The organism is Sorangium sp. So ce327 (assembly GCF_051530205.1).
Classification (GTDB): Bacteria; Myxococcota_A; Polyangia; order Polyangiales; family Polyangiaceae; genus Sorangium; species Sorangium cellulosum_B.
The window spans coordinates 1901475-2016817 of sequence record NZ_CP150330.1 but is presented as its reverse complement, the minus strand read 5'-3'; the positions used below and the strand labels follow the sequence as shown (position 1 = coordinate 2016817).

The window sequence follows — 115343 nt, the reverse complement described above, 5'->3', positions numbered from 1 at the left end:
GTAGGTCAGGTTGCGACCTTCCTCGTAGTCCTTGTAGAGGATGCCATTGAACGTGAGGGTCGCGGCGCCCGTGTCGAACGTCACCTTGCGATCCTTCGAGGTCGCCGTGTTCACCGGCTGCTCCGTCCATCCGATGCGCGCCTGGATGACGCCGCCGACGAGGAGGGAGCGGGTCGAGAGGGCGGTGTGGAGGTCGCGCTCTCGCTGCCACTGGAACTTGAAGTTCTCGAGGTCGGTGACGAGCCCTTGCAGGTCGTCGCGCGTGACGGCGTTGGGATCCGGCTCGACGAAGGCCTCCGCGGCTGCGTCGCCCGCGGGCGGAGCGCCGGGGTCCGGCGCGCCGGGGGTGGCGCCGGGAGCAGCCGGGGCGGCGGTCGCGGCGCCCGGCGCGGCGGGGGCTGCGCCAGCAGGCGCCGCAGCCGCGCCAGCGGGCGCAGGGCCCGCGGGAGGCACGGCGGCCGGCGTACGGGCCGCGCCAGCGGGCGCAGGGGCCGCGCCGGCAGGCGCCTGAGCCGCACCGGCGGGCGCAGGGGCCGCGCCGGCGGGCGCAGGCGCGGGGCGTTCACCCTGGGCTCTGCCGGGCGGGTTCTGCGCGCTCGCCTGCGTCACGCAAAGGACGACGGCCGTCGCGAGGATCGATGAGATGGCGGTTCTTGAGCGGTCGAGCAAACGCATGAATGGATCCAGAGGGGTTCGTTGATTCACAGCTACCGTCGGGCGGGGCCGCTTCCGTCGCCCCGCCCGACGCTCCACGTTCAGGCCGCCTTGCTCTTCCGCAGCTTCTGCTCGACCGCGGTCCCGGCGAAGAAGCCGGGGTTCTTGCCGGCAAAGAAGTTGTATGGATGGGTGAACACGAGATCGCGGAAGTTCGCCTCCGTGAGCGCCCCCCGCTCGACGAGGCTCCAGGTGTCCGCGAGGACCTCGGTCAGATCCGGCACGTCCCAGTGGCCGCTGTCCGACGCCCAGAAGGCGTTGAGCTGCACGCCGAGCGGGTTGACCTTCGTGTTGAACGCGTACGCGATCGTCGGGTCGTCCGCCTCCGAGCCGAAGTAGAAGTTCGGCACGTACCTGTCGCGGATGTCCTCGATCCGCTCGATGCCCGCCGCCGCGAAGTCGTCGAGCGCGCCCGGGTCCTGCGGCTGTCTCCGCGAGTTGTTCGAGACGCCGAGCGCCCCGCCGAGGACAGCGTGGATGTCGCCGAGCCGCGCCCCGACCTCCTCGCCGCCGTACTGCTGGTAGAGCGCGTACAGCAGCTCCGCGTCGATCAGATCGGGGTTGTAGTTCTGGACCGCCCTGCCATTGCGCTTCTCCCAGTGCCCCACCAGATCCGCGAACAGCGTCGCGCCCCACGCCGCCCCTCCCTCGAGGAAGCCGACGCGGAGATCGGGGAACCGGCGGGTCACGCCGCTGAAGAAGAGCGACTTCGCGAGCGCCTCGGAGGCGGAGGCGAAGTGGCCGATGTGGTTGTACATGTAGCTCGACACCGAGCTGCGGCTGGTCCACCCCATCCCGGCGGAGTGGGTGGTCAGCACCGTCCTGAGCTCGACCGCCTTGGCCCAGAACGGGTCGTAGTTGTGCTCGCTGTCCACGCCGAACGTGTCGAGCCAGTTCGCGTGCCGCGCGACGTCCGGGTGGTGCCGCGACGGGTACTTCTCGGCCACCGACCGGATCGGCCGCCGGAGGTTGCCCGGGATGAGGGCGACCTTGAGGCCGAGCTCGCGCACGGCGAACTCCAGCTCTTCGACGCCCTCCTCCGGCGTGTGCAGCGGGATGGCCGCGACAGGCGTGAGGCGGTCGGCGTACGGCCGGTACACGTCGGCGTGATAGGCGTTGACCGCGCGGATGAGCACCCGGCGCAGGTCCTCCTTGCCGACGTGGGTGGCGAACGTGGAGACGTTCGGGAAGAGAACCGCGTAGTCCGTCCCCGACTCGCCGAGCCGCTCGTGAAGCAGCCCGGGCAGCGACACCGTGGCGAGATCGAGGGTGTTCTTCGTCGGCAGCGCCCACCACGGCGGGCGGACCGAGCGCTGCGCCGCGCGCTGCTCGGGCGTGAGCTCGTACCACTCGTTGCTCAGGTAGCCGAAGCCCCGGTTGATCGCGTCGCGGAACTCGTCGACGGACCTCGCGCCGCCGTACTTCGCGATGTAATCCTCGAGGATCGGCGCGAACTCGATCGTGTGCAGATCGGTGTCGATCACCGGATAATCGAGCTTGTCGCGCACAACCCGCGAGCGAGAGGTCTTCTTGCCGTCTTTCAGCGAGAGGTGAGAGGATGAGACGCTCATGACGATGACTCCATGGCGCGATCGCGCGGTCGCGCGGCGGCCATCGGCGCCGGGCAGCCGCGCCCAGGGCGCACGAGGCCGCGCGCCGACCAGGCGCCCGCTCCTGTGCTGAGAATGTGAGAGGCCTTCGAGCTAGAGCGCCGCGAGCGCGGCGCCCCTACAGCGCGTGGCGGTCCATCGCTCGACGTCAGCGCCGATCCGGCGGGGCGCGAGCCGCCGCGAGCGCCGGGGGAGCGCCGCGGAGCGCGCTTGCGCGCCGAGCGCAGGGCGCGTCGCGACCCGACGCCACACGACGTCTGGCGCGCCCGGGAGGGCGTTCGTCAGGGTCGTGATCGCGAGGGTGGATGAGACCGCGTGAAGCGCGATCACTGGATCTTTCATGGCTTTCTTCAGATCGACTATCGCCCTGACGCATTGCACTGTGCGGACCAAGCCTTCACCGTGGCCAGCAGGGCAGGTCGGGCGGAAGCACCATCGATGCGCTCGGCCCTGTGACCGCGCCCGCACGCTCCAGCGCGCCGTCCCGGGGGAGAGCTCAGAGAGGGCTCGAAGGCCCCGACGCCTCCCGGCGACGAAGGAAACTCAGCCGCACGCGGCGCACGCCGCGCACTCTGTCAGGAAAGCAGCTCGACGCTCGTTGCGCCGCTGCGGGTTGCGTTCTGCATTCTGCATGCGGCGTACCAGCCTTACGTCCGCTTCAAAAGACACGGATCCGTTATATCGGATAAGCCCTTGCTGCTGGAGCAGCAGGCGCGTGCTGCGCGGGTGCTGCTCCAGCAGCAGCCCCCGGGCAAGGTGCGTCAAGGCCGGGACGGCGACGCGGGCGCCAGGCTCATCCCGGTCGCGAACGAGATCGCGCTCTGCAGGTCGCGGCGGGTCACGACGCCGGCGAGATCGATGTCGAGGCTGACGATGGCGTGGGACACCTCCGGCCGGATGCCCGTCAGGACGACCTGCGCCCCGAGCAGCCGGACCGCCCTCGCCACCTGCAGGAGGGCGCTCGCCGAGGCCGCGTCGATGTGCGGCACGCCGGTGACGTCGATGATCGCCACCCGCGCCTGCCGCTCGACCACCTTGCTCAGCAGGTTCTCCATCATCTGCTGCGCCCGCGCCGCGTCCAGCACGCCCACGAGCGGCAGCACGAGGACGCCCTGGCTGATGGGCACGATGGGCGTCGACAGCTCCAGGAGCGTCTTCGCCTGCAACCGGAGCGTATCCTCGAGCCGCTTCCGGTCGGTGATCACCTCGGTGAACAGCATGATCCCGCCGATCTCGCCGGTCGACTTGTACCAGGGAAAGATCTTCCAGCGCACCCAGTCGACGCTCCCGTCGGCCCGCGCGAAGGGCTCTTCATCATTCGATTCCGAGGCCCCTGCGATGCAGCGCCGGTGGATCTCCCTCCAGTGCTCGGGGATCTCGGGGAAGAGATCGTAATGACATCGGCCGATGATGTCCTTCTCCTTCATGCCGAAATCTTCCCGCCAGCGGTGACTGGCCAGGATGTAGCGCATGTCCTTGTCGAACATGGCCACAGCAGCCGGGCTGTAGGTGACAAAGACGCGCGCATGCTCCTCGCTCTGGCGCAGCTCCGCCTGGAGGCGATCCCGCGCCTCCTCGGCCTCCTCCAGCTCGCGGATGCGCTGCTTCAGCTGCTGGTTCTCCGCGACGACAGCCATGTAATCGGCATCACCGTTCATCCGCACCTCGGTTCCGTCCTGGCCTGTATATCAAAGAAGCGCGGTGCATGGCGCTCGCCCGGCGAAGGCGTTCGCCACCGAGCGAGCGGGACACGATCGCAGCGTGCGCCGCGACCCGCCCATCGCTAGCGGTAGGGCCCGCCCCCGGGGCCACGCAGGAGATTGCGCTCGATCCTTGCGCGCACCTCGTCGAGCGTGTCGATGGCCCACACCATCGTGTCCGGCGCGATCGAGGGGGCGATCGGTCCCAAGGTCACGCCGCGATCGTCGATGATCACCGGGCCAGCACGCTCGTCGAGGGCGAGGAGGGCCACACGGGCGCCGGGGTCGAGCAGCGCGGGGGTGCGGTCGGTCTGCCGCGGATCCACACGCACGTGGAAGCGGCGGTCGAACGCCTCGTCATCAACGACGATGTCCTGCCCGCCCAGCATCGTGACGAGGCCGTCGAGGAGTCGTTCGCGCCGGACGGCGAGGCCAAGGCCGAGCTCGGTCTCGAAGCTCGCGCGCGCGGTGATCCGGTGGCGGCCGCGCGCCGCGCGCGCCGAGCCGACCTCGATCGGGCCGCCCTCGATCCGGCCCGTGATCGAGAGCGGCACGCTCGCGAAGGCGAGGCCGCGCGCCGAGGCGAGCGCGCGGAGCGCCTCGGCGTGCGCGACGAGCGACGCGGCGGCGCGGAGGCCGACGCGCGCATCGTCGAGGAGCTCGACGGTCTGCGCGGCGCTGTGGGCGGCGCGCACGATCCACGCCTCATCGGTGGAGCCGTACGGCTCGGAGAGCGTGCAGCCGCCGTCGTGGATGCGGAGCTCGTAGGACGCGCGGTGCAGCGCGACGAGGTGCTCGCGGAGCGCCACGGTGAAGAGATCCCCTGTCCGGGAGGGATCATCCGCAGCGATCGAGAACTCGCTGTCGAGGTCGTCGCTGCCGGTCATGACCGCGTTCACGAAGCCCAGGGTCGTCTGCCTGCGCTCCATCTCGAGGCCCAGATCGAGGGGTGGCCGGAGCCAGCCATGGACGAGGGCGTACGGACGATCTTGTGTGTCGCTGAGCTCCACGGAGACGCGGCGCCCCGCGACGAGGCCCTTCGCTTCGCCGCCCCGCGCGTCGAGGCCGAGCGTCGCGGCCGCGGCCTGGACTTGCTGCTCCCAGCTCCTCATGCACCCACGCTATCCGCGCGATGCACCGGGCGCAATCATCGCAATCCCACGCGCCGCCGCCCGATGGACCTCGCCTCGCTGCGCCCCTGGTCTCGGTGAACGGAGGAGCGTCATTGCTCCTTCGACGCCAGAACGCCTGTGGCGCGCACCTCGATCCATGGCCGTTCGATCCCGCTTCACCCGAGGAGAAGGCAAGGAGTCCCCACGAGGGGACTCCGCGTCTCCGTGAGTGGACTGCTGTCGTGCTGCGCAGCCGCCGGGTCGCGGCGCGACTGGCAGCGTCACCGCGGGCCGCGGAGCTCGCTGCGAAGCACCGAGGTGGGCCGCGATCCGTGTCGGGGTCCGCGACCCATGCCTTCAGCGTGACGTCATGGCCAGCCGCGCAGGACGTCGAGCGCCCGGGCTTCCTGTCGCATCTCGCGCAGGAGGGCGGCGGCGACGACGCCGGGGTGCGTTCGCTCCGGCGCGGCGCCAAACGCGGCGAGGACCTCCGCGAGCGGGCGGGACGCGTCGTCTTCAGGAGGCGGCCCGCCGAGGCGCGCTGCCCCGAAGAAGAAGCTCGCGGCGTAGAAGGCGAGGGCGATGGCGCGCGCAAGGCCCGCCCGCGCGCGCTCGCCGTCGTTCGCTGGCCTCCCGAGGTACGCGTCGAGCAGCGCCTCGCGCTGCTCGGGCCGCGGGCACGCAAAGACACCGAGCTGCGCGAGATCGATGAACGGATCTCCTGCGCCCGCGTGGGTCCAGTCGACGAAGTACACGCGCTCGGCCGTCACGAGCACGTTGTTCGGGTTGAGGTCGCGATGACACGCGGCGGCGTGCGCGTGCGGCGCGCTCACACGCTCGAACTCCACGACCGTGCGCACGAGCTCGGCTGGCAGGCCAGCGCCCGAGACCGCGGCGCACTGCGCGTCGAGGGAGCGCAGGAAGTCCATGCGCGACGGGCTGCGCGGGAACGGCGGACCGTCGTGGAGCCGTCGCAACGCCGTCGCGACCCGCTCGATCTGCGCCGGATCGCGCGTCGGGCGGAGCTGTGTCCCCGCGATATGGTCCATGATCGTCACGCCCGTCCGCGCGTCCGCGTGGTGCAGGCGCGGCGCGACGCCGCGCTCGGACGCGATGCGCATGCACGCGCTCTCGCGCGCGGCGCGCTCCGGATCGCTCGGATCGAGCGCGAAGCGCTTCGCGACGTACGGCGCGCCGTCGACGACGAACGCGATCACCGCGGCGCCGGAGAACCCGCCGGAGAGCGAGGTCACGTCCTCGACCGGGCGCCCCGGAAACGTTGCCTCGAGCGCGGCGGTGAGGTCCGGGTGCAGCTCCGGGGCGCTCATGCCCCCCCCCGCGTCGAGGCGAGCCGCTTTGCGTAGAGGCGGCTCCGCGCGGCGAGATTGGCAGGCCGTGCCCAGTCCCACCCGATCGCCTTCCAGTCCGGGTCGTCGGGATCGAGCCCGAGCGACGCTACGAACGCGCGATCGGCGACGAAGAAGTGGTGTTTGTACGCGAGGAGGTAGCCGCGCGACGCCTCCGGCAGCGCCTCGACGTGGGCGCGCGCCTCCTCGTAGGTCGCGAACCAGTGGTGCAGCACGCCGCCATCCCGGCCGTAGAGCAGCGTCCCGAGCTCGGGCGCGCCGGGCTCTCCCGCGAGGGCGAGGCGCGCGCGCTCCCAGCTCGAGAAGCCGCACTCGCGCGCGACCACCGCCAGGCAGTGCTTCCGGCGGATGCCAGCAGCGGCCGCGGCGAGCGCGGCCTCGTCGGCGCGCCCGAGCTCGGGCAGCGCGCGCAGGCGCAAGAGCGCCCTGGCGTCGTTCGACGCGAGCTGCTTGTGCAAGAGCTCGGCGCGGGTCTTCAGCTCGCGAACGGGATCCATCATGGACGTCTCCTCTCGAATCGGCCGCTACCCGCTCCCTCGGCCCGAGGATGTCGACGTGGTCATGACGGTGCGAGTTGACTCGCGGTCGTCGCGTCGCAGGGTGAAAGGCTTCTTTCCGGCGGGGAGGGCGCCCCTGCGCACCCTGGCCAGACGCTAGCGCTTCGCGTCGGGGCGCGCCAGGACGAACCCAGGAGCGCGCGGGCGCTGAACGCGCAAACGGCCGAACGGGCGTCGGCGCTCCGCCCTCTCCACCTCTTCCGAGCCGAAGGTGGGAGCGCACCCTGGCGGCCTCACGCGGGCCCGCACCAGGACGCGAGCGCGCTCCTCAGATCGGCGAGGCGCGTCGCCCGTCGGGCGGCGTCGCTCGCCCACGCGACGTGCCCGTCCGGCCTCACGAGGACCGCATCGACGGCGGCGAGATCGCTCTCGGGGGCGGCCGTCGCGCGGACGACCTCGACGCGATCGCCCCACGCCGCGCCTGCCTCCCGGAGATCGACCGCGCCGGCGAGGTCGAGCAGGACGAACCGGGCCGTGTGGAGCAGCTCGTACAGCCGCGAAGCGCCGGAGTCCGTCACCAGCGCGCGATCGGGCGCCCGCCTGCCGACCCAGGGGTGCGCCTCCGCTGCCCCGCCGGTCGGATACGCGACGTCGAGCGCGCTGATCATCTCGGAGATCCGCCGATTGACGGGATCCATGGCGAGCAGCTCGCTCATCATCTGGCGGAGCGAAAGCCCCGCTTCCGAGAAGTCGCCGAGCTTGGTCTGAACCTCCGTGTTGCGCCCCAGGGCCACGCCCACGGGGTGGCGCTCGGCATGATAGCTGTCCAGGAGGTGGGGCGGCGCCCAGCCGTTCACCTCGGCCGCGAGCTTCCAGCCGAGGTTCATCGCGTCTTGCAGCCCGACGTTGAGCCCCTGGCCGCCGGCGGGAAAGTGGATGTGCGCCGCGTCGCCCGCGAGGAGGACCCGCCCGCGCCGGTACTGCTCGGCGACCCGCGTCGCATTGCCGAAGCGCGACAGCCACCGTGGATTGCGCATCCGGAAGTCCCTTCCGACGATCCGCGCGACGCCGCTCTGCAGCTCCTCGAGCGTGACCGGCTCGGACGTGCTCACGTGCACCCTTTGCGGATCGAACACGACGAAGCGATAGACGCCCTCGTGATCGCCGGGCGGAAGCGGGGCCGCCAGAACGGAGCCGCGCGAGCACGTGTGCCTCAACGGCCTGGCCGGGGGCTCGTCGAGCTCCACGTCGCCCAGGATGGCCGTCACCGTCGTCTCCGTGCCCGGAAACCCGACGCCGATCGACCGTCGTACGACGCTCCTCGCCCCGTCGCACCCCACCACGTAACGCGCGCGCTCCTCGGCCTGCCCCGCGGGGCCTTCGACCCGCAGCGCGACCTCGCCTTCCCTCTCCGCGACCTCGACGACCGAATGACCGCGCTGGATCTCGACGCCCAGCTCGCGGGCCCGCTCCTCCAAAAGCGCCTCTGTCTGGGCCTGGGCCAGCCACAGCGTGTGCGGGTGCCGCGTGTCGAGGCGCGAGAAATCGAGCGGCGTGTCGAGCCAGGCGAAATGCCCTGCAGGCACCGGCACGCCCCGGCGCTGGAAGCGGTCCACGATCCCGCGCTGATCGAGGATCTCCAGGGTCCTCGGGTGCACCGTGAGCGCGCGCGATTGCTCGGGCAGGAGCTGGATGTCCAGGCGGCGACGCTCTACTGGCACATCAAGAACAAGGAGGAGCTGCTCGACGCGATGGCGGAGGCCATGCTGGCGGGCTGCGCGGAGAGCGCGCCGGCAGCGCTCTCGGGGATGGAGCGCGCGGCGGACATGGCCGAGCGGCTCCGCGGGGCGCTCCTCGCGCACCGCGATGGGGCGCGGGTGTTCGCGGGGACCTACGTCGCGCAGGACAACACGCTGCGGGTCTCGGAGGTGCTGCTCGGCGCGCTGAGCGACGCCGGTCTCTCGCCGCGCGCCGCGGCGTGGGGGTGCTGGTCGATCGTGTACTACGTGATCGGCTTCACCCTCGAGGAGCAGGCCCTGGTGGTCCGCCCGGGAGCGGACCCCGGCAAGGCCGATCCAGCGCTCTTCCGCGAGGCGGTGGAGCGAGGAGCTTACCCGCACCTCGCGGCGGCGCTCCCGCACCTCCTGAGCACCGACACGGACGCGCGGTTCCGGTATGGACTGGAGCTACTTCTCAAGGGACTTGAAGCGGAGCTCGAAGGGGCGCCGCGACCGAGGGAGTCCAGGAGCCCGCCGCACGCCGGAGCCAAGAAGCGGGCGCCCCGCCGGAGCGGCTGACCGCCGCCGGCGCGGATGGCCGGGCCGCTCGGGTCGACGGTCGCTCCCGACCTGGACCGCGCCGCTGCCGCTGCTGTCCGGCGGCTGCGCCTACCTGGATCGAATCGCTGCGATCACGCGCGCGGAGGACCGTCCTCCCGCGGAGCTCACGACGTGCGGAGCGGCTCCGCGAGCCAGCGCACCAGCGCGTCGGCCTCCAGATCGAGCAAGGCATCCTCGACCTCGCCCGGACCGATGGCGCGGGCTCGCTCGATGATCGAGCGCTCTTCTTCGGCCGTCGGTCGCCGCCCGAGCCGCCGGGCGAAGAGCCGACCGAGCAGCTCCGCGATCGCCTGCTGCTTGCCTCGCTCCTCGCCACGCTCCTCGCCGCGTCGCTCGCCCCGTTCCTCGCCGCGTCTCTCCCCCCGCTCCTCACCGCGTCTCTCCCCCCGCTCCTCGCCGCGTCGCTCGGCCTCGATGATCATCTCCCCGATGATCGGCGTGCGCCGGAGCAGCCCCTCTTCCTTGTCCTCCACCATCATGACGAGCTCCTTCAGCAGATTATGCCCCCAGGGATCGATAGTGGCCATCACCAGGAGCGCCGTGTACAGCTCGGCCCGCTCCTCGGCGGTGGCCGCCCCCGCATGGATCTCCGCGACGATCTGCCTCAGCGCCGCCGGGGTCGCGTTCCGGGCGAGAGGCGCGAACACCAGCCAGAGCACGCTGCCGCGCGCCCGCAGCTCGGAGACCGTGCGCTGGTAGACGGCGTCGATGCGGAAGTGCGCGCCGCTGAACGGCCGCCCCGGCCACGCGATGCAGCGTTTGCCCGTCGTCGGCAGTCGCCGCCTGCGGCCCGACAGGACCACGGCGACGCTCTCGATCGGCGGCACCGCCTCCCCGTGGGCATCGAGGCGGAGCGCGGCGAAGAGGAAGCCGAGGTACTCGAAGAGGCGATCCGGAACGTCGTCGCGGAGCGCGAAGCAGAACTCGACGTGCAGCACGCGCGGCTCGCCGTCGATCCGCAAGCGAATGGCCTTGTCGACGCGACGCTCGATGTTCGTGACCTGGCTGTCGACCCAGCCGAGGACCTCGACGGAATGGCCCTCCGGGACGAGGGCGCGCACCAGGTCCTCCGGGTGCCTTCGGGCGAGGTGGCGCAAGGTGATGTCGGCGTCTCCCATGCGCGGTGTCCATGGCAGCGCGCGTACCAGGGGCATATACGGCCGAAATCAGGGGAATTCAGGGTGTGGCGTGGCGTCAGGCAGGTGGCGGCGCCATGGCGGGAGCGGGTGGCGGCCGCACGAGCTGCGGGGCTCCGGCCAAGATCGTGTTCGAGCAACCGGCCCACGGAACGTTCGTCGGAAGCGGAACTGGACAGGCCGCTTCCCCCGCCTGCCGCTCGCCGCGCTCCTGTCCTCGTCGTTCCCTCCGCTCCTGCCCGCGTTGCTCTCCCGCGCGCGATGTCAGGATCGATGCCCCGGGCCCGAGGCCGGTGGCAGAATCATCTCCGGCGGCCGGTCGCATGGCCGTCCAGGAGGGGCTCGATGCGAACGTTGATCACGACGATACTCGTGCTCGCCGCGCTCTCGGCGGGCTGCGCGGCGGAGCAGGCGGGAGCGCGGGGCAACACCCCTGGAGGCGCGGGCGCGCGCGACATCCGCCTGCCCGAGGGCGCGCGGCTCGTCGACCTGACCTATCCCTTCGACGACAAGACCATTTACTGGCCCACGGCGACGACAGGCTTCACCCACGGCACGGTGCACCACGGCAAGACCGAGGGCGGCTACTTCTACTCGGCGTACACGCTCTGCGCGCCCGAGCATGGCGGCACGCACCTCGACGCGCCCATCCACTTCGCCGAGGGCAAATCGACCGCGGACGCCGTGCCCCTCTCCCGCCTCGTGGGCTCCGCGGTGGTGGTGGACGTGTCGGCCGCCGCGGGCAGGGACAGCGACTACCTCGTGACCCTGGCGGACATCGAGGCGTTCGAGCGGGCGCACGGCGCCATCGAGCCGCGCACCATCGTGATGATCCGGACGGGCTGGGGCGCGCGCTGGCCTGACAAGAAGCGTTACCTCGGCGACGATCGGCCTGGCCACGCCGAGGCGCTGCATTTTCCGGGTATCGGCGAGGACGCCGCGCGGGCGCTCATCGAGCGGAACGTGGGGGCGGTGGGCATCGACACGGCGAGCATCGACCACGGCCCATCGAGGAGCTTCATGGCGCATCGGGCGCTGCTCGGGGCGGATATCCCGGCGTTCGAGAACGTCGCCTCGCTCGAGTCGCTGCCCCTGCGAGGCGCGCTCGTCATCGCGCTCCCGATGAAGATTCGCGCCGGCTCCGGCGGGCCGCTGCGCATCGTCGCCGTGCTGCCGCGCTGACCGCCGGAGCCGCGCCGGCGCCGGACCTAGAGGTTGATCTTGTAGTTCAGCTTGACCTCGTCGCCGTGCATCCCGCGAAACCCCCAGTCGTGGGCGGGCGACTCCGAGATACAGATCTCGATGTCCTGGTGGTCGATCCCGACCTCGTCCCGGATCTTGTCGAACAGGAGCCGCACGAGCTTCTTCTTCGTCTCGACGCTGCGCCCGGTGATCAGCGAGATCTCGATGATCGTATAGGCGTCGGTGCGCCCGCCCGGCGCCAGCATGTCCTCGCGCTCCATCGGGAAGAAGCGATGCGCCCGCTTGTCCTGCGGCATCTGCAGCGCCTCCATGACGCAGGCGTGGATCACCCTCGACAGGGCCTCCTTCACCGGATTGAGCTTCTCCTTGATTCCGTAGATCTTCACCTGAGCCATGGGGAGTTCTCCTGGAACAACGTCGATTCGCTTCAGTCGTCCGCGTCCTCGCCCTTCGGCCCGGACTGCCCCGCGGCGGCCTCCTCGCGCTCGTCCTCGGGGAGCCCCGCGTCCGCCGCGCCCGGCGCCTCCGCCGCGAGCGCCATCCGCTCGGCGAGGGGCGGCTCGGGCAGCGTGAGCAGCGGGCCGTCGCCGAGCTCGCCGATCATGTTGAGGTACGCGTTCATCGCGTGGCACACCGAGTCGGTGCGCACATAACGATCCCTGACGCTCCAGAACACCCCGCCCGCGGCCGCCTGCGGGTTCTTCACCACGAACGAGCTCTCCGGACCGTAGGTGTACTGCAAGAGCAACCGGATCGCGGCGACCACCGCGTCCTTGTACCGATCGCAGCCCTCCGTGCCCTTCTTCCGGCAATGGTGGTACACCTCCGACATCACCTCGGCGAGCCAGCCGCTCCCGCTGCTCGACAGCGACCGCTGCCAGCGGCCGTAGCGGTAGGCGTCCTCGGGCCTGCGCCACTGCCGCTTCACGAGGTCGTCGGCGCAGCGGAAGACGGCCTGCTCGGCGCGCTGGTCGCCGCCGGCCTTCGCGAAGTCGAGGAGCGACTGGACCGCCCACGAGCTCGAGATCGGGTTGGGCTTCCTGTAATCGTCGCCGAGGAAACACCCCTTCTCCGCGATCCTGGCGAGCAGGTAGTCCGCGGTCCGGGCCGCGGCGTCGAGGTACTTCTTGTTGTTCGTGGCCCGGTAGGTGCGCGACAGGGCGGAGAGGACCTGCCCCGTGTAGAGCGTCGAGTCCTTGCCCTGGACCTTCCACGCCCCGCCCTCCTGCCCGGTCAGGGCCGAGCGCACGCTGCCGTCCGGCCGCTGCATCGAGATCAGCCACTCGGCCGCGAGCACGGCGGACTCGAGGTACCTCTTGTCCTTCGTGACGCCGTGGAGCTCGAGGAGCGTGAAGATCGACTTCGACGCCGTGCCGACGACCAGCCGGCGCTCGGGCCGCTCACGCTCCAGGTCGAACGCATAAAAGAAGCCGCCGGCGGTGCGATCGCGCGCCTCGCGGCTCTGCATGCCCATCATGAAGCCGGCGGCCTCCGTCGCCAGCCGCAGCAGGCGCTCGTCGGGCTCGTAGGCGTGCAGCTTCAGCAGCGTCAGCGCCGTGGACGCGGTGTAGATCGTATGCAGCTCGCGCTCGAACCGGTCCGCGGGGGCGTGGTAGTACTTGTGAACCCCCTTGTGCCGCGGATCGATGACGCGCAGGAGATAGCCTTTGCCCTCCTCGATGCGCCGCGCGAGGAGGGGCTTGTCGAGGACGCGCACCGGCACGAGCCCCTCGACGAGCTCGACGCCCTTCCCCGGGCGCTCGACGCTCTCCACCATCGACTCGTGATGATCCGGAAGCTCCACGACCAGCCGCGCGCCCGCGAGCGCGCTCGTCATCGCCGCCGCGCCGCCCGCCGCGGCCACGGCCCTGCGCGCGGCGTCCTTCAGCGCGACGCAGAGCCCCGCGTCCGACGCCTCCCCGCGGGCGATCTGCTTCCCCTCCTGAAAGCCCATCACGACAGCGCGGAAGGGGCGTTTGGACGAGAGGGCGAGATCACACGTCACCTTGTCACCGCCCGCTGCCACCTGGCGGACGAAGGCGATGACGCGATCGCGGAAGGTGCCATTGTCGAGCTCGGCGCCCGCGCCGCCGCCCTCCGGGGCCTGGATCGCCGGATCGGGCACCCGGGGTAGGTTCGCCGCGATCTGGGCCGCGAAGCGGTCGTCGCCGGCGGGCAGGGCGCGTGGTCGACGTTCCGCACGTTCCGCACCTTCCCCACCTTCCGCGGCGCTGGCCGTCGCGGAAGCCGCGGCGGCGGGCTTCCCGGCCGCAGGGTCCTCGCTCGGCTTGCAGCCGTCACAGCCGCTCGTGACCCCACACGACAGAGCGGCGAAGGCCGCCAGGGTTGCGATGGAGAGCGCGCGAGCAGACGGCATGAACAAGGACCCCGGAAGCAGCGATTTCGACGCGTATCAAGAACCCAGAGGCCCCGCAAGGCCGAACGGGGTAGCCGCCCGCCTCGCGCTCGCCCGCACGCGCCCCTCGCGATTCGCCCGCACGCGTCCCTCGCTGTTCGCCTGCGCGCGCCCCGCGCTATTCTGCCCGCATGGGACCCGCGCAGATCAAGGGCAAGAACGTGGACATCAAGCTGTGGACCCGGCCGGACGAGGTCGAGGAGATCGCGCTGGAGCAGCTGCGGAACATCAGCGCCCTGCCCTGGGTGTTCCACCACGTCGCCGCCATGCCCGACGTCCACTTCGGCAAGGGCGCGACCGTCGGCTCGGTCATCGCGATGCGGGACGCTGTCGCGCCGGCCGCCGTCGGCGTCGACATCGGCTGCGGGATGGGCGCGCTCCGCACGAACCTCACCGCGGCCGATCTGCCCGACGACCTCCGGCGGATCCGCAGCGACCTCGAGCGGGCGATCCCCGTCGGGTTCGCCGCCCACGACGCCCCGCCGGCGGGGTTCGAGCGCCTCGCGCTCTGGGACGAGTTCGCGAGCCTGAGCCCGAAGGTCCAGGGGCTGTTCACGCGGGCGCGATGTCAGCTCGGCACGCTGGGGGGCGGCAACCACTTCATCGAGCTCTGCCTCGACACGGACGGCGGCGTGTGGCTGATGCTCCACTCCGGCTCTCGCAACATCGGCAAGGAGCTCGCCGAGATCCACATCGCCACGGCGAAGAAGCTCGCCCACAACCGCGACCTGCCCGATCGCGATCTCGCGGTGTTCCTCGCCGGCACCCCGGAGATGAAGGCCTACCGGCACGACCTCTTCTGGGCGCAGCGGTACGCGCGGACGAACCGCGAGGCCATGTTCGACCTCGCCGAGGGCGTGCTCCGCCGGCACTTCCCCGAGCTCGCGATCCAGGAAGCCATCACTTGCCATCACAACTACGTGGCAGAAGAGTGTCATTTCGGCGAAGACGTGCTGGTCACGCGCAAGGGCGCGATCCGAGCGGGCAAGGGCGAGCTTGGCATCATCCCCGGCTCGATGGGCACGCGCTCGTACATCGTGCGCGGCCTCGGCAACCCCGAGGCGTTCGAGAGCGCCTCGCATGGCGCGGGGCGCAAGATGAGCCGCGGCGAGGCGAAGCGGCGCTTCACGGTCAACGACCTGGCCGCGCAGACGGCCGGGGTCGAGTGCCGCAAGGACGGCGGCGTCCTCGACGAGATCCCCTCCGCCTACAAGCCGATCGAGCGCGTCATGGAAGACCAGCGCGATCTCGTCGAGGTCGTCGCCGAGCTGCGGCAGGTCCTCTGCGTGAAGGGGTGAGCGGCCGGCGCGGGTCCGGACAGGGAACTTCTCGCGGCGGCCCCGTTCGTGGCCCCTCCCCGCCCCGCCCTCGGCTACGATGCGCGTCGCTCTCACGACGCGCGCCGCGTACCCACCGCGGCGCGCGCCGCGGCGCGGAGAAGCCATGAAGTCGGACTGGATCGATCTGGGCCCCCTCTCCGAATTTCCGGCGGAGGCGCCCGTGCTGCGCAAGGACGACACGGGGCGGCGCTTCGCCTGCGTCCTCCGTGGCGGCGAGGTCCACGCGCTCGACGATCGCTGCCCGCACCAGGGCTACCCGCTGTCGCAGGGCGCGCTGCGCGACGGCGTGCTGACCTGCGCGTGGCACAACTGGAAGTTCGAGCTCGCCTCGGGCGCCTGCATGTTCGGCGGCGAGCCCGTGCGGCGCTACGCCACCCGCATCGACGGCGGGCGCGTGCAGCTCAACCGGGCCGTCGACACAGCGGCCGAGGTGCGGCGCCTCGTCGCCGGCCTGCGCGAGGCGATCCTGCGCGACGAGCCGGCGCGCGCGCTGCGCGAGGGCCTCCGGCTGGGCGCGCTCGGGCTCCACCGGGGCGAGACCGGCCTGGGCAGCCTGCACCTCGCGTTCGAGGTGCTCGCCAAGGACGGGGCGGAGCGCGCCGAGTACGGCTTCGACCACGGCCTCGCCCTGCTCGCGGACCTCTGCGCCTGGGTCGAGCGCGGCAGGATCCCGGCCGAGGAGGCGTTCGTGGTCGCCGCCCACGCGATCGGCGAGGCGTCGGCCCGGCTGGGCCCCCGCGGCAAGGGCCCCGGCAGGGTGGGGGCCCGCTCGCCCCTCGCGCGCATCGCCGACTTCGAGCTCGACGAGCCGGCGAAGGTGAGCGAGGCGCTCGCGGCGGAGCGCCGCGACGAGGCCGAGGCGCGGATGCGCGAGCTCGTCGAGATCCGCGGCACCGCCGGCGCGCGCCGCGCGCTCATGCCCTTCGTCGCGCAGCACCTGTACGACTACGGGCACGGCGCCATCTTCCTCTCGAAGGCGCTCGAGCTGGCCGAGCGGTTCTCGTCCGCCGCCGACGAGGTCCTCGCCGCCTCCACGGTGCAGCTCGCCTGGGCGACCGCCGACACCCGCCTGCCCCCCTTCACCGCGACGCGCGCCGCGCTCGCGCGCCTCGCCGATCTGCCCCTGCCCGGCCCCGACGGCGCCGCAGAGGCCGCGCGCCAGGACGCCGCGCCGCTCGAGGGCGCGGAGCGCGCCGCCTTCGAGGCCGAGGTGCTCGCGGGAGAGCAGCCGGCCGTCGAGGCGACCGTGCGCTGGCTCGCGCGCGGCGCCGGGCCGCTCGCGCTGCTCGGCGCGATCGGCCACGCCGCCGCCGTCCGCCTCGCGCGCTTCGACTCGGCCTGGGAAGCGCGCCTCGACGCCGAGGTCGGGGTGCTCGACGTCACCCACGCCGTCACCTTCGCGGAGGCGGCGGCGGCGCTCGGGCGCGAGGCCCTCCCGCGCGAGGCCGCGCAGCTCGCGGTGCTCGCGGCCGGCTTCGTCGGCAAGCTCCGCAAGGCGGACGCCGCCGCGCCGCACGCGTCCGCTACGGCTACTACCCGCGCGCGAGGCGGCGGGCTGCTCCAGGCGGTGGAGGCGCGCGACGTCGGCGCGGCGCTCGCGATCGCGCGGGAGCTCGACGCCGCGGGTCGCCGGCGCGCGTTCGCCGAGCTCGCCCCCTTCGCCGCGTTCGACGCCGCGGTGAGGCCCATCTTCACGGCGCACGCCGTCAAGACGCTCGAGGCGCTGGAGCGGCTCGAGTCGTCCGATCCTCAGCCCGACGGCGCGTACCTCGCGGCGCTGCTCACCCACGTCGTCCCCGTCCGGCGGGAGCTCTCCGCGCGCCGGATCGCGGCTGTGGCCAAGAAGTTCATGTCCGATGGGCGACCACCCGATGGGCTGTATTGAGCCGGCCGCCCGCCCGGTCGACAGAGACCAGAGAGACGTGCACTGGTGCGAGCATCATTCATACTGACTGTCTATGCGGCTTGAGCCTGGATCCCATGTAGCGCCGCACCTGACGCTCGACACCCTCCTCCGGATGGGAGGCGTCGGCAGCATCTGGACGGCGCATCACCTCGGGCTCGGCAAGGAGGTCGCCGTCAAGTTCATCTCTGCGTCGCTCGCGACCGACGCGACCGCGGTCGCCCGGTTCCACCGCGAAGGCGCGCTCATGGTGAGGATCAAGAGCCCTCACGTGGCCGAGGTGTACGAGCACGGCGTCGCCGCCAACGGCCTCTCGTACATCGTGATGGAGCTGCTGCGGGGCGAGGAGCTGTCGGACCGGCTAGCGCGCGCCGGGCGCCTCCCCCTGGAGGAGACGCTCGCGCTCGTCTCGCAGCTCTGCACGGGGCTCACCGCGGCGCACAAGCTCGGCGTCATTCACCGGGACATCACGCCAGAGCACGTCTTCCTCGCCGACACCGGCGGAGGCACCTGCGTCAAGCTGCTCGATTTCGGGGTGGCCAGGGGGGATGTCGACCCGGATGGGACCACGCTGACGAACACGGGCGCGGTGGTCGGCAGCCTCGTTTATATGAGCCCGGAGCAGTTCTTCAACCCGAAGCTGGTCGACGGCCGCTCGGATCTCTGGTCCGTCGGCATTATGGCGTACCACGCGCTCACCGGCGCGCCGCCGTTCGAGCAGAAGGGGATCGAGGCCCTCCTCGGCGCCATCCGGCTCGGCACCTTCTCGCCTCCGAGCCAGCGTTGCGCCGAGATCACGCCCGCCCTCGACGCGTGGTTCGTCAAGGCGCTTGCCCGTGAGCCGTCCGGCCGCTTCGGATCGGCCGAGGAGATGTCCGAAGCGCTTCGCCGGGCCGCCGCCGGGCCGCCGGGCCCAGGGAGCGCGCTTCCCAGGGTAGATTGACCGGCATGGCGCGCACCCGCACCCCGAGCCGTTCCAACCATGAGCTCGTGTTTCGCAGCGCCCGCAAGGGCGAGGAGGGCACCCTCGCGACGGTCGCCTACCGCGCGTTCCAGGCGGGTGATCCAGAGGCGTGGCTGCGGTATTTCACCGAGCACGCGCACCTCGCCCTCGACAACGTGATCGTCGCGGAGACCGACGGCCAGCTCGTCGGGTACGTCGCCTCGCTCGACCTGACGATGAGCTTCGCGGGCGCGGACGTGCCGTTCCAGGGCCTCTCGTCCGTGGCGGTGCTGCCGGAGTTCCGCCGCCGGGGCATCGCGGATCGGCTCGTCCGCGAGAGCCTCCGCCGCATGCGCCGCCGGGGCGAGGCGCTCACGCTGCTCCACCCTTTCCGGCTCTCGTTCTACCGGCGGTTCGGCTTCGGCGTCTGCGAGCTCCGGGACGTCGTGCGCACCTCCCCCGATCGGCTCCCGGACTCGGTGCTGCGCCGCCACGTGCGGGCCTTCTCCCGCCCGCGGGACGAGCCGCTCATCAAGCAGGCCTACGACGTCGCGCGGGCCGAGACGACGGGGCAGCTGAAGCGGAGCGACTACTGGTGGGACGTGCGCGTCTTCAAGCGCTCTCCGAGCGGCGCCGTCTACGTGGATCCGGGCTCCAAGGCGATCGCCGGCTACCTGTTCTTCGACGTCCCGGAGGGCGGCGCCTACGGCGCCCAGCAGCTGCTCGTCCGCGAGCTCCACGCGCCGACGCCGGGCGCGTACCGCGGGCTCATCGGCTTCCTCGGCGCGCTCGGCGATCAGTACGAGGTCGTGGAGCTGGCGCTCCCGCGCGGCCAGGGCGCGCCGCTGCTCGACGAGCCCGGCGTCCGCGACGAGCCGATCGTGTACGAGACGGCGGCCCGGCACCCCGGCCTGTGCCCGCCCGCGCACACCGCGCAGCGCCGCAGCGTCCTCGGCCTGACGGCGGCGGGCGCGATGGGGCGCATCGTCGACGTCGCCGCCGCGCTCGCGCTTCACCCGTCGCCGCGGAAGCACGGCGTCCGCGGCGCCATCGGCGTCGACGTCGAGGACCCGGTGTTCACGGACGCGCCGCGCGCCTTCGACGTCACCTTCGCGGCGCGCGGCGTCCAGACGGCCCCCGGCAGCACCGCGGGCGATCGCCTCTCGCTCTCCATCGAGCGGCTCACGCAGATCTATTTCGGCGCCTCCTCGGCGCGCGATCTCCTGAGCCAGGGCTTCGTGGTGGGCAGCGCCAAGGCGGCCGCCCTCCTCGACGCCGCCTTCGCCGGCCCCCCGCTCTTCCTCGGCGCCTTCAACGCCTTCTGAGCGCCCCGCTCAGGCGCCGCGCCGACCGCGGAGGAAGAGCTTGAGCGAGCGCGACGCCAGCGCCGTCTCTTCGCCGCCTCTCCGCGTCTCGACGGCGGCGTCGTCCTGGGTGTCCACGAGGAGCTGCCACGGCCTGGGATCATCGGAGAAGGGGAGGAGGAAGCTCAGGTCGCACGGCGACGCGTTGAGCAGCAGGACGAAGTCGTCGTCGATCAGCCGATCGCCCTCCTCGTCCACGTCGTCGAGCCCCTCCCCCGACAGGAACACGCCGAGGCACTGCGTGAACGGGTTCGACCAGTCCTCGTCGGTCATGAGCTCCCCGTCCGGGCGATACCACTGGATATCGTAGGTCTTGCCGCCGCGGATCGGGCGCCCCTTGAAGAAGATCGAGCGCCTGAGCGCCGGGTGCTCGTGCCGGATGCGGAGGCATTTGCGCGTGAACTCCAGCATCGCCCGCGACGGCTCGTCCCAGCCCCACGGCTGCCACGTGAGCGGGCTGTCCTGGCAGTATCCGTTGTTGTTCCCCGCCTGCGTGCGCCCCCGCTCGTCCCCGTGGAGGAGCATCGGAGTCCCCTGCGAGAACAGGAGCGACGCCATGATGTTCCGCGCCTGCCGCGCCCGCAGCTTCAGGATCTCGGGGTCGTCGGTCGGCCCCTCGGCGCCGCAGTTCCACGAGCGGTTGTCGTCGGCGCCGTCGCAGCCCCCCTCCCCGTTCGCCTCGTTGTGCTTTTCGTTGTACGAGACGAGATCCGCCAGGGTGAAGCCGTCGTGGGCCGTGACGAAGTTGATGCTCGTGTACGGCTTTCGCCCGCTGTTCTCGTAGAGATCGCTGCTCCCCGTGAGCCGGAACCCGAGATCCGAGGCGATGCCGCCCGAGCCGCGCCAGAAGTCGCGCAGCGTGTCTCGATAGCGACCGTTCCACTCCGCCCAGCGCACCGGAAAATTGCCCACCTGGTAGCCGCCGGGGCCCACGTCCCAGGGCTCGGCGATGAGCTTCACCTGGCTGAGCACCGGGTCCTGGTGGATGATCGTGAAGAAGCTCGAGAGCTGGTCGACGTCGTGGAGGCCGCGCGCCAGCGCCGCCGCGAGGTCGAAGCGGAACCCGTCCACGTGCATCTCGAGGACCCAGTACCGCAAGGAGTCCATGATCAGCTGGAGCGTCTGCGGGTGACGCACGTTGAGGGTGTTCCCCGTGCCCGTGTAGTCGAAATAATAGCGCTCGTTGCCAGGGACGAGGCGGTAGTAGGTCGGGTTGTCGATGCCGCGCAGGCTCAGCGTCGGGCCCAGGTGGTTGCCCTCCGCCGTGTGGTTGTAGACGACATCGAGGATGACCTCGATGCCGGCGGCGTGGAGCGCCTTCACCATCTCCTTGAACTGCCGCACCTCCGACGCCACCTCGGCGCCGGCGCGGTACCCGACGTCCGGCGCGAAGAAGCCTATCGAGTGGTATCCCCAGTAGTTCCGGAGCCCCTTGTCGAGCAGGAATTTCTCGTGCACGAAGGCGTGCACGGGCAGGAGCTCGATGGCCGTGATGCCGAGAACCCTTAGGTATCCGATCATGGCCGGGTGGGCGATGCCAAGGTAGGTCCCGCGGAGCTCCTCCGGGATCTCCGGGTGCTGCATCGTCATGCCGCGGACGTGCGCCTCGTAGATGACGCTGCGGTGGAACGGCACGTAGGGGCGCCGGTCTCCGCCCCAGTCGAAGGACGGGTCGATGACGACGCCGAGCGGGGCGCCGAGCGCCTCCCCCTCGGCCATGGCGAGGTCGCCGTCGGGCTCACCGCTCCGGTGGGCGAACGCGCCCGCATCCCACTGGACCCGCGAGGCGAGCGCCTTCGCGTACGGATCGAGCAGGCGCACCCGCGGGTTGAAGCGCAACCCCCGCTCCGGCGCCCACGGGCCGTGCACGCGATACGCGTATTTCTGCCCCGGCCCGACCTCCGGCACGTAGACGTGCCAGACGAGGGAGGTGCGGTGACGGACCGGCAGGCGTTGCTCGTTCCCCTCGTCGTCGACGAGGCACAGGTCCACCGCCTCGGCGTTCTCCGAGAAGAGGGCGAACTGCGTTCCAGCGCCGTCCCATGTCGCGCCGAGGGGGTACGGATCCCCGGGGCGCATTCCTTTGCGCTTGTAGCTCATGCTGGTCTCGATTTGCCGATCCACGGCCGGGGCGCGGCGCCCCCTTCGGGCCTCATCGCCCCGGCCGGCGTGCTCGCGCGGCTAGCGGCTAGGCGACGTGAGCGCGCCGACTGCCCATGGCGTCGGTGACGACATCCGCGACGCTCCGTGCCATCCCCTCCGCGATGCGGAGCGCCTGGGCCTGATCGCCCTCCGGAGTGCACATCCTGAGGCGCTCGATCATGTCCACGAGCCGCCGGGCTAGCTCGCACGCCTCGGCCATCGAAGCTGGTGACTCGACGGAGGCCCTCCGCGGGAGGGAGACCATCTCTTCGCTCAGTGTCATCGCGGTTGACATCATGCCTGGCTCCTTGTCGGTGATGGCTACGGTCCGCACCCCCCAGAGCAGGCGTCGTGCCAACGCGGCTCCCGTGCGGATGCTCACCGCAGACACAACGGTAGGTGGTCCGCCGACAAACTGGGCGGCACAAACCGCCACAGGTGGGGCGATTTGTCCCCCTCACAGGGACCGTCGCTCGGCAAAGCAAGGCGGCGCACCGAACAGCCAGGCGCAAAAATTGAAAACACGATGTATGCCGTAAGGGGTCGCTGCACGGTGGCTGTTCGGGACGGCCGTTCGGGCTCTGCTGGGGTGTGCTCGAGCTTCCATGGCCTCTGCGCCCCCCGTGCCGAGGGCGGGCGAGCCGGGCCGCGTGCGCTCGCTGCTTGCGGGGCGAGGACGGCGTCGCGCGCGCCTCGCGGGGGACGAGCGTGGCGAGCACGATCACGACGCCCGCCTTGTCACGCGCGCCGTCCGGGAGGCAGGTGGGCGGCGCTCCGCGCGGCGTCGCGTGAGACCGCGAGGAGATCTTGATCGCTGCGCGGCCCCGAGGCGGCTATGGCTACGCCCGGGGGGGCCAGGTTAGTATCCGTCCCGCCGCGGCGGCCGCCGGTCCAACGCGTCGCGGTCGAGAGAGCTCATGATCGGAACACTCCAGGCGAAGATCCAGTATCTCAAGAACAAGAACCTTCACAACTGGCTCGGCGGCTACGCCCGGCAGAGGATCGAGAACGCCCGTGCTCCGCGCCCGCTCGGCCCGCGGCACCTGCTCTTCGCGGTCTGCGATCACTGGGAGCCAGGGTGGGAGAACGCCACACCGGAGGTCGGCGACGCGCGGGTGAGGGCGTGGTCGAAGGGGTATCCCGAGATGGCTGGCGCGTACCGCGACGCGGACGGCCACCATCCGCGTCACAGCTTCTTCTTTCCGGGGGAGCAGTACACGCCCGGGTGGCTCGACGCGCTGGCGGACCTCACGCGCCGCGGCTTCGGCGAGGTGGAGCTGCACCTGCACCACCACAACGACACGGAGGAGAACCTGCGCGCGGACATCCTCAGGTACCTGGACATCCTGGGGAAGCACGGGCATTTCTCGCGCGACCCGGACGGGCGCATGCGTTACGGGTTCATCCACGGCAACTGGTGTCTGGCGAACTCCGGGCGGGACTCGCGGAACTGCGGAGTCGACGCGGAGCTCCCGCTCCTCTTCGAGACGGGCTGCTATGCTGACTACACGTTCCCGTCGGCCCCCGACGAGTCGCAGCACTCCATCGTGAACCAGATCTACTGGCCGACGGGCAACCTGGCGCGCCGGAGCGCCCACGCCGTGGGCGCGCGAGCCAAGGTCGGCGAGGTGCTGGAGGACCGGATCCTGATGATCGAGGGCCCGCTCGCGCTCGCGCTGACGCGCCGGGGAAGCCGGGTGCGGATGCGGATGGAGTACGGCGCGCTCCAGGCGGTCGATCCGCCGACGCCGGACCGGGTGAAGACGTGGGTGGATCAGAACATCCATATCGAGGGGAGGCCCGAGTGGGTGTTCGTGAAGGTCTACACGCACGGCGCCCCCGAGGACCAGGCGGCGTCGCTGCTCGGCGCCGGGGGCCACGAGCTGCACCGGGAGCTCACCACCCGTTACAACGATGGCAAGGAGTGGGTGCTCCACTACGTGACCGCGCGGGAGATGTACAATATCGCGATCGCCGCGCTCGAGGGGAAGACAGGCAATCCCGGTGACTACAGGGATCACCGCCTGAAGCCGCCGCCCTGCGCGAGCTGACCGTTCATCCCTGAGGCCTCCCCTCAAGTTCTTCGGAAAATTCACAGGGAGGCGGGGAGACGGGGAGGGAAATTTTCGAATACTCCCCGTCTCCCCGCCTCCCTGTTCAATTCCCCCGTTGAATCAGCCCGGTCTGCGACTGCGGTGCTCGCCGAGGACCTCTTTCAGGAGCGCGTGATAGCGCTCCCCCACGACGTCCCATGACAGCGCCCCCACGCTGCCCCGCAGCGCCTCCGGCTCCCACGCCGTATCCAGCGCTCGCGCCAGCGCGGCCCCGAGCGCCCCGGGATCGCCGGGGGGGACGAGGAGGCCATTGCCCCCGTTCCCTTCACGCACGAGCTCCGGCACTCCGCCGACCCGGGTCCCGACGACGGGGCGGCCCGAGGCGAGCGCCTCCAGGACGACGTTCGGGCAGCCCTCGCGGCGGCTCGGCAGGCAGAACACGTCGCACGCGGCCATGTAGTCCGGGATCTCCACGGGCAGCGCCCAGCCGAACAGCCGCACGCGATCGCCCAGGCCGAGCGCGCTCACCTTCGCGCGCAGCGGCTCGAGCAGCTCGCCACCGCCCACCATCATCAGGTGAATGTCGCGGCGGCCCGCCCGGTCGAGGTGCGCCATCGCCTCCACGAGGACGTCCACGCCCTTCTCGGGCACGTGATAACCGGCGTACAGCACCACCTTCGCGTCCGCAGGGACGCCGAAGCGCCGCCGCGGCTCGGCCCGATCCCGGATCGCGAACCGCGCGCCGTCGACCGCGTTGAGCTGCACCACGACGCGCTCCCGCGGCACCCCGAGCTCCACCAGGCGCTCCCCGAGCGCCCCGCTCACCGCGACCACCCGGGCGCAGCGCTGGAGCGCCGGCGCGATCTGCGCCCGCAGCGCGGCGTTCCTCGGCTGCTCGTTGATGTCGCTGCCGAGCACCGTCGTGACGACCGGCACGCCCGCCTCCCGCGCGAACGCCTCCGCGGCGACGGTATCGGGATAAGCCCACGCGGCCAGGATCGCGTCGTACGGAAACTCGCGCCGCAGCCCCGCCATCGTGCGCCCGAGCGATGCGCGGAGCGCCCGCGCGTGCAGGCTCGGCAGCCCCGGGACCGACCAGTACGTGGGGAACAGCGCGTCGATGCCGGTGTGCGCCTCGCGCGTGCCGCCGAAGAGCTCCCCCGACGCCCCCCGCGCGCGCGTCCACCACGGGATCGGGGCCACCAGCCGGAGCTCGCAGCGGCGCGCGAGCGCCCTGTACGTGTGATAGCTGTACGGCGCCATCGTCGGCAGCCGCGTGGAAGGGTAATGATGGGTGAAGACGAGTATCTTCATCGCGCGCTCGCCTGTCACGTGAGGCGGAAATAGAGTTGCTCGTATTTGCGCGTCATCTTCTCGAACGAGAAGTCGTCGCGCACCCGCGCGTGCCCCGCCTCGCCGAGCCGCCGCCTCAGCGCCGGATCGCTCGCGAGCCGCTCGATCGCGTCCGCGAGCGCGTCGTGCCCGTCCACCGGGACGATCAGGCCGTGCTCCTCGTGCCGCACCACCTCCGGGACCCCGCCGACCGGCGTCACCACGACAGGCAGGCTGCGCGCCATGGCCTCGAGGACGGCGAGCGGCAGCCCCTCGTCGCGCGAGGGCAGCGTGAAGAAATCGGCGGCGACGAGCAGATCGGGCACGTCCTTGCGGAAGCCGAGGAAGCGCGCCTCGGCGCCGTGGACCCCGAGCTCCCTCGCGAGCCCATGGATGCGATCGCGCTCGTCGCCGTCGCCGACGACGAGCACCGCGACCGCGACGCCCCGCTCCCGGAGCCGCGCGAGCGCCCGCAGCAGCACGTCGTGCGCCTTCACCGGGTGGAACGCGGCGGGCATGATGCCGAGGAACACGTCCGGGCCGAAGCCGAGCTCGGCGCGCACCTCGTCGCGCGTCCGCTTGGCCGGGGTGATGTCGATCCCGTTGTGGATGACAGAGATGTTGCTGGCCACGCCGACCGCGCCGCTCTTGTCGGCCGTGTCCTGCGAGCAGCCGACGACAGCGTCCGTTTCACGCCACTCGAAGCGCGACGGAACGCGGATGATCCCGCGCGTCTGGGCATGATCGGTGAAGACGAGCCGCGCGCGCGTAAGGAGCTTTCCGATCGTGGCGTAATGGAGCGCAGTGGGGTTGTGCGCGTGGACGACGTGCGGGCGGGAGCGCGCGAAGGAGAGGGCCGCCTGCGCGAGCCGCGTGGGGAGGCGCCCCCCCAGCACCGTGGTCGGCAGCGCCCGCTGCCGCGCCAGCTCCGCGAGCGGCCCGCCGCGCAGCGCGACGATGGAGGCGTCGTGGCCGTGGCGCCGCTGCGCCTCGGCGAGGCGCAGCACGAAATGCTCCATACCACCGCCGTTGAGGCTGCTCACGACATGGACGATCCGCAGCGACGAATTCCCCATGAAGGCTTGCTACCCGAATCGGGTCCCCTGTTGAAGCGCAAACCGCACCCAGCATCACCCGCGCTGCCAAACGCCCACCCGAAGCGCCGGCGGTCGTGGCGTCTGGCGCGCGTCCACGTTCGTCCACGCTCGTTGGCGCGCGTCGCCGCTCGCCGACGCACGCGCCCAAGGTCGCTGGATCAGCGTACCACCTCGCCTCGCCGTCACCTCACCTTTTGATTTGCCGAACGGAAGCGGCTACTAGACGGGCATGAACCCTGAGCTTCGGCGCGCCCTTGACGAAGGCATGCGCCGCGTGCCCGGCATGGACGCCGCGACGAGGCTGCTCGCCGTGCGGCTCGAGACGGTCAAAGCGCTCCTCGCGCGCCGGCTCGCAGAGAACCCGCTCCCCGTGCCCGACGCCGTGACCCCGAGCGACATCCCATCGGTCGCCGAGCTTGGCCCGGGGGACAGGGTGCTCGCGGAGCTCGATCAGGACGGCTTCGCCTTCGCGGTCCACCCGGCCGACGTCGCCTTCTTCAACCGGCGGAGCCAGAAGATGCCGCGCCTGCGTTACCGGCTGCACATCGTGCTGCGCGGCGGCTACGTCTGCGTCCGCAAGCGCTTCGTCGGACAGCCGCAGAACGCGCCGCTCCAGGCGCACCTCTTCGCCCTGCTCGGTCTCTTCTTCTACAACGAAGCAGCCGCGCTCTTCCGCCTGCGCGACCTCCCCAGCGTCCCCAGGATTCGCGATCTCAGCCTCGCCACGCGCACCCTTTACCTCGACTACGTGCGCGGACGGACGCTGCAACATCAGGTCGCCGAGCGCGGGGAGAAGGTGCTCGACATCGACCTCGCGCCGCTCGGGCAGCTGTTCGATCCAGACCGCGACCGGCGGGAGATCGAGGCGTTCGCGAGCGGCGGCGGCGCGGCCTACCGCGGCCGGATCGAGGAGATCGTCCGGGCGATGAACGCGCGCGGCGTCGCGCCGCTCGACGTCAAGCTCGGCAACGTGCTCATCGGCGAGAAGACGGGCGCCCTGTACTGGATCGATTTCGAGCGAGCCGCGCTCGAGGGCACCCCCCGCTACCGCGATCGCCTCGACGAGCACCATGACCTCGTGAACCGGTGGTTCGGGCTCGCGCTCTCCGGCGACGGCGGGGCGTGAGGCGCGCGGCGCGACGCGGCGCGCTGCCATGCGCTGCGGTGGGCTCGATGAACGGCTCCCGCGATCGAGGGTGGTTCGATGACGAGAGATGAAGGCGCGGCGCCGCGGAGCGCCATCGAGCGGATCGGCGAGAAGGCGGGGCGATCGTGGCCGAGCATCGAGGCGGCCGCGCGGCTCTCGACGGAGACCCGGGCGCGGCTCGCGGCGCTGCTCCGCGAGCAGATCCCCTGCGACACGAGCGTCGTGGTCTTCGGCTCGCTGGCGCGGGGCGAGTACACGACCGGCAGCGATCTCGACTGGACGCTGCTCATCGACGGTCAGGCCGACGAGGGGCATTTCAGCCAGGTCCAGGCCATCACGAGGATCCTGAAGGAAGCGAAGTTCCATGAGCCGGGCCCGACGGGCGTGTTCGGCAACGTGGCCTTCAGCCACCCGATCCTCCACCAGATCGGCGGGCAGGAGGACACGAACAAGAACACGACCCAGCGCATCCTGCTGCTCCTCGAGTCGCTCGCGATCGGCCAGCCGGACGCCCACGAGCGGGTGCTCAGGCTCGTGCTCTCGCGGTACGTCGAGGACGACCGCGGGCTGCGCTACGGCAGCAAGCGCGAGATCCTCCCGATGTTCCTCCTGAACGACATCGTCCGGTACTGGCGCACGGTCGCCGTCGATTTCGTCTACAAGCAGCGGGAGCGCAGCTCGGGCTGGGCGCTCCGCAACGCGAAGCTCAGGATGTCGCGGAAGCTCATCTTCGTGAGCGGGCTCCTCACCTGCTTCGGCTTCGAGCTGTTCTGCAAGGATCGGACGACGTTGACCGACGACGGTGAGCGGCTCTCGACGCCCGCGCTCGTGCGCTTCCTGCGAGAGCGCATCCGGGTGACGCCCCTGGAGAGCCTGGCCGAGGTGCTGCTCCGGCCCTCGATCTCGGCGGAGACGGCGCGCACGCTGTTCGACAGCTACGACGCGTTCCTCGCGCTCCTCTCGAACGAAGAGGAGCGCGGCCGGCTGAAGCAGCTGCCGCTGGACGATCAGCTGGGCAGCGACCCGACCTTCAAGCGGGTGCGGGACATCGCGCGTGAGTTCCAGGGCGGGCTCGACCGGCTCTTCTTCAAGGAAGACGACGAGCTCCGCAAGCTCCTCCAGACCTATGGGGTGTTCTGATGCTCCTCCAGACCTATGGGGTGTTCTGATGCGACCCGTGGGCTACTCGACAGGGGCGCTCGCCCTCAGCGACGTCGAGCGGGCGCTCTCGATGCTCGAGGGGAGCTCGGCGACCGCCGTGGAGCTCTCCGCGCTGCGGATCTCGGAGCTCAAGCCGCTGCTCCGGCTCCTCGGCTCGCTCGACCTGTCGCGGTACGACCACGTCTCGTTCCACGCTCCGAGCCGCTTCGACGCGGCGGAGGAGCGCGCCGTCGCCGACGCCATGGCGGAGGTGGCCGCGCTTGGATGGCTGATCGTCCTCCACCCCGACACCCTCCATGATCTCGGCGCCTTCCGGCAGCTCGGCGGCTTCCTCGCGATCGAGAACATGGATAAACGAAAGCGGACAGGCCGCACCGTGGAGGAGCTCGGGCCCTTCTTCGACGCGCTGCCGGACGCGTCGTTCTGCTTCGATATCGGCCATGCGCACCAGGTCGATCGCACGATGACCGAGGCCCATTTCCTCGTGCGGGAGCACAGGACACGGCTGAAGCAGCTCCACGTGAGCGAGGTGAACGCGGGGAGCCGCCACGGCGGCCTGAGCCAGAGCGCGGCGCACGCGTTCCAGCGGATCGCGGCCCAGGTGCCCGATGACGCGGCGCTGATCCTGGAGGCCCCGGCGTCGCCCGCGGAGATCGAGCGGCAGATGGCCATCGCGCGGACGGCGCTGTCGATCCCGAACGGCCTGGAAAACACGCGCGCCTGAGGCTGCGCGCTGCGGCCTCGACGGGAGCCGCGCCGCGCCTGAAGCGCCGCGTTCGTCCGCCTCCCCGGCGGCTCCGGGAGCTCCGGATTGCCCGGCGGACGGGCCGCGCGCGCTTGCGGCGCTACGCTTCCGCCCGTTCCCGGCGCGACCTGGGCCGGAACCGGGGGACGACGATGAAGCTGAAGACGCTCGCGGCAGCGAGCACCGCATGGCTCGCCGCCCTCGCGCTGCTGACGGCGAGCGGGTTCACGCTCAGCGCCACGTACATGACCCGCGAGGTCACGTGCCTCTTCAACATCGTCCGGGAGGTGCGGTCCATCACGCAGCTGGAGGTCCACCTCCTCTCCCACGAGCGCGAGAGCGCCCGCGTCGCGCTGACCCATCTCCCCGAGCACGTCGGCGCGCGCGACGCGGCCAGGCGCGAGCTCTCCAGGTGGCTCGAGGACGCCCGCGAGCAGCCGGTCACCGCGGAGAGCGCCAGCGTCTTCGAGGAGGCCGAGCGGGAGCTCGAGCGCTACCTCGCCACGCACACGCAGGAGCACCGGAAGGCCGGGGCGGACACGGGGGCGTCCCACGACGAGGTCGATCGTACGTTCGCCGCGCTCGAGCGGCTGCTCGCCACCCGGCTCGTCGAGGCGCGGATCGCCCGGCAGCGCGTCGACGAGGTGCACAGGCTCTCGGAGATCGTGAGCCTCGGGGCCGCCGGGATGCTGCTCGCCGGCGTCCTGCTCGCGCTCTGGCAGCTGCGCAGGTGCGTCTATCGCCCGCTCCTCTCGATACGCGCCGCGATCGACCGCTACGGGGCCGGCTCGCACGACGCCCGCGCGCCGCAGGGCGGGCTCGACGAGCTGCGCGAGATCGCCGTCGCGTTCAACGAGATGGCCGCCGCGCTGGCCGAGCAGCGCAAGAGGCAGCTCGGGATCCTCGCGAGCGTCGCGCACGACCTGCGCAACCCGCTCGCCGCGCTGAAGCTCACCGTCGACGGCCTCCGGCCGGATCGGCCCCTCCCCCACGAGGAGCGGCTCCGGTCGATGCTCACCCGCATCGGGAAGGAGGCCGCGCGCTGCGATCGGATGCTCACGGACCTCATGGACATCGCGCGGATCGAGGGCGGTGAGCTCGAGCTGCGCCGCGAGACCCGGGACGCGCGCGAGCTCGCCCGCGACGTCGTGGAGCTCTACCGCCCGACCGCGACCGCGCACGAGCTCGGGCTGTCGCTCCCCGACGAGCCCGTCCCGCTGTGCTGCGATCCGATCCGGATCGAGCAGGTGCTCAACAACCTGGTCGCGAACGCCATCAAGTACTCACCTGCGGGCGGCGCCGTGCAGGTGACCGTCGCGCGGGTAGGCGCCGAGGTCTCCATCGCGGTCTCGGACCGCGGGGTGGGGATCGCGGCCGACGATCAGCGACGGCTGTTCGAGCGCTACTTCCGCGCTCCGTCGTCGAGCGGCGTGGCCCCGGGCGTCGGCCTCGGCCTGTGGGCCGCGCTCCGCATCGCCGAGGCGCACGGCGGGCGCATCGAGGTGACGAGCACCGCGGGCAGGGGCTCGACCTTCACCCTCCGCCTGCCGTCATGAGCGCATCGTCCCGCAAGGAGCGGCTCGTCCGCTCGTCCGGCTACGGGAACGGGCCCCCAGGCTCGTCGGGATCGAGCTCCCAGCCGAAGAGCCCCGGGGTGCGGGCGCGGTGTCTGCCGAGCGCGTCGCCGGGCAGCCGGGGGCCGTCGGCGGCCCAGCGGGCGGCGAAGGCGTCGCGCAGCACGAGCTCCGCGAGCTTGCCCCTCGGCGAGAAGCCCCACTCGGCCTCCTGCGAGACGTCGTCCGGATCGGCGTAGAGCCGCCAGACGAAGAAGCCGGCGCACGTGCGCGCGTCGAGGAACGGCGCGATCACCGCGGCGTAGGCCTCGGCCTGCGAGCGCTGGTCGACCACCACGCCCTTCATGCGGTCGGGCCACTCCCACGGGCGCACGGCGGGATCGCGCCGCGTGGTGTAGCCGATCTCCGTCAGCAGGATCGGCTTGCCCCACGCGCGCGCCACGGCGTCCACCCCGGCCGCCACCTTGCGCCCGCCGCGCAGGAGCTCCTCGAACGACGCGCCCTCGCGCTCCGCCAGCGGGTAGAACGCGTTGATGCCGATGAGGTCGAGCGCGTCGAAGATCAGCGTGTGCTCGACGTCGTCCCAGTTCGCCGAGTAGGTGAGCAGCCCCGGGTACACGCGGCGCACCGCCTCGATGATCGGCAGGAAGCTCGCCGCCCGCGGCGTCGTCACCCAGCTCCGCAGCTCGACGCCCACGCTGAGCATCTCTGCGCCTCCCTCGCGCGCGACCGCGGCCCACGTGAGCAGGAACCGGCGGTACGACTCGGCCCAGCGCGCCCAGCCGGCATCGTCCCCGGGGTCGATCAGGGCCCGCCACTCGCCGCTCTCGACCCAGAGGTGCGGGACGAGCAGCACCTTGAGCCCGCGCGCGTGCGCCTGCGCGATCGCCGCGAGCACGTTGCGCCGGTTCTCCTCGAACGGCGCCTCGAAGACGAGATCGACGCCCGTGCCCTTGCCGTCCCACACGCGGCCGAACGGCGTCAGGCTGACCCACGTCGCGCCCATGGCGACCGCCTCATCCATCGCCCGCCCGCTCGCCGCGGTGCCGTAGCCGCGGCCCGGGTGCCGCAAGTTCTCGATCGGCCCGATCGTCACGCCGCGCACGCCGCCCCAGCCCGACGCGGCCCACCCCGCCGCGCCGTACGGCAGGTGCTCCGGCGCGACCCGCGGCGCCTGCTGCGCGGCCTGCGGCGCGGCGCTCGCAGGGCGCACAGGAGCGCCGACCGCCGCCGCCGACACGGCGAGCGCGGCGCCCGCCGCGCGGGCGAGCGCGTAACCTGCTCGACTCATCCCTGACACGGGCCGCCTTATACCAGGCAGGCGGACCGCCGGGCCGCGGACGTCACCCGCCGTCGCTCGCCTGAGGTCGCTGCGCGCCGTCGCTCTCCGCGGGTTGCTGCGGCGCGCGCGCGCCCTCGGCGGGCTGCGCCGGCCCGACCGCGCCCTCCTCGGGCCGCGGCGGCTCGCGTCGGGACGCGTCGCGCTCTTGCCGCGCGCGGGTGGTCGCCTCACGCCACGCCCGCTCGCGCTCGAGCTTCTCGCGCCGCCGCCGCCGCTCGCGCTCGACCTCGTCGTAGATGACCTCGGGGCGTCGCGCGTCGAGACGGGCCCCTCGCGCTTGCGCCACCCGCGGCGCCTCGCTGTCCGGGCCCACGGCGCTCGCGGGAACCAGCTCGGCCGCCGGGGGCTCGGCCGCCGGGGGCTCGGGCGAGGGCTCCGGCGCGGCAGGAGCGGCCGCGCTCGATCGCCTTTCCACCACCGACGAGCGCGCCTCCTGGACCGCGCGCTTCGCCAGCCCCTTCGCCGCAGGCAGCGCGCTCCCGCCGCCGTCGAGCGTGCGCATCTGCACGAGCCACACGCCGCCGATCCCCGCGAGCATCCCGAACAGCGCGAACGCGATCGCGAGCCGCCGGGGCCACGGGGACGGCCCCCGGCGCACCACCGTGAGCCGCTCCGCATCGGTCTCGGCCAGCGCACGCGCCGCGAGCACCGGCGTGACGCGAGGCGCCGCGCCGTCGCTGACGCGGTGCACGACCTTGCGGCCGAGCGGAACGGGCGTGTCCTCGGCGGTCGGCGGCTTCCCTGGCCCGCCCGCCTGAAGATCGGAGCGGCGCTCCGGCGGGCTCAGCGTCAGGACCGGCGGGGGCGGCGTCCGGCTCGCCCGGAGCTGATCGCCGCCGTCCCACGCCGCCCCCGCGTGCGACACCAGCGTGACGTCGGACAGACGGCCCGCGGGAGATTCCCACTTGGCCGTCGTCTCGAGGTCGCTCATGAGATCGTCGGGCGACATCCTCGGCAGGTCCGCCAGCGTGTCGGCCTCCCACTCGTCCGCGGCGACCGGAGCAGGCGTCGCCATGCGGACGGTCTCGTCCGCCCGGAGCGCCTCCCACACGCGCTCGGCCGCGTCCTCCGCGCCCTCGCCCCCGAAGCGCGCGAGCGCGAACGCGAGCTTCGCGACGTCCGAGGGGCGCGCCTCCGGGTCCTTGGCGAGGCAGCGCAGCAGGAGGGCCCGCAGCTCCGGGGGCTCGACGCCCGCCGGAAAGGGCGCGGGCGGCTCGGTCAGGACCTTGGTGCAGATCTCGAGCTCGCTCGGCGCATCGAACGGGCTCGCCCCGCAGAGCAGCGCGTAGGCGACCGCGCCGATCGACCAGATGTCGGCGCGCTCGTCGATGCCGCCCGCCGACCGCATCTGCTCCGGCGCCATGAAGAGCAGCGACGTCCGCATGGCGCCCGAGGCGGCGTTCGGCCCCTCGCTCTCGACGCCGCAGGCGACGGCCGACACCCCGAAGTCGAGGACCTTCACGCTCGGGGCGCCGTCGCCGAAGCTGAGAAAGAGGTTCTCGGGCTTGATGTCCCGGTGGAGGATCCCGATGCCATGCGCCTCGGCGACCGCCTCGCAGATCTGCAGGAGGTACTTCACCGCCTCCCTGACCCGGATCGGCCCGCGGCGCCGCAGGTAGCTCGTGACGTCGGAGCCCTCCAGGTACTCGCTGACCACGAACGGCGCGCCACCTTCGACCCCGACGTCGAGGATCCGCGCGACGTACCTGCCCTTGAGCGCGCGCGCGGCGCGGGCGCCCCGGAGCAGCCGATCGACGGCGTGCCTGTTCTCGACGAGCCTCGGATCGACGCGCTTGAGCGCGACGCGCTGGCCCGACAGGCGATCGGTGGCGAGCTGGACGACGCCCACGCCGCCGGCGCCGATCCGGGTCTCCACCGCGTACCTGCCGGCGACGATCTCTTGCCACCCTGGGCCGCCCTCGGCCGCCCGCGGCGCACGTCCAGCGTCGGTCCGCTCCCGTGCGGCCGCGCGATCCTCTTCTCTGGGCTTCAGCGACGTCAACGCACTGCCTCGGTGTGTGTCCGCGAGCTCCGCGGACAGAGTCAAAGCCTGTCCCATGAATAACAGATTCAGAGTGCTGCTATCGCGTCCATGACGTGTCGTCTAGTGACACTCGGGCACGAAAATGTCCGTTCTTCACGCATTTGGGCGCGGCTGACTGGCCGGCCAGCTGGCCGGCCGGCCGGCCTGCAGCCATCTCCATCAGCGGCATCCGCGGCACCTGTCATGCGCCATCGAGCCATGGACATCGCTTCCATGCGTGCCACGTGCCAGCCACGCGGCTCACGGCGGGAGCCCCAATGCGAGCGCGACCAGGTAATCGACGCCGCTCAGGATCAGGACGAGCGCTGCGGCGGACGCCGCGCCGAGCCCGAGCGCCTTCAGCGCGCGGAAGCGCGCTGTTCCGTGTGTTCCACGCGCCCCCGGCCGCCCGTGCTGGACGCCGCGCGTGACCCAGCACCACCCGAGCATGGACAGCGGGCCGAACGCATAGAGGGCCGCGCCCCAGGTCGCTCCGTTCCAGCAAGCTGCGCGCTGCTCGGGCGTGAGCCGCCGTCGGTCCCAGCGCTGCAGCGCGAACGGTAGCGCTATACCGAGGACCATCTGGAGCGCGAGGCGGAGAGTGCTCATTTCGTGCGCCGAGCTCCCGGGCGAGCGCTCCACTCAGGCAGCGCCGGACAAGCGCAGATCGCCAGAGCACGCCGCAGCGCGTCGCGGCAGAGCTCGGGTGAGCGACTCGCTGCCCGGCTTCGCTGACCTCCTGCCTCGAGGAAAGCGCCGCAAAAATCGCGTGCCGGCCTTCTCGATCTCGACGGGGATTGGTACGAACGAGGGATGACAACGACTGAGGCAGGGGACATCAGGAACGTTGCAATCATCGGACACAAGGGGGCTGGGAAGACATCGCTTGCCGAGGCCATGCTGTACGTCGCCAAGGCGACGGCCAAGCTCGGCAAGGTGGACGACAAGTCGAGTGTCCTCGACGAGACCGCCGAGGAAAAAGAGCACGTTTGCTCGTTCGAGGCGAGCGTCGCGCACCTCTCCTGGGCGGGGAAGAAGGTCAACCTCGTCGACACGCCGGGCGAGGGCAGCTTCCTCGCCGAGACGCGGCTCGCCCTCGCGGCGGTCGACGCGGCCGTCCTCGTCGTGAGCGGCAAGGACGGCGTGCAGCCGATCACCGAGCGCGTCTTCGGCTGGGTGAGGGACGCAAAGCTACCGTGCATGATCGTCGTCACGAAGGTCGACGCCGAGAACGCCCGGCCCGACGAGGTGCTCGCCGAGGTGCGCGCGCGCCTCAAGGCGCCGCTCGCGGTGATGGAGGAGCGCGTCGGCGAGGGGCTCCAGCACCGGGGGGTCGTCGCCATCCGGACGAAGAAGGCCTGGCTCGACAAGCCCGAGGCGCCCGCCACGGCCGCGGGCTCTCCCGTGCCGGCCGACGCCGCGGGCGCCGTCGAGAAGGCCCGGGGGAAGCTCGTCGACGACGTCGCCGGCAGCGACGACGAGCTCACCGAGCGGTACCTGACCGAGGGTGATCTCACGCAGGAGGAGCTCGACCAAGGGCTCCGCGCCGCGGTCCGCCGGGGGGCGCTGATCCCTGTCTACTTCGCCTCCGGGGTCCGCCCGAGCGGCGTCGCCGCGCTGCTCGACGGCATCGTCGAGCTCGTGCCGCCGCCGGCCGAGCACCCGGCCTGGAGCGGCGTCGTCCCGACCGGCAAGCCCGGCGCCGCGCCGCAGGCCGCGGAGCGGCCGTCGTCGGCGGAGGCCCCGGCCGCGGCGTTCGTCTTCAAGACCTCGATCGATCCGCACGCCGGCCGCACCTCGTTCGTGCGCGTGCTCTCCGGCGTGCTCCGGCCCGACGCCACGATGCTCAACGCGAGCACGGGCGGCTCGGAGCGGCTCGGGAAGATCCACAGCGTGGTGGGCAAGGACCACAAGCAGGTGGACGAGGCGCGCGCCGGGGACATCGTGGCGCTGCACAAGCTGAAGGCGACGCTGAGCGGGCACACGCTCTCGGACGAGAAGCACCCGTTCTTGCTCTCCGCGCCGGAGCTGCCGCCGGCCCTCTTCTCGCGCGGCGTGCGGTTCGACGCCAAGGGCGGCGAGGACAAGGTCGGCAACGCGCTCTACCGGCTGACCGAGGAGGACCCGGGGCTCAGCGTGCACCAGGACGCGTCGACCCGCGAGCTCGTCGTCTCGGGCCTCGGCGCCCTGCACCTCGAGATCACGGTGGAGCGCATCCGCCGGCGCGTCGGGGTCGACTGTCGGCTCGGCCCGCCGCACATCGCCTACAAGGAGACGATCTCGAAGAAGGCCACGAACATCGAGGGCAAGCACAAGAAGCAGACGGGCGGACATGGCCAGTTCGGCGTCTGCTACATCGACATGGAGCCTTTGCCGCGCGGCGGCGGCTTCGTCTTCGAGGACGCGGTCGTGGGCGGCGCCGTGCCGCGGCAGTTCATCCCCTCGGTCGAGAAGGGCATCGTCAAGTCGATGTCGAAGGGCGTCCTGGCGGGCTACCCGATGATCGACGTCAAGGTCCGGCTCTTCGACGGCAAGTACCACGACGTCGACTCCTCGGACGCGGCGTTCCAGATGGCGGGCAGCAAGGCCTTCAAGGCCGCCGCCGCGCAGTGCGCGCCGGTGCTGCTCGAGCCCATCGTGCGGCTCTCGGTGACGGTGCCGAGCGTCGCGATGGGCGACATCATCGGCGACATCAACAGCCGCCGCGGGAGGATCATCGGCACGGACTCGGTCGAGAGCCAGACGATCGTGAACGCGTTCGTCCCGCTCGCCGAGGTGCTCGAGTACGAGTCGAAGCTGAAGAGCATGACCCAGGGCAAAGGCACGTTCACGATGAACGTCGAGCACCTGGAGGTCTGCCCGCCGATGGTGCAGGACAAGGTGATCAAGGAGAGCGGCTTCAAGGCCGAGGCCGACGAGGACTGACCCCCGCCGCTTCCTGAGCTCCGCTCTAGGGATGGATGTGGACGATGGTCCCTTCCCCCGTGGCCTTCCCCGCGCTGACCCCGTGCCATCCCTCGGGCACGGGGGGATCGGTCCAGAGGAACACCCGGCGCGCGTCGATCGGCGACAGGTTGATGCACCCGTGGCTGCGCGGCTTGCCGTAGTCGTCGTGCCACGGCGCCGCGTGGATCGCGTAGCCGGCCTCGAAGTACTGCACCCACGGCACGTCGCGGAGCTCGAACTTGTTGTCGACCTCGTGCGCGTCCATGGTCGTCGTGACGTGTTTGTCGCGGATCCGGAACGTCCCGCGCACGGTCGAGAAGGTCTTCTTGGGGTCGCCGAGCCCGTCGCGGCCCGTCGCCGCCGCGGTGGCGTAGACGGGCTTCCTGCCCTCGTAGAGGATGAGCGTCTGGCTCAGGATCGAGATGTCGATCCACTTCACGTTCCCCTGCGCGAACGACGGCAGCTCCGAGGGCTTCACCGCGATGGCGACGTCGGAGTCGCGCACCCACGTCCCGTCCTTCGCCTCGACGAGGCGGGCGCCGCCGACCTTCTTCGAGCGCCCCGTGAGCTGCACGGCGGTGTGCCAGGGCAGCTCGCCCGCCTTCTCCATCTCGCCGCCGGAGATGTCGTAGCGCTTCGCGTCCTGCCGGTGCACGAACGCGAGCGGCAGCTCCCACCCCTTGGTCATGTCGACGCCGTGGAACGTGGAGCCGCGGGCGGGCTTGAGCTTCGAGGTGGGCACGAGCCGCGCGTCGGTCGTCAGGGCGAAGCGCCGCCCGCCGTCGCCCATGAAGGTGTCGATGAGGGCGAGCCCTGCCTTGCGCGCGATCCGGTTGGTGATGATCGCGTAGCCCGGGACCTTGAACGACGAGATGTTCGGGAGCTGCCGCCCGCCCTTGAAGAACCAGGGGATCTCGTCGCTGCCGTTGCCGCCGAAGAGCTCGCTGTCGCCGAGCTCGGGCGGCTCCGCGGGCGGGTCGGCGACGGCGTTGCCCGCGGGGTCGAGCGGCACGTCGTTGGCGCCGACCTTGACCTCGTCCCACTTCTTCTTGAGCTTCTTGTAGCTGCGGAGGTGCCGCTCCAGGCTCATCTCGTACTGGAGCTGCTCCTTCGTGGACGGCATCCGGTAGTAGTTCGGCGCGATGGCCCGGACGAAGGCGTACGGGTACGGCATCGGCTTGGACAGGTCGGGCCGCCGCGTGAGCGCCCGGAGGATCGGGTGCTGCGTGTCGATCGTGGCGTCGCTGTCCGCGCACATGAACCCGGCGGGCAGCACGCGGTAGTAGCCGCCCTGGCAGTCGTCGAACGCGGCGGGCTTCTCCCCGCGGGGCGCCGTCCCGCCCGCGCGGAGGTAGCCGAGCTTGGCCGAGCGCCGGTCCGCCTTCTCGTAGATGGGCGCGACCATCTGCACGGCGCCGATGCGGGGCCCGTCCGGGTGCGGCAGGGTGGCGGGGTCGTTCTCGGCGGCCTTCTGGGCCGCGCCCGCGGAGAGGCTGATGATGCCCTCGGGCGTGGCGTTCTCCCCGCCGGTGCAGGCCGGCAGGGCGAGGGCGGCGACGGCCAGGGCGAGCGGGAGGGGTCCGCGCGCGGGGGCCGGGATCGCGGAGCTTCGCTGACGGGCATCCATGCCCCGGGAATGCCGGACAGACGGGCCGGTGGCCAAATTTTGGCCATCGCCACGCCGCCCTCGCGGGCGGACGGACGGCGGCGGGCGCCACGGCCGGCGCGGGCCCTCGGCGAGCGACGGGTGACGGCGTGGGCGGGGCGGCTGCGGCACGCAAAGGTGCAGGAAAGGGGTTGCGCGAGAGCCAGGTCTTGGGTAGGTTCCGGGCCCTCGCGAAACCCGCGAGAGTGCGCCACTAGCTCAGCTGGATAGAGCGTCGGCCTCCGGAGCCGAAGGCCAGTGGTTCGAATCCACTGTGGCGCGCTGGGTCCTCTACCTTTCCGCAACGTTCGCGGCTGGCTCGGCCGCGCTTCGCCCGGAATCCACGCGAGCGCAACGTTAGGCGGTGGCGTTCCGGGCCTCCGCGCGTTGATCGCCGCTCGAGGGCACGACGGTGGCCGGCCGACTCTTCGGCGCTTGTGTCGGTGGTGTGGCCGCGCGCTCCAGGCGAAGTTCTAGGGGCCACCGCTCGCTTTTGCGCCAATCAAGACACGCCACTCATAAGCGTAGCTCGGATCGTCGCCCGGGTGGCAGGCGCCAGGGTCGCTCACGAAGTTGTCCACGCTCGTGCCCACGATCGCACGGTATGCCCCGCTCGCGTCGATATCCCCTTCGTGACCGTCGAGAATCGAGGCGCCGGGCACATGGTCGACCCAGAACTGGATCCGGGATCTGCGGCTGCTCAGGCATTCACGTCGGATTTCTACGGGACATCCTTCTTCGGCGGCCGGCAACATCGCGATCGGTGTGAAATAGCCATCAGGGGTCCAGTTCGAAGCGCGAACGCCTGCCGCGAGCAGCGCGCCCGTGACATCGGAGCCGGCGCGCACCTCGAACCACTGATAGACCTCGCTGAACTCCTCATATCGCGCCGCCCGAAGGAACACGGGACCGCTCGCCGGAATGGCACCGACGATGTGCAGATTGGAAATGGTGAGCGTCAGGCCGTGCACCGTGCCGTCTGCGTACGTACACGCGAGGTCGCGCGATGCTGCGCTGACTGCCTCCACGTGGCAGGGCGCGGCGAGATTGTAAGAATACTCATCGGACGGATCATCCGGCCAATCCTCCACAATGAGCTCGAAATCAGCCGAAATCCCGGCCTGTCGAGGCTCGCAGACGGACGCCTGCTCTGGGTTCGTCGGGTCATCGTCGTTGCTCCCGGGGTCGTCGTCGTTGCCCCTGGGGTCGTCGTCGCTGCCGCCGGGGTTATCGTCGCTGCCGCCGGGGTTATCGTCGCTGCCCCCGAGGTAGTCGTCGTTGAACGGCATAGGAGCAGGACCGCACGCGATTGTCGTGCAGAGCGGCGCGAGAGACATGAGCGCAAGAGCAAACGTGGAGAATGTGCGTTCCATGTGACAGCGGTGACGCAACGGGTGTGCCGGCACGGACACCGACAAAACCGCGGCGTCTCGCGTCGTGCACACGAACCGCATGGCACACATCGCCATGGCTTGTTGCGGAATGTGCCATGAGCCGCCTCCGCACGGCCGCGTCGGCCGCCCGAGCGCCGCTTCACGCGCGGACGAGCTGCATCTCCGTCGACGTGAACGGCCGCGGCGGCAGCGCCGCGCGGTCACGGAAACCGAACCGCGCGTAGAACGTGTGCGCGTCCTGGGTGCCCAGGTGGACGTGGCTCGCGCCGCGGACCGCCGGGTGCCCGAGCAGCAGCCGCACCACCGCCTCGCCCACGCCGCGGCCCCGCAGCGAGGGGGCGACCATCACGTCGTACATCCACGCGCGCCTGCTCCCGTCGCTGATCGCCCGCGCCGTCGCCACGAGCCGGCCCGCCGCGTCGCGCGCGCCCACCCACGCCGACGACCCGAGCAGCGCCCGCGCGATCGCCTCGCGCGACACGCCCTGGTTCCAGTAGCCGCCCTCCAGCAGATCGACGGCCGCTGCCACGTCGCGCTGGCCCAGCGCGCACGCGAGCACGCAGCCCGCCGGCGCCTGCAGGAACTCGGGCACCGGCGTGTCCAGGCAAGCGCCGCGGAGCAGCTCGATCGCCGCGGCATCGCCCGGCGCACCCCGCTCCCAGAGCTTCGTGAGGATCCGCGCCCGCTCCTCGGGCGTCCGGTTCTGCGCGAGCTTCGCCTTGCCGTCGAGCCGCGACAGCGGGACCGCGAGCACGAGGATCCCGGCGATCGCCTTGCGGTAGAGCGGGCTCGACGCGTCGAGCGGCGTGTACCCGCCCTCGGGCTGGTACTTCTGCATCAGCGCCTCCAGCACCTCGGCTTTGTGATCCGGATCGTCCACGCGCTCGATCACCCCGTGGACCTGCGCGCTCCGGTAGAGCGTCGTCGCCGGGCACGCCCGCTCCGGATCGGTGAAGTAGCTCGGGATCGACGCGACGACCTGCTCGCACGACACCACCGCGGGCCGGCCGACAGCCTCGGTCTTCTCGCCCACGGGCGCGCCGTGGAACGCGATCGCGCCCCGGACCACGACGCCGTGCACCGTCCTCAAGACCGGCTGGCCCTCCGCCGTCGTCAACGCCAGGTGGACCACCTCCGCGAGACCGAGGAGCGCCTCGGCCTCCGCCCTCTCCATGCGAAAAATCTCCCTGCGCATGGACCGAGGTTGGCGCGCACCTGGTACTCTCGAAAGATCCGGTTCGCCGATTTCTGCTAGACCAGCTGGCATGCCCTGGGAGCTCGCCCTCGCGGTCGATCCCGCCGCGCCGCAGCCGATCTTCCTCCAGATCGCGCGCGCCCTCGCCGACGACATCCGCCGCGGCCGGCTCCGCGCCGGCGCCGAGCTGCCGGGCAGCCGCGCGCTCGCGCGGTCCCTGTCGGTCCATCGCAACACCGTCCTCGCCGCGTACCGCGAGCTCGCCGCCGAGGGCTGGATCGAGGCCAGCGCCGCGCGCGGCACCTTCGTCTCGGCGGAGCTGCCGGCGCCGGCGCCCCGCGGCTTCGCCCGGCGCGCGGCCGCGCGGGCGGAGGTGCCGGCGCGGCTCGGCTTCGATCTCGGCGCGACCTCGCTCCGGCACGTGCCCATCATCCCGCCCGGCACGCTCCGCATGAGCGGCGGCCTCCCCGACATGCGCCTCGTCCCGACCGCGGCGCTGGCGCGCGCCTACCGCCGCGCGCTGCACGCCGGGTCGAAGCAGCTGCTCGACTACGCCGATCCGCGCGGCGACGAGCGCCTCCGCGCCGCCCTCGCCGCGATGCTCTCGGCGGTGCGCGGCCTCGCCGCCGGGCCGGAGTCGGTAATCGTCACGCGCGGCAGCCAGATGGCGCTCGACCTCGTCGCCCGCGCCCTGATCGCGCCGGGCGACGCGGTCGCCGTCGAGTCCTACGGTTACCGCCCCGCGTGGGAGGCGCTCCGCCTCGCAGGCGCGCGGCTCCTCCCGCTGCCGGTCGACGCCGCGGGCCTCTCCGTCGACGCGCTCTCGGAGCTCGCAGAGCGGGAGCGCCTGCGCGCCGTCTACGTCACCCCGCACCACCAGTACCCCACGACCGCGGTGCTCGCGCCCGGCAGGCGCATCGCGCTCCTCGAGCTCTGCCGGGCCCGCCGGATCGCGGTCCTCGAGGACGACTACGATCACGAGTTCCACTACGACGGCCGCCCGGTGCTGCCGCTCGCCAGCGCGGACACGGCCGGCGTCGTCGTCTACATCGGCACCCTGTCCAAGATCCTCGCCCCCGGGCTCCGGATCGGCTTCGTGGTCGCCCCCGGACCGCTGGTCGAGCGCCTCTCCCTCCACCGCACCTTCGTCGACCGGCAGGGCGACCACGCCGTGGAGCGCGCCGTCGCCGAGCTCCTCGAGGACGGCGAGGTGCAGCGCCATGCGCAGCGCGCGCGCCGCGCCTACCGGGCGCGGCGCGATCGGCTCGTCGCGTCGCTGCGCGCGCGGCTCCCCGGCGCGCTCGACTTCGCCGTGCCTGCCGGCGGTATGGCCCTGTGGGCCAAGGTGGACGCCGCGATCGACGCGGACGCCTGGGCCGAGCGCGCGCTCGCGCGGAAGGTGGCGTTCTCCGCGGGGCGGCGGTTCGCGTTCGACGGCAAGAAGCGCCCCTTCCTGCGGCTCGGGTTCGCGGCGCTGGATGAGCAGGAGATCGGCGATGCGGTGGAGAGGATGGTCGAGGCGATATGAGCGCCCCGGCGGGCGGACCAGCTGAGCGCCGCGGCCCTCCCGAAGGTGGACGCCGCATGTGGAAGCGTGGAGGCGTCGACAAGACATCCCTATCTCCCTGTCTCTCCGGCTGAACTCTCCTTCTCCCCCGGAGGCGCTGTCTCCGACAGACCTTGATCGTCCCGCGGCCCCGCCGCCGTCGAAGCGCGCTGCGCCCGCGGTGGATGGATGATGGATCCGACGCGACGAAAGCCCCGCTGGCTTGACCTCGCTCGCGCCCCCTCTCACGATGCGAAGTAAGGGGGGATACAATGAATGGCGCGGTGATCTACGACCTCGCGATGCGGCTGCCGCTCGCCGTCCTCATGCTCTATAACGCCCTGTTCGTCGGGCGCGAACTCTATGCTCACCTGTTTCTCTGGAGCGGGCCCAGGGGGCTCACCTACGGGACGACGGTGGCCTCGCTCGTGGCCACCGAGGTCTACCTGCTGCTCGTCGCGGCGTTCACGCTCGTTCGCCTCCGCCCTGTACGCAAGCTGAGCGGCGTCGTACCTCGCATCACCGCGCTCGCCGCCGGCCTGCTGCCGGCGAGCATCGCATGGCTGCCCAAGACCCCGCCGATGCCCGGCCGTCTGGTGATTGGCACGCTGTTCATCATCGGTGGAATGGCGCTCGCCGTGGTCAGCATCGGGTGGCTGGGCAAGTCGTTCAGCGTCATGCCCGAGGCGCGACGCCTCATCACGAGCGGCCCCTACCGGCTCGTGCGCCACCCTGTCTATCTCGCCACCCTGATCCAGGGGACGGGAATCATCTTGATCTATCCGTCCATCGCCGCGGTCCTGATCTACACGGTCGAGATGATCCTGCAGGTCATCCGCATGGGATACGAGGAGCGCGTGCTGCGCGACACCTTTCCGGAATACGACGACTACGCGCGCCGGACGTCCGCGCGGCTCGTCCCCCGCCTCTACTGAGGAGGGCTCGCGGCGCGCGCGCCCCCTCACTCAGAGGCGGGCACGCGGCGCCATGAGGCAGGATGCAACGCCTGTCGCAGGATGCCTCGCTCGTCCGGACCCGGCGCTCTTACCTGGACGGGTCGGCGACGCGGCCGACGAACAGGATCGCGCCCGTCGCGCGATCCCGGATGACGAAGAGGAACGGGCGGTCGAAGCGGATGGCGGCGGGCTCGGGCGCCGACGTCTCGCCGATCACCACCGCCGTCGCCGCCGCCGCCTCGGTGCCCGCCTCGTTCACGGAGACGAACGCTTCGTGGAGCACATCGGTGATGAACAGGCCGCCCTGGACGCTCATCCCCGAGAAATCCGCGTGATCGGAGAAGGCGGCGGGCATCCCCAGATCCTCGAGCGGCGGGGCGAGATCCAGGGTCGAGGCGATCTTGAACCGCGGCAGCGCCATCGTGACGCTCCGCGACCCGAGGGAGGCGAGGACGCCATCCAGCCGCTCCGGATCGAGCCCCGCCTCGAAGCCGCCGAGCTCCGACGGGAGCACGAGCACCATCGACAGCTCACCGCCGTCGTAGGGCAGCTCCAGCGCCTCGTAGCCGTCGCCCTCGCCATAACGGACCTGCGCGTGGTTGGTCATCATCGGCACGGACACCGCGGAGCCGTCCGCCAGCGTGAAGCTCCCCGGAGTCGTCTCCTCCTCCTCGAACGGAAACTGCCAGGCAGCGTTGAAGTAGATGGCGTTCGTCAACACGAGCCGGGTCGAGGACCCGAGGGCGCCTTCTGGCAGGATGTCCTTGATGCGGTCCTCGGTGCGCTCGGCCACCCAGCCATTGATGATCCCCCGCGCCTCGTCGGGCGCCTGGACGAAGTCGACGACGTGCAGCCCGGCCCCGTAGCTCTCCGCCAGCACGTCGAGGAACGACGGCACGAACGCGGAGCCGACCTGCCCCCAGATCGCGTTGGCCATGTGGAGCCGGAACCCCTTGCCGTCCCGCCCCTCGGCGCCCTCGCCGCGGCGCGCGAGCGCGAGGTCGAGCGCGTTGAACGCCGGGTGGAGCCGCGCTTGCGGCAGCGTGAAGCGCAGCGCGCGCGCCATCTGCTCCGCCGTTTCCCCGCGCGCGCCGGCGTACGTCATCGCCAGCGCGCTCGACACGCTGTACGGCGAGCAGAAGAGGTTGCCCGGCGCGGCGCCGATCCGGCGGTAGAGCTCGAGCGCGAACGCCGTGTTGCCGAGGGCGAGCTCCCTGGCGTCGGCCTCCGGCACCCGAGGCGCGCGGGCCCGCTGCCTGTCCGAGGCGACGACGCAGCCCGCGGTGCCCGGATCGGCGCACCCGGACGGCGAGGGCCGCGGCTCCGGCTCGGCGCCGCCAGAGGAGCAACCGGCGCAGAGCAGGGAAAATGGCAACAGGACCACAGGGATCGGAGGCCTACGCATGCGCCCGGCGCAGCAGGGGGCGTGCCGAACCGCCCATGATAGGATGGCTCCCACCATGCGGAGAGCGCGAGAGACAGCCATCGGAGAGGCGCGGCGCCCGTGATCGTGCTCGTGATGGGCGTGAGCGGCGCCGGGAAGACGACGGTCGGGGCGCGCCTTGCGCGCGAGCTCGGATGGGAGCTCGTCGACGCCGACGACTTCCATCCCGCCGCCAACATCGAGAAGATGCGTGCCGGCAAGCCGCTCGACGATCGGGATCGCGCGCCGTGGATCGCGGCGCTCACCGCGCGCATCCGCCAGCTCCTCGACGAGGGGCGCGGCGCCGTGATCGCCTGCTCGGCGCTCAAGGCGGCGCACCGCGCGCAGCTCCTCGTCGACCCCGCGCGGATGCGCCTCGTGCACCTGACCGGCGATCCAGCGCTGATCGCCGCGCGCCTCTCGGCGCGCAAGGATCACTTCATGCCCCCCGGCCTCCTCTCGACGCAGCTCGCCGCGCTGGAGCCGCCCGAGGACGCGATCCGCGTCGACGTCGGCGGCACCCCCGAGGAGATCGTCGACGCCGTCCGCCGCGCGCTCGGCGTGTGAGCCGGGCCAGCGCCGCGCCGTCTACCGGCGCCGGGCGCTTGCCAGGCGATCTCTCCGGCAGGACCCGAGCGCCCGCGCGCGGTCAGCCCGGGTCCGGCAAGCGGATCAGGAAGAGCGCGCCCTGGTCGCTGGAGAGGCGTTCGTCCCCGAGCGCCATCGTGCCCTGGAAGGACCCGGCCAGCATCGGGCTCTCCCACGGGTCCATCTCCAGCCCGGAGACGTGGACGTCCGCGCCGATGCGCCGGGTCCACTGCTCCTCTCCGCTGGAGCTGAGCTCGGCCGCCCACGCGCTGCACGACGCCGGCTCATCCGCCGACGCGCACAGCGCATCGCCTGCCAGCACCACGCGCTCGCCGCTCGCCGTGATGCGGCGGGGGCTCCGCGCGTCGAAGCGCTTCACCCAGATCACACGGCCATCCGGGCCGATCTTGGCGACGAACGGCCGCGGGCCGCCCGGCAGATCGGGCTCGCCGAAGACGCCGCTGCCGGAGAGCAACGCGGCGCCTTCTGGATCCACGGCGAGGTCGTACGCCTCCTCGAGCTGATCCGGCGAGCCACGGAACCGCTTGTGCCACACGAGCTCTCCGTTCCGGTCCAGCTTGGTCACGAACGTCGCCGTGCCCCGCCCGTCCTGGCTCGCGAGGATCGCGTTCCCGTCGCGGTCGACCTCGATGCCGATCTCGTCGCTGTCGGAGCCGCTCGGCGGCAGGCTGACCCACGCGAAGCGACCCGAGGCGTCGAGCCGGACGACGAAGGCGCCGATCGCCCGCCGCTCGATCCGCGCGCCGGCGACCTTCGCGGCCCCCTCCAGCCTGCCGAGCACGAGCGCGCCGCCGCGGCCATCGGCGGCGAGCGCCGTGCCGCTCAGGATCGCGTCCTCCTCCGCGGAGATCTGCGCCGCCCAGCTCGCCGCGCCGCGCGGGCCGAGCTTCGCGAGGAACAGGTCCGCGCCCGAGGGCGACGCCGCCGTGAGCCGGTGCGCGCCGAAGCGGACCGTGCCGGAGAAATCGCCGAGCACGAGCGACTGACCCCCGCTGCTCGCGGCCACGTCGATGGCGCTCTGCGCCGTGCCGTCGCCGAACTGCTTGCTCCAGAGCGGAGCGCCGCACGCGTCGAGCTCGGCCACGAAGGCGTCCGTCGCGCCCGCGCTCCGCAGCCGGGTGCTGCCGAAGGTCAGCTCCCCTTCGAAGGAGCCGGCGAGCAGCGCGCGCCCGGCGCCGTCGACCGTGAAGCCGCGCAGGGTCGCGCCCTTGCCAGGATACTGCCGGCTGAACGATCTCTGCCGGCACGCCCGCTCGGCCCGTTCGCTGTCGCCGAGCCCGGCCGCGCCGGCCAGCCGCCCGCTGGGTGCGACCGCGGCACCCGGACACACGCCCCCGGGGCCGACTGCCCCCATCTCGCACATCCCGGGAGGCGAGGCGTGCTCGGCGTTCGCCCGCGCCGCACCGCCGCTGTCGCCTCCGGGTTCGCCCTCCGACACAGCGTCCGCAGCCTCCGAGGACATACACCCGGCGCCACAGCAGATGACGCCGCAGAGGGCGCTCCGTGCTCTCAAGACAGACCACATACTGAATCTCCTCTCCCGCCTCGACGCGGGCACACTGGAAACATTGCAGGATGCGGACCATGGCCCGCGCCTTTCAAGCTTCTCGCGAAGTTGAAAACTCCAAACTTTTCTCGCTGGATGCGGGCTCATCCGGGGCAGCAGGACGCGTTCGTTCGGCGCCGCCTCATGTCCTCTTCGCCCCGTCGCTCCAGGGCGAGCCGGCCATTCGACCCCGGTCGCGCAATCGTTCGACTCGCGCGCTGACACGCGCGCGCCGACAGAGATGGATAGGGCATCTCTCGCCCTGGACACCGCCTGTTCCGTATCCAGATCATCGATTGTCGAATACGGTCGAGTCGCTCGCCGCTGCCGTCGAGGCGCGGGCGACTGGCATCTTGAACGTCGCCTGGTCCGGCGAGGCGCAGGCGATGGGGCAGGCTGCTCGCGCGCAAGGCCCTGACGCCGGGGCGTCGGGAGCCGCGAGCCCCGGGCGGGGCGCCCGCGCGGACCCCGAGGCCGCCCTCCCCCCCCCGGCTCCGCGGGTGGCCGTCGGCGCGCGCAGAACGGAAAGACGGGCGTCTACCACCGTAGCGCACCCACGCCCACTTAAGGTAGGATGCTGCCACCCGACTCCGGCGGACGTATTCCCGCTGGAGGAGCCCGCGACCGCGGGCGCCGGCCGCTCCATGATCCCCCACCCATCTACGATCACGACGGAGCTCCCTGCGAGCGAAGGCGCGACTGCGCGGCCCCCCCCGCGCCAGCCCCGCCCTCGCCGCCGGCGCCCCCCGCGATCGCCTCGGAGATGGCGATGAAGTTGCTCTGCAAGCCCGCTGACGAGCGCACTGCGCGTGCGCAGGTGCTGAAGGTCGACATCGACGCCTACGCCGCCCTCCCTGACGCGGAGCGGCGCGCGGTCCACCTGCGCCTCGGGCGTATGGCCGAGGCGCGATCACAGCGCGAGCGCTCGGACGAGGCGCTCTTCGAGGCCGCGCACCACCTGAACCTCGGCGCGCCCTTGATCGTCGAGCCGCGCGAGCGGGCGGCGCTCGCCGCGATGAACCTCGCCGCGGGCCGCAAGGCGAGGGAGCGGGGCGCGACCCCGGCGGCCGCCGATCTCTTCGAGGCCGGGATCGCGGCGCTGCCGGACGGGAGCTTCAAGCGAGACCACGAGATCGCCTTCTCGCTGCACGCGGAGGCGGCCGAGTGCGCGCACCTCGGCGGCCGGCTCGAGCGCGCGGAGGCGCTGCTCGACGTGCTCGCGGCGGAGGCGCGCTCGGATCTCGAGCGGGCCAGGGCGCACGAGCTGCGCATCGCCGTGTACACAACGCAGGGCCGGCTCGACGAGGCGGTGGCGCTCGGAAAGACGGCCCTCGCGATGCTCGGCGTCCCCCTCCCCGAGGACGGGCCGGGGCGGAAGGCAGCAGCAGACGCCGAGCTCGCGGCCGCGCGCGCCGCGCTCGGCACGCGCCGGCTCAAGGATCTCCTCGACGAGCCCGAGGCGTCGGACGCCCGGACCCGCGCGGCGCTCCGGCTCCTCATGGCCCTCATGCTCCCCGCCGCAACGGTGAACCCGCCGCTCTGCACGTTCATCGCGGCCAGGCAGGTCAACCTGTCGCTGGAGCACGGCCACGGTGGAGTTTCCTCGTACGGCTACATGGCCTACGCCTGGGTCGCCGCGCGGGTGCTCCGCCGCTACGACGAGGCCTACGAGCTCGGCCAGCTCGCGCTCGAGATGAACGAGAGGTCCGGCCAGCCCGAGCTCTCGTGCCGGCTGCGCGTCGTGCTCGGGGCCCACGTCAGCGTCTTCACCGATCATCTCCTTTCCAGCCTCGATCTCTTCCAGGCCGCGCTCGAGGCGGGGCACAGGACGGGCGATCTCACCTATCTGTCCCAGGCGTGCGTCCACACGGCGCTCGTTCGGTTCGGGCTCGGCGACGAGTGCGAGGCGGTGCGGGCCGAGGTCGACGGATTCCTCTCGCTGGTGCGGCGCGCGCGGGAGGAGCTCGCCGCCCTCGCGCTGACCGGGGTGCGCCGCGCGCTCGACGACCTGATGGACGCGACGCGCGCCGGCGCGTCCCGCCCGCCCAGCCACGGTGATCTCGACGACGCAGCGGATGAAGCGAAGCTCTCGGCGCCTGCGCACGGCGCCGCCGCGCGCGTCCACTACGCGCTGCGGCAGCAGATCTGCTTCCTCAACGAGGACTACGAGGGGGCGCTGCGGATGGGCTCGCTGGCCGAGGCGAGGATGCAGGGCGGCGTCGACGATCACCTCGCGACAGAGGTGTTCTTCTACACCTGCCTGACGCTGCTCTCGCCCGCGCTGGCGCGCGGCCGGCAGCTGACCACCGTCTCGGTGGCGAGCTACCGGGATCGGTTCTCGGAGTGGGGCGAGCGGTGCCCGGACAACTACCGTCACAAGCACCTCCTCCTGCGCGCGGAGTCCGCGCGCGCCGCCGGCGAGGAGCTCGCGGCGATGAAGCTCTACGATCAGGCGATCGAGTCGGCGAAGGTGAACGGTTTCGTCCGGGACGAGGCGCTCGCCAGCGAGCTCTGCGCGAAGTTCCACCTGGCGAGCGGCAGGGAGAGGATCGCCCACGTCTACATGGCCGACGCCCACGAGGGCTATCTGCGGTGGGGCGCGCAGGCCAAAGCGCGACAGCTGTCGCGAAAGTACCCGCACCTCGTGGCGCGCGCCGCGCTCGTCGGGCAGCAGAGCCGTCCGCCGGAGTCCTCACTCCCGGCGAGCACGGAGCGCCCCACGTCGCTCGACGCGTTCGCCCTCCTCCGCGTCTCGCGCGCGCTCTGCGGGGAGCTCGTCCTGGAGCGCCTCTTCGAGCGGCTCCTCCGGGCCCTGAGCGAGAGCGCGGGGGCGCAGCGCGCCGTGCTGGTCCTCGCGCGCGACGGCGCGCTGACCATCGAGGCCGAGCTCGACGGCGACCGCGGAGGGGTCCGCCTCGGACCCGCGACGCCGCTCGATTCCACCGCCGATCTCGCCGCGAGCGTCGTCCAGCACGTCGCCCAGACACAGCAGCCGATCGCCCTCACCAGCGCGGCCCTGGACGAACGGTTCGCGGACGACCCTTACCTGCTCGAGGGCGGCCTCAGGTCGATCCTGTGCCTCGCCATGACGCATCAGGGCCGCCTCACCGGCGTGCTCTACGCGGAGAACGGCGCGACCGCTGGCGCGTTCCGCGCCGGCCAGGTCGAGCTCTGCGGCCTCCTCGCATCGCAGGCGGCGGTGGCCGTGCACAACGCGTTGCGCCACCGCGACGCGCAGAGCACCTCGCGCGAGCTCCGTCGCTGCAACGAAGCCCTCGTCGACGAGGTCGCTCGCCTCACCGAGGAGCTCCGTGCGTGCAACCGCGACGCTAGCCCCACGAGCGAGCTGCGGCGCTGCAACGAGGCGCGCTAGCCCCGCTGCGGCGGGGTGCGTCCGGCCCGTCCCGCCGCCCGACAGGATTCCCGCCAGGAAGGGGAGAGCTTCAGCGAAGCTTCGCGGGGGCGCCGCGGGCAAAGCTCACATCGCGAAGGGCCATCCCCTCTGAAAAATCCATGACGCTGGCACCAGAGGGGCCGCAAAACATGCATAGCGCGAGCGCGTCTGCGCCATGGCTCCGTCCGAGATGCGTACAAGCGCGAAGGGGAATGCGGCCGTGCGAACAAGGCGCGCCGCAGCGCGAAAGACACGTGGCAGCGCGGTAGAGCGCGCGGCAGCAGCGCAGACGCCGTCCTGCACCCAGCCCCTCGAGGCCGGCGCTGACAGACACAGTTTCCGAAATCAAAATGCTCGGGACACCACGGGACGGTGGGAAGACACAGAGCACTTGCCGTCTCCCAGCCTACCCGTGATTCCCGAGCCTACAGCGCGGCGCAACTTCGTGCGCTACGGGCTCATCCGCGTCGTTCGGCTCGCTTCAGCGCACATTCGCACGCCTAACGCGCTGGCCTGGCGGTCGAGCTAGCATCCCACGAACCTGCACATCGCGATAGAGCGCCGAACAACGCCCGACCGAGCCATGCAGCCGCGAAGACGCATGGGGACGGGAGGTGATGAGTGGCGCTCCAACGGCCTATCCCCCGCCTGCCGTACCGCGGGCTCGGCGAGGGATGGCCGCTATCGACGCGCTCGTCTCAGGCGCCGCCCGCGCCGCCAGCGCCGCCGGCGCCGCCAGCGCCGCCAGCGCCGCCAGCGCCGCCGGCACCACCGGTGCCGCCGCCCGCGCCACCCTCGCCACCCGCGCCGCCGGTGCCGCCGCCCTCGCCCGCGCCACCCTCGCCGCCGGTGCCGCCGCCCTCACCCGCGCCACCCTCGCCGCCGGCGCCGCCTTCGCCGCCTTCGCCGCCCGTGCCCGACGCCGAGCTCGTCGTCGTGGAGGAGGTGGTGGTCCCATCGTCATCGCCGCATCCGGCGCCGATCATCATCATGGTCGCGCCTAGCAGCAGCGCGCTTGCAAAGATGCTCTTCGAAGCGTTCATGGTTCGTTCTCTCCGTTGGGTTGTCCCCCCCAAAGAATGACTCGGCAGAACCCCGCGCCGATCACCGCTCCACACCGCCAAGCGACTCAATCCACGCAAATTCGCGCAAAATGTGCGCCCTAAAAAGCGCTATGAGCACGCTGCATTCGATGGGCCGGTGTCAACTCCGTGGGGATTCCGTTATGGTGGACGATAAGCCACCATACTGGATTACGCAAGCTTTTTGTCTCACTGCATCATCGTTGCATGTGGGTGCCCCCCCGTGAGCTCCCGCTGGTCAAGCACATTCGCCTACATCGACGCGGGGCGAACATGACGCGTGAAGGCGACTGCGCCTGACAGCTCATCCGCCATAACGGATTGACCTCCAGAGGTGAGGGCCCCATGAGCCAAAGCCTCCTGGCGTGAGCGGCCTGGAGGAGCGGCGCCGGCGCCGCGCCACACGCGAACAGAGCCCGACTGCAGCGCGGACGCGCCTCGTCTGGCCCCGATGGGTCGGCTCCCGGTCTGGTCATGAGGACACGTTCGCGTCATCACGTGCAAGAAGTGCAAGTCCCAGGCCCGATGCCCATCGGCCATGGTCCTCGTCCCTGCTCATGAGCGCAGGCACGCTGGGGAGAGACCCGATATCGCTGGCGGGGCGGGCGAGGTAGCGAGCGAGCTCAGGTTGGATGTGCGAGCGACGGAGAACGCGGAGGCGCGCCGCTATGGAGCGCCCGCGGCCCCTCGTCTCCGCGCGCTCTTCACGGGTTGATCTCCTCGCTCGACCCTCGCTCCCGGGCGCAGGGGAGGTCGCCTGCGCGGGCCCGAGCCGCGAGGCTGGCCACGGCGGCCACGAGGGCGGCGGGCTCGATCGGCTTCGTGGCGTGCATGTGGAAGCCGGCGTCGAGCGCGCGCTTCTGGTCCTCCTTGCGAGCATAGGCCGTCAGGGCCAGCGCGGGCAGATCGCCGCCGGCCTGCGGCGGGCGCTGGCGGATGGCGCGGATGAGCTCATAGCCGTCCTCGCCCGGCATGGCGATATCGCTCACGAGCACGTGCGGGAGATCCGCGCAGAACGCCGCGAGCGCCTCGCGGGCCGAAGCCACGGCCGTCACCTCGGCGTGGTGCTGCGACAGCACCTCCTGAAGGAGCTCCCTGGCGTCCGCGTCGTCCTCGACGAGCAGGACACGGAGCCCGCCGAGATTGGACGCGGACTCCGAGCAAGCGAGCGAGCGCGACCGCCCCTCCCTCGAGAGCGCCGGGAGCGAGCTGCGCCCGACCCCGAGGAGCGGGAGCCGGACCACGAACGTCGACCCCTTGTGCAACCCAGGGCTGTCGGCCACGACCGAGCCGCCGTGGATCTCGACGATATGGCGCACAAGGGACAGCCCGATGCCGAGGCCCGCGTGCGTCCTGCGGCTCGTGCTGTCGGCCTGGCGAAAGCGCTCGAAGACGAGCGGGAGGAAATCCGGCGCGATCCCCTCCCCCGTGTCGCGCACCGTGAGCTCCGCCGTCGCGCCGGCCCGCCGGAGGGAGACGAGGATATGGTCCCCGGGACGGGTGAACTTGAGCGCGTTGGACGTGAGGTTCGAGACGACCTGCTGCAGCCGATCCGCGTCGCCGTTCACCTCGATGTCGGGGTCGAGCGAGACGTCGATCGTGAGGCCCTTCGCCTCGGCGGCGGGGCGGATCGCGTCGATGGCGGTCTCCACGACGGGCGCGAGCGCCATCGGCGCGGCGCTGATGCTCAGCTTGCCCGTCGTGACCCGCGAGACGTCGAGGAGATCCTCGATGAGCTTCGTCTGCGCGGCCACGTTGCGCTCGATCACCTCGAGCCCGTGGGACACCCGCTGCTCATCGAACGGCTCGGACCGCAGGAGGTGCGTCCAGCCGAGGATCGCGTTCAGCGGGCTGCGCAGCTCGTGGGAAAGCGTGGCGAGGAACTCGTCCTTCAGGCGGTTCGCCTCGCGCGCCTCGGCGTGCACGCAGTTCTGGATGGCGATGGAAGCGAGCTGCGCGAGCTGCACGAGGACGGTCTCGTCGTCGTCGGAGAACTCGCCGTCGTTCCGGTCCGAGAGCTGGATCGTCCCGATGTTCTGGCCGTCGGCCGCGGTGAGGGGCGCCGCGAGGTACCCCCGCGGCGGCGGCCTCTGCCCGCCGTTGTCCAGCCACTCCGGGTGCAGCGAGAGCTCTCGCTGCGTCAGCCGGAGAGGCCTGTTCCTGGCGCAGACGAGCGCGCACAGCTTGCCGGCGATGGGGGGAGGCGCCTCCTTCTGGAACGTCGTGTACCGCTCCGAGAGCGACACCGCGGTCCGCGCCCGCTCACCGGGCCGCTCCAGCTTCACGAGGGTCATCGCCTGATGGGCGCCGCCGACGTCGCGGGCCGCCTCCGTGATCGCCGCGACCATGGCGTCGAGCGACAGGGCCGAGTTGATCGTGAGCGCGGCGCGGTTGAGCCGCTGGAGCTGCTCCGCGTGCGCGCGCAGCGACTCCGCCTGGAGCTTGATCTTCTGTGTCTTCTTGAAGAGATCGACGAAGACTGACACCTTGGTGCGGAGGACCTCGGGGGCGAACGGGGTCATGATGTAATCGACCGCCCCGAGCGAATAGCTGCGCTCGACATAGACGCGCTCGGTGTGCGCCGTCAGGAAGATGATCGGCGTGTGCAGCGTGCTCCTCCGCTTGCGGATGAGCGTCGCCGTCTCGAACCCATCTATCTCAGGCATCTTGATGTCGAGGAGGATGACCGCGAACTCCTCCTGAAGGAGATGGCGAAGCGCTTCCCTCCCGGACGCCGCCTTGACGATGTTCTCGCCGAGCGGCGCGAGGACTGCCTCCAGGGAGAGGAGCTGCTCAGGCCTGTCGTCAACGATCAGGATGTTGACTCTGCCTACTTCTGCCCTCATCCCGCGTCTCCTTGCCCCCCCTTGCTCCGTTGTCAGCGCCGCGGCCAGCCTCGCAGCATCCTCAGGAATGGGGCTGTGTCCACCGCTTTCAGGCGGCGTCTGCCGCATCCGCTCCAGCCCGCTCCAGCGCTCCGTGCGAGGAGGCTCGGGGAAACCATGTCGCCGCAGGGACGCAGCGCGCGCCCGCGGCGGAGGGTGAGCACGCCCGCCCACCTGCCGGAGCGCCCCTCCGGGCGCCGGAGGGACTTCCCGGAGGCAGCCCTGCGCGGGGGCGCCGGCGCGCGGAGCGCACGCCGGCCACGCTCAGCCCCGGGACGCTCGGCCCGCCCGGCATGGCCGCTCCGCAGATCCATTCCAGCCCCTCCCGTGCGCTGCCCTGCGCCGACGAGCTCGTATCGTAATCGAGGCGCTGTCTTATCTGCGACCCAGGCCTCACCTGCAGTATCCACAAGGGGGCGCCTGACGCCGCTGCATGATTCCCGCACGCAGACCCTACACCGGAGCACGCCAGGGTGGAAAGAGGAATTCGTGCGCCACCGAGCGCCACGGAGCGCCCCCTCGAAGAGGCCGTGATAGCAGCGCGAGAATCGGAGAAACACGAAGAAAGCCGACGCACGTGGCGCGGAGAGCGAGGCATCGACGCTCTCCTGACTCTCTGTCGATACCCGCTCGACGCGCTCGGTGTGCCTCGTGTTTCGGTGTGAGGAGCCGGTCGCCTGCGCCGCGCGCTAGACGGCGGAGCGCCGCTCCTGGAGCGTGCGCGAGTGCCGGAGGATCACCTCGAAGACCTCGGCGACGCCGTCAGGGTCGAGGCCGAGCTCGACGGCGCAGCGGCGGCGCGACTCCATCAGCCGCGCCTCGCGCAACGGATCCCGGACCGCCGCCCCGATCGTGGCCTTGGCGCGCCCGGCGCGCTGGACGAGCTCGGCCCTCCGCGCGAGCAGGCCGACGAGCTCCAGATCCAGGTCGTCGATGAGCTCCCGCGTCTCGCGGAGCTCGGGAGAGAGCGCGCCGAGATCAGGGATCGCGAGCGCGGCGAGGTCCTCGGGCGCGGCGTCCTTGGTCGGGACGTCGAGGCTTCGATCGACGGCGACGAGCGCGTCGATGAGGCGGCGGCGCGCCTCGCCCGCGAAGGGGTTCTCGCGGTGCAGCGCGGCGAACAGGTGCCCCGCGTCGACGCGCACCGTCTCGATCGTGTGCGCGATGCCCTGGAACGAGGGCGGCGCGTAGGGCGCGCCAGCGGGCACGCCCGCGTCCATCATGCCCTTCGCGATGAAGAACGCGAGCGCGTGCGTGAAGGCCATGACGCGGTCGTGCTCCTCCGGCGCCTGCTCGAGCACCTGACAGCCGATCCGCTCGAACAGCGCGACGATGCGGCGCACGGCGTCCGGGTGCGCCGGGTTGGGGCAGACGACCACGCGCAGCGGGCGCTCGCCGCGGGCGAGGCTCGCCGGACCGAAGAGCGGGTGCGTCGCCACCCAGGGCCGGCCTTCGCCGAGCACCTCGGCCATGGCGCTCGCCGGCACGCTCTTCACGCTGCCCACGTCGGCCACCAGCTGCCCCGGCGCAAGGTGCGGCCGCAGCGACAGCAGGGCTTCGCGCACCGCCGGCACCGGGACGGCGACGATGACGAGCTCCGCGCCGTCCACGAGCTCCGGGAGCGAGGCGGCCCGCGCGGCGCCGCGGACCTCCGCAGAAGGGTCGAACGCGCGCACCGAGATCCCCGCATCGCGGAGCAGCGACCCGAGCGCCGCACCGAAGCGGCCATACCCGAGGAATGCGACCTTGCCGATGCGCGCGGGCGGAGCGAGACCGCCCCCGGAATGTGGGAGAGAATGCGGCATGCGGCGGATACTACGACAGCCGGTCTACGCGGATGCCACGTTTTCTCGGCATAGCCGCGAGGATCTGCGACCGCGTCCCTGGGAGACAGGACGGCTCTCCGGCTTCTCCCATCCTGCCGCGCTCGCGGCGACGATGCCCCTCCGGCGAGGGCCGGAGGCGGCGCTCCTGCGCCCGCGGCGGCTCGGCCGGCGCCGGCTCACCTGAGCTGCGTCGCGGCCACGCCGAGGATCGCGAGCAGCGACGCGACGGCGGCGATCAGCGCGATGCGCGCCCTGTTGCGCCCCGTGTCCTGCGCGCCGTACGCGCCGTGCCGCTGGGTCACCGGGCCCGCCTCCGAGCTCGGTCCGGCGCTCTCGGGCGGACGGGGCCTCGCGCTGAGCCCGAGCCCGATCGTCGGGAGCGAGGCGCGGGGGCGCGGCGGGAGCGTCGCGCCGAGGAGCCGCGCGGCCCGCTCCACGTGATCCTGGCCCTCCGCCGACGCGTGAGGGGCGAGCGCGATCGCCAGCTCGGCCACGCTCGTGGGCCGCCGCGCAGGGTCCTTCTCGAGGCAGCAGAGGAGCACGCGGTCGATGGCAGGGGGGATGTCGGACCGCAGCGCGCTCGGGAGCGCCGGCGCCGCGCTCGCGATGCGCGGCGCGAGATCCGCGAGCGAGCTCGCCTCGAACGGCGGCCGCCCGGTCAGGAGCCGGTACAGGATCGCGCCGAGCGACCAGACATCGGCGCGGGCGTCGACGGCGACCGAGGATCGCAGCCGCTCCGGCGCCATGTAGAGCGGCGCGCCGAGCTCCTCCCGCGTCCGCGCCGGCGCGCCGCCGTCGCTCGCGCCGGGCAGCTCCCTGGACGCGCCGAAGCCGAGCACCTTGAGGAGCGTCGCGCCGCCGGGGCTCGTCGCGAGGAACAGGCGCGCCGGCTCGAGATCGCGGTGCACGATCCCCGCGGCGTGCGCCTCGGCCACCGCCACGCAGGCCTGCAGCACCCAATCGATGGCCTCCGAGAGCTCGATCCGGCCGCGGCCGCGCAGCAGCTCGGAGAGGTCCTGCCCGTCGAGGTGCTCCGTGACGATGTACGCGACCCCCGAGGCGAGCTGGCCGACGTCGAGCACCCGCGCGACGTGCTCCCCCTTGAGCGCCACCGCCGCGCGCGCCTCCCGGAGCGAGCGCTCCACGCGCTCCGGGCTGCCGTCGGCGAGCAGGAGCTCGATCGCGACCCGCTGCGGGAGCACGAGGTGGCTCGCGAAGGCCACTGTCCCCAGCTCGCCGCTGCCCGAGATCCTGTCGACCCGGTACTTCTCGGCGATCACGTCCCCTGCGACGACAGGTGCGTTCATCAAAGCTCCCCGCAGCGCGCACCGGCGCGGGGGCAGCCGCCCGCCCCCCGTACATGCGCTGATTCATCCTAGCACCTTCGCTCGCCGGATTGGCGGTCGGCGGTCGTCGCCGGAGCTCGAGGCCAGCGCCGCGCTCCCCTCTCACCCCTGCCCGTTTCACCCCTGTCCGCGCGGCCCAACGGCCTGGCAAAAGACCGCTGGAGGCGAACCCTCGCGACGAGGGTGAGGCAGCGCAGCGCGCGCGTCGTCGTGCCGAGAGGAAGGAAGCGGCGGCGCCGCCGCGCGATGGCGCGAAGCGCACAACCCGACGTCTCTCCCATATCACGAGACCCGGGACTTCCCGGCTCGCACCAGCACGCATCCTGCTTTATATTCTCGCGGCAACGCGCGAGGGGGAACGCGTATGACTCGGGCGGAAGCGACTGAGGTCCACCGCTGTAGCCGATTTCTGCTCCGCAGACAGAGGCTTGCCGGGAGGATGGTCGTGCAGAAAACCGTTCGGGGGCGTCATCCAGCCCCGGGCGCGGCGGCCCTCCTGCTGCGCGAGCACGCCTTCCTGCGCCGGCTCGATGTGCCGGGGGTCGTGCGGCCGCTCGCGCTGGAGGGCCCGGAGAGCATGCCGGCGCTGTTCCTCGAGGACGCAGGCCCCGAGGACCTCGAGCGGCGGCTCGCGCGAGAGCCGCTGGCGCTGGACGCGTTCTTCGACATCGCCATCGCGCTCGCGGAGACGTGCGCGCGCATCCACGGGAGCGGCGTCGTCCACCGCGCGATCGCCCCAGGCCGCGTGGTCCTCGGCGAGGACGGGCAGGTCACCCTTGTCCATTTCTCGGACGCGGCCGAGCTGACGAGCATGCCCCGAGCCGTGGAGCTCGAGAAGCTCGACGCGCTCCCCTTCCTGTCCCCCGAGCAGCTGGGGCGCACCTGCTGGTTCATCGACGCGCGCTCGGATCTGTACGCGCTGGGAGCGACCTTCTACGCCATGCTCACCGGCGCGCCGCCCTTCAAGGACGCCGATCCGCTCGCGCTCGTGCACGCCCACATGGCGAGGAGCCCCGTGCCCGCGCGCGTCGCGAGCCCCAGCGTCCCGGCGGTCCTCTCCGAGCTCGTGCAGCGGCTCCTCGCGAAGATGCCGGACCTGCGATACCAGAGCGCCGAGTGCCTCGCTCAGGACCTCCACGAGGCGCAGAGGCGATGGCGCGCCGCAGGCACCATCGCGCCGTTCGAGCTCGGCCGCATGGACCTGGCGCGGCGGCTCCCGCTGCCCGAGCGCCTGATCGACCGCGAACGCGAGCTCGCCGCGCTGCGCGGCGCGCTCGCCCGCGTGTCGAACGGCGGGACGGAGCTCGCGCTGGTGACCGGGGAGGCAGGCGTCGGAAAGACCGCCCTCGTCGAGGCGCTGCAGGACACCGTCGCCGAGCGGGGCGGGCGGTTCATCCAGGGCAAGTTCGACCTGCGCGCGGCGAACGTCCCCTATGCGTCCCTGGCAGAGGCGCTCCGCGCCCTCGCGGCCGCGCTCCGCGCCGAGCCGGAGGAGAGCCGCGCGCAGCTGAGGGAGGCGGTCAGCGAGCGGAGCCGCGCCCTCGGCGAGCTCTGCCCGGAGCTCACCGAGCTCCTCGGGGACGCGCCCGCGCTGCCGGCCTCGGATCCGATGCGCGCGGAGAACCGCTTCCTGCTCGCGATCCAGGACTTCGTGCGCGCGGTGGCCAGCCAGCGGCCGCCGCTCGCGATCTTCCTCGACGACCTCCAGTGGACGGACGCCGCGTCGCTCCGCGTCCTCCGCGCCCTCGCCGCGGATCCAGGCAGCAAGCACGTGCTGCTGCTCGGCGCGTACCGGTCGAGGGAAGTCGGCGCCGCGCACCCGCTCCACCAGACCATCGAGGAGATCCGGGGCGCGCAGGTCCCCCCGCTGACGCACCTCTCGCTCGGCCCGCTCGGCGTCGAGGCGGTCGTCGCGCTGCTCGCCGAGGCGCTCCGCTGCGAGCCGGAGCGGGCGCGCCCTCTCGCAGAGCTCTTCGTCGCCAAGACGGCGGGGAACCCCTTCTTCATCCGCCAGCTCCTCCGGTCGCTCCAGGAGAAAGGCCTGCTCCTCTTCGACGCGATCCGCTCGACATGGATGTGGGATCTCGGCCGGATCGAGCGGGTCGGGGTCACCGACAACGTGGTCCAGCTGATGTCGGAGTCCGTCCGCAGGCTGCCCCAGGCGGCGCAGGAGCTCCTGCAGGTCGCCGCGTGCATCGGCAAGCGCGCGGAGCTCAGGCTCATCGCGGCGGTGCTCGGCCGATCCGTCGACGAGACGACCGCGTCGCTCGTCCAGCCGCTCCGCGAGGGGCTCGTCGTGCCCGACGGCACGTGCGAGCGCGAGGCGGGGCTCGCGATCCGGTTCGTCCACGATCGGGTCCAGCAGACGGCCTACGAGCTCGGGCCGGAGCAGCTCCGGATGCAGCTGCACCTGGAGATCGGCCGCTTCCTCGAGGCCACCTGCACCAACGGGACGGACGCGGCGCTGTTCGACGCCGCGGACCAGCTGAACCTCGGCGCCGCGCTGCTCGACGCGGAGCAGCGGGGCCACCTCGCCGAGCTCAACCACCGCGCCGGCGTGAAGGCGCGCCACGCCGCTGCCTTCGGCCCGGCGCTCGCGTACTTCCGCAGCGGCCTCCGCCTGCTGCCGGACGGCGCCTTCCGCGCGCGCTACGAGCTCTGGTTCTCCCTCCACCGCGACGCGGCGGAGTGCGCCGCGCTGACCGATCAGCACGCGATGGCCCGCGCGCTCGTGGAAGAGGGGCTCCGCCACGCGGCGTCGATCCCGGAGAAGGTCGACCTGGAGGCGCTCCGGATCATGAGCACGACGATCACCGGCGAGCACGATCTGGCGCTCGGCTGGGGGCGCGACACGCTGCGCACGGACTTCGGGGTCGAGCTGTCCGCAGCGGATCTCGACGTGGAGATCGCGGCGCAGCGGCGGGCCATCGCCAGCCACCTCGGGGCGCGCTCGCCCGAGTCGCTCGTCGACTTGCCCCGCGTGACCAGCCCAGAAGAGCGGGCCCGCATGAGGCTCCTCGCCGAGATGGTGGCCCCCGCCTGGTTCGCGGACCGGAAGCAGCTGGTGCTCCTCACCTCTCTCGGCGTCCGCTTCGCGCTGGAGCACGGCAACTCGAGCGAGTCGATCCTCTCCTACGCAGGGCACGCGATGCTCCTCGCGGCCGAGGGCGACCTATCGAGCGCCCAGGGCTTCGGCCAGCTCGCCGTGGAGCTCGCGCGGCGGTTCGAGGATCGCGCCCAGGAGACGATCGCCCGGTACATGTACAACGAGTTCGTTCATCCGTGGGTCGCGCCGCTCGCCTCGAGCGGGGCGCCGTTCCGGGGGATCATCGAGCTCGGCGTGTCGTCCGGCGAGCTCCGCTTCTCCTCGTACGCGCGCACGGGGCTCGTGGCGCACTCGTTCGCCGCAGGGGTGGAGCTCGATCGCGTGCTTGTCGATCTGAACGACGCGCTCGCGTTCAGCCGGCAGACAGGCAACAAGTCGACGCTCTTCCACCAGCTCGCCTACCGGCAGACCATCCGGTGCCTCAAGGGGCTGACGAGGGGCCAGAACGCGGCCGAGGACGCCGAGTTCGACGAGCGGGCCTTCCTCGAGGCGGCGCAGCGGGAGCCGCCGGCGAGGTGCGTGTATCACATCGGGCGCCTTCAGGTCTCGTACCTGCTCCGGGACCTGGCCGAGGCCATCGCTCACGCCGACGCGGCGGTCCCGTTCATCCACTTTCTCGGCGGCTACATCCCCGAGTGCCAGTGCGCGCTGTTCACCGCGCTCACGCTGCTGTGGCGATGCGATGAGGCCGACGAGCAGGAGAGGGCCGCGCTGCTCGCGCGCGTGGCCGACCTGCAGCGCGCCCTGCGAAGGTGGGAGCTCGGCTGCCCTGAGAACTTCCGCCCGCGGCGCCTCCTCGTCGACGCGGAGATCGCCCGCGTCGAGCGCAGGTTCGAGCTCGCCGGAGCGCTGTACGACCAAGCGGTCGAGGCGGCGACGCGCGGGGGGTTCCTCCACATCGCTGCGCTCGGCAACGAGCTGGCTGGGCGCTTCTACCACGGGCTCGGACGGGCGCGGATCGCGGCCATGTACCTGCGCGCCGCGCACCAGGGGTTCGCCCGCTGGGGGGCCTCGGAGAAGGCCCACGCGCTCGCGGAGGAGTTCGGGCTCGGCGGGCCCGGCGACGAGCCCGAGCTCGCGGAGCGGCTCCCGGCGGTCGCCCTCGACGCGCTCAGCCTGCTCAAGGCCGCCGAGACCCTCTCGAGCGAGATCGTGCTCGATCGGCTGCTCGAGAAGCTCCTGGGCGTCTGCCTGGAGGCAGCCGGCGCGCAGTGCGGCGCGCTCGTGCTCGAGGAAGAGGGGGAGCTCTTCGTGCGGGCCCAGGGGTCCGTCGCCACCCCTGTCTCCATCGAGCGCACGCCGCTCTCCCGGTCGCGCGAGGTCCCCCGGCGGGTCGTCGAGCACGCCCACATGGCGTGCGAGCTCCTCGTGCTCGACGACGCCGACAGCGCGCCGGCGCGCGACCGCGATCCTCATTTCGCCGGGGGCGGCTCGCGGTCGGTCCTTGTCCTGCCCATCCAGCGGAACGAGGCGCGGCTCGGGGTGGTTTACCTCGAGAACAACCTCACCACTTACGCCTTCACGCGCGCTCGCGTCCACGTGCTGGAGCTCCTCTCCGACCAGATCGCGATCGCCCTCGAGAACGCCCGCCTCTACCGCGAGGCGCAGCACGCGGTGCGCGTCCGCGACGAGTTCCTCAGCGTCGCGTCGCACGAGCTCAGGACGCCCGTCACCTCCCTGCGCCTCGGCCTCCAGGCGCTGCTCCGCCGGGGAGACCACGCGTCCGACGAGCGCCTATCGCGCGCCCTGCAAAGGATGGATCGGCAGGTGCAACGGCTCGTCCGGCTGATCGACGACGTGCTGGACGTGTCGCAGCTCCACACCGGCCGGCTGGAGCTGCACGTCGAGCCGGTCGATCTCGCGGAGGTCGTGGACGACGTCCTGGAGCGGCTCACCGAGCGCATCGCGCAGTCCGGCTCGTCCGTGAGCGTGCGCGCCGAGCCCTCCGTCGTGGGCTCGTGGGACAGGAGCAGGCTGGAGCAGGTGGTCTCGAACCTGCTCGACAACGCCCTCAAGTTCGGCGCAGGCAAGCCGATCGAGGTCTCCGTCGCGCGGAAGGACGGCACGGCAGAGCTCGTGGTGCAGGATCAGGGCATCGGGATCCCGGCGGGGCGGCTCCCGCACGTGTTCGACCGGTTCGAGCGCGCGGTGTCGAGCCGCCATTTCGGCGGGCTCGGGCTCGGGCTCCACGTCGTGAAGAGCATCGTCGAGGCGCTCGGCGGCGCGGTGCGCGTCGTCAGCCGCCCGGACGAGGGGGCGCGGTTCACCGTGGAGCTGCCCTGCGAGCGGCCGGCGGCGAGCCATGCCGCGTCGGCGACGCTCGGCGGCTTGCACGCCTGACGCGAACCGACGCGAACCGACGCGAACCGACGCGAGGCGATGGCTACGGCCTGCTCTTCGGCTGCTGCGGGACCATGAGGATGTACGGCGTCGCGGGCTCCTCCTCCGGCGACACCGCGCGGGGCGCGGGGACGCCCTTCTCACCGAGGCTCCGGATGAAGCGGTACATCGCGACGAGATCGCGCTCGTGCATCGTCACGTAGTTGAGCCATGGCATCGGCGGCCGGCCGGCGGCCTCGCGGAACATCCGCACCCAGGCCTCCTCGCTGAGGTTCTGGGCGGAGATCCGGAGGTTCGCCGCATAACTCGTCCCCCACGGACCTCGGTAGCCGACGTCGCTGCCCGTCAGCCACTCCGAGGTCGGGAGCCTGCCGCCCGCTCGGTCCCAGCCGGGCGTATGGCAGTCGTTGCACCCGCCCACGAGGATCAGGTACCGGCCGGCATCCTCCGGGTTCCCCGCCGCGACGTGCGGCGAGGCAGGCGCCCGTGCCACGGCTGCACAGCCGATCAACGCCAGGAGCGCCGCGCCGGGCAGCCACTGCACAGTCCGGCGCGCCGCGCGCGCCCGGTCCGCGGCGGACGATCTCGATCCGGCGCGCGTTTCGCTCTGCATTCCAACCATTCCATCCCTCGTGCAGCGCGCGTGCCGGGCTGAGGCGCGGCGCGCGGACGAGCGCGCTAGGGGCCGCCGGCGCGGGCCTTCCTGCGCGGCGCCGCCATGAGCGGACGGAGTCCGTTCACGCAGGCGAGGACCGCGGAGCCGTTGTTCATGAGCGTCGCCGCGACCGGGTTGAGGAGCCCGGGGATCGACAGCGCGTACGCGACCGCGTTCACGGCGAGGATCATCGAGAAGTTCTGGTGGATGAGGCGCATCGCGGCGCGCGAGATGTCGATCGCCTCGATGAGCTTCGACAGGTCGTCCTCCACGAGGACGACGCCCGCCGTCTCCCGGGCGATCTCGGCGCCCGCGGACACGCTGATGCCGATGTCGGCGTACGACAGCGCCGGGGAGTCGTTGATGCCGTCCCCGACGACCGCGACCGTGCGGCCCTCCTGCGTCAGCCGGCGCGTGATCTCCGCCTTGTCCTCGGGCAGCATCTCCGCGAAGTACCGGGTGATGCCGAGCTCGAGCGCGACCTGCCTGGCCACCTCGCGGCTGTCGCCCGTCAGCATGACGATATCCTCGATCCCGCGCGCGCGCAGGCTGCGGATCGTCGCGCGGCTCTCGGCCCGGATGGCGTCGCGGCAGGCGAGCGTGGCGACGTGCCGGCCGTCGACGGCGAGGAAGAGGAGCGATTTCGCCGCCGCCTCGAGCGCCTTCCTCGCGCCGGGCTCGGCGCGGCAGGTGATGCCGAGCTCGTCGAGGAAGCGGGGGCTGCCGAGCTGCACCACCTTGCCGAACACCCTGGCCTGCACGCCCCGGCCGACGAGGTAGCGGGACTCCTCCCGGTCCGGGATCGTCAGGCACCACGCCTCGGCGAGCCGGAGCACGGCCTGCGATACGGGGTGGGTCTGCCGCGCGGACACCGCGGCGGCGAGGGTCGCCGCCTCGCGCTCGGACAGGGCGTCGTGGACGAGGAGGTCCGTCACCTCGGGGATGCCGGAGGTCAGCGTGCCCGTCTTGTCGAACACCACGGTCGACACCTTCGCGAGCTTCTCGATGTACGCGCCGCCCTTGATGAGGATCCCGCGCCGCGCCGCGGCGTTCATCGACGCGAGCACCGTCGTCGGGGCCGAGACCCGCGGGCCGGTGCCGAAGTCGATCGTCAGGATCGCCGACACGCGGCCGAGGTCCCTGGTCGCGGCGAGCACGACCGCCGAGCAGGCGAGGGCCGGCGGGACGAGCCGGTTCGCCACGAGCTCGGCGTAGTTCTGCGCGCGCGTCTCCAGCGCGGGCGCGTTCTCGATGAGCCGCGCCGTGCTCGCGGCGGTCGTGTCGCCGCCGACCCGCTCGGCGCGGATGTACAGCTTGCCGTCCTTGATGACGGTCGCCGCGAAGCAGCGGTCGCCGGGGCCCTTGAGCACCGGCATCGACTCGCCGGTCAGCGTCTGCTGATCGACGAGCCCCTCGCCGTCCGTGACCGTCCCGTCGACCGGGATGACCGAGCCGGTGTAGACGACGAGGACGTCTCCGGCGGCGAGCTCGGCCACCGGGATCTGCACCTTCGCGTCGCCGCGGACCACCCACGCGAGGTCCTGTTGATACTCGAGCAGGCCGCTGATCGCGCGCCGGGCGCGCGCCTGGGTGCGATCGCGGATGTGGTCGCCGAGCGTGACCAGCCAGATGATGCCGGCCGCGTTGATGGCGTTTCCGGTCGCCACGGCCGAGGCGATCGCCAGGCTGTCGAGCAGGTCGACGTTGAGCTTGCGGTGCCGCACCACCGAGTCCCACGCCCTCTTGAGGATGGGCGCGGACGTCGCGGCGATGAACGGGTACGCGAGCAGCGGCGAGACGAAGCTGCCGAGCGAGAGGACCATGCCGACGCTCGACAGGTAGAGCGGGCGCTTCGCGAGGGCGGCCGCGCGGCGCGCCTCGCGGGCGGCGCGCGCGGCGCGCAGCGCCCCCCGCGGGGCCGGCGCGGCGGAGGCCGAGGCGGCGGCGCGCACGATGGCGTCCAGGTCGACGTGCCGCGGGTCGTGCTCGACGACGGCGCTCGACGCGCCCTCGGCGATGCGCACGGACAGGACCCCGGGCACGGCGGTGAGCCCCGCCTCGAGCAGCGGACTGAAGGCCGCGTCCTTCCCGATGCGCGGGAGCCGCAGGCGGACCCTGCCCGGGACCGCGTGGACCACCGAGACCGGCTCGGTCGCGGTCGACAGGAGCGCGGCCATCGTCACCCCGCCTCGCCGCCGGTGGGTGCGCCCGCGCCCGCGCTCGCGAAGAAGCTCTGGATACGGCCGTGGTTCAGCACCACGAAGAAGTCGACCCCGTACTTCACGAGCGTGATCCAGTGGGGCATGGCCGGGGAGCGCCGCATCAGCAGCTGGAGCATCCCGGACCCGACGAGGAGCGCCGGGACAAGGAGCTTGAGGTCGACCTGCGGCGGCGGGACGACCTGCGACGCCGCGTTCAGCCTGTCCGCGGCACGGACGACGAGGCGCGCCGTCCGGCCCGGGCTCGGCGGCTCGGCGGGCGTCGCGCAGGGCGAGGGCGTGAGCCCATCGATCGGGCGACAGCTACAACCCGAGAGCTCGGGGATGTGCGCGAGCTCGGAGAAGACGTCCTCCAGCGGGACATCGGGCTCGTGCTCGACCGTGAGGCTCCCGGCCCACGCGCTCGCCCGCGCGTCGACGACGCTGGGGCACGCGCGCGCCTGCTCCGCGATCTCCTCGGCCCTCGCCGGGTCCCTGCGCAGCGCGGGGACGGCGAGGCGCACGCGCCCTGGAACCCAGTGGATGATGACGACCCCTCGATCGCTCGGCATGGCTCACCTCCCGGCCTGCGAGGCCGGGTCACCGGAACACCCCTCTCGTCAGCGCCCGGGCGGCTCCATCTCCGCGCGCGACAACCCCTGCGCGCCGCCCGAGCCGGCGCGCTGCTCCTGGCGCGCCATCTCCTCCCTCACCTCGGCGACGAGGTCGGCGAGCCTCTCCCTGCCCTCGCCGAGCGAGCCCCTGATCGCGTCCACGGCGACGAAGCCGAGCTTCATGGCCCTCTTGACGGTCGGACGGGTGATCCTCGTCAAGCTGGCGAGCCCCATACCGATGATGATGCCGAGCCCGAGGCGTTCCATCCCCACTCCTCTCCTCGAAATCCACGACCCAAGGCGCGCCTTGGCGCGCCGAATACCGACGACGCGCGAAGGCGCTCCGGATGCCGACGACGCGCAGACGCGCGCCGAAAGACAGAGAATCTGGACCACACGGGCACAGGGCACACGGAGAGATAGACAGAGACAGGCGATGTCCGCTGTCCCTCCGTGCTCCCACTGCCCATTTCACTCGGCCCCGAGCCGTTCGGGGCGCTGGCGCCGCGCGGCGCCGCGCGGCCACGACCAGGACGGGCGTCGCCGCGGGGGCGTCGGCGCCTGATCCGGGAGTGCGAGAGGGCAGACTCGAACGAAAGCCCTTATGTCTTCGGCTTCCGTGGGAGCACCCACACGAGATTTGTAACACTGCAGTCGCGCGACCGCCATGGGCTTTTCATGTCCGGTCGACACCTGACTCGCGTGCTGAGGGAGCGTTCCGCGCGGGCGTCCGAGGCGCGCCGAGCGCGCGTTTCTCCTCTGGCGGCGCCGCGCCATGCCGCGCCGCCGCGGGCTCGTCCCGCCCGGGCGCGGCGGGGCGCGCGGGCGCCGGCGTGTCCATCGCTTCCAGCCGGCGAGCGACCGTGGTAAATTCCGGACATGCAAGCGGGGCAGCACGAAGAGCCGGTGATGGGGAGCAATGGCTCTCTCCTTGCGGAGCTCCTGGCGGAGACGGGGGTCGCCCCGACCAACGGCGCCTACCACGATGTGAAGCGGGGCGTGGAGGCGGTGGTCGGCAAGGTCGCGGGCCGCCCGGAGGCCGGCGCGGCGCTGGACAGCGCCCTCATCGACCTGTGGATCGCCGAGATCGACCAGCGGCTGTCGCGGCAGATCGACGAGATCCTGCATCACCCGGTGTTCCAGCGCCTCGAGGCCGCGTGGCGCGGCCTGAAGTTCGCCATCGATCACATCGACTTCCGGGAGAACATCCGCGTCGAGATCCTCAACTGCTCGAAGGACGATCTGCTCGCGGATTTCGAGGACTCGTCCGAGGTCGTGAGGAGCGGCCTCTACAAGATCGCCTATTCGTCGGAGTTCGGCAATTTCGGCGGCAAGCCGTTCGGCGCCATCATCTCGAACTACGAGTTCGGCCCCGTGCCCCAGGACATCGCGCTCCTCCAGAAATGCGCGGCGGTGGCGACGATGGCGCACGCGCCGTTCCTGGCCGTCGCGGGCCCGCAGTTCTTCGGGCTCAAGGACTACCGGAAGGTGCCGCACCTCGGCGACATCAAGGCGCTCTTCGAGGGGCCGCAGTACGTGAAGTACACGGCGTTCCGCGAGTCCGAGGACGCGCGCTACGTCGGCCTGCTCCTCCCCCGCTTCCTCCTGCGCCTGCCCTACGGGGCGAGCACCTCGCCCATCCGGGCGTTCTCCTACGAGGAGGACGTCGTGGGCAACCACGCGGCGTACCTCTGGGGGGCGCCCACCTACGCGATGGCGACCCGGCTCGCCGAGAGCTTCGCGCGCCACCGCTGGTGCCTGCACATCATCGGGCCGCAATCCGGCGGCACGGTCGAGGGGCTCACGCTCCACGAGTACGAGGCGCTCGGCGCCATCCAGACGAAGATCCCGACCGAGATCATGCTGACCGAGCGCCGCGAGTTCGAGCTCAGCGAGGAGGGCTTCATCGGGCTCACGTTCCGCAAGGACACGGACAACGCCTGCTTCTTCTCCGCGAACTCGGCGCAAAAGCCCAAGTACTTCGGCCAGAGCGAGGAGGGGCGCGCCGCCGAGGTCAACTACCGGCTCGGCACACAGCTGCCTTATGTCTTCCTCGTCAGCCGGCTCGCCCACTACCTCAAGGTCATGCAGCGCGAGCAGATCGGCACCTGGAAGGAGCGCGGCGACCTCGAGCGCGAGCTGAACAGCTGGCTCAGCCAGTATGTCGCGGACATGGATGTCGTGTCGCCCGCCGTGCGCTCGCGCAGGCCGCTCCGCAAGGGGCGGACCTCGGTGACCGAGGTCGAGGGGAGCGCGGGCTGGTACCGGGTCCACCTCGAGGTGCGCCCGCACCTCAAGTACATGGGGGCCTATTTCACCCTGAGCCTGATGGGCAAGCTCGACCGGGAGTGAGGCCGGCCCCGCTCCGGGCGGATGCCGGCGCGAGCGCGCGATCCCGCGGCGGGCGGCCATCGCGCGCCCGCGCGACGGCCGGCCTGTGGTAGAGCGCTGTATGCGCACGCTCCGACAGCCTGCCGCTCCCCTCGCGCTCACCGTGGCCCTCTCCGCGCTGGCGGCCTGCGGCCCCGCCGCGAGCCCGCCGCCGGCGCCCCCGCCCCCCACCGTGAAGGCGCTGATGCCGCCGGCGCCGCAGGGCCTCCCTGTCGTCGAGACGAAGCTCGAGAGCGTCGGGCTCGACGAGGCCGCGCTCGACCGATCGGCGAACCCCTGCGAGGACTTCTATCAGTTCGCGTGCGGCGGATGGCTGGCGAAGACCGAGATACCGGGGGACGAGTCCGTCTGGATGCGGAGCTTCCACGAGATCGAGAAGCGCAACGAGGCGGAGCTCCGGCGCATCCTCGAGGACGCCGCGAGCGCCGGCGACCGGGATCCGGTGACCAAGAAGATCGGCGCCTACTACGGCGCATGCATGGACGAGCCCGCTGTCGAGGCCGCCGGCGCGAAGCCCGTCGCGGACCTCCTCGCGAAGGCGCGGCGGGTGCGCGACCCGAAGGGCCTCGGGGCGCTCGTCACCGAGCTCCACCGCCGCCGCATCTGGGCGCTGTTCGACATCGCATCCGCGCAGGACATGAAGGACGCGACGCGCGTCATCGCGCAGCTCGACCAGAGCGGCCTCGGCCTGCCAGACCGCGACTACTACCTCAACGAGGACGACAAATCGAAGGCGCTCCGCAAGACCTACGAGGAGCACGTCGCGCGGATGATGCGGCTCGCCGGGGCGCAGGAGGCGGCGGCGAAGGCGGCGGCGCTCGACGTCGTGCAGATCGAGACCGAGCTCGCGAAGATCTCGAAGACGCGGGTCGAGCGGCGAGACCCGGCGGGCCTCTACAACAAGCTCGACCGGACGGCGCTCGCGAAGGCCGCGCCGGCGTTCTCGTGGGACGCGTATTTCCAGGGGCTCGGCCTCCAGGACGTCAAGGAGGTCAACGTGACCTCCGTCCGGTTCTTCGAGGGGCTCTCCCGGCTGCTCACGTCGGTGAAGCCCGCCGCGTGGCAGAGCTACCTGTCGTGGCACGTGGTGCGCTCCATGACGCCCGCGCTGCCCAAGGCGTTCGTCGACGAGAGCTTCACGCTGCAGGCCGCGCTCACCGGGCAGAAGGAGGTGCGGCCGCGCTGGAAGCGCTGCGTGGACGCGACCGATGACGCGCTCGGCGAGCTGCTCGCGCAGCCGTTCGTCAAGACGAGCTTCCCCGGCGCGAGCAAGCCCGCGGCCGAGGCGATGGTGCACCAGATCAGCGACGCGTTCGCGCGCGACGTCCGGGCGCTCGACTGGATGGATGAGGGCACGCGGCAGCGCGCGCTCGCCAAGCTCGCCGCGATGGCGTACCTCATCGGATATCCCGACAAGTGGAGGACCTACGATTTCGAGGTCGATCCGAGATCGTACGCGAAGAACGCGCTCGCCGCGCGCGCCTTCCACACGCAGTGGGACCTCGGGAAGATCGACAAACCGCTCGATCGCGACGAGTGGCAGATGAGCCCGCCCACCGTGAACGCCTATTACGACCCGCAGCGCAACCACATGGTCTTCCCGGCCGGCATCCTGCAGCCGCCGTTCTACAGCGTGAGCTCGGCCGCGGCGGTGAACCTCGGCGGCATCGGCATGGTGGTCGGGCACGAGCTCACGCACGGGTTCGACGACGCGGGCTCGCAGTTCGACCAGAAGGGCAACCTGGAGGACTGGTGGTCGAAGGAGGTCGGGGCGGCGTTCAAGGAGAAGACCGGCTGCGTCGAGGCGCAGTACTCGGCCTTCGAGGCGCTGCCGGGGCTGAAGCTGAACGGCAAGCTGACGCTGGGCGAGAACATCGCGGATCTCGGGGGCGTGAAGCTCGCCTTCATGGCGTACCGCGCGATGCGCAAGGGCGCGGCGGAGCAGACGGTCGCGAGCGGCTTCACGGAAGATCAGCAGTTCTTCATCGCGCACGGCCAGTCCTGGTGCGGCAAGCTGCGCGACGAGGCGCTGCGGCTGATGGTCCAGGTGAACCCGCACTCCCCGCCGCGGTTCCGCGTGAACGGCCCGCTCGCGAACCTCCCGGAGTTCGGCGAGGCGTTCAAGTGCGCGCCGGGCACGCCGATGCGGCCGACCAAGACGTGCGCTGTCTGGTAGCCGCGCGCGGCAGGCTCGGTTAAACGAGCCTCCATGATCCTGATTGGCCAGTACGACTCTCCCTTCGTGCGCCGCGTCGCCGTCGCGCTCCAGCATTACGGGCTCGCGTACGAGCACCGCCCGTGGTCGGTGTGGGCCGACGCGGAGTCCATCGCGAAGTACAACCCGCTCCGGCGGGTCCCCGTGCTCGTGACGGACGGCGGGGAGCCGCTCGTGGAGAGCGCTGCGATCCTCGACGCCCTCGACGACCTGGTGGGGGCCGATCGCGCGCTCCTGCCGCGCTCGGGCGAGGCGCGCCGCGCTGCCCTTCCGCGTCCTCGAGGTCGCGCGCGGCGCCTGAGCCCCGGTCGCTCTTGCGGCAAACTTACATCCCCACGCCAGTCACTCCCGTGGTGAGCCGGTCCGAGCCCGAGCCGCTACTGCATGGAAGTGCGCTTCGCCAGCTGGACCGAAGACGCCCCGCCGCGCGCGCGGCATCTGCGGACGTGCGCGGGGCGCGCTCCCCCGGCCGCCCCGACTCACCTTCTTGCGCCGGGAGCACCGGCTCGGTACTGTGACTGCTCCGCACGACCGCTGCGGGAGTCATGAGCCCTCGGAGCGATGCCGTAGCACGTAAAGCCAGCCTTGCCATCACTCCTCCGGAGAGTGGCGGTCCCGACGAGGGTGAGGTGGTGCGCGCGCTCGTGACAGGGGAGCCATGGGCGGCAGCAGCGGTATGGAACAAGCATGCTCCGAAGGTGTTCCGGATCGCGGCGCGCGTACTCGGGCCGGGCGCCGACGCCGAGGACATCACCCAGGAGGTGTTCGTGCGGGTTTTCTCCAAGATATCCGGGCTGAGGGACCCGGACGCGCTGGGAAGCTTCGTGTTCTCGGTGACCGTTCGAATCCTCAAGTGGGAGCTCCGGCGAAGGCGCGTGCGGCGCATCCTCCAGCTGTCGGACACCGCGGATCTTCCGGAGCACCCCGTCGAGCCGGCCGACAGCGAGGCGCGCGAGGCGCTGGGGCGTCTCTACGCGATCCTCGACACGCTGAGCGCGGACGATCGGACCGCGTTCGTGCTCCGGCACATGGAGGGCATGAGCCTGCAAGAGATCGCAGAGGCGGTCGGCGTCTCGCTGGCCACCGTCAAGCGGCGGCTCGGCCGGGCCACCGAGCGCGTGTCGTCGCTGGTGGAGAGCGACACGACCCTCGCCGCCTACGGCATGAGAGAAGAGGCACGGGATGAACCCTGACGAGGCGAAGGAGCCGGAGCTGAGCCCGAGGGCGGCGCGCCTGGTCGAGCTCTCGTGCCAGTCGCTCGGCGCGATGACGCACCAGCAGCGCACCCGGGGGCTGCTTCGCGTGACGGAGCGGACGGCGGCGCGCCGGGGCTTCCGGTCCTCGCCGCTGCTCGCAGGAGGGCTGTCGCTCGCCGTCGCCGCCACGGGCGTGCTCGCGTTCCGAGGGTGGCAGCGGCGGGCGCACGGAGATCGGCTGTCCTACGAAGTCGAGGGGGGCGTCGCGAAGGACGGCGATCTCCAGGCGGACGCGTCGAGCCGCCCGACGTTGCGGTTCTCGGACGGCACCGAGGTGCAGCTCGCCGAGGGGGCGCGCGCGCACATCGCGGCGGTGACCGCGCAGGGCGCCCGGGTGGCGCTCGACAAGGGCGAGGTCCACGCGCGCGTGGTCCACCGGTCGGAGACGCAGTGGCTGTTCGACGCGGGGCCGTTCGTCGTGACCGTGACCGGGACGGCCTTCGCGCTCGCCTGGGCGCCGGACGACGAGCGGCTCGACCTCCGGCTCGAGGACGGCTCCGTCGCCGTCCATGGGCCGCTCTCCGCGGAGCCGATCGCGGTGCGCGCAGGGCAGTGGCTGACGGTCCGGGTGCGCAACGGAGAGGTTCTCCTCCGGGACCTCGACGCGCGGCAGGGTGCCGAAGCGGCGCCCGCCCCGCCTCCCTCCGCCTCCGCGCTGGCCGCCGCTCCGCCCGCCGAAGGCCGCGCGGAGGCCCCGGTCGCCTCGCCGGCCGCCGCCGAGCCGCGCGGCGAGCCCGCGGCCGCGCGGGGGACGGCGCGCGGCCCGGAGGCGGGGCCGAAGCGCGACTGGGCCGGCAAGCTCGCGGCCGGCAAGCTCGACGCCATCGTCGACGAGGCGCAGCGCCTCGGGCTCGACGCCGCCCTCGCCGAGAGCACGAGCGAGGAGCTCGCGGCCCTCGCGGACGCGGCGCGATACACCCGGCGGACCGACGTCGCGCGGAGGGCGCTCCTCGCGCAGCGGCGGCGGTTCCCGGGGACGCGCCGGGGCGCCGAGGCGGCGTTCCTGCTCGGGCGGCTCGCGGAGACACAGGAGGGGCCGGCCGCAGCGCTCGCCTGGTTCGAGAGCTACCTGAAGGAGGCGCCGCAAGGGGGGGCCTATGCCTCCGAGGCGCTCGGGCGCAAGATGGTGCTCGTGCAGGGGCTCCAGGGCGATGACCGGGCCGAGCTGGTCGCGCGGGAGTACCTGCGCCGGTTCCCGGGCGGCACTTACGCGCAGGCGGCGCGGGCCCTCGCCCGGACGCCGTGAGGCGCGCGCTCGCGCAGGCGCTCGCGCTCCTCCTGGCGGCGGCGAGCGCCGTGGCCTCCGCGGAGCCTGCCCGCGTGGTCCTCGTGCGGCCCGGCGCCGCGGACCCGTCGATCGCGGAGGCGCTGATCCGCATCCGGGGGGAGCTGGTCGCCGACGGCTTCGACGTCGTGCTCGCCGACGCGAGCGCCGCCTCGGCGCCCCGGTCGGCCGAGGTCGACGTCGCGCAGCAGCGCGGCTCCGCGGCGCTCATCGGGATGTCGCTGGAGCCGGACGCCCAGGCCGCCGAGCTCTGGGTGGTCGACCGGCTCACGAGCAAGACGCTCACGCGGCGGATCGACATCCGCGGCGAGCCGCGCGCGCGCATGGCCGAGGTGCTCGCCGTGCGCGCGGTCGAGCTGCTCCGGGCGAGCCTGCTCGAGCTCCTGATGGCCTCGCGGCGCTCCGCGGAGGGGGCGTCCCCGCCGCCCGTGGCGAGCGACGCGCGCCGGCACGCGTCCCGGTGGGCGGAGCGGTCGCTGGACGGGGCGCGCCGGTCGACGTGGGGGGTCGAGCTGGGGGGCGCGCTCCTCGCGAGCCCGGGCGGCGTCGGCCCCGCGCTGCTCTCGGTCGGGCGCCTCCGCTTCGCGCCGCTGCGGCCGTTCCAGGCGCGCCTGTCGCTCGCGGGGCTCGGGACGGCCCCGCGCGTCGACGGGCCGCAGGGCAGCGCCACGGTGGCCCAGCGGCTCGCGCTCGTCGAGTTCGCGGTCCTCCCCTGGCCCGACCTGCGCGTTCGCCCGATGCTCTCGGCCGGCGCGGGGGTGCTGCACGCGTCGGTCGACGGCGAGGCAGCGTGGCCGTACCGGGGCGTCCACAGCGCCCGGTGGGCGTTCTCGGCGGACGCCGGTCTGGGCGCCGAGATCGAGCTCGTGCGGGGGCTCGACATCTCCGTCGAGGGGCACGTGCTCGTCGCCGAGCCGTATCCCGTGGTGCGCTTCCTCAACGACGAGGTGGCGTCCGGCGCGCGCCCGGCACTGCTCGGCAGCCTCAGCTTCGTGGGGTGGCTGTGAGAGACTGCGGCTGATCGGATTCAGCAAGCGAGCAGCCCGCCCGGTCGCAGGCGGAGGCATCCTCGCGACCGCGTCTCTATCCGTGAGGAGAGGAGCGCCGCAGGCGAGGCTCCTCATCGGGGATCCGGCGGAGAGCGCTGCGAGAGCTCGGCGACCTCTGCCGGGACGAGCGCCCGGCTGTGGATGACGATGTCATCGACGTCCGCAAAGAGGAACCGACTCGCGCCCCCCCATCGACCGACATAAAGGGTGTCGGAGCCGGGCGCTATCGTCACGTCGATCGGCGCCGCCTGGTCGAGCTGCCCGTCGAGGTAGAGGGACATGGTGAGCGCCTCGCCGTCGACGACCGCGGCGGCGTGCGTCCACCGGCGAGGCTCCATGCAGAAGCAGATGAGGAATTGATAATCGCTGGTCTCCGGCCCTTTCCAGAACCCGAAGTGCATGCCCGGCGGCGACTGCGCGTAGTCGATGTTGATCTCCCATCCGCCGGTGTTCTCCGTGCTGACCACGGTCGCCAGGACCTCGGGCGCGGGCTCGTCGCTCGTCAGGCGCACCCACGCCGAGACGCTCCAGCTCGCGGTGGCGTTCGGGAAGCTGTCGACCGCCATGAACTCGCCCTCGCCGAGGTGCATCGCCTTGCCGAACCGACCGTCTTGCACCCACGTTCCTCCGGTCAGCGCTCCGTCGCGCATGTTGCCGGAGGAATCGAGCACGACCGTGCCCTCTCCCTCGTCGAACGTCCAGTGCGCGACCATGCCCTGGGTCAGCGTCGTGGGGGCCAGCTCGATGGCGTCGAGCGGCCCTGCCTCGCAGGCCGCGAGCCCCAGCAGCGCGACGGCGGCCAGGCGGCGGCGCGTCGCGCGGCCGGGGGGCCTCGCGGCAGAAGCCGGCATCGCGGTGGTAACCCGGTGCGGGGACAGCGTGTTCGACCGCTTCATGGTCAGGCCCTCTCCGTAGCAGGACAGAGAAGCGGCGCCGAGGGGCACGGCGGGCCCGCCGGTCCTGTCCCGATCTCGGCCAATCCCCGGTTCCGAGCTTCGGTGTCCTAAGGCACCCGGCGGTGACGCGGCGCAGCGTGCTGGGCTGCAGCATATCCGATCTTCCTGTGTCGCCTCGCAGCGCGCGTTTAACCAGAAATTTGTCATGGAGTGCGAATCGACTGGAGGGTGAGCCGTTTCGGGGGCGAGCCGCTACTGCCACATGCTCCCTGCGACGGCCGACCTACTGGTCGCCTGACCATCCCGCGACGCTGCCGTCGCGAGACGTCGAACCTGCGTCTTTCTCTCTCGAGGCGCCCGGGTCGTTGCAGGGGTGCGCTCGCGGAGCGGATGCGTTCACACGAGGAGATGAACACGATGAGACTTATCTTACGGACTTGCGCAGGGCTCGTCCTTTGCGCGCTCGCAGCCGCCTCATGCACCGGGGTGCTCGGCGGCCCAGGCGACGCCGAGGAGCGGCCTGGCGGCCCAGGCGACGCCGAGGAGCGGCCTGGCGGCTCCGTGGCTCCTGACCCGAGCTTCGACGGGACCCCGGCGGATCCCACCTCGGCGGGCGTCAAGGTGCTCCGCCGGCTCAGCGGGCGCGAGTACCTCAACACCGTCCGGGATCTGCTCGGAGACACCACGCTGCACCTCAACGATGTGCCCGTGGAGAATGACGATCCGGTCCTCGGCTACCATCTGCCCGGCCCGGTCGACAAGCTGAACGCCGAGCTGTTCCGCGACGCAGCCGAGAAGCTCGCCGCGAACGCGGCATCACGCCTGAGCGCGCTCGTGCCGTGCGACGCGCAAAGCGCCGGAGAAGAAGCGTGTGCCCGGCAGTTCGTGACGGAGTTCGGCCTGAAGGCGTACCGGCGCCCCCTCTCCGCCGACGAGGTGGACGGGCTGATGCGCCTCTATCAGACCGGGCGAACGGAGATCGAGCTCGACTTCAACGGCGCGATCGTCCTCCTCGTCGAGGCGATGCTGCAGTCGCGGGGGTTCCTCTACCACTGGGAGAACGGGCAGGAGCCAGCGCTCGTCGAGGGGAAGACGGTGAAGCTGGACGGCTATGCGCTCGCCAGCCGCCTCTCGTACTTCCTCTGGGGGACGATGCCTGACCAGGCGCTGTTCGACGCCGCGGCCGCGGATCGGCTGGCGAGCGCGGAGGACGTGGCCCGAGAGGCGCGCCGGATGCTAGGCGATCCGAGATCGCGCGACGCCGTGGCCGACTTCTTCGAGGATTGGCTCGACCTCTCGGCGGTCGCTCGCAAGCCGAAGGACGCCGACGTCTACCCCGAGTTCGACGATGCGCTGAAGCGGGCGATGTCGGAGGAGGTGCGGCGCTTCGTCGCCGGGGTCGTCCTCGATGGCACCGGGCGCTTCGAGGAGGTGCTGACCGGGACGAGCTCGTTCGCGAACGAGCCGCTCGCCGCGGTTTATGGAGTGAGCGGGCCGAAGGGCGAGGAGATGCAGCCCGTGTCGCTCGACCCGGCCCAGCGGTCAGGCATCTTGACCTCGCCTGCGTTCCTGACCGTGACCGGCGCGGCCGACGGCTCGCACCCGGTCAGGCGAGGGAAAGCCATCCTTAACCAGATCCTGTGTCAGACGCTCCCGCCGCCGCCGAACGACATCCCGGAGCCGAAGAGGCCAGATGAGGGAGGTACCACGCGAGAGCGCTTCGCGGAGCACTCCCAGCTGGCGTGCGCGAAGGGCTGCCATGCGCGCCTGGATCCGCTCGGCTTCCCGTTCGAGAACTACGACGGCATCGGACGCTTCCGGACCATGGACAACGGAGAGCCGGTCGACGCGACGAGCACCGTCGAGCTGGACGGCCAGGTCCACGCCGTGGCCGACGCGCGCGGGCTCAGCCAGGTGCTCGCCTCGAGCGAGGCGGTCCACAGCTGCTTCGCCAAGCAATGGCTGCGCTATGCGCTCGGTCGAGGCGAGACGGGGGACGACAAGGCCTCGTTCGAGTCGGTGGTGGATGCCTTCAAGGGCGCTGATCAGGACATCCGCGAGCTGATGGTGGCGCTGGTGAGCTCACGTACGTTCCGCTTCCGGGCGATCATGGAAGGAGAGGTGCTGCAATGAACCAGGCGCGATTCTCACGGCGAGCACTGCTCCAGGCGCTGGGCGTGGGGGCGGCCATGCTGCCGCTGCTGCACGCCGAGCGCGCGGCCACGGCGGCGCCGAGCGCGTTCCCGAAGCGCATGATCGCCGTGACCTGGACCAACGGCATCTTCCAGCAGAACTGGCTGCCTGGCAACGACGACCTGAACGCGGCGCGCCTCCCGACCATCCTGGAGCCGCTCGAGAGCTGGAAGTCCAAGGTGCTGATCCCCCAAGGGGTCGACCTGAAGGTGATGCTGGACGCGAACCGGACGTACGACGGGCACTTCAGCTATGGCGCGCTCTTCACCGGCGTGAGCCCCGCCCCCGGGGTCAGCGACGGCATCGCGCCGTCGATCGATCAGATCATCGGAGACGATCTCAGGAGCAAGGGGGTGAGTTCGCCGCAGCTCAACCTCGGCTGCCGCCCCTATGGCTTCTCGACGAGCTGGGCGGGGCGAAATCAGAAGAACAATGCCGAGACGGATCCCTACCGCCTCTTCAACAGGCTCTTCGGAGGGGCGAGCCTGCCGGCAGCCCAGATCGACAAGCTGCGCAAGCGCAGGCAGAGCGTCCTCGATCTGGTGGGGACCGACCTCGAGCGCTTCGGCCAGCGCCTCGGGACGGAGGACCGGCTGAAGGTGCAGGCGCACCTGGACTCGATCCGCTCGCTGGAGCTGGACCTCGAGGCGGCGGCCTCGCAGCGCGCGTGCACGCCGCCCGCGATCGGCGAGGGGGGGATCAACTACGATAACATCAACGACTATCCGAAGCACGTCGACCTGATGATGAAGCTGGCCGCGGCAGCCGTGAAGTGCGACCTGGCCCGAACGGTCACCCTCGATCTCATCGATGACGGCGGGGGCAACAGCCTCACGTTCCCGTGGCTCGGCATCGGCAGCCCCGACTACCACGCCATCGCCCACGAGGGCGCGAACAACGCGGCCCAGAAGACGGCGATCGATCGGTGGTTCTACGAGCAGGTCGCCACGCTCGTGGCGCAGCTCGCCGACTCCTCCGAGGGGGACGGGAGCGCGCTCGACAACAGCGTCGTCGTCGTCGCCAACGACATGAACGAGGGGAACTACCACGCCGTAGACAACATCCCGTTCCTGCTCGTCGGGAGCTGCGGAGGGTTCTTCAAGACCGGGCGAAAGGTCAAGCTGGGGAGCATGCCGCACAACAAGCTGCTCGCCACGCTCTGCCACGCGATGGACGTCCCGGTGAGCAGCGTCGGCGAGGGCTACGGCGGAGACTGCGACGCGTTCTTGAAGGCTTGACCGACAAGCGAACCTCCGGGGCGATTCGCTCGGGTCGTACACCGGTGCTCCCGAGAGCTGAGCGCCCGAGCCGGGCGACCAGGCGTGGCCTGTCTACAGCTCCGCGTCCTCGTGCATGGCGAAATTTCAAATTCATCGAGAAAAGCACGGCGCCCGCGCTTGTGGTGATTGAGTCCACGCTGCTCTCACGACCCAACTGCGGGACCTGCCCTGGGCTGATGGACGCGATGAGCGAGGCCGCGATTCGCACCGATCGCAGACGCACGATTCAGCATCGTTCGTGTCACTCTTCCCATCGAGAGTTCTGCGCACGCCGAGGGGGTCTTGACATCACCCCATGACAAAAGTATCAAGTTTGGTCCGCTTGCTTGGCTCTCGGAGAGCCGGAGGTCCACCATGCATCGTGTTCACGCTGTGAGCCTTACCTTGGCCCTCATTGCATTCCACGTGGGCTGCAATTCAACCTCCTCGGACTCGAGCTCCGGTGGAGGCGACGGAAGCGGTGGCGCGACCAGCACCGGTACGACCGGCAGCGGCGGGGCTGGCGGTGACGGCGGGGCCCTCACGAGCAGCTCGTCGAGCGGCGGCGGGCAAGGCGGCTCGAGCGGCGGCGGGCAAGGCGGCTCGGGCGGCGGCGGGCAAGGCGGCTCGAGCGGCGGCGGGCAAGGTGGCTCGGGCGGCGGCGAGACCTCCCTGACGGGCTGCGCGTCCGGCAGGTACATCCTCTGCGAGGATTTCGAGGACACCGACGTGGGCGGCGTTCCGCAGGGCTGGACCAAGCATGGTGAGCCGGTCGCGGTCGCCGACGATCAGGCCGCGCACGGCAAGCACGCGCTGAAGATGGGCCCCGTCGCGAACGGGGAGCGGCGCATCTATCACGACGCTTCTCAGCTCGGGAGCGGGCACTGGGGCCGGATCCGCTACCGGGTGCAGCGGCCGGTGCCTGACGCGTTCGTCCATTCGACGCTCGTCGCGCTGTACGGCAACGGCCCGACGACGGGCGCCCAGGAGGTCCGCGTCGTGGACACGGTGAAGGAAGACAAGGACGGCTGGGACAATGACGGCAACGGGTCGCACATCCAGTACCTCTACAACGTGCAGCCCGCGGGGGCGGAGTTCGGCAAGGGGAGCACGTACAGCTGGTACTATGAGGACCAGTGGCACTGCGTCGAGTGGCACATCGACGGTCCAACGCAGCGCTACGACTTCTACCTGGACGGCGAGCTCCTCGACCAGATCAGCATCGCGAACGGGCCGGGCAACTACTCGGGCTCGGAGATCCCGGACGCGTTCAGCGAGATCCGGGTCGGGTGGAACAACTACCAGAGCGCGCCGCCGGGGTTCACGGCGTGGATCGACGACGTCGCGCTGGACGACGAGCGGATCGGCTGCGAGGAGTGAAGTCCTGCTCGTAGATCGCGCCGAGGATCCGCGCTGGATCCCCGTCGGTCCCCTTCGGGATGTGGACCCGCCGCACGGGCGGCGCGCGTACGTGGCGGGCTTCGCGCGTTCAAGCAGCGACCTGAGGTTGCCCTCCAGGTTCGCTGCGTGCTCTTCCGCGGTTGCCTGTCTCCCAGGCAGGCTCTCCAGGGGATACCCGGCGAGTAGAGCATGTGGGGAAACGCAGGGATTCATCGATGCCGGCGCCGTGGCGCTCGGGGTCGGCGGCGAGCTCGTGGACGCCGCGGCGCTCGCGGCGGGCAAGGACGAGGTCCTCACGGAGCGCGCGCGTGAGTTCATGTCCGTGGTCAGCGCCGCGCGTGCGGAGCTCAAGAACAGCGGGCGGGCGTAGCGGACAGCTCCGGCGGGCGGTGCTCGGGAGCTCTCCTCGATGGAGCTGCCCGCCGCGACATGGAATTACCAGGGCCCTCGATGCGGCCGGCCAGGGTGTGCACCGTCTGGTAGCCGCCCGCGGCAGGCTCGGTTAAACGAGCCTCCATGATCCTGATTGGCCAGTACGACTCTCCCTTCGTGCGCCGCGTCGCCGTGGCGCTCCAGCATTACGGGCTCGCGTACGAGCACCGCCCGTGGTCGGTGTGGGCCGACGCGGAGTCCATCGCGAAGTACAACCCGCTCCGGCGGGTCCCCGTGCTCGTGACGGACGGCGGGGAGCCGCTCGTGGAGAGCGCTGCGATCCTCGACGCCCTCGACGACCTGGTGGGGCCGGAGCGCGCGCTCCTGCCGCGCTCGGGCGAGGCGCGCCGCGCCGGGCTGCGGGTCTCCGCGCTCGCCACGGGGCTCGCGGACAAGGCGGTGAGCCTGCTCTACGAGCACGTGCTGCGCACGGGCGAGCGCCGGAGCGCTGTCTGGGTGGAGCGCTGCACCGCGCAGATCGGCGAGACGCTCGACCTGCTGGAGCGGGAGCGCGCCGCCCGGCCCGGCGACGCCTTTTGGCTGGGCGCCTTCAGCCACGCCGACATCGCGGTCGCCTGCGCGCTGCGCTTCGCCTCCGAGGCGCACCCGGCCCTCACCGACGCCGCGAGGCGGCCGGCGCTGGCCGCGCACGCGGCGCGCTGCGAGGCGCTCCCGGTGTTCGCAGCGGTGGTGCAGCCCCTCCACGTGGCCGTGTAACCCCGCGTGCCAGGAATCCCGCCAGGACGCCGTACCTACCCTTCCAGCCTCGACAGCTCGACGGTCTCGCTCAGCCAGCGCGGCAGGGTACCGCGTCCGCCTACCTTCTTCGGCCGCCAGTCGCCGCTGTCCCCGTGCACGAAGATGACGTGCACGTTCTCGTGCTGGGCAGCGATGACCGCCGGGATGAAGGCGTTGGTGAGCTCAAGAGACATCCTGGCGGCGCCCTTGGTGACGCAGAGCCCGATGGCAGCCGCGTCGCGCTGCGCGATTCGGCCGGCCGCCGACGACCCACATCAGCGAGCGGCCAAGCTCGGGCGAAGCCCCACCTCGACACCCTGCACGCTACGCTCGACGTCGCGAAGGCCAAGCTCCACGAGATCGCCGAGACGACCGACGATACGTGGGACGAGGTGAAGCAGGGCGCCGACCACGTCGGAAGCGACGTCAAGGCGTCCGTCGAGGGCGGCGCGTACGACTCCCTCGAGAAGCCCAGCAAGGAGGGCTGACCATGTCGTGGTTCACAGCATGGCTCGGTTACGGCCTCGGTCGGGGAGCGGCCAAGGCCATCTTCGGCGAAGACCAACCGCAGGCAGTGCGCCCGCCGATCCGCGAGCAGACCGAGGCGGAGATCCGCGCCGACGAGAAGCGGTACGACGAGGACGCGAAGCGGCTCGACACGGAGGACAAGGCGGCGAAGAGACGCGGCTCCGGCTGAGGGACGAGCGCCCGCTCGACCGGGCGCGACCCGCATAGGTCGGATCTGAGCGACACCGGCGGAATCGCATTACGCTTCGTGTCATGGAGCTGCACCACACCACAATCCACGGGCACGACATCGCCTTCCGCCGGGAAGGCCGGGGCCCGCTCTTGGTGCTCATCCATGGCATGGCCGGGAGCTCGGCGACGTGGCGGCACGTGATGCCCGCGCTCGCCCGGCGGTTCACCGTCGTCGCGCCGGATCTGCTGGGCCACGGCGCCTCCGCCAAGCCGCGGACCGACTACTCGCTCGGCGCGTATGCGAGCGGCATCCGCGATCTCATGGCGGCGCTCGGGCACGACCGCGGCACCCTCGTCGGGCACTCGTTCGGCGGCGGCGTCGCCATGCAGACGGTCTACCAGTTCCCCGAGTGCTGCGAGCGGCTCGTCCTCGTCGGCAGCGGCGGCCTCGGGATCGAGGTGAACGCGCTCCTGCGGGCGCTGAGCCTGCCCGGGGCCGGGCTGGCGCTGCCGATCGGCTGCCGGCCGCTCTCCCGCGCGCTCCTCCGCTTCGCTCTCCGCCCGGAGCGCTCCCTCGCGCGCGCCGCCGTGCGCTTGCTCGAGCGGCGCGGCCGCCGCCCCGGCCCGGTGCTCGTCGAGTTCGTCAACTCCTGTTCATCGCTCGCGGACGCGGACGCCCGGCGCGCATTCGTCCAGACCCTGCGCTCGGTGATCGACCGCGCCGGCCAGCGCGTGAGCGCGCACGACCGGCTGTACCTGACGGCGGAGGTGCCGACGCTGATCGTGTGGGGGACCAACGACCCGGTGATCCCCGTCGCCCACGCCCGCGACGCGCACGTATCGATGCCGGGCAGCCGCCTCGATCTCTTCGACGCCGTCGGGCACTACCCGCATTGCGAGGATCCGGAGAAATTCGTGCGCGTGCTCGAGGGGTTCGTGGACACGACGGAGCCGGCGCGGGTCTCCGCGCAGCGGTGGCGCGAGCTCCTCACGCGCGGGCGCGCGGCGTGACGGCGACGCGCCTTCGCTGGCCATGTCGGGGCGCGATCACACGACGCGTTAGACTGACAGTCTACCATGGAGCCCCGAGGTGGGAGGCATCGATGCGTCGGCTGCACACCTTGAAGCTGGCGGGATGGAAGCGGCGGTTTTCACGCGCCGGCGCCTGGTCGAAGGACGTGCTCGTCTGCCTGGATCGCACGAGGGTCCTCGGCCTCGCCGCCGAGACGGCGTTCTGGCTATTTCTCTCGCTCGTGCCGCTCGCCGCTGTCGCGGGTCTCCTTGCCGGGCGCTTCTCGACGAACAACTGGAGCGCGGTCGTGCAGCTGTTGAGCCCGCTCCCGGCAGCGGCCCGCCAGCTCGTCAGCGCCGAGCTGATCAACCTCGCCACCTGGAACGAGGGTTCGGCGGGCGTCGCGAGCACAGCTGTCTTCATCTGGCTCGCCTCGAGCGGCGTGCACTCGATCTTCGACTCCCTCGAGATCGGGACCGGGATCTCGCGTCCCTGGTGGAAGAAGCGCCTGCTCGCCATCGGCATGTGCGTCGTCCTGCCGGTCGCGGTTGCTCTCCTCGCGTCCCTGGGCCCCGCGCTCCAGGGCGCGATGGGTGGGCTCGGGCGGTGGATCCCGCCGCTGCGGGCGACCGAAGCCCCGACCCTGGCGAGCCGCCTTCTCCGCTTCTGCGTCAGCACAGGGATCGTCCTCGCGTACGTCTGTGCCCTGTACCGGGTCGGCATCCCGCCCCGGGCCCGGCGTGGCGTGCCGATCCTTCCCGGTGCGCTGCTCGCCGTCGCGCTCGAGATCCTGTTCGGCTTCGCCTATGCGTTCTACATCGCCAAAGCGGGAGATGGCGGCGCCTACCTGGCGGGGCTCGCGGTGATCGGCGTGACCATGATCGGCCTGTACTTGTTCACGGCAGCGCTCCTCGTGGGGGCGGTGGTGAACCGGAAGCTTGCGCGCGGCGTCGAGACCTGCCCCGGGACGGCAGCCAGGAGCAGGATGGACGATTGAGCGTCGATCTCGCCACCTCGATCACCTCCGAGCGTCGCCCTCCGTGCGCCTCCCCTTCGTCTCCGCCACGTAGATCCGCAGCGTCGAGATCGCCAGCGCCATCACCAGCGGCCCGAGCAAGAGCCCGAACAGCCCGAACGTCTCCACCCCACCGAACAGCGCGCCGAACGTGAAGAGCGCTGGCATGCTCGAGCCCCGGCCCACGAGCCGCGGGCGGATCACGTAGTCGGAGACGCCCCCCACCACCAGCGCCCCCCACGCGAGCTCGACGATCCCCATGGCGATGTGGTGCGTGAGGATCAGGTACACGCCCGCCGGCACCCAGACGAGCAGCGTGCCGACCGCGGGGACCAGCGAGGCCACCGCCGTCGCGGCGCCGAAGAACGCCGCCTCGGGCACCCCCGTGATGAGGTAACCGATCGTCGCGAGAAACCCTTGCGCGATTCCGGTGAGCACCGTGCCGAGGAGGGTCGTCCGGCCGACGACACGGAACTCGTCGAGCAACGCGCGGGTGTGGCGTGGGTGCAGCGGGAGCACGTCTTCCGCGCGGCGCGCGAGCGAGGTCCAGTGCCGAAGGACGAAGTAGGTGGTCATCGACACGAAGAAGAAGCCGAGCAGCGCGCTGAAGCTGGCCGAGGCGACGAACGCCGCGATGCCGGCGGCGCGGGCGGCGAGCTCGGCCGCGGCGTCGCGCAGCCGGGCGGCAAGATCGTCGGCGCGGAGCCCGAGCGGTTCGAGGCGCCGGGTCCACTCCACGACGAGCTCACGGGCCGGGGCCCCGGGGGAGAGCGCGGCGATGAGCTCCCCCGCCAGCACCACGCCCCGGCCCACGAGCAGCGACGAGATCCCGGCCAGCACCGCGACGATCACGATCGACGACAGCCCGACCGCGATCGCCGCCGCCACCGCGGGTCGACGCCCGCGCGCCCGCATCCGCTCGTAGAACGGCTGCATCGTGAAGGCGTTGAGCGTGCCGAGGAGGATGCCGATCCCCACCGGGTGGGTGATCCACACCATGGCCGCGACCGCGGCGATCGCCAGCGCCGCGAGCGCCCTTCGCTCCCGCGCGGGCTCCGGAGGGGCCGCCGGCAGGACCGCGGTGGGAGGCGGCTCCGGCGCGCGCATTTCCAAGGACGGGGGCGGCCCCGAAGCGTCGGGCGGGAGGGGGTCGGCCATCACGTAGGTCTCCGCGGTTCGAGGCGAGGTCCGACCTCCGCGCAGGTGGAGAATGCCGCGATCTCCTGCCCGGTGTCGGGGCTACTTGCGCTGGAGCACTGGCGCTCGGGTCTCCGGGCAGGCCGCAGCGTCATGATCGCCGGAGGGGGTATTCAGTCGTCCGGCCGATCTCAGCGGCCGTCCTCGGGAAGCGTTTGCTGCGGCTTGCCCAGTGGCGTCGGGTTCGCAGGAGGCGAGGGCTCTCATCCGCTCTGCTCCCCTGTGCGGAGCCGGCGGGTCGGGGGGCGTGCTGCTGCTTGGGGTCGCTCTCGCTCTCCGCCTCGGACATGCGGCACCTCCGTGCGCTCGACGTGGTGATCGTCGTCGTGGTCCGTGCCTCGTCAAGACGCCCGAGGCCCTCCGCTGCACGCGGTGAAGCTCAGGTTCGAGCGTTGCGCACGACCGATGTCGGACGAGCTCGCCACCCTGCCCGTTAACGAGCATCGAGGACGTCGTGCGGACGATGCGCGAGCACGGCTGCCGGCGTGTCCCCTCGTCGACGACGATGACGGACACGCACACCGAGCAAGGAAGGCGCATAATTGCCCGGGGGATGAGCCGGCGGATCCACCCCTCGCCCCCATCACGCCGCCGCGCGGGCCCGCCCGACGAGCTCGGAGCCGGTCAGCGCCTCGACGGCTGCACCGCCGTCGAGGCCGAGCTGGTCCTGTGCACGAGCACCGCCCAGGTCCCCCGGAAAACACGACCTCGCGCAAGCCGGGCTCGCGGGACAGCTCACGCGGGCGCCTCGGCCGACCGCCGCTGCGCACCGCTCCGGATCGAGGACATCCGCGCGCCGGTTCATTTCGATTGACGCCAGTCATGTGAACGTTCACATTCCACACCAGGTATTCTTTGGCGTTGCCCTGGATAGGTGCGTCATGCGCACCGGGCCTTTCTCCTTGTGCGCGTTTACCGTGCCGGTCGGGCCGCTGGCTCCAGGTGAGGCGCATGCAGGGCGAGGAGCGTGCCGGCGCGCGTGCTCGTTCGGCATCTCTGCTTCGCGACGTACCGCTGCTTCGCGAGGCTCTGGCAGGGCTCGCGGCAGCATCGCTGCGGGTCGGTTCCTCACTGAGCTGACGTGATCTGGAAGCGGCGCGGCGCTCCGCGTGGGCGGCTGGCTCACCTTCCCTTCGAGGCAAGAATCATGCGTGAGAGTCACGATTCCACCGTTCGTCACGTCAAGCTGCTGGTCGCCGCATCCCTCACGGCGTTCGCTGGGTTGGCTGCCTGTTCATCGGACGGGACGAGCCCCAACCTGGCCGGCGGCGACAGCTCGGCTGGCGGCAGCGCAACCGGCGGAGCCGACGCCACTGCAGGAGCCGGAGGAGCGGCAGCGGACGGGGGCGGCGGCAGCGCCGGCGCGATGGCCGGTGGCGGGACGGGCGGCGGCGGCGGCGGCGGCGGCGAGGTTCCAGACGAGACCGGGACGCGGCAAGCGGCGTACTACGTGTCGCCTTCCGGTAGCGACGACAATCCAGGCACGGCCAGCGCGCCGTTCAAGACGGTCACCAAGGCGCGCGACGCCGTCCGCACCGTCAACGCCAACATGACCGGCGACATCTACGTTTACCTCCGAGCTGGCACGTACAGCCTCACCGACGCCATCGCCTTCGCGCCGTCGGACTCGGGCACGAATGGCCATCGCATCCACTATCAGGCCTACCCCGGGGAAAAGCCCGTTTTGAACGGCGCGACGAAGGTGACCGGATGGACGCCGGACGCAGGCAACATCTACAAGGCCAAGCTGGACCGAACGACGAAGCTGCGCAACCTGTACGTGAACGATGCTCGTGCCCTGATGACGAGCAAGCGGGTCACGTCGCGCGGAGGGGTCGGGACGTACAGCGTGACGGCCGGGCAGCACAGCTGGGCTTGGGCGACCGGCAGCGGCAGTGACGGCGCCAAGTACGACCTCAACGCGGTACCTGCCATCGCCAGCAACAAAGACGACCTCGAGATCGTGAACGGCACCACGTGGAACGAGAACATCGTCTGCGTTCGTGATGTCACCACCACGCCAGACAACTTGCGCGCGCTGCTCTTTCAACAGCCCTACGGTACCATTGCGCAGACCCCCGGCTGGAACTCGGGCTTCAGTGTCTCTGGCTCCCACACGATCTACAACGCGCGTGAGTTCTTGGATTCACCCGGTCAGTTCTATTTCGACAAGACGACCGGGACCCTCTTCTACTACCCGCGGCAGGGCGAAGACATGGCTCAAGCCGACGTGCAGGCGCCGATCGCAGAAAAGCTGATCGACATCGTCGGCGCCTCCAGCGCCAGCCGCGTCAAGAACCTCACCTTCCAGGGCATCACCTTCGCCAACACCGACTACAACCTGTACAGCGTCGACGGGTCGCGCGGCAAAGCGACGGTGCAGGGCGCCACCATCTACGTCGCTTACGGCGACGGCAACTGGCACAACAGCAAATACGAGATCATCGACACGCTGCCCGGGATGATCACGGTCAACAACGCCGACTCGATCGACTTCATCGGCAACGTGGTGAAGCACAGCGGCAACGAGGGCATTTCCTTCATCAACGACGTCGTGAATTCCAGCATCGTCGGCAACTACATCACCGACATCGCCGGCAGCGGCATCACGGTCGGCCACCCGCAGCACCTGTACGCGGGCGACTCCGGCCCGCACCACAAGTTCGGCTCGGGTGTCGAAGGCATCTGTAAGAACGACACCATCAGCAACAACCTGCTGTACGACGTGAGCTCACTGCCGGGTTTCGGTGGCCATTCGGGCATCACCGCGTTCTTCGTCGATGGCCTGAAGATAACCCACAACCACATCCAGAAGACGGCCTACAACGGCATCAACCTGGGCTGGGGCTGGCGGAACTTCCCCGACTCGACCACCTGCAAAGACAACGCGATCAACAGCAATCGCTTCATCGACACCTTGAGCAGGCTACACGACAGCGGCGCGGTCTACACGCTGGGTCAGATGCCGGGCACGACCATCAACGAGAACTACGTCAAGGGCATTCCGCCCGCGACGAGCGGCCCCACGTACGGCCTGCACAACGACGAGGGCAGCGCGCACATCACGCAGAACGACAACGTGCTCGACATCGACCCCGGCGTAAAATACACGATCAACTGCGAGGATTTCGGGGCCAAGCACCACCTCACCATCCTGAGGACGTACGCCACCGTGAACAAGATGGGCATCAACCCGCCCGATAGCAGGATCGACCCGCCGGTCGCGGTTCCGGACAACATGTGGCCGGCGGCCCAGTACGAAATCTGCCTGAGCTCCGGCATCCAGGAAGAGCACCGGGGCATCATCCCCAGCAGCCTGCTCGCGGTTCAAGACTACGTGTTCCCGGCGAGCGCCTCGGTGGCATCCGGCACCACGACAATCAAGATCAGGAGCACCGGCGCGGCGGCCAACGCCGTCTGGCTCGCGCCGGCCGGCACCGGCACGTTCACGGAGGGCGCGACGATGACGAAAGCGGCGGGGGACGCTACGTCCATCGCCGTGCCGGCCAGCGCCGGAACGTACAAGCTGCATGTGGTCGATGCGCAGGGCGAGAAGCTCGGTGAATCGGCGGCCCAGCTGCGGGTGCGCTGACGTGCCGCCCCGCCGTGGGCGCTACAGCAGCGGCGCTGCCGTCGGCGACCATCTTCACCCAGCGCTGGTTCGCGGGTTGTCCGGCTGGCCCGGCTGCCAGCGCGTGCAGGTCACCGGGCTGCCATTGTCCTCCGACGACGACGCATCAAGGTCGAAAGTGCAACTGCCAGAGCAACCAGGGAAGTCCCGACGGACTCCCCTGAATCGGCCCTGCCGACCGCGCACGATCCAGGATCAGCGCTGCCGGCCGGGCCACCAGCCGTGACGGCGCCACCCGTTCCACTGCTCCCGCCGCTTCCGCCTGCGGTGCCGCTTCCGCCTGCGGTGCCGCTCGACCCCGTGCTCCCAGCGGTCCCGCCGCCCATGCCGCCCTGCCCCTGTCCGCCACCCCCACCCTCTCCGCCGGTTCCGCCCGCGCCGCCGCTTCCGCCCGCGCCGCCGCTTCCACCCGCCCCACCGCTGCACGCCTCTATCTCGGGATCGACCGGCCCGGTCTTGTCGAGACCCAGAAAGGGGATGACATACTCAGCGGGGAACAACGCGTCGGATGGGCCGTGATCACCGCCAATCGAGGTGAACGCGTCGAGGACCACGTAGCCGCACTCATTCTCCCAGCGTTGCCGCGTCGCATCGTGATTACCGAGCCGGACTCCCGTATCGGTCGACGTCGGGCTCGCGCCCACGCCCAGAACATTGGTCCATTGCTTGATGGCCTCCGTGTGGTTCGGGTACCTGATGATGGTGTCCGCGTCGCCGTGGAAGAGCTGCAGCCGCGGGCGATGTCCCGCATACCCCGGGGCCAGCGTACGGGCGATGTCCCCCCATTCTTGCGCGTTGTGGGTCACCGAGCCGCCCGCGCACGCTCCGCTATATCCGCCGCTGTTGCCTGATTCGTTGGCTGCGCGGCACCCGGCCGGCATGCCCGCGAACGCGGCGCCTGCTTTGAAGACGTCCGGGTAGAGGGCGAGCAGGAGCTCGGTCATCATGCCGCCGGACGAATCTCCCGTCGCATAGACGCGATCCGCGTTGCCTCCGTACGTGTCGAGCGCGTACTTCACCATCTGCCTGATGGCGTGACTGTCGCCACCGCCTTCGCGCGTGCGCGTCTTGTTCGAGACGACGTCCCAGCATCTTCCGCTGCTGGGGACGACCATGATGAAGCCATGTTCGTCCGCCGCGTCGACGATGCCCCCGCCCCGCGCCTGACCAAACACTGCACTGGCGGTCCCGCCGCAGTAGTGCACCAGAGTCAGAATCGGAGGATTCGGCGCCACGCGGTCCGGGGCATAGACGTACATGCTCACGTCACCAGGCAGACCGCTCACCCCCCAGCCGTTGACCTGCTGCAACGTCGCCGCTCCCGCGGAGGGTACCGACCCCAGCATGGCTGCCAGCAAGGCGCCCCCGGCAGTCCAATTTCGGCTCATGATGGAGTTCTCTCCTGAGGGTGAATTTGCTCTCTCGGACCAAGCAAGGGTGCGACAACACGACCCATCCATGGCGAAGCAACAGGATACCGATCGGGCCGATTGTGAGCGTTCACATATGCAGCGTCAATTCCAATCGACCGGCCCGAGGTGTCCTCCGGCCCGAGGGAGAAGAGGCTGGCGGGGCACCTCTGGAGCGGCGGCCGTGAGCTCGTCGCCGGGCCATTTCGGTTGACGCCGATGATGTGAGCGCTCACAATCGCTCGCGAACCATCCCCTTCGCCTTGTTCAGGACAGGCCGTCGGGCGCGCAGGGCGCCCGTCCTCGGGATCGATCCCGGTACGGCTCCGCTCGCTCGGTCATCGCGGACAAAGGCGCGTGATTCACTGCGCCGCGCAACAGGGGTGGGCTCTCCGCGGTCCGACATCGTCGCACGAAAGCCCGTGACGGCCAGCTGAACCGGCAGTGGACCAGGATGTGATCCCGAGCTCCGGACATCGGACCGGGCGGGCGCCGGCGTCCAACGGCGCAGCAACCACGCGGGAGACAGAGGAGCGAGATGGCACGTTTGGGAAGCAGATCGAGCGCACGATTCCTCGTGGCGCTCTTGTGGACCTCCGGGTGCAGCGACCCGGCGACGACGACCGGCGGCGACGCAGGACCCGATGCCGAGCCCCCCGCGTGCTCCGAGGGCACCTGGGATCACGATGGCGACAGCGCGACGAGCTGCGTCGCATGGACAGACTGCACCGCGGGCACCTTCGCGAGCGCCGAGGGCTCGCCTGCGGCGGACCGGCGGTGCACGGCGTGCCCGGAGGACACCTTCAGCGACACGATGAACGCGCCGAGCTGCGGGATGCACACGCCCTGCGCGCCTGGGACGAGGCAGACCGCGCCGGGGACGAGCACCACGCCCGCGCAGTGTGACGCCTGCCCGCCGGGCACGTACTGCGCTGGCGGGACCGCCGCGCCTGTCGATTGCGCGGACGGCACCTGGGACGACGACGCCGATCCCATAACGACGTGCGTCGCGTGGACCGACTGCGTGCCAGGAGAGCTCGTCGGCACGAAGGGAAGCAGCACCACGGACCGCAGCTGCGTCAAGTGCACGAACGGCGAGCACACGGCCACGATGAACGCAACCAGCTGCTCCCCGGGTGCCTGGGTGCTGAGCTACTTCGGGCCGAATCAAAACGTGGCGAGCGATTCGCTGCACCTCGCCTACAGCACCGACGGGCTTCGCTGGTCGACCCTCGCCAATGGACAGCCTGCGTACCAGCTCACCGGGATGGGCACGAATCACATCCGCGATCCGTTCCTGTTCCGCAAGAACGATGGAACGTACATCTATATCGCCACGGACTGGACGCTCTCGGAGAACGACGCGAACTACTGGAACCATCCGAGCTCCAAGATCTTCGTGGCGGACTCGACCGATCTCATCACCTTCACGAATCCCCGGTTGATCACGCTCACGAACCTCCCGGGCCCCGGGAACACCCCGATGCACGCGTGGGCCCCGGAGGCTTACTACGACCCCGATCGCGAGCTCTATGCGATCATCTGGTCCGGGAACGACACCACGGGCGCGAACCGCATCTACGTCAGCTACACCGAGGACTTCGTCACCATCGTCAACCCGACACCCGACGTGCTCTTCGATCCGGGTTACAGCGTCATCGACGCGACGATCACGCAATGGAATGACCGCAACTACCTCTTCTTCAAGGACGAGACGGACAGCAGCGGGAGCGCGCTCACCGGATCGGGCAAGGACATCCAGATCGCGCGCTCCCCGACGCTCGCGCTCGATCCGGAGACGTTCACGCGATGGAGTCCGGACTACATCACGCGCGGGTCGACCCAGGGCAGCAGACGAGCGACGGAGGGGCCGTTCGTCATCAAGGATCCGCGGGAGGATCGATGGTACCTGTTCGCCGACTACTACCTGAACGGCGGTGTGTTCGGGTGCTGGAGCACGACGGATCTCGACGCGGATCCTGGCTCCTGGACGGAGCTCCCGAGCGCGCAGTACCGCTTTCCGTCCGGCGTGCGCCACGCGAACGCGGTCCGGGTCACGCAGGCGGAGCTCGACGCGATCATCGCCCACTACTGAGCATCCTACCGGACCCACGGACGGGTGGAGTTTCCCCTTATCATGCGCGCACCGAGATCTTCCCATCCAGAGTGCACTTCCCTCTCTGCGCCGCGCGTCGCGCTCACGGCGGCAGCCTTCGCCTTCGCCGCGCTGCTCGTGGTCGTCGGTTGCTCGGAGGGGCCCTCGACCGATGCGCCGGACGCGTCGACCCGTTCATTGCGGATCATGACGGCGGGCACAGCGCTCAGCACCTCGGAGTCCGGCGGGCGGGTGACCGTGAGCGTGGCGCTCGACGGCGCGCCGAGCGCGCCGATCACGGTGCCGGTCTCAAGCTCGGATGCGACCGAAGGCTCCGTCTCACCGGCGACCCTCTCCTTCACGGTGGAGGATTGGAGCGTCCCTCGGGAGATCACGGTCACGGGGGTGGACGATGCGGAGAGCGACGGGGATCAGATCTTCCGCGTCCGCCTCGGGCCCTCGGTCTCTGCAGACCCAGCGTGCGACGGCCTCGTCGCGGAGTCCGCTGACATCACGAACACGGACGACGACGCTCCAGGGACGGCAGCGATCGTCGTCAGCGACCCGTCGGGGCCCCTCGCCGAGCGCGGCGCGCCCGTGACGTTCACCGTGCTCCTCGCATCGCAGCCGAGCGCGCCCGTGACGATCGCGCTCGGCGTCAGCGACACGACCGAGGCGACGCTGAGCCATGCGGACCTGACGTTCACGGAGGCGAACTGGAGCACGGCGCAGACCGTGACCTTGAGCAGCGTCGATGACTGGCAGGCCGACGGAGCTCAGCCCGTACGCGTCGTCTTCGACGCACCGGCCAGCGAGGACCCGGAGTATGCGGCCCTCGCCGCCCCCGCTGTCCTCGAGCTCTCCAATCTCGACGACGACGCCGGAGGGGGTTACCAGCTTCGCACGACGCACAAGGAGGACGCCCCGCTCTACGTCGCGCACTCCTACTATCACGCGATGATCACCGACCTCGACGACAGGGCGAACAACCAGCTTCCTGCCGACTTCCAGTGGAGAGTGGTGCCCGGCCTGGCGAACCCGGATGATCCGACGCTGGTGTCGTTCGAGCCTGTGGGTTTCGGCGGTCGCTACCTGCACGTCGACAGCATGAACTCGACCCGGTACCCGCTGCAGGATGAGACGTCCAACCGGGCCAGCGGGCTCTGGGAGACCCCGCCCGAAGAGAGGAGTCACCTTCTGTGGATCGACGTGTTCACGGAGTCCACCGCGTTCCGGAGGGACGCCACGTTCCGGATCGTGCCCGCCCTGAACGGGGATCCGACGATGGTCTCGCTGCAGTGGTACTCGGACGCGACACGTTATCTCCGGCACCTGAACTACCAGATCCATGCGCACGTGCTCGACGGCACGGCGGTCGAGAACGCGGAGGCGTCGTTCGCGCTCGAACCGCTCGGCTATCTGATCTCGCAGCGCGCCGATCCCCACATCAAGCGGCATACGGACGGTTACTACTACTTCACCGCGAGCGTGCCGACGTACGATCACATCGAGATCAGGCGCGCGACCACGATACGAGGCCTGGCCAGCGCGACCCCGAAGGTCGTCTGGACGAAGCACGCGACCGGCCCCATGGCGGCGCACATCTGGGCGCCCGAGCTACATTTCATCGACGGCAAGTGGTACATCTACTTCGCCGCCGGAAGCTCGACCGACATCTGGGCCATTCGCATGTACGCGCTCGAGAGCTCATCGGCCAACCCGATGGATGGCACGTGGATCGAGCGAGGGCAGATCGTGACGGACTCGGACACCTTCGCGCTCGACGCCACGACGTTCGAGCACGACGGCAAGCGCTATCTCGTGTGGGCGCAGGAGGACCCGAGCGTCGCGGGCGACAACAGCAGCTTGTTCATCGCGGCCATGGTGAACCCGTGGACGCTGGCCAGGCCCAGCGTGCGGATCGCCAGACCCGAGCACGCCTGGGAGACGGCGGGGTTCGCGGTCAACGAAGGTGCTGCCGTGCTCGAGCGGAATGGGCGGGTCTTCATCAGCTACTCGGCGAGCGCGACGGACGACCGCTACTGCCTCGGCCTGCTCACGGCGAGCGCGACGGACGACCTGCTGAGCCCGAGCTCGTGGACGAAGAACGAGGATCCAGTGTTCGTCAGCGCAAACGGGCTGTATGGCCCGGGCCACAACTCGTTCACGACCTCGGCGGACGGATCGATCGACGTGCTCGTGTACCACGCGCGGAACTACGAGAAGATCACGGGGGACCCGCTCTACGACCCGAACCGTCACACGCGCGTCCAGCGGCTGGAATGGAATGCAGACGGAACGCCGAACTTCGGCGTACCGCTCCTGAGCGGCGCGAATACGATTGGTGACTGACTGCTTCGCGGAGGGAGAATGAAATGAGCTTGGCAGCATCCCTGTTGCAGATCGATCCTCGAGATGATGTGGCCGTCGCCGTGCGCGGCCTGGCCGCCGGCGATTCGGTGGCCCACGCGATCACCGCCCGCGCCGACATCCCGGCCGGGCACAAGGTGGCGCTGCGCGCGATGGCCGCTGGCGAGCTGGTGCGGAAGTACGGCTGGCCAATCGGGCGGGCGACAGTGGAGATCCAGCCGGGCGATCACGTGCACACGCACAACCTGGCCACCGCGCTCTCCGGCCTCGACACCTACGCCTACGAGCCCACGAACCCTGAGCCCCTCCCCGCCACCGAAGACCGCACCTTCATGGGCTACCGGCGGAAGAACGGGCGGGTGGGCACCCGCAACGAGATCTGGATCCTCTCGACGGTGGGCTGCGTCTCGCGCACTGCCCAGAAGGTGGCCGCCGAGGCGGACAAACGCTTCAAGGGCCGGGTGGACGGGGTCTATGCCCTCACCCACCCCTTCGGCTGCTCCCAGCTGGGGGGCGACCTCGAGGCCACCCGCCGGATGACCGTTGCCCTGGCCGGCCACCCGAACGCGGGCGGAGTATTGATCATCGGCCTGGGCTGCGAGAACAACCAGCTCGGCCCGCTCCTCGAGAGCGCCGCGCACATCGATCGCGATCGCCTGCGGTCCTTCACCGCCCAGACGGCCGAGGACGAGATCGAGGCGGGCCTCGAGGCCGTCGAGGAGCTGGTGAGGATCGTCGAGCAGGACCGCCGCGAGCCCTGCCCCGTCTCCGACCTGGTGATCGGCCTCAAGTGCGGCGGCTCGGACGGCTTCTCGGGGCTGACCGCCAACCCGCTGGTGGGCCGCATCGCCGACAAGGTCTGCGCCGCCGGTGGCTCGGCCATCCTGACCGAGATCCCGGAGATCTTCGGCGCCGAGCGCCTGCTCATGACCCGCGCCGAGAGCGAGGCGGTCTACGAGGGCATCGTCGGCGTGGTCAACGACTTCAAGGGTTACTTCATCACCCACGGCGAGCCGGTGTCGGAGAACCCCTCGCCCGGCAACATCGCCGGCGGCATCACGACGCTGGAGGAGAAGTCCCTTGGCGCGGTGCAGAAGGCCGGCCGCGCCCCGGTGACCGAGGTGGTCCACTACGGCGGGCAGATCCGCGGCACGCCGGGCGTGGCTCTGCTGGAGGCCCCCGGCAACGACGCGGTCTCGTCCACAGCGCTCACGGCCGCCGGCGCGACGGTCATCCTCTTCACCACCGGCCGGGGCACGCCCCTCGGCTTCCCCGCGCCGACCCTCAAGCTCGCCACCAACTCCAGCCTGGCCCAGCGCAAGCAGCGCTGGATCGACTTCGACGCCGGCCGCATCGCTTCGGGCGAATCCATGGACACGGCCGCCGACGCCCTGATGGACCTGGTGCTGGCCACCGCCTCGGGCCGTCCAACCCGCGCCGAGGAGAACGGCGAGCGCGAGATCGCACTCTGGAAGCGGGGCGTCACCCTCTGAGCCGAAAGCGCCTGTCGGAGGCCAAGGCTCGGCCTCGTTCCGCCGCACGTCGAACGGCCCGCCTGGCCGCCTCCGGTGACCGAGCCGGATGGACGATCTCACCCTGCGCTGGTAGGCGAACTATCTCGGTCGATATCCAGGCTGCGGTACCTCGCTGCGCTCGGCGCCGACCCGACCTGGAGCGGCTCGATCTTGCCGACGATGACGAGGTAGCTGAACGCGCCGAGCAGGCAGAAGCCGCCCGCCACGACGAGCGGGATCGTGAATGATCCCTTGGTCAGGGAGAGCATCACGCCGGTGAACGTCGTGATGACGATGCCGGCCAGGTTCGACGCAAAGTTCTGGATGCCGCTGATCGAAGCCACATGGCGCGGCGTGGGCGCGACGTCGCCGGGAAGGGACCAGATGCTGGCGCCGGCGAACGCGAGGCTCGCGTAGGAGATGCCGAAGAAGGCGAGCATCAGATAGATGTTGGAGGTCAACGCCGACAACGTGATCGCCGACGACACCAGCATGCCGCCGACCATGCAGGTCTTGCGTGCGGCGGTGAGGCTCCAGCCACGGCGATAGAGCGTGTCGGAGACGAAGCCGCCGATCCAGCCGCCCGGGATCGCCATCAGCGCGGGGATCATGCCGAGCGTGCCGAGCGACTTGAGCGAGAAGCCGCGCGTTTGCACGAGGTAGCTCGGGAACCACGTGATGAAGAAGTAGTTGGTGAAGTTGAGGCAGAAGAAGCCGAGCATCATGCCCCAGAGCGTGCGATGGCGGAAGAGCGACGCCCACGTCACGCTGTTCTGCGCGTCCTCTGCGGGCGCTGCGTGCACGACGTCCTTCTCGCCCGTCATGTCGCCATGTGCGGGGCTGCGGTAGATGACGACCCAGCCGAGGATCCACACCGCGCCGAACAGGCCCGTGATGATGAAGGCCGCCTTCCATCCGAGCGTGTCGATGATGAGCGCGACGAGGGGAATCGACAGCGCCGAGCCGACGCGCGCACCGCTGTCGAAGATGCCCGTCGCGAGCGCGCGCTCGCGCGGCTTGAACCACTGGCTCACGAGCTTGGCGCAGGCCGGGTAGGCGCCGGCTTCGCCCACGCCGAGCAGCAACCGGTAGCCGAACATGGCCGCGACGCTCGACGCGCCGGCGGTCGCCGCGGTGAAGAGCGACCACCAGCCGACGGCGATCGGCAGCGCGATGCGCGCCCCCACGCGATCGACGAACCAGCCGAACGGCATCTGCATGAGCGCGTAGGTCCAGAAGAAGCCGCTCATGATGAACCCCATCTGGGCGGGGCCGATGCCGAGCTCCTTCTCGATCTGGGGCGCCGCGACGGCCAGATTGGCGCGATCGATGTAGTTGATGGCGACGGCGAGAAAGCACAGAAAAAGCACGACCCAACGCATCTTTCTCATCTGCATGCCTCCTTTGGGCAGCCGCACATGCTCATGCGGGCACGGCCGTGCGGAGCGCCGCGCGCAGCCGGGGCTGATCGAGGTTCAGGCCGAGCTCGCGCGCGAGCTCGACCACGGGCCCGAAGCGGCGTCGCTTCTTCTCGCCATGGTTGCGCGCGATGTCGGAGAGCCGGTGATCAAGGAATGGGTTCTGGAAGCGCTGGCGCACCTCGTCGAGGTAGGCGCGCGCGGCAGCCCCCTTGTTGAGCGCATCGAAGACGGGCACCACCTCGTCGCGCCAGAGCGCCTCGAGATCGGCGCGCAAGGCCGGATTGCGCATCGCGCGCAGCGTGTTCTCGTCCGCAGGGCGCCCGTCGAGCTGCCAGCGCTCGGCGAGGTAGGTGTGCCCGAGGTTCAGCAACAGCAGCTTCAAGCGTTCGTAATGGAGCAGGTCGTCCGTCACGATCATCGCTTCATGCTGGCACGGCAGCACCATTCCCTCGCGCCGCTCGATCGCCCAGAGCGCGTAGGGCTCGGCGATCGCGCCGACGGGGCGGATCGGCTCGGAGACGATCCGGTCGACGAGCGAATTCACCCAGATGCACGTGTGCTCGATGTAGCTCAGGAAGGCGGCGTCGGCGCCCCACTGGCGCGCGACGCCGGCGACGAGCGCACGCAGCGTGTCACCGTTGTTCGAGACGAGCTCGCAAGGCAGCAGCGTGAGCGGCGCGGCGCCCGCCTCGAAGCGCGCGCGCAGCAGGACGACGAGCTTCGCGGCGAACCCGCGCGGCACGCCCGCGCCGGGCGCCAGCAAACTCGCCGTGTCCTCGGGCGAGCAGACGTATCCGCTGTCGCTCGTGTTCGAGATCACGACGCGCGCATCCTTCGCGAAGCGCTCGCGCACGAGCGGCCAATCGGTGTTCGCGTCGAGCGCCTCCGTGATCGAGCCGCATTCGGTCGTCGTGTCGACGACCCCTTCGCGGCGCAGCCCGCGGATCCGCACGGGGTAACGCCCCTGCGCGCGCAGCGCGTCGATGCGCGCGCGGCTCTCGGGGTTCGACGTGGTCTGCACCACGGTGATCGTCCCGAGCGCGCGGCCGGCGAGGAGCGCCTCCGAGATGAAAAGGTCCGCGTGAGCCTGCAGGAACCGGCTCGTGCCGAACTGAAGAATCGGATTGCCCATGTCAGTGCTCCGGTGGCTCAGCGGGCGCGTACCCACGCGAGGCTCGTGTGCGCTCACGACATGCCCACCATGATCTTGGACGTTCGACCGGGGTGGGCAGCCCAGTCGGCGAGCGCCTCGGGAACGCCTTCGATGGGGATCGATTTCGAGATCAGGATGTTCGGGTCGAACGTGCGTCGCTCGAAGAAGGCGATCACGTCCGAGAACTCGTGCAGGCAGTTGCGCGCGCCGAGGATGTCGAGCTCCTTCATCACGAACAGCCTTGTCTCGTAGCTCACCGGCTCTTTGCCGTACCCGATGTACACGACTCGGCCGCAAAACTTCACCCACTCCACCGCGTTGCGGTACGTCGCGGTCGCGCCCACGGCTTCGATCACGACATCCGGCCCGTCGCCGTTCGTCAGGTCCATCACGCGCTGGCGTGCATCGGCGTCCCCGAGAACCGCCTCCCGCGCTCCGAGCGCCCTGGCGAGCGCGAACTTTTCCTCCTGCGTGTCGAGCGCGATCACGCGCGCGCCGCGGCTCACCGCGCCGGCGATGGCCCCGAGCCCCACGCCGCCGCAGCCCATCACCAGCACGGTCTCCTCGGCCTCGACGCGCCCTCGCGCCGCCGCGTGAAAGCCCACCGAGAACGGCTCGACGAGCGCGAGCTCCGTGAGGCTCAACTTCCGTGACGTGAAGAGCTTCTGGTACGGCACGGCCACGAGCTCGGTCAGCGCGCCGTCGCGCTGTACGCCCATGGTCTTGTTGTCGCGGCAGGCGTTGCGCCTTCCCGCGCGGCACGAGGGACACCCGCCGCACGCCGTGTACGGCGTGAACGTGACGTCGGCACCGACGCGCCAGTCCGCCTCGACGCCCGAGCCGAGCTCCACGATGGTGCCGGCCACCTCGTGCCCCAGCACCCGAGGGTACGTCACCATCGGGTTCTTGCCCAAGAACGTGTTCAAGTCGGAGCCGCACAAACCGACCCGCTGCACGCGGATCAACACCTCATCGTGCGCGGGTTTGGGCTCGCGGATCTGGCTCACCTGTGCAACCGACGGACCCGTGATCGTCAGGGCTTTCATGCTGTCATTGCCTCACTGAGCGACTTCGTTCACTCGCGGCTTTCACGGCGCGCTCCGCAGCCGGGGCCGCTTCGTTCTGCCAAGGGACAGAGCGCCATGTCGAAGGGCCGAAGCCGAAGCGACGTGGCGTTGCTTCACGATCCGTGAGCGGGGCGGCGGGCGCCGCCTTCGCCGTGGCGCTCGGGACGCCGCTGTTCAGGGGTGACGCGCGTAGAATTTCTGCGCATTCTTGTACATGACCTTGTCACGTGCTTCCTGACCAAACTCCTTGAGGTAGAGCTCGGCGACCTCGATCTCCGAAGCGAGGCTGCCGCCCATGTCGACGACGGGCCAGTTGCTGCCCCAGATCAGCCGGTCTTCGCCGAAGGCCTTCATCAGCACATCGAAGTGCGCCTTGTACGCCGCCAGATCGGTCGGCGCCTTCCAGGGGTCGTCCTCGGTGGCGGCCGGGTTGTACATGTCGAAGAACGACGAGAACTTGATGTAGATGTTCGGGTGCCTGGCCAGCCGCTGCATCGCATCGACCCAGGCCGGATCCGGCGTCGGCCCTTTCGCGCCCGCCAGGTGGTCGATGATGATACGGAGCTTGGGCACCGCGGTCGCGAGCGCCTCGACCTTGTCCTTCGGGTTGAGGGCGCCGCGGCTGATGATGTCGAGCGTCATGCCCTTGGCCGCGAGCTCCTCCAGCGAGGCGAGCTGCTTGGCGTCGAGCGTCAGCTTCGGGCTCCAGAGGAAGCCGCGAATGCCGACCACGCGCGGGTCCGCGGCGAGGCGCGCCAGATCGGCGCTGAAGCTCGGCGAGCCGATCTCGAGCTGCGCGACGAGGAACTTGAAGAAGTCGTTGCCCTTCGTCATCTCGAGGACCTTGAAGTTGTCGTCGACGGCGGGGCTGGCTTCGACGATGCCGGTGCCGATGATGCCATTCTGCTTGGCGACGGCTTCATACTCCGGGGGCAACACGTCGCGGTAGATCGGCTTCTGCTTGGCTTCCGGCCAAACGACGCCGCCCGGACGCGTGACCTGGTAGAGATGGATGTGCGTGTCGAGGATCGGCCGCCGCTGCTCCGCCGGCACGGCCAGCGGTGCCGCCGCTTTGCTCGTGTCGCCCGCCGTCTCGGGTGGCGTCGCGGTGGTCGCGGAAGACGACGCACACGCCGCGAGCGGCGAGAGCGTCATCATCAGGCACAGCTTGGCGAAAGTCGTCGGAATACTCGTGAGTATTTTCATGGTGGAGTCTTTTTCGAGTCGGTGCCGAACGCGATCCCGATAGCGAAGGTGTCGCTGCGCATGACGACCCCCTCATGGCAAAGCGGAATAAGGAGGCCATTAATGTGAACGTTCACATGAACGATGTCAACACCAATCCGTTGCTGAGGCCGAGCTCGGACTCGGGTGGCGGGCAAGCCTCCTCCGGAGCGCCGCGGCAAGAGAGGCAGACACCGGGCCGCGGTGATGTTCGATGTAGATTCCAATTTCCAATCCGCTTGCCCCTGGTCAAGGGCCTATCCCTATAAGGAGCATCTGGGATCACCGCTGTCGCGGGCGGGCTGGACGATTCGGTCCCGGTGGTCGCCGTCGACCAACACGACGGCGCGGCGGCGACCCGCCATCTCCTCGACCTGGGTCATGGGCGCCGCGGCCGGCCGCCGCTGCGCCCCCATCGCGATCGAGCATGGCGTCGCGCCGATCCATTTTGGTTGACACCCGGTATGTGAACGTTCACAATTTGCCTCGGGGTTTCCTTTCGCTCCTCTGAGCAGGCCCATGCGCGGCGGCCCTTCATCCCTGGGCTCGGGATCGATCACCAACCCTGGAGAAGCGACGCTGGAGAACTGTTCGACAAGTTTTCCAACATAGTCGCAGCCCGGCGCCGCACGCTGCCGGCTCGCTTCCCACGCGCACGGCGCGGGGCATCGGAGGCTGTGTTGAGAGCCTTGCCGAACAGCCCCACCAGTTCAACAACTTATCCATCGACGGCGCCTGGATGAGCCGTCGAGGAGAAGAAGATGCAGATTCGCAGTGCAAAGGGTTGCCAGTGGGACCAGGTGAGCCTCGGCGAGGTGATGCTGCGCCTCGACCCGGGTGAGCGCCGCGTCCACACGGCGCGGACGTTCGACGTCTGGGAGGGCGGGGGCGAGTACAACGTGGCGCGGGGGCTCCGGCGCTGCTTCGGTCTCCGCACCGCCATCGTCACGGCGCTCGCGGACAACGCCGTCGGGCGCCTCATCGAGGACCTGATGCTCCAGGGCGGGGTCGACACGTCCTTCCTGCGCTGGGTCGACTACGACGGCGTGGGCCGGGACGTGCGCAACGGCCTCAACTTCACCGAGCGCGGCTTCGGGCCCCGCGCGGCCGCCGGCTGCTCGGACCGCGGCCACAGCGCGACGTCCAAGCTCAGGCCCGGCGACGTGCCGTGGAAGACCGTCTTCGGCGAGCGCGGCGCGCGCTGGTTCCACACCGGCGGCATCTTCTGCGCTCTCTCGGAGACCACGGCCGGCGTGGCGCACGAGGCCATGGAGGTCGCGCGCGCGCATGACGTGCGGATCTCCTACGACCTCAACTACCGGCCCTCGCTGTGGAAGAACTTCGGCGGCCAGCGGCGGGCGCGCGAGGTCAATCGCGCCCTCATGCCGTACGTCGACTGCGTGTTCGGCAACGAGGAGGACTTCGTAGCCGGCCTCGGCTTCGAGGTGTCCGGCGTGGACAGCAGCTACAGCCAGCTCGACACGAGCGGCTTCCGCCGGATGATCTCCGAGGTCGTCGCGGCGTACCCCAACATCTCGGTCGTCGCCACGAGCCTCCGGACGGCCAGGACCGCCAGCGTGAACGGCTGGGGTGGCATCCTGTACTACAAGGGCGAGTTCCACGAGGTCCCGCAGCGAGACATCGAGATCCTGGACCGCGTGGGTGGCGGCGACTCGTTCGCTTCGGGGATCATCTATGGCCTCCTGGCCGAGCAGAGCCCGCAGTGGGCGCTCGAGTGCGGCGTCGCGCATGGCGCGCTGGCGATGTCGACCCCGGGGGACACCTCGATGGCGTCGCTCGACGAGGTGCGGAAGGCGATGAGCGGAGCCGGCGCGAGGATCGAGCGATGAACAGGGAGCAAGTCGTCCGCCGCATCGAGGAGATCGGCGTCGTCCCCGTCGTGCGCGCGCCGAGCGGAGAGCTCGCCGTGCGGGCCGCTCGCGCGCTCTGCGCGGGCGGCATCGAGGTCGTCGAGATCACGATGACCGTCCCCGGCGCCCTGTCCGTCATGCGCGAGATCGCCTCGCGGATGGGGGACCACGTCCTCGTCGGCGCGGGCACCGTGCTCACCGCGGACGCGGCCCGCGCGTGCATCGAGGCAGGCGCCGAGTTCATCGTGAGCCCGGGGCTCGACCTGGAGGTCATCCGCGCGGCGCACGATCTCGGGAGGGCGGTCTTCCCGGGGGCGCTCACGCCGACCGAGGTGATCACCGCGTGGAACGCCGGCGCCGACACGGTGAAGGTGTTCCCGTGCTCCGCGATGGGGGGTGCGAAGTACCTGCGCGCCCTGCGCGCGCCGCTCCCGGAGGTGAAGATGATGCCGACCGGCGGGGTCAACCTGACGACAGCCAGGGATTTCATCGAGGCCGGCGCCGTGGCGCTCGGGGTCGGCGGCGAGCTCGTGGACGCCGCGGCGCTCGCGGCGGGCAAGGACCAGGTCCTCACGGAGCGCGCGCGTGAGTTCATGTCCGTGGTCAGCGCCGCGCGCGCAGAGCTCAAGAACAGCGCGCGGTCGTAGAGAACAGCCGCCAGTCCATGGAGCGTACACGCGCGGCTCGCCGCCCATTCCACCGATGGCCAGGGGCCCTCGCCATCATGACCGTGACGCTGGCGGGCTGCTCGGGCGCGGCGCCCGTGACGGCGCCTCCGCCGGCGGCCGCTGCATCCCAGGAAGCCCAGCCGCCGGCGCCGCCGGCGATCGCGCCGGCGGCTTCTGCAGCGCAGGGCGCGCCCGCCGCCGCCCCGGAGGAGCCGCCGCGCGCAACGGCGCACGTCGAAGCGCAGCTCACCGTCGACAAGGCGATCCCGATCGGCAAGTGGCCTGAAGGGGTCGCGGTGGTCGGCGACACGGCGTGGGTCGCGGAGAGCGGGAACCGGCGCGTCGCGCGCGTCGACCTGAAGCGAGGAGAGGTGACGGCGCACGTGGCGGTTGGCCGGCTCCCGGTGCAGGTGGTCGCGTCCCCCGCGGGGGTGGTCTACGCGCTGAGCCACACCGATCAGGCGGTCTGGGCGATCGACGGGCAGACGGCGCGTGCCCGCGCGCTGGCGCGCTTGCCCGACTCCCCCCAGGACATGGTGGTTGCGGACGGCGCGCTCTGGGTGCTGCTCTGGAGCAAGGGGAGCTCGACGGACTCCTCGGTCGTGCGGATCGATCCGGCCACGGGAGCTCAACGCCGCTCGCCCGCGCTCGGCCGGGACGCGTTCGCGCTCGCCGTCGGGCACGGCCGGATCTGGGTGGCGCACGGCCATGGAGACGTGAGCGTCGTCGACCAGACCACGCTGGAGCCGCGCGACGATCTCCACATCGGAGACTCCCACCGGCGCATCGCCGCCGGCCCGGGCGCGGTGTTCACGGATGTGCGCTCCGGGGTCGTCCGTGTGGATCCAGCGAGCGGCAGAGCCACGCACGAGGTCGCGCTCGGCGAGCCCGTCGCCGTGCTCCAGCAGACGGGAGACGAAGTCATCGCCGTGGGCCAGTCGGGTCGCACGTGGCTGCTCGACCCGGAGAACCTGACGATCCGCGCGATCCTCGCCGCCCCGGAGGGCGTGAGGTCGCCGCACGCTGCAATGCGATACGGAGAGACGCTGCTCCTCACCGAGTTCGACGACGCTGGCGGAGCTGGGAAGACGGACGGCCGCCTGCTCATCCTGCGATCTTCGCCGCGTTGACGCCGAGCCATGCCCCTGCTCGATCGGCGGGCAGGGTCCCGGGAGCGAGCGCGCGGCCGCGCGCGCAGGGCCAGCACGGTCCGGCGTGAAGGCGCGATCATTCCTCCGGCGGCTTCACGCCGGGGGTCGGCTGCCCGACGACGTAGCCGTTCGCGGCCCATTGGTAGGCCAGGCTCACGCCGGGTGCCTGAGCTTCGAGCACGAGGCCGCCATCGCTCACCCCGCCGGGTGCCGTCAGCACGAGCTCGCCGCCGCTCGGATCGAGCGCAAAGCTCGTGTGGAGCTCGCCCTGGTCCGTGTCGCCGTCGGCAAACAGGACGAGCACCTCGTGACGCGGAAGGGTGACGGCGGGCAGCGGCCACTTGCCGCGCTCGGCGAAGTCGTCGGACAGCGTCCAGCCCGTCAGATCGACGTCCTCCGCCGAGGGATTGAACAGCTCGATCCACGGCTCGTACTCGCCGGACTCATCCGCCAGCGTGCTCGTGTTGTTGAGCATGATCTCCGAGATCGACACGGCCAAGGGCACAGGACACCCCCAACAGAACGCCGGGCTGCCGGTCGAGATCATCGGGACGGCGTCGACGAGCACGGAGCCGTCGGCGGCGAAGGCGCTGAACGTGAACGGAGCGCCGAGATCGAACTTGAGCTCGTAGCGAGCCGTGCCCGCATCGGCTCGCGCGACGTCCGTCCAGTTATGATGGCTGTTGACGTACTCGAGGCGGCTCGGTTCGGTGACGCACGCCGTCGTTCCGTCGAGCGATACGCTGAAACCGTCCAATCGATACAAGGAGGACTCGCCGGCACCGAAGTCTTCCCAGGTCCGCCTGAGCTGGACCACCGCGCGCCCGTCAGAGGTCTCGAAGCGCAGCACGTGGGTCGCGCCGAGCTGGCCGCCGGGACGTTCGCCGCACAGCGCGTCGCTCGAGTCCGGCGGTGCTCCGCCGGCTCCGCCCGCGCTGGCTCCGTTCCCCGGCTCGGAGCTGGGACAGCCGGCGCACGCCAGCGAGAGCCCGAGGCCGTACAGGATCGTTTTCAAGGTCATGTCTGGCTCCATCATGGCGTGTAGGGTCTGGCTTGCTTGATCACGGTGCGCCCGTCCATCGTGACGTCCACTTCCACGTCGAGCGACAGCGGGGTGAGGCTCGGATACACGCTGGCCGCGAAATGGTCCTGCACCACGAACAACAGCCCCGCGAGCTCGTTCAACGCGGTATCGGACCAGAGCCGAGCGCCGCCCGCCGCCAGCGAGGACGGTGACACGAGCGTGACCTCGCTCGGCGACCCGCCGGCAGCGCGCCGGAACGTCAGGATCTCAGGGCTGGCGGTGGGATCCAGCGGCTCGGCGACGCCGACCTCTCCCACCTGGCTGACCACACGATACAGAGGCTCCGGCGCGTCGGGTTCGAGCCCCGTGAGCGCGACGGCTTCCAGGCGCTCACCGACGAACGTGGGGTGGACCGCGACGCCCATGAACACCTTGGTGTGATCGATGCCATAGTACGCGCGATCGTCGAACGCGCGTTCGTTCCACAAGCTGGCCCAGACCCGGCGCACCGCGAGCAGGGCGCTCTTTTCTTCGGTCAAGTCCTGCTCCAGATCCTCGATGAGCGGCAGCAGATGGCTCCGGTCGGGGTGCTCGGCGAGCTCGAGCTCTCGCCGCTCGAGCTCGGCGCGCAGGTAGGCCTCGTGCTCCGGGCTCAAGCAGGCCGACGGTCCCAGCGTGTCCGCGTCGAGGTCGTCGGCCAGGCAGCCGCTCCGGGAGTCGTACAGACCTGCTCCCGACAGACCCGGCAGGTCCTCGGCGTTGGTGCTGCTGCGAAAACGCAGCCGGGTGACCAGCCCCGCGGCGCCATAGGCCTGGCGAACGGCCGCTTCGAGCGCCTCGCCGAACTCGGGCACGTGCTCGGCGGCGCGCATGCGGCCCCGGAGCTCTGACAGGCGGCGCTGCTTGGTATCGGCGTCCGTGAACACCCGGGGATCGGCCAGCAGCGCCGCGACTTCGGCGTTGAACCCGCGCCGCTCCATGAAATCTGCATAGGCGCGGAACGGAATCGCAAAGCCGTCCACGCGGTTCTGCTCGGGCAGGATCCGGGACAGCTCTCCGAGGTTCGCGGCCTTGGTGCCGAACGCCGCGACATCCGCCGAGCCGAGCGAGGCCAGGGCTGCCGGCGAGGCGACCTCCAGGTCCGCGGCTGGATCGCCGAGCGGCGGCCGACGGGCGCTCCAGAACGCCTCGGCGTCCTCCCGGCGCGCGGGCTCGATCTCCACGTGGGCTCCACGGGCCGCGAGGTGGACGAGGCCATGGGCGAGCGCGCGGAGCACGCTGTTGTCGAACACGCCCGGCACCGCGGCGCTGGGGATCCCCTTCTCGCGCAAGCGCAGGTTCACGTGGCTGGCCAGGCTCTGCGGCTGCCGCGTGACGAGGCCGGCGACCAGCCCCAGATTGCTCGGCGCCGCGTCGATCACCAGCACGTCGCGCGGTCCGGCGCTGCCTGCGGCGGCGCCATCCACGATCTTCAGGTAACCGTACGCCTCGCCCTCGCTGTACGTCTCGGCGGACAGCCCGCTCAACAGCGCATCCGGGTCGACCAGCGCGACGCCTGCTGCCACGAGCTCGTCGGCGATGGCTTGCACCGCCGCGGTCTGGGCAGATCCATCCGGTGAGAACACCAGGAAGCGCTCGGCGAACGGGCTACACCCCTTGAGCCGCCGGTCGGCTTGCACGATGTCGTCGACCGTCAGGAGCTCATCGGGCGCGGCTTCGCTGTAGACCGTGTACGCCAGCACGCCCGCCGCTCCGGTCAGAGGATGGGGCGTGGCCGGGTAGAGCTTCAGGCCGCCGCCCCACATCACGCGGCTGGCGCGGCGCAGCACCATGTCCGCATAACGCTCCGCCGCGAGCGCCGCGTACTCCGGGAAGGTGCGAAGGAACTGCAAATGGTACGGGTGGTCGTCGGTATTCTGAAACAGGCACGCTGCGCCGGCGAACACCGCCGGAGGCTCGCGGCCGTCGACGATGGTCAGGTACTTCACCTCCGCGCCCTCGCCTGCCAGGGAAGTGTAGTCGTCGCGCGTGACGAGCTCCGTGAGATACTCCGCGTCAGCCCCCGGCGCTCCCCCCGCGCCGGCGGCGTTCACGGCCGAGGAATCGCCACATGCGGTCAACGCGACCGCCGAAAGCAACGCCGATACTGGCGCCGAGGTCCAAGGTTGCATCGATTGGGTTTCCCTCCCCGACGTGGCCGGAGTCGAGCAAGCGTGATGCCAGGCCGGCGGCCGCGCTGGTCGCTGCCGGAGGCGGCGCTCGAAGGGCCGCAGCCGCGACATCCGCGTCGCGGAGTGTGCCGCGGCCGTCATGGCACAGGGCCCCTTCGCGCTACCAGCGAGAACCAGCCGTCCTCCTCGGGATCCCTGGGCTCGGCCACGAACACGCCGGACTCGGCCGGCTCGCCGCGTGCCGCGTGCCAGGTGGAAGAGCGGATGCGCCCTCCCCGCGCCACGAGGACCTCGACGCTCGGTGATGGCCCTAATGAGAGATGTTGACGAAGACGTTCACGCTCCCGTCCTGCTGGACCGGGGTGGAGACGACGAGCACGTCCGGCCTCTGGTCGGCGTTCACGTCTCCGATCGCGAGCGCCCTGGTGAAGACGCTTTGGTACATGAGCGCGGCGTCGAACGTGCCGTCGCCCTTGCCGCGAAACACACCCACCGTCCCACCGCCGCCGAGCGCAAGGAAGATATCGGGCCGCGTATCGGAGTCGAAATCCGCCGTGCTGAGCGCTGACTCGAGGGGGAGGTAGACCGGCATGGTGATGGGCGCGCCGAACATTCCCCGTGGTTGGCCGGGTAGGACGCCGACGACGCTCGCGCTACCCACCGTCGCGAAAGCCATATCGAGCACGCCGTCGCCCGTGAAATCGGCGGGCGCGACGGTCCACGCGGAGCTGCCCACCGGGAGGCTCGTGGCCGCCTCGAACGTGCCGTCTCCGTTGCCGATGAGGAGCCGGAGGTCATCGCTGTCGTAGTTCGCCGTCGCCAGATCCGCCTTCCCATCGCCGTTGAAATCGCGAGCCGCCACATCCAGGACGTTCATCCCCGCGGGATACGCGATCGGCGGCAGGAACCCGCCAGCCTTGTCATTGAGGAGCACGCGCACGTCGTCGAAGGTGGTCGCCGCGATATCGGCGGCGCCGTCTCCATTCATGTCGGTGAGCGCGATCCGCCTCCCGCCCTCGTGGAGCGTCACGGGGCCGAACGAGCCTGCGCCGTCACCGAGGAGCACACCGACCTTTCCCGCCGCGTCGGTGCCGAACACGACATCGAGGTGCCCGTCGCCGTTCACGTCCCACGCGACGACCTGCTCCGGATCCACGCCGCCGGCAGGCGTGGTCACGGGAATATCGAATGCGCCGCTCCCTTTCCCGAGAAATAACGAGAGCGACTGGCCACCGGCATACGCGACGACCACGTCGGCCCTGCCGTCTTCATTCCAATCGCCGAGCGCCGCGCCGCTCGCCCCTTTGCCTCCGAGCAGCGCCGGAGCTGCGTGGAACGTCCCGTCTCCGCGACCTCGCGCGACCATGAGGCCGGTCATCGACATGACGAGATCCGCGTTGCCGTCCCCGTCGAGATCTCCCGACCGGACGCGTGAGCCACGGTGTCCAGTGAAATAGGTCACCCGCGGCTCGAGCCCCCCGAACCCATCACCCCGGAAAACGCTGAGGAGCGAGTCGTCCATGCTCTCCACCGCGATGTCTTGTTCTCCGTCGCTGTCCCAGTCGCCGAGGACGACGCCGCTCGGCGCGAGGCCGGCCGGGACGCGCCTGGTCGCCGAGAGCGCGCCCGACGGGCTACCCATCAAGAGGGTCATTCCCTTCGTATCCACGGCAGCGATATCGGGGTTGCCGTCGGCGTCGAGGTCGCCGACCGCCAGATCGGCCGCGCTGCCGACCGGCACGCCGTCTTGCGCGGAGATCGTGGTCTTCGTCACGGGGCCGAACGCGCCGCCGGCCTGACCGAAGCGCACGCTGACGACCGGCGAGGAGATCTCCGTGTCATAACCGACGATGTCGCGCAAGCCGTCGCTATCGAGGTCGGCCAGCGTGATGAAGCGGCAATTCGTGGTCCCGGTGAGGGTGCTCGACGCCGTGAACGCGCCCGCGCCGTCCCCCGCCAGGATCGTGATGCTGTTGCCATTGCGGCTCGCCACGATGTCGAGCTTCCCATCACCGTTCACGTCGGCGAGGACGGGCGAGACGTAGTCCGCCCCCGGGCTCGAAATCGGAGGCTGAAACGTGCCGTCGCCGTTGCCGAGCAGGACGCGGACGCCGGCGTCGGCGCTCAGGAGCGTGACGACAAGATCCTGGTTCATGTCGCCGTTCACATCGCCCACGGCGACGTCATGCGCGCCATTCACGACGTGCTCTGTCCGAGGAAGAAACCCACCCTTACCATCGGCGAGGAGCACCGCGACTCTGTTCGCGCTGCGCAGCGCCAGCGCGCCGTCGACAAGTCCATCGCCATTGAGGTCCGCGAGCGAGAATGGGGTGCCACCGTAGCTCGAGCCGGTCGCATAGAACCTGACGACATCAAAATCGATCGTCTCCGCAGCCTGAGGCGTGCCCCCACCCGCTCCGCCTGCGCCATCCTGGCCGCCGCTCCCGCCCGTGCCGCTTGCGCCGCCTGCGCCGCTCCCGCCCGTGCTGCCGACGCCGCCCGCGCCGCCGCTCCCGCCCGTGCTGCCGACGCCGCCTGCGCCGCCGCTCCCGCCCGTGCCACCGACGCCCCCTGTACCGCCAACGCCGCCAACGCCGCCCGCGCCACCTTGACCGCCGAGCCCCCCGGCGCCGCCCTGACCAACGGGCGGATCGGATGGAACGCCCCCGCACGCATAGCTGCAGAAGATGACGAACGCCGATGCCAGGAACCCGCGATGTGTGCGCATTGGGATATCACCTTGCAATGAGCCGCGACTGGGAAGATAGTTCGCGCAAATTCATCTCAATTTGTCAAGAAATTTGCACCAACGCATGCCACCTGGCTGTACGGTCGGACGGCCGCCACGAGGAGATTGACTTTCGGATCGCGTTTGGATTTCCTGGCCCCCTGTGCCGCCGCGATCAGAGAGGAATTCATCATGAACGCGCGTTATGCGATTGGACTCATCGTCGTTGGTTGTGGTTGCGCGGGATCGACGCCGAGCGCCTCGAGCCCGCCGCCGAGCGAACCGCTGGCGAGCGCCGAAGCGCCCGCGCCCGCTCCGCCGGCACCGGCACCTCTGCAAACGACGCCCGCGGCCGAGCCCGCGGTGACTGCGAACGTCCCCAAGCTGGCGCCCCCCGAAACGCCCGAGGCCATCAAGGCGCCGAGCACGGCCAACCTCGTCTTGAAGGCGAACGCCAAGGGCGCACAGATCTACGTGTGCGGCAAGAACAAGGAGCCCAAGGCGAAATTCGAATGGACGCTCAAAGCCCCGGACGCGACGCTCTCGGACGAGGCAGGAAAGACGCTCGGCAAGCATTACGGCGGCCCGACGTGGGAAGCGGCAGACGGCAGCAAGATCGTCGGTGCCATGAAGGCCAAGGTCGATGCGCCCGACGCCACCGCGATCCCCTGGCTGCTCCTGGAGATCAAGTCGACCGAGGGGCAAGGCGTGCTCAGCCACGTCGCGTGGATTCAGCGCGTCGAGACCGTGGGCGGCAAAGCTCCGGCGGACGGCTGCGACAAGGCGCACGATGGCGCCGAAGCGCGCATCGATTACAGCGCGACCTACTACTTCTACGCGAACCCGTGAGCTCGCTCGCTCTCCGAGCCCGCTCGGACAGCCGCGTTGGCCCTGGCCGCCGCCCCGCGCGCCGAGCCGAGATGTGAGCGGCTCGCTCGGCCGTTCGCCGCTCGTCCACCGCCATGGACGGCGCCCCGTCGAAGCGGCCGCCGAACGACGTCACGTGCACGCAGGCTGCGGCGTGCCGTCACGCCCGCGAGACCTGCGCAGCCGGGGCACCAGCGTCAGGCTCGGTGGTCGGGCGGACATCCGTGATGAGCTCCCGTCCAAGCACCAGGACCGCGGCGTGGAACACCCACAGGTGGCTGAAGTCGATGCTCAGCGTCGCGAGGGTGCCCATGTGGAACAGCAGCGCCACGCCGAGGAGGTACTTGCGCGCGCCGCGCACCGGGAAATAGAGGATGAACGCGAGCTCCATCAGCAGGGCAGCGCAGGAGAACACGCGTGATATCTCCGCTGACCGGGCCAGAAGGAGACCGAGCGGCTCTCCCTGCCTCAGCATGGCGATCTGCATGGTGGTCCCCTCGAGCGCCCAGTCCCAGCCCGATCGCATGAGCTTCGCGACAGCCGACTGGAAGTACACGAGAACCACGACGAGCTCCATGCAGCGGAACGACGCGCTGGACGCCCACGCGTCGGACCGCGCGCCAGGCCGATGCAGCACCATGAGCCCGCAGAGCCACACAACATGGATGCGCGCGTCGACGAACCCGAACATGTTATGCCACGCGTCCAGGAGGAGCATGCTGGCGAAGAACCCGAACGCGGCCAGCCGGAACGCCACATTGAAGAGCGCCGCGGCCGCGCAGAGCGTCGCGATGAGCTTGACGCCGAGCAGAACCCCGTGGGAGGGGAACGGCAGGCCGAGGACCGCAGCGAGGCCGATAGGTCGATAGAGGTGCGGGCTCATCGCGGTGTAGAACGACCAGTCCCACCGCCAGACCTCCCACAGGCCGTACGGATAAAGGACGAACCGGAACCGGTCCAGGAACCGCGACGCCGGGGCGTGGAGCAGGAACTCCTGCCACCGCCGCCAGAGGTGCTCCGCGGCGCTCACGGCGCCGAGCCCTCGACGGTGCAAACGTGCTTTTCCTCGGAGCGCACGACGCTCTCGGTCATGGCGCCGCTCGGAGACCGGACAAACTCTACCTCTTCGGCCACGATCGAGAGCCGGCGGAAGCGACCCGCCAGGACCGAACGGCAGAGATCCGCGCGCTGCTCCGGCGAGGCCGGATCCAGGAACGTGGCGTAGGATGCGTGGTTTGCCTGGAAGAACGGCACGTGCACCACGTCCCACGGCCGATGACGGCGTCCGTGCTCGTCGACGTAGAGGACGCGCTCCATCACGATCCCATCGGGCCAGTGTCGATCGAACATGCGATAGGCGTTGAGCGGGTAAAGGCTCTCGCGCGTCGCGCTGGCCCCGGTCTGCAAGGCCACGATCCCCAGGAATAGCAGCGAGCCGCACGCCGCGCGAAGGCTAGGTTTCACCGAGCACCTCGACTTGCATTTCATGATCGTCCGAGATCGCTCGCCAGGCGGACGGGCAGGAGAACGTCACCGGCAGCCCGCGCTGCAACCCTTTGTGGCAACCTGCGCCGGGGTTCCACACCTCGACGTCGCCGTCGTGGGAGAAGCCGAGCACGACGTCGAGCGGCAGGATGAGCCGCAGCGGCGGCAGGCGGAGGACGCGGCCATCGCGCTGGCGCAAGAGCTGGCGGCTCGAGCGCAGCACGACGTGATCGCCGTGGAAAGAACCCTCGGCGATGTCTCCGATCACGAGCGCCGAGCGCCGAGGCGGCGGCCTGCCAGGGCAGAGAGGCCGCACCTCCAGGCAGCGCTGGCGGACCAGGGGATGCCATGAGGCGTCGACCGCCCGCAGATTGCCAGTCGCCGCACGGAGGAGCTCCTGGCGCCCGTCGCGACCCGCGAGCAGCCGGACGGGCCGGCCCGACGTGCCCTCGTCATCCCAGGGCGTGAAGCCGATCCACTCCGGATGACCTGGCGTATCCCAGACATCGAAGCTCAGCGCCTTGAACCGGCGCCAGACGATCGGCCCGACATGGTCGTCCCCCTCGAGGCGGTGGCCCAGCGCCTCATGCAGCAGGTAGCCGAACGCGGGAGGCCGCAGCTCGAGCACCTCCGCGTCGAGCTCGCCTGCGTTCGCGGCGGGCAGGTCCAGGTGCTCCACGAGGGCCTGCGCCCAGCGCCGCGCGCGCTGGGCGCTGCCGCGGTCCCACACGCTCAGGAACGAGTAGCTCTCGCCGTCGCGAGAGACATCGAGGTACGCGCTCCTGCGCCGCAGCGGCGGTCGCGCGGGCCGGCGGAGCTCCCGCACCTCGTCACGCAGCTCCAGGCGCACGGCGTCGAAGGAGCGGGCGAGGTCGCTGGCCACCTCATAAAGCGCAGGAGCCCTCAGCCCGCCGGCAGACGGGGCGTCCGCCGTCCCGCTGCGAACGTGCCCGGAAGCCGTCCGTTGCCAGAAGTTCGCCTCCGACCTCGCTCGCGTCAACAGGAGACGACCGCGCTGCCAGCGGAAGTCCCTCACGCTCCTCGCCTGGATGCGATGGACCGGACGCTTCATGCTTCGATGTGGCCACAGTTCCAGCACGAGCGATCACGGCGGTAGGCGCGGCGGTCGATCTCCAGCGTGAACGGATCCACCGTGAGCTCGGTGCCCATCGAAGCACACTCGGCGAAGCCGCCCAGATATTTGATGATCTCGAGCGCGCCGATCGAGCTCACGAGCGCGTTGACGGGACCGAAGGACGGCGCCTGATAGCGACGGTTGAGCGCCTCGTGCAGCTCCGCCATGTCGCGCGCGCCACCCTTGGCCCGGCGCTTCTCGGAGCGCGGCTTGAAGCAGTGGTAGCACGACGTCCGCCCCGCCACGGTCATCGGCCCGATGACCCCCGTGGCGTCGCGGTATCCCAGGTTCACATAGGGGATGCGTCGCTTCACGCAGGCGAGATCGACCCACTCGTGGATGGTGGCTGGCTGG

The 115343-nt window shown here is 70.9% G+C and carries 84 protein-coding genes, 1 tRNA gene and 1 pseudogene (2 of these 86 cut by a window edge); 40 read left to right on the top strand and 46 right to left on the bottom strand.

Annotated elements, in window-relative coordinates; translation table 11 throughout:
- From WME95_RS07570 to WME95_RS07535, 8 genes are all read right to left on the bottom strand, one after another.
- Positions 1 to 675, bottom strand: the 5' portion of a protein-coding gene (locus tag WME95_RS07570; protein ID WP_437907745.1) for a hypothetical protein. 945 nt of this gene lie to the left of the window's left edge; only the first 675 of its 1620 coding nucleotides appear in the window; the start codon lies at positions 673 to 675; its stop codon lies off the left edge, out of view.
- Positions 676 to 755: 80 nt separating this feature from the next.
- Positions 756 to 2285 (bottom strand): amidohydrolase family protein, encoded by a 1530-nt coding sequence (locus WME95_RS07565; protein ID WP_437907744.1) that lies wholly within the window; start codon positions 2283 to 2285, stop codon positions 756 to 758.
- A 132-nt stretch (positions 2286 to 2417) separates the two neighbouring features.
- Positions 2418 to 2666, bottom strand: coding sequence for a hypothetical protein (locus WME95_RS07560; protein WP_437907743.1), 249 nt, complete (start codon positions 2664 to 2666; stop codon positions 2418 to 2420).
- Between the two features lie 419 nt (positions 2667 to 3085).
- The gene (locus WME95_RS07555; protein WP_437907742.1) at positions 3086 to 3982 is read right to left on the bottom strand and encodes an STAS domain-containing protein; all 897 of its coding nucleotides are present in this window, start codon (positions 3980 to 3982) and stop codon (positions 3086 to 3088) included.
- A gap of 125 nt (positions 3983 to 4107) precedes the next feature.
- Positions 4108 to 5136, bottom strand: coding sequence for a hypothetical protein (locus WME95_RS07550; protein ID WP_437907741.1), 1029 nt, complete (start codon positions 5134 to 5136; stop codon positions 4108 to 4110).
- Positions 5137 to 5504: 368 nt separating this feature from the next.
- Positions 5505 to 6464, bottom strand: coding sequence for a phosphotransferase (locus WME95_RS07545; protein WP_437907740.1), 960 nt, complete (start codon positions 6462 to 6464; stop codon positions 5505 to 5507).
- On the bottom strand, positions 6461 to 7003 hold the full coding sequence (locus WME95_RS07540; RefSeq protein ID WP_437907739.1) for a hypothetical protein: 543 nt from the start codon (positions 7001 to 7003) through the stop codon (positions 6461 to 6463). Before WME95_RS07540 ends, WME95_RS07545 begins: the two co-directional genes overlap by 4 nt.
- 290 nt (positions 7004 to 7293) lie before the next feature.
- On the bottom strand, positions 7294 to 8658 hold the full coding sequence (locus WME95_RS07535; RefSeq protein WP_437907738.1) for an FAD-dependent monooxygenase: 1365 nt from the start codon (positions 8656 to 8658) through the stop codon (positions 7294 to 7296).
- Between WME95_RS07535 and WME95_RS07530 the strand changes: the two genes are divergently transcribed.
- Complete coding sequence (locus tag WME95_RS07530) at positions 8653 to 9297, top strand: TetR/AcrR family transcriptional regulator C-terminal domain-containing protein (protein ID WP_437907737.1); 645 nt, start codon at positions 8653 to 8655, stop codon at positions 9295 to 9297. The genes WME95_RS07535 and WME95_RS07530 overlap by 6 nt on opposite strands.
- A gap of 146 nt (positions 9298 to 9443) precedes the next feature.
- Here the strand turns inward: WME95_RS07530 and WME95_RS07525 are convergent, their stop codons facing one another.
- Positions 9444 to 10457, bottom strand: coding sequence for a hypothetical protein (locus WME95_RS07525; protein ID WP_437907736.1), 1014 nt, complete (start codon positions 10455 to 10457; stop codon positions 9444 to 9446).
- A 363-nt stretch (positions 10458 to 10820) separates the two neighbouring features.
- Here WME95_RS07525 and WME95_RS07520 point away from each other — a divergent pair, with 363 nt between their 5' ends.
- Positions 10821 to 11657, top strand: coding sequence for a cyclase family protein (locus WME95_RS07520; RefSeq protein WP_437907735.1), 837 nt, complete (start codon positions 10821 to 10823; stop codon positions 11655 to 11657).
- Between the two features lie 26 nt (positions 11658 to 11683).
- Here WME95_RS07520 and WME95_RS07515 read toward each other — a convergent pair whose 3' ends face one another.
- Positions 11684 to 12073: a tautomerase family protein gene (locus WME95_RS07515; protein WP_437907734.1), complete on the bottom strand. Its 390-nt coding sequence runs from the start codon at positions 12071 to 12073 to the stop codon at positions 11684 to 11686.
- 32 nt (positions 12074 to 12105) lie between these two features.
- The gene (locus WME95_RS07510; protein WP_437907733.1) at positions 12106 to 13803 is read right to left on the bottom strand and encodes a D-glucuronyl C5-epimerase family protein; all 1698 of its coding nucleotides are present in this window, start codon (positions 13801 to 13803) and stop codon (positions 12106 to 12108) included.
- Between the two features lie 422 nt (positions 13804 to 14225).
- Here WME95_RS07510 and WME95_RS07505 point away from each other — a divergent pair, with 422 nt between their 5' ends.
- The 4 genes from WME95_RS07505 (at position 14226) to WME95_RS07490 (ending at position 19605) form a co-directional block, all read left to right on the top strand.
- Positions 14226 to 15392 (top strand): RtcB family protein, encoded by a 1167-nt coding sequence (locus WME95_RS07505; RefSeq protein WP_437907732.1) that lies wholly within the window; start codon positions 14226 to 14228, stop codon positions 15390 to 15392.
- 145 nt (positions 15393 to 15537) lie between these two features.
- Entirely contained in the window at positions 15538 to 17319 is a 1782-nt protein-coding gene (locus WME95_RS07500; RefSeq protein WP_437907731.1) for a Rieske 2Fe-2S domain-containing protein, read from the top strand.
- Between the two features lie 73 nt (positions 17320 to 17392).
- Entirely contained in the window at positions 17393 to 18280 is an 888-nt protein-coding gene (locus tag WME95_RS07495) for a serine/threonine-protein kinase (RefSeq protein ID WP_437907730.1), read from the top strand.
- Positions 18281 to 18285: 5 nt separating this feature from the next.
- Positions 18286 to 19605, top strand: a complete 1320-nt coding sequence (locus WME95_RS07490; RefSeq protein ID WP_437550472.1) for a GNAT family N-acetyltransferase — start codon at positions 18286 to 18288, stop codon at positions 19603 to 19605.
- Positions 19606 to 19614: 9 nt separating this feature from the next.
- Here the strand turns inward: WME95_RS07490 and glgX are convergent, their stop codons facing one another.
- Both glgX and WME95_RS07480 read right to left on the bottom strand, forming a co-directional pair.
- Positions 19615 to 21744, bottom strand: a complete 2130-nt coding sequence (gene glgX, locus WME95_RS07485) for a glycogen debranching protein GlgX (RefSeq protein ID WP_437907729.1) — start codon at positions 21742 to 21744, stop codon at positions 19615 to 19617.
- A gap of 88 nt (positions 21745 to 21832) precedes the next feature.
- Positions 21833 to 22084 carry a hypothetical protein gene (locus WME95_RS07480; RefSeq protein WP_437716242.1) on the bottom strand — a complete coding sequence of 84 codons (252 nt, stop codon included), beginning with the start codon at positions 22082 to 22084 and terminating at the stop codon, positions 21833 to 21835.
- Positions 22085 to 22703: 619 nt separating this feature from the next.
- On the opposite strand from WME95_RS07480, the gene WME95_RS07475 reads away from it, so the two are divergent.
- The gene (locus tag WME95_RS07475) at positions 22704 to 23837 is read left to right on the top strand and encodes a hypothetical protein (RefSeq protein WP_437550466.1); all 1134 of its coding nucleotides are present in this window, start codon (positions 22704 to 22706) and stop codon (positions 23835 to 23837) included.
- 123 nt (positions 23838 to 23960) lie between these two features.
- Here WME95_RS07475 and WME95_RS07470 read toward each other — a convergent pair whose 3' ends face one another.
- Positions 23961 to 25154, bottom strand: a complete 1194-nt coding sequence (locus WME95_RS07470) for a glycosyltransferase family 4 protein (protein WP_437907728.1) — start codon at positions 25152 to 25154, stop codon at positions 23961 to 23963.
- A gap of 14 nt (positions 25155 to 25168) precedes the next feature.
- Complete coding sequence (locus tag WME95_RS07465; RefSeq protein WP_437907727.1) at positions 25169 to 26248, bottom strand: glycosyltransferase family 4 protein; 1080 nt, start codon at positions 26246 to 26248, stop codon at positions 25169 to 25171.
- A 250-nt stretch (positions 26249 to 26498) separates the two neighbouring features.
- Here WME95_RS07465 and WME95_RS07460 point away from each other — a divergent pair, with 250 nt between their 5' ends.
- The 4 genes from WME95_RS07460 (at position 26499) to WME95_RS07445 (ending at position 30878) form a co-directional block, all read left to right on the top strand.
- The gene (locus tag WME95_RS07460; RefSeq protein ID WP_437550460.1) at positions 26499 to 27395 is read left to right on the top strand and encodes a hypothetical protein; all 897 of its coding nucleotides are present in this window, start codon (positions 26499 to 26501) and stop codon (positions 27393 to 27395) included.
- A gap of 78 nt (positions 27396 to 27473) precedes the next feature.
- Positions 27474 to 28556: a nucleotidyltransferase domain-containing protein gene (locus WME95_RS07455; RefSeq protein ID WP_437550458.1), complete on the top strand. Its 1083-nt coding sequence runs from the start codon at positions 27474 to 27476 to the stop codon at positions 28554 to 28556.
- Between the two features lie 28 nt (positions 28557 to 28584).
- Positions 28585 to 29301, top strand: a complete 717-nt coding sequence (locus tag WME95_RS07450; RefSeq protein ID WP_437550456.1) for a hypothetical protein — start codon at positions 28585 to 28587, stop codon at positions 29299 to 29301.
- 173 nt (positions 29302 to 29474) lie between these two features.
- The gene (locus WME95_RS07445) at positions 29475 to 30878 is read left to right on the top strand and encodes an ATP-binding protein (RefSeq protein ID WP_437907726.1); all 1404 of its coding nucleotides are present in this window, start codon (positions 29475 to 29477) and stop codon (positions 30876 to 30878) included.
- Between the two features lie 40 nt (positions 30879 to 30918).
- Here the strand turns inward: WME95_RS07445 and WME95_RS07440 are convergent, their stop codons facing one another.
- The 3 genes from WME95_RS07440 to WME95_RS07430 all read right to left on the bottom strand — a co-directional run bounded on the left by WME95_RS07440 (position 30919) and on the right by WME95_RS07430 (position 34870).
- Positions 30919 to 32187, bottom strand: a complete 1269-nt coding sequence (locus tag WME95_RS07440; protein ID WP_437907725.1) for a glycoside hydrolase family 113 — start codon at positions 32185 to 32187, stop codon at positions 30919 to 30921.
- A gap of 52 nt (positions 32188 to 32239) precedes the next feature.
- Positions 32240 to 34240 carry a protein kinase domain-containing protein gene (locus tag WME95_RS07435; RefSeq protein WP_437907724.1) on the bottom strand — a complete coding sequence of 667 codons (2001 nt, stop codon included), beginning with the start codon at positions 34238 to 34240 and terminating at the stop codon, positions 32240 to 32242.
- 282 nt (positions 34241 to 34522) lie between these two features.
- Positions 34523 to 34870: a transcriptional regulator gene (locus tag WME95_RS07430; RefSeq protein WP_437907723.1), complete on the bottom strand. Its 348-nt coding sequence runs from the start codon at positions 34868 to 34870 to the stop codon at positions 34523 to 34525.
- A 204-nt stretch (positions 34871 to 35074) separates the two neighbouring features.
- Here WME95_RS07430 and fusA point away from each other — a divergent pair, with 204 nt between their 5' ends.
- Positions 35075 to 37186, top strand: coding sequence for an elongation factor G (gene fusA / locus WME95_RS07425; RefSeq protein WP_437907722.1), 2112 nt, complete (start codon positions 35075 to 35077; stop codon positions 37184 to 37186).
- A gap of 25 nt (positions 37187 to 37211) precedes the next feature.
- Here the strand turns inward: fusA and WME95_RS07420 are convergent, their stop codons facing one another.
- Positions 37212 to 38834 carry a L,D-transpeptidase gene (locus tag WME95_RS07420; RefSeq protein ID WP_437907721.1) on the bottom strand — a complete coding sequence of 541 codons (1623 nt, stop codon included), beginning with the start codon at positions 38832 to 38834 and terminating at the stop codon, positions 37212 to 37214.
- Positions 38835 to 39060: 226 nt separating this feature from the next.
- On the opposite strand from WME95_RS07420, the gene WME95_RS07415 reads away from it, so the two are divergent.
- Positions 39061 to 39134 (top strand) — tRNA-Arg (locus WME95_RS07415).
- Positions 39135 to 39325: 191 nt separating this feature from the next.
- Here WME95_RS07415 and WME95_RS07410 read toward each other — a convergent pair.
- Both WME95_RS07410 and WME95_RS07405 read right to left on the bottom strand, forming a co-directional pair.
- Entirely contained in the window at positions 39326 to 40141 is an 816-nt protein-coding gene (locus WME95_RS07410) for a hypothetical protein (protein ID WP_437907720.1), read from the bottom strand.
- Between the two features lie 244 nt (positions 40142 to 40385).
- A complete protein-coding gene (locus WME95_RS07405) occupies positions 40386 to 41420 on the bottom strand; it encodes a GNAT family N-acetyltransferase (protein WP_437907719.1) in 1035 nt (344 codons plus the stop codon).
- Positions 41421 to 41511: 91 nt separating this feature from the next.
- Here WME95_RS07405 and WME95_RS07400 point away from each other — a divergent pair, with 91 nt between their 5' ends.
- A complete protein-coding gene (locus tag WME95_RS07400; protein ID WP_437907718.1) occupies positions 41512 to 42969 on the top strand; it encodes a PLP-dependent aminotransferase family protein in 1458 nt (485 codons plus the stop codon).
- Between the two features lie 302 nt (positions 42970 to 43271).
- Positions 43272 to 43922, top strand: coding sequence for a methyltransferase family protein (locus tag WME95_RS07395; protein WP_437907717.1), 651 nt, complete (start codon positions 43272 to 43274; stop codon positions 43920 to 43922).
- Between the two features lie 109 nt (positions 43923 to 44031).
- Here the strand turns inward: WME95_RS07395 and WME95_RS07390 are convergent, their stop codons facing one another.
- Complete coding sequence (locus WME95_RS07390; protein ID WP_437907716.1) at positions 44032 to 45348, bottom strand: serpin family protein; 1317 nt, start codon at positions 45346 to 45348, stop codon at positions 44032 to 44034.
- 99 nt (positions 45349 to 45447) lie between these two features.
- Here WME95_RS07390 and WME95_RS07385 point away from each other — a divergent pair, with 99 nt between their 5' ends.
- Entirely contained in the window at positions 45448 to 45933 is a 486-nt protein-coding gene (locus WME95_RS07385) for a gluconokinase (RefSeq protein WP_437907715.1), read from the top strand.
- Positions 45934 to 46015: 82 nt separating this feature from the next.
- Here WME95_RS07385 and WME95_RS07380 read toward each other — a convergent pair whose 3' ends face one another.
- Entirely contained in the window at positions 46016 to 47413 is a 1398-nt protein-coding gene (locus WME95_RS07380; RefSeq protein ID WP_437907714.1) for a hypothetical protein, read from the bottom strand.
- Positions 47414 to 48290: 877 nt separating this feature from the next.
- On the opposite strand from WME95_RS07380, the gene WME95_RS07375 reads away from it, so the two are divergent.
- The gene (locus tag WME95_RS07375; protein ID WP_437907713.1) at positions 48291 to 50894 is read left to right on the top strand and encodes a GAF domain-containing protein; all 2604 of its coding nucleotides are present in this window, start codon (positions 48291 to 48293) and stop codon (positions 50892 to 50894) included.
- 719 nt (positions 50895 to 51613) lie between these two features.
- Here WME95_RS07375 and WME95_RS07370 read toward each other — a convergent pair.
- The 4 genes from WME95_RS07370 to WME95_RS07355 form a co-directional block, all read right to left on the bottom strand.
- Positions 51614 to 51958: a hypothetical protein gene (locus WME95_RS07370; RefSeq protein ID WP_437907712.1), complete on the bottom strand. Its 345-nt coding sequence runs from the start codon at positions 51956 to 51958 to the stop codon at positions 51614 to 51616.
- A gap of 743 nt (positions 51959 to 52701) precedes the next feature.
- Positions 52702 to 54843, bottom strand: a complete 2142-nt coding sequence (locus WME95_RS07365; RefSeq protein ID WP_437907711.1) for a response regulator — start codon at positions 54841 to 54843, stop codon at positions 52702 to 52704.
- 728 nt (positions 54844 to 55571) lie between these two features.
- On the bottom strand, positions 55572 to 56687 hold the full coding sequence (locus WME95_RS07360) for a prephenate dehydrogenase/arogenate dehydrogenase family protein (RefSeq protein WP_437907710.1): 1116 nt from the start codon (positions 56685 to 56687) through the stop codon (positions 55572 to 55574).
- 197 nt (positions 56688 to 56884) lie between these two features.
- On the bottom strand, positions 56885 to 58015 hold the full coding sequence (locus WME95_RS07355) for a serine/threonine-protein kinase (RefSeq protein WP_437907709.1): 1131 nt from the start codon (positions 58013 to 58015) through the stop codon (positions 56885 to 56887).
- Between the two features lie 403 nt (positions 58016 to 58418).
- On the opposite strand from WME95_RS07355, the gene WME95_RS07350 reads away from it, so the two are divergent.
- On the top strand, positions 58419 to 63500 hold the full coding sequence (locus WME95_RS07350) for an AAA family ATPase (RefSeq protein ID WP_437907708.1): 5082 nt from the start codon (positions 58419 to 58421) through the stop codon (positions 63498 to 63500).
- A 43-nt stretch (positions 63501 to 63543) separates the two neighbouring features.
- Here the strand turns inward: WME95_RS07350 and WME95_RS07345 are convergent, their stop codons facing one another.
- The 4 genes from WME95_RS07345 to WME95_RS07330 form a co-directional block, all read right to left on the bottom strand.
- Complete coding sequence (locus tag WME95_RS07345) at positions 63544 to 64113, bottom strand: cytochrome C (RefSeq protein WP_437907707.1); 570 nt, start codon at positions 64111 to 64113, stop codon at positions 63544 to 63546.
- A gap of 65 nt (positions 64114 to 64178) precedes the next feature.
- Complete coding sequence (locus WME95_RS07340; protein WP_437907706.1) at positions 64179 to 66332, bottom strand: heavy metal translocating P-type ATPase; 2154 nt, start codon at positions 66330 to 66332, stop codon at positions 64179 to 64181.
- Between the two features lie 2 nt (positions 66333 to 66334).
- Positions 66335 to 66925 (bottom strand): hypothetical protein, encoded by a 591-nt coding sequence (locus WME95_RS07335; RefSeq protein WP_437907705.1) that lies wholly within the window; start codon positions 66923 to 66925, stop codon positions 66335 to 66337.
- Positions 66926 to 66973: 48 nt separating this feature from the next.
- Positions 66974 to 67234 (bottom strand): hypothetical protein, encoded by a 261-nt coding sequence (locus tag WME95_RS07330; RefSeq protein WP_437907704.1) that lies wholly within the window; start codon positions 67232 to 67234, stop codon positions 66974 to 66976.
- A 612-nt stretch (positions 67235 to 67846) separates the two neighbouring features.
- On the opposite strand from WME95_RS07330, the gene tssC reads away from it, so the two are divergent.
- The 6 genes and pseudogenes from tssC to WME95_RS07300 all read left to right on the top strand — a co-directional run bounded on the left by tssC (position 67847) and on the right by WME95_RS07300 (position 75121).
- Complete coding sequence (gene tssC, locus WME95_RS07325; RefSeq protein ID WP_437907703.1) at positions 67847 to 69319, top strand: type VI secretion system contractile sheath large subunit; 1473 nt, start codon at positions 67847 to 67849, stop codon at positions 69317 to 69319.
- 100 nt (positions 69320 to 69419) lie between these two features.
- Positions 69420 to 71534 carry a M13 family metallopeptidase gene (locus WME95_RS07320; RefSeq protein WP_437907702.1) on the top strand — a complete coding sequence of 705 codons (2115 nt, stop codon included), beginning with the start codon at positions 69420 to 69422 and terminating at the stop codon, positions 71532 to 71534.
- Positions 71535 to 71567: 33 nt separating this feature from the next.
- Positions 71568 to 71843, top strand: a pseudogene (locus tag WME95_RS07315) (glutathione S-transferase family protein); the annotation flags it as partial.
- A gap of 359 nt (positions 71844 to 72202) precedes the next feature.
- Positions 72203 to 72766, top strand: a complete 564-nt coding sequence (locus WME95_RS07310) for an RNA polymerase sigma factor (RefSeq protein ID WP_437907701.1) — start codon at positions 72203 to 72205, stop codon at positions 72764 to 72766.
- Entirely contained in the window at positions 72756 to 74075 is a 1320-nt protein-coding gene (locus WME95_RS07305) for a FecR domain-containing protein (protein WP_437907700.1), read from the top strand. The genes WME95_RS07310 and WME95_RS07305 overlap by 11 nt, the downstream gene beginning before the upstream one ends.
- Positions 74072 to 75121: a hypothetical protein gene (locus tag WME95_RS07300; RefSeq protein ID WP_437907699.1), complete on the top strand. Its 1050-nt coding sequence runs from the start codon at positions 74072 to 74074 to the stop codon at positions 75119 to 75121. Before WME95_RS07305 ends, WME95_RS07300 begins: the two co-directional genes overlap by 4 nt.
- 113 nt (positions 75122 to 75234) lie before the next feature.
- On the opposite strand, the gene WME95_RS07295 is transcribed toward WME95_RS07300, so the two are convergent.
- A complete protein-coding gene (locus WME95_RS07295) occupies positions 75235 to 76059 on the bottom strand; it encodes a LamG domain-containing protein (protein WP_437907698.1) in 825 nt (274 codons plus the stop codon).
- Between the two features lie 417 nt (positions 76060 to 76476).
- Here WME95_RS07295 and WME95_RS07290 point away from each other — a divergent pair, with 417 nt between their 5' ends.
- From WME95_RS07290 to WME95_RS07270, 5 genes are all read left to right on the top strand, one after another.
- On the top strand, positions 76477 to 78192 hold the full coding sequence (locus WME95_RS07290) for a DUF1592 domain-containing protein (RefSeq protein ID WP_437907697.1): 1716 nt from the start codon (positions 76477 to 76479) through the stop codon (positions 78190 to 78192).
- Complete coding sequence (locus WME95_RS07285; RefSeq protein WP_437716203.1) at positions 78189 to 79490, top strand: DUF1552 domain-containing protein; 1302 nt, start codon at positions 78189 to 78191, stop codon at positions 79488 to 79490. The genes WME95_RS07290 and WME95_RS07285 overlap by 4 nt, the downstream gene beginning before the upstream one ends.
- A gap of 426 nt (positions 79491 to 79916) precedes the next feature.
- Complete coding sequence (locus WME95_RS07280) at positions 79917 to 80891, top strand: hypothetical protein (RefSeq protein WP_437907696.1); 975 nt, start codon at positions 79917 to 79919, stop codon at positions 80889 to 80891.
- A 247-nt stretch (positions 80892 to 81138) separates the two neighbouring features.
- Positions 81139 to 81282 carry a hypothetical protein gene (locus WME95_RS07275; protein ID WP_437907695.1) on the top strand — a complete coding sequence of 48 codons (144 nt, stop codon included), beginning with the start codon at positions 81139 to 81141 and terminating at the stop codon, positions 81280 to 81282.
- A 146-nt stretch (positions 81283 to 81428) separates the two neighbouring features.
- Entirely contained in the window at positions 81429 to 82061 is a 633-nt protein-coding gene (locus tag WME95_RS07270; RefSeq protein ID WP_437907694.1) for a glutathione S-transferase family protein, read from the top strand.
- Positions 82062 to 82096: 35 nt separating this feature from the next.
- Here the strand turns inward: WME95_RS07270 and WME95_RS07265 are convergent, their stop codons facing one another.
- Complete coding sequence (locus WME95_RS07265; protein ID WP_437907693.1) at positions 82097 to 82276, bottom strand: hypothetical protein; 180 nt, start codon at positions 82274 to 82276, stop codon at positions 82097 to 82099.
- A 296-nt stretch (positions 82277 to 82572) separates the two neighbouring features.
- Between WME95_RS07265 and WME95_RS07260 the strand changes: the two genes are divergently transcribed.
- The 3 genes from WME95_RS07260 (at position 82573) to WME95_RS07250 (ending at position 84790) form a co-directional block, all read left to right on the top strand.
- Positions 82573 to 82779, top strand: a complete 207-nt coding sequence (locus WME95_RS07260; RefSeq protein WP_437907692.1) for a hypothetical protein — start codon at positions 82573 to 82575, stop codon at positions 82777 to 82779.
- Between the two features lie 83 nt (positions 82780 to 82862).
- Entirely contained in the window at positions 82863 to 83792 is a 930-nt protein-coding gene (locus WME95_RS07255; protein WP_437907691.1) for an alpha/beta fold hydrolase, read from the top strand.
- Positions 83793 to 83884: 92 nt separating this feature from the next.
- Positions 83885 to 84790, top strand: coding sequence for a YihY/virulence factor BrkB family protein (locus WME95_RS07250; protein WP_437907690.1), 906 nt, complete (start codon positions 83885 to 83887; stop codon positions 84788 to 84790).
- A gap of 21 nt (positions 84791 to 84811) precedes the next feature.
- Here the strand turns inward: WME95_RS07250 and WME95_RS07245 are convergent, their stop codons facing one another.
- A complete protein-coding gene (locus WME95_RS07245; protein WP_437907689.1) occupies positions 84812 to 85966 on the bottom strand; it encodes an AI-2E family transporter in 1155 nt (384 codons plus the stop codon).
- A gap of 1186 nt (positions 85967 to 87152) precedes the next feature.
- Between WME95_RS07245 and WME95_RS07240 the strand changes: the two genes are divergently transcribed.
- Complete coding sequence (locus WME95_RS07240) at positions 87153 to 89597, top strand: right-handed parallel beta-helix repeat-containing protein (protein ID WP_437907688.1); 2445 nt, start codon at positions 87153 to 87155, stop codon at positions 89595 to 89597.
- Positions 89598 to 89707: 110 nt separating this feature from the next.
- Here the strand turns inward: WME95_RS07240 and WME95_RS07235 are convergent, their stop codons facing one another.
- A complete protein-coding gene (locus WME95_RS07235) occupies positions 89708 to 91024 on the bottom strand; it encodes an extracellular catalytic domain type 1 short-chain-length polyhydroxyalkanoate depolymerase (RefSeq protein WP_437907687.1) in 1317 nt (438 codons plus the stop codon).
- Between the two features lie 559 nt (positions 91025 to 91583).
- On the opposite strand from WME95_RS07235, the gene WME95_RS07230 reads away from it, so the two are divergent.
- Genes WME95_RS07230 through WME95_RS07220 form a run of 3 tightly spaced genes read left to right on the top strand, consistent with a single transcriptional unit; the run spans position 91584 to position 97003 of the window.
- Positions 91584 to 93140 carry a hypothetical protein gene (locus tag WME95_RS07230; protein ID WP_437907686.1) on the top strand — a complete coding sequence of 519 codons (1557 nt, stop codon included), beginning with the start codon at positions 91584 to 91586 and terminating at the stop codon, positions 93138 to 93140.
- A 42-nt stretch (positions 93141 to 93182) separates the two neighbouring features.
- Positions 93183 to 95492, top strand: coding sequence for a family 43 glycosylhydrolase (locus WME95_RS07225; protein WP_437907685.1), 2310 nt, complete (start codon positions 93183 to 93185; stop codon positions 95490 to 95492).
- A 23-nt stretch (positions 95493 to 95515) separates the two neighbouring features.
- Positions 95516 to 97003 carry a UxaA family hydrolase gene (locus tag WME95_RS07220; RefSeq protein ID WP_437907684.1) on the top strand — a complete coding sequence of 496 codons (1488 nt, stop codon included), beginning with the start codon at positions 95516 to 95518 and terminating at the stop codon, positions 97001 to 97003.
- Between the two features lie 98 nt (positions 97004 to 97101).
- Here the strand turns inward: WME95_RS07220 and WME95_RS07215 are convergent, their stop codons facing one another.
- The 4 genes from WME95_RS07215 to WME95_RS07200 all read right to left on the bottom strand — a co-directional run bounded on the left by WME95_RS07215 (position 97102) and on the right by WME95_RS07200 (position 101871).
- Positions 97102 to 98415 (bottom strand): MFS transporter, encoded by a 1314-nt coding sequence (locus tag WME95_RS07215; protein ID WP_437907683.1) that lies wholly within the window; start codon positions 98413 to 98415, stop codon positions 97102 to 97104.
- 31 nt (positions 98416 to 98446) lie between these two features.
- A complete protein-coding gene (locus tag WME95_RS07210) occupies positions 98447 to 99577 on the bottom strand; it encodes a mannitol dehydrogenase family protein (RefSeq protein WP_437907682.1) in 1131 nt (376 codons plus the stop codon).
- A gap of 53 nt (positions 99578 to 99630) precedes the next feature.
- Positions 99631 to 100644 carry a zinc-binding alcohol dehydrogenase family protein gene (locus WME95_RS07205; RefSeq protein WP_437907681.1) on the bottom strand — a complete coding sequence of 338 codons (1014 nt, stop codon included), beginning with the start codon at positions 100642 to 100644 and terminating at the stop codon, positions 99631 to 99633.
- 195 nt (positions 100645 to 100839) lie between these two features.
- A complete protein-coding gene (locus WME95_RS07200; protein ID WP_437907680.1) occupies positions 100840 to 101871 on the bottom strand; it encodes an amidohydrolase family protein in 1032 nt (343 codons plus the stop codon).
- Positions 101872 to 102650: 779 nt separating this feature from the next.
- On the opposite strand from WME95_RS07200, the gene WME95_RS07195 reads away from it, so the two are divergent.
- From WME95_RS07195 to WME95_RS07185, 3 genes are all read left to right on the top strand, one after another.
- The gene (locus WME95_RS07195; protein WP_437907679.1) at positions 102651 to 103739 is read left to right on the top strand and encodes a PfkB family carbohydrate kinase; all 1089 of its coding nucleotides are present in this window, start codon (positions 102651 to 102653) and stop codon (positions 103737 to 103739) included.
- A complete protein-coding gene (locus WME95_RS07190) occupies positions 103736 to 104407 on the top strand; it encodes a bifunctional 4-hydroxy-2-oxoglutarate aldolase/2-dehydro-3-deoxy-phosphogluconate aldolase (RefSeq protein ID WP_437907678.1) in 672 nt (223 codons plus the stop codon). Before WME95_RS07195 ends, WME95_RS07190 begins: the two co-directional genes overlap by 4 nt.
- A 77-nt stretch (positions 104408 to 104484) precedes the next feature.
- On the top strand, positions 104485 to 105558 hold the full coding sequence (locus WME95_RS07185; RefSeq protein WP_437907677.1) for a hypothetical protein: 1074 nt from the start codon (positions 104485 to 104487) through the stop codon (positions 105556 to 105558).
- A 97-nt stretch (positions 105559 to 105655) separates the two neighbouring features.
- Here the strand turns inward: WME95_RS07185 and WME95_RS07180 are convergent, their stop codons facing one another.
- The 3 genes from WME95_RS07180 to WME95_RS07170 form a co-directional block, all read right to left on the bottom strand.
- Entirely contained in the window at positions 105656 to 106600 is a 945-nt protein-coding gene (locus WME95_RS07180) for a lamin tail domain-containing protein (protein WP_437907676.1), read from the bottom strand.
- A gap of 11 nt (positions 106601 to 106611) precedes the next feature.
- Entirely contained in the window at positions 106612 to 108696 is a 2085-nt protein-coding gene (locus WME95_RS07175) for a PEP/pyruvate-binding domain-containing protein (protein ID WP_437907675.1), read from the bottom strand.
- A gap of 388 nt (positions 108697 to 109084) precedes the next feature.
- Positions 109085 to 111502 carry an FG-GAP repeat domain-containing protein gene (locus WME95_RS07170; RefSeq protein WP_437907674.1) on the bottom strand — a complete coding sequence of 806 codons (2418 nt, stop codon included), beginning with the start codon at positions 111500 to 111502 and terminating at the stop codon, positions 109085 to 109087.
- 144 nt (positions 111503 to 111646) lie between these two features.
- Between WME95_RS07170 and WME95_RS07165 the strand changes: the two genes are divergently transcribed.
- On the top strand, positions 111647 to 112351 hold the full coding sequence (locus WME95_RS07165) for a DUF3455 domain-containing protein (RefSeq protein ID WP_437907673.1): 705 nt from the start codon (positions 111647 to 111649) through the stop codon (positions 112349 to 112351).
- A 178-nt stretch (positions 112352 to 112529) separates the two neighbouring features.
- Here WME95_RS07165 and WME95_RS07160 read toward each other — a convergent pair whose 3' ends face one another.
- The 4 genes from WME95_RS07160 to WME95_RS07145 form a co-directional block, all read right to left on the bottom strand.
- Positions 112530 to 113423 (bottom strand): hypothetical protein, encoded by an 894-nt coding sequence (locus tag WME95_RS07160; protein ID WP_437907672.1) that lies wholly within the window; start codon positions 113421 to 113423, stop codon positions 112530 to 112532.
- Positions 113396 to 113833 carry a hypothetical protein gene (locus WME95_RS07155; protein ID WP_437907671.1) on the bottom strand — a complete coding sequence of 146 codons (438 nt, stop codon included), beginning with the start codon at positions 113831 to 113833 and terminating at the stop codon, positions 113396 to 113398. Before WME95_RS07155 ends, WME95_RS07160 begins: the two co-directional genes overlap by 28 nt.
- Positions 113823 to 114737, bottom strand: coding sequence for a hypothetical protein (locus tag WME95_RS07150; protein WP_437907670.1), 915 nt, complete (start codon positions 114735 to 114737; stop codon positions 113823 to 113825). The genes WME95_RS07155 and WME95_RS07150 overlap by 11 nt, the downstream gene beginning before the upstream one ends.
- 185 nt (positions 114738 to 114922) lie before the next feature.
- Positions 114923 to 115343: the 3' portion of a TOMM precursor leader peptide-binding protein gene (locus WME95_RS07145; RefSeq protein WP_437907669.1), read on the bottom strand. 689 nt of this gene lie beyond the right edge of the window; 421 of the gene's 1110 nt are visible here — the last part of the coding sequence; its start codon lies off the right edge, out of view; the stop codon is at positions 114923 to 114925.

Bases quoted from the DNA above. Each gene is read 5' to 3' on its own strand.
- WME95_RS07475 (WP_437550466.1), top strand. From the start codon at position 22,704: ATGATCGGAACACTCCAGGCGAAGATCCAGTATCTCAAGAACAAGAAC.
- WME95_RS07220 (WP_437907684.1), top strand. From the start codon at position 95,516: ATGAGCTTGGCAGCATCCCTGTTGCAGATCGATCCTCGAGATGATGTG.
- WME95_RS07520 (WP_437907735.1), top strand. From the start codon at position 10,821: ATGCGAACGTTGATCACGACGATACTCGTGCTCGCCGCGCTCTCGGCG.
- WME95_RS07360 (WP_437907710.1), bottom strand. From the start codon at position 56,687: ATGCCGCATTCTCTCCCACATTCCGGGGGCGGTCTCGCTCCGCCCGCG.
- WME95_RS07445 (WP_437907726.1), top strand. From the start codon at position 29,475: ATGAAGCTGAAGACGCTCGCGGCAGCGAGCACCGCATGGCTCGCCGCC.
- WME95_RS07370 (WP_437907712.1), bottom strand. From the start codon at position 51,958: ATGAACGCTTCGAAGAGCATCTTTGCAAGCGCGCTGCTGCTAGGCGCG.
- WME95_RS07185 (WP_437907677.1), top strand. From the start codon at position 104,485: ATGACCGTGACGCTGGCGGGCTGCTCGGGCGCGGCGCCCGTGACGGCG.
- WME95_RS07375 (WP_437907713.1), top strand. From the start codon at position 48,291: ATGAAGTTGCTCTGCAAGCCCGCTGACGAGCGCACTGCGCGTGCGCAG.
- WME95_RS07235 (WP_437907687.1), bottom strand. From the start codon at position 91,024: ATGAGCCGAAATTGGACTGCCGGGGGCGCCTTGCTGGCAGCCATGCTG.
- WME95_RS07305 (WP_437907700.1), top strand. From the start codon at position 72,756: ATGAACCCTGACGAGGCGAAGGAGCCGGAGCTGAGCCCGAGGGCGGCG.
- WME95_RS07450 (WP_437550456.1), top strand. From the start codon at position 28,585: ATGCGACCCGTGGGCTACTCGACAGGGGCGCTCGCCCTCAGCGACGTC.
- WME95_RS07255 (WP_437907691.1), top strand. From the start codon at position 82,863: ATGGAGCTGCACCACACCACAATCCACGGGCACGACATCGCCTTCCGC.
- WME95_RS07390 (WP_437907716.1), bottom strand. From the start codon at position 45,348: ATGCGTAGGCCTCCGATCCCTGTGGTCCTGTTGCCATTTTCCCTGCTC.
- WME95_RS07335 (WP_437907705.1), bottom strand. From the start codon at position 66,925: ATGCCGAGCGATCGAGGGGTCGTCATCATCCACTGGGTTCCAGGGCGC.
- WME95_RS07460 (WP_437550460.1), top strand. From the start codon at position 26,499: ATGAACCCTGAGCTTCGGCGCGCCCTTGACGAAGGCATGCGCCGCGTG.
- WME95_RS07495 (WP_437907730.1), top strand. From the start codon at position 17,393: ATGCGGCTTGAGCCTGGATCCCATGTAGCGCCGCACCTGACGCTCGAC.
- WME95_RS07320 (WP_437907702.1), top strand. From the start codon at position 69,420: ATGCGCACGCTCCGACAGCCTGCCGCTCCCCTCGCGCTCACCGTGGCC.
- WME95_RS07215 (WP_437907683.1), bottom strand. From the start codon at position 98,415: ATGAGAAAGATGCGTTGGGTCGTGCTTTTTCTGTGCTTTCTCGCCGTC.
- WME95_RS07405 (WP_437907719.1), bottom strand. From the start codon at position 41,420: ATGGAGAGGGCGGAGGCCGAGGCGCTCCTCGGTCTCGCGGAGGTGGTC.
- WME95_RS07265 (WP_437907693.1), bottom strand. From the start codon at position 82,276: ATGTCTCTTGAGCTCACCAACGCCTTCATCCCGGCGGTCATCGCTGCC.
- WME95_RS07230 (WP_437907686.1), top strand. From the start codon at position 91,584: ATGGCACGTTTGGGAAGCAGATCGAGCGCACGATTCCTCGTGGCGCTC.
- WME95_RS07500 (WP_437907731.1), top strand. From the start codon at position 15,538: ATGAAGTCGGACTGGATCGATCTGGGCCCCCTCTCCGAATTTCCGGCG.
- glgX (WP_437907729.1), bottom strand. From the start codon at position 21,744: ATGAGCTACAAGCGCAAAGGAATGCGCCCCGGGGATCCGTACCCCCTC.
- WME95_RS07490 (WP_437550472.1), top strand. From the start codon at position 18,286: ATGGCGCGCACCCGCACCCCGAGCCGTTCCAACCATGAGCTCGTGTTT.
- WME95_RS07350 (WP_437907708.1), top strand. From the start codon at position 58,419: ATGACTCGGGCGGAAGCGACTGAGGTCCACCGCTGTAGCCGATTTCTG.
- WME95_RS07200 (WP_437907680.1), bottom strand. From the start codon at position 101,871: ATGAAAATACTCACGAGTATTCCGACGACTTTCGCCAAGCTGTGCCTG.
- WME95_RS07340 (WP_437907706.1), bottom strand. From the start codon at position 66,332: ATGGCCGCGCTCCTGTCGACCGCGACCGAGCCGGTCTCGGTGGTCCAC.
- WME95_RS07290 (WP_437907697.1), top strand. From the start codon at position 76,477: ATGAGACTTATCTTACGGACTTGCGCAGGGCTCGTCCTTTGCGCGCTC.
- WME95_RS07345 (WP_437907707.1), bottom strand. From the start codon at position 64,113: ATGCAGAGCGAAACGCGCGCCGGATCGAGATCGTCCGCCGCGGACCGG.
- WME95_RS07270 (WP_437907694.1), top strand. From the start codon at position 81,429: ATGATCCTGATTGGCCAGTACGACTCTCCCTTCGTGCGCCGCGTCGCC.
- WME95_RS07560 (WP_437907743.1), bottom strand. From the start codon at position 2,666: ATGAAAGATCCAGTGATCGCGCTTCACGCGGTCTCATCCACCCTCGCG.
- WME95_RS07240 (WP_437907688.1), top strand. From the start codon at position 87,153: ATGCGTGAGAGTCACGATTCCACCGTTCGTCACGTCAAGCTGCTGGTC.
- WME95_RS07295 (WP_437907698.1), bottom strand. From the start codon at position 76,059: ATGAAGCGGTCGAACACGCTGTCCCCGCACCGGGTTACCACCGCGATG.
- WME95_RS07400 (WP_437907718.1), top strand. From the start codon at position 41,512: ATGCCCTGGGAGCTCGCCCTCGCGGTCGATCCCGCCGCGCCGCAGCCG.
- WME95_RS07410 (WP_437907720.1), bottom strand. From the start codon at position 40,141: ATGCCGTTCAACGACGACTACCTCGGGGGCAGCGACGATAACCCCGGC.
- WME95_RS07455 (WP_437550458.1), top strand. From the start codon at position 27,474: ATGACGAGAGATGAAGGCGCGGCGCCGCGGAGCGCCATCGAGCGGATC.
- WME95_RS07180 (WP_437907676.1), bottom strand. From the start codon at position 106,600: ATGACCTTGAAAACGATCCTGTACGGCCTCGGGCTCTCGCTGGCGTGC.
- WME95_RS07365 (WP_437907711.1), bottom strand. From the start codon at position 54,843: ATGAGGGCAGAAGTAGGCAGAGTCAACATCCTGATCGTTGACGACAGG.
- WME95_RS07480 (WP_437716242.1), bottom strand. From the start codon at position 22,084: ATGATGTCAACCGCGATGACACTGAGCGAAGAGATGGTCTCCCTCCCG.
- WME95_RS07565 (WP_437907744.1), bottom strand. From the start codon at position 2,285: ATGAGCGTCTCATCCTCTCACCTCTCGCTGAAAGACGGCAAGAAGACC.
- WME95_RS07515 (WP_437907734.1), bottom strand. From the start codon at position 12,073: ATGGCTCAGGTGAAGATCTACGGAATCAAGGAGAAGCTCAATCCGGTG.
- WME95_RS07525 (WP_437907736.1), bottom strand. From the start codon at position 10,457: ATGGGAGACGCCGACATCACCTTGCGCCACCTCGCCCGAAGGCACCCG.
- WME95_RS07245 (WP_437907689.1), bottom strand. From the start codon at position 85,966: ATGGCCGACCCCCTCCCGCCCGACGCTTCGGGGCCGCCCCCGTCCTTG.
- WME95_RS07355 (WP_437907709.1), bottom strand. From the start codon at position 58,015: ATGAACGCACCTGTCGTCGCAGGGGACGTGATCGCCGAGAAGTACCGG.
- WME95_RS07465 (WP_437907727.1), bottom strand. From the start codon at position 26,248: ATGGGGAATTCGTCGCTGCGGATCGTCCATGTCGTGAGCAGCCTCAAC.
- WME95_RS07260 (WP_437907692.1), top strand. From the start codon at position 82,573: ATGTCGTGGTTCACAGCATGGCTCGGTTACGGCCTCGGTCGGGGAGCG.
- WME95_RS07540 (WP_437907739.1), bottom strand. From the start codon at position 7,003: ATGATGGATCCCGTTCGCGAGCTGAAGACCCGCGCCGAGCTCTTGCAC.
- WME95_RS07170 (WP_437907674.1), bottom strand. From the start codon at position 111,502: ATGCGCACACATCGCGGGTTCCTGGCATCGGCGTTCGTCATCTTCTGC.
- WME95_RS07195 (WP_437907679.1), top strand. From the start codon at position 102,651: ATGCAGATTCGCAGTGCAAAGGGTTGCCAGTGGGACCAGGTGAGCCTC.
- WME95_RS07250 (WP_437907690.1), top strand. From the start codon at position 83,885: ATGCGTCGGCTGCACACCTTGAAGCTGGCGGGATGGAAGCGGCGGTTT.
- WME95_RS07470 (WP_437907728.1), bottom strand. From the start codon at position 25,154: ATGAAGATACTCGTCTTCACCCATCATTACCCTTCCACGCGGCTGCCG.
- WME95_RS07430 (WP_437907723.1), bottom strand. From the start codon at position 34,870: ATGAGCACTCTCCGCCTCGCGCTCCAGATGGTCCTCGGTATAGCGCTA.
- WME95_RS07505 (WP_437907732.1), top strand. From the start codon at position 14,226: ATGGGACCCGCGCAGATCAAGGGCAAGAACGTGGACATCAAGCTGTGG.
- WME95_RS07210 (WP_437907682.1), bottom strand. From the start codon at position 99,577: ATGGGCAATCCGATTCTTCAGTTCGGCACGAGCCGGTTCCTGCAGGCT.
- WME95_RS07190 (WP_437907678.1), top strand. From the start codon at position 103,736: ATGAACAGGGAGCAAGTCGTCCGCCGCATCGAGGAGATCGGCGTCGTC.
- WME95_RS07555 (WP_437907742.1), bottom strand. From the start codon at position 3,982: ATGAACGGTGATGCCGATTACATGGCTGTCGTCGCGGAGAACCAGCAG.
- fusA (WP_437907722.1), top strand. From the start codon at position 35,075: ATGACAACGACTGAGGCAGGGGACATCAGGAACGTTGCAATCATCGGA.
- WME95_RS07420 (WP_437907721.1), bottom strand. From the start codon at position 38,834: ATGGATGCCCGTCAGCGAAGCTCCGCGATCCCGGCCCCCGCGCGCGGA.
- WME95_RS07545 (WP_437907740.1), bottom strand. From the start codon at position 6,464: ATGAGCGCCCCGGAGCTGCACCCGGACCTCACCGCCGCGCTCGAGGCA.
- WME95_RS07440 (WP_437907725.1), bottom strand. From the start codon at position 32,187: ATGAGTCGAGCAGGTTACGCGCTCGCCCGCGCGGCGGGCGCCGCGCTC.
- WME95_RS07205 (WP_437907681.1), bottom strand. From the start codon at position 100,644: ATGAAAGCCCTGACGATCACGGGTCCGTCGGTTGCACAGGTGAGCCAG.
- tssC (WP_437907703.1), top strand. From the start codon at position 67,847: ATGCAAGCGGGGCAGCACGAAGAGCCGGTGATGGGGAGCAATGGCTCT.
- WME95_RS07225 (WP_437907685.1), top strand. From the start codon at position 93,183: ATGCGCGCACCGAGATCTTCCCATCCAGAGTGCACTTCCCTCTCTGCG.
- WME95_RS07550 (WP_437907741.1), bottom strand. From the start codon at position 5,136: ATGAGGAGCTGGGAGCAGCAAGTCCAGGCCGCGGCCGCGACGCTCGGC.
- WME95_RS07330 (WP_437907704.1), bottom strand. From the start codon at position 67,234: ATGGAACGCCTCGGGCTCGGCATCATCATCGGTATGGGGCTCGCCAGC.
- WME95_RS07285 (WP_437716203.1), top strand. From the start codon at position 78,189: ATGAACCAGGCGCGATTCTCACGGCGAGCACTGCTCCAGGCGCTGGGC.